The organism is Streptosporangium sp. NPDC006930 (genome assembly GCF_040635605.1).
GTDB lineage: Bacteria > Actinomycetota > Actinomycetes > Streptosporangiales > Streptosporangiaceae > Streptosporangium.
This window is the reverse complement of the sequence record NZ_JBEYID010000009.1, coordinates 1-115,343: the sequence shown is the minus strand read 5'-3', so window position 1 is coordinate 115,343 and position 115,343 is coordinate 1. Positions and strand designations below refer to the sequence as shown.

Here is a 115,343-nt window from a genome sequence, read left to right as displayed (position 1 = left end):
CGTCTCCGGCACCTCGCCCTTGACGATCTTCTGGGACAGGCCTTCCACGACGGCGGTCTTGCCGACGCCGGGCTCTCCCACCAGGACCGGGTTGTTCTTGGTCCTGCGGGACAGGACCTGCATGACCCGCTCGATCTCCTTCTCCCGGCCGATGACCGGGTCGAGCTTGCCCTCACGGGCGGCCTGGGTCAGGTTGCGGCCGAACTGGTCCAGCACAAGGGAGGTCGACGGTGCGGCCTCGGTCGGACCGCCCGCGGCGGCCGGCTCCTTGCCCTGGTAACCGTGGAGCAGCTGGATGACCTGCTGCCGGACCCGGTTGAGATCGGCTCCCAGCTTCACCAGCACCTGGGCGGCGACGCCCTCGCCCTCACGGATGAGGCCGAGCAGGATGTGCTCGGTGCCGATGTAGTTGTGTCCCAGCTGCAGGGCTTCGCGGAGCGACAGCTCAAGGACCTTCTTGGCACGCGGGGTGAACGGAATGTGCCCCGACGGCGCAGACTGACCCTGGCCGATGATCTCCTCGACCTGCTGACGCACACCTTCAAGACTGATGCCGAGGCTCTCCAGAGCCTTGGCGGCAACGCCTTCACCTTCATGGATCAAGCCAAGAAGAATGTGCTCCGTACCGATGTAGTTGTGGTTGAGCATCCGGGCCTCTTCTTGGGCCAGGACGACAACCCGCCGTGCGCGGTCGGTGAACCTCTCGAACATCTCGTCGCTCCTCACAGAGCGGTCAGGCAGGTCCGGGATATCCGAGCCCTGTCATCCCGCATGGTAGCCCCGACCCGGCGACCGCTCTATGCAGAAGACGTTCCCCGAGCGCAGGGCGTTCACCCTCCATCCAACTACTTATGGGGGGTGCGATGTTCCCGCTACGCCGCAAGCGAACGACGTTTGTCTTCCAGTAAAACGCATCATGCGGTCATGGCCGCCACCGGACCCCACCGTGACCGCCATAACCGCATGATTCACTCGATCTACTGAGCCGATCTAGTGAGCCTGCTCGTACTGCTCGACGATCTTCGAGGCGATCCGACCGCGCTCGCTGACATTGAGTCCGTGAGACTTCGCCCACGCCCGGATGTCGGCGCTCTTCTCTCGCGTGAGTGCCCGCGCTCCGCCTGCGCGACGGCGGCGGGGAGCCAGGGCGCCGGAACGGCGGGCGCTCTGCACGAAAGGCGACAGGGAGTCGCGGAGCTTCTTCGCGTTAACGTCACTCAGGTCAATCTCATAGCTGGTGCCGTCAATCGCGAAGGCGACAGTCTCATTGGCCTCGCCCCCATCGAGGTCGTCGATGAGAATCTCCTGGATCTGCTTGGCCATCTACACAATCCTTTCGCGGAGTATTGTTTCATTCGCAAGCTAAACATATACCCGCGATCGAAGAGCGGCAATTCCAGGAGCTCGGCGATTCTCACAGGCAACCGAGACTCACCGGTCGAGCCTCCCGTGGATCAGCTCTTCTGCGACTCGGGGTCGGGCCGTTTTGCCGGACGTCGGCCGGCGGCTTCACTCCGAAGTAGCTTGACGACTCCGAAGATGAAGGCCCCGCCGACGACCGCCGGGGGTATCAACGCGGACAATACGTCGTACATTCGTCCTCGCTCCGCACCGTGGGTGGCTTTCTGGGGACCATGAAAATATGGCGGCGGCTCTCCGGGCCTCGCGGGCGCGCCCGATCGGTGGAACCGCCCATGGATGACCATAGCGCCACCGACCGGCGACACGCGTCACAGGGGCGACCATGCCGTCTTCCTCCAGCCTAATGCTTCTCTCCAGCTCTCTTACCGGTTGTGGTCGTAAAGGCACGAGGAAAAACCAGGGGGGCCATCAGGTGATCATCATCGTCGCCGTAATACCAATGCCGCACGGCTTCCGCGCCGCCGCACCATCGACCTCCCGGCGACGAAGTCCCTGCTGAAGGGGCTGTCCGCCGGGATGAACAACACCTTGCCATGGAGCCTGAGATCGCCGCCGGTGACTTCATCGCGAGAATGCCCTCCGTCGGCAGAACGCCCGGACGGGGAGCCGCTCGCTTCATCACCCCGGTGTGAACCGATGTGACACAAGTGTATGGAACAAGACGGATCTTCAACACTTTCTTGCCAAGAGTACGACCCACTCCGGCACGGAGTACATAGTCGTAGACCGTATAACCACCAAACGCGATGCACTCCTCAGACAACCTCGCCAACACCGGGCGCCCCGATCCGGATCCGTAAGAAGGACTTCACCGGCTGCCCCGAACACACGGCGGAAGGCGAAGAAGAGAATCCGGCGCGGGGTCACCGAGGATGCCGGAGGCGCGCGGCGCCGGCCATTCGGCGAGTAGTGCGCGAACCCCCGACGGGGACGGATCCGGCATTGACCCCTCATAGGACACCTGGGGCGGACGTGAGCCCGTTGTGGGCAACGTACGCGAATATTCCGGCGAGCGGGTCGAGAGTCGGTCATAACTTCCCCCGCGTTGCTCAGGGCGCGGCAAATGGTTTTGAGGCTTCCGCACCCCTCGGCCCCGAGCCTCTTACGGGCCCCTAAGGACCCCCGTTTTCTCACCCGCGCACGAAAACGGGGCCGGCGGTTGAACCGCCGGCCCCGTTATTCAGGGGACTACTTGATCTTGACGACGACCGTCCCCGCCACCTTGTCGTGCAGGGCCTGCTGCAGTGGCTTGTCCCACAGCAGCCACAGGACGTTCACGAGACTGAAGATGTTGAAGACGAAGCCCACGAAGGGGATCCAGCTCAGGAACTGCGGGCCGAAGAACACCCCGGCGCGCTTGACCGCCATGTCGGAGCCGAGCCCACCGGGCGGCAGGGCGCCGCCGACCGGCACGACCTTGATGCCCATGACCATCTTGCCGACCGTCTGGCCGCCCCTGCTGAGCATGAGGAACTCGTAGGCCATGTAGATCGACGCGCTGATCAGTGCGACGAGGAGCGTGGCGAGGAAGGTCCCGCTCCCCTCCGTGACCGTCGTGCCGTTGAAGGTGGGGGCGGTCACGAGCATCGCGGTCAACACCGTGGTGACGATGACCCCCGGGATCGCCAGGATGATCCCGTCAATGAGCCTCGCCAGGAGACGCTGCCACCACTCCGCGAGCGGGGCGGGCGCCCCGGGAGGACCGCCGTACGGCTGACCGTAGCCCTGCTGCCCGTACGCGGGCTGCTGGCCGTAGCCCTGCTGGCCGTAGTCGGGCTGCTGCCCGTACGACCCCGTCCCACCCTGCTGGCCGTAACCCTGCTGCTGCCCGTAGTCGGGCTGCTGGCCGTAGCCCTGCTGCCCGTAACCGGGCTGCTGGCCGTAACCCTGCTGGCCGTAACCGGGCTGGGACTGCTGCCCGTAGCCGGACTGCTCGTGGGACGCCTGCTGGCCGTAGCCCGGCTGCTGCCCGTACGACCCCGTCCCACCCTGCTGGCCGTAACCCTGCTGCTGCCCGTAGTCGGGCTGCTGACCGTAACCTTGCTGCTGGGACGCCTGCTGGCCATAGCCCGGCTGCTGCCCGTACGACCCCGTCCCACCCTGCTGGCCGTAACCCTGCTGCTGCCCGTAGTCGGGCTGCTGACCGTACCCCTGCTGCCCGTAACCGGGCTGCTGGCCGTAGCCCTGCTGCCCGTAACCCTGGCCGTAGCCGGGCTGGCTCTGTCCTGGGCCGGTGTTCGGCTGTGAGGCCTCCGACCGATATCCCATGACCGTTACGTCGGGATCGAGTTCGCCAGCGGCTCGACCCGCGTTGTGCTGTCCGTAATCCGGGTGCCCCGACGGTGTGCGATCGCGGTCGGGATCATCCTGTGGATACGGCGGCTGTCCGGTGCTCACCGCGTCACCTCACTTAGACTGCGCATGTGGCAAATGTCAGACGCACATGCTTGCTGCTGCACAAGGTATCGACATAGGTATCGACAGTCACCTTTCCGATCAGTCAGCTCTAAAGTCATCACAGTCGGGCTCACGTGTCAGGTGGAGCAGCATCCGGGTGTTTCCCAAGGTGTTGGGCTTGACGTGCTCCAGATCGAGAAACTCCGCCACACCCTCGTCGTAGGAGGCGAGAAGCTCCGCGTAGACCGCGGGGGCGACGGGCGTGCCCTGGATCTCGCGGAAACCGTGCCTGGCGAAGAAGTCGACCTCGAAGGTGAGACAGAAGACCCGGCGCAGGCCCAGCTCCGCGGCCGTGCGAATGAGGGCGGAGACGATCCGGTGGCCGATTCCCATCCCGCGACGGGTCGGATCGACGGCCACGGTGCGGATCTCGGCCAGATCCTCCCAGAGGACGTGGAGAGCCCCGCAGCCGATGACCGCCCCCTCCTTGTCGGTGGCGACCCAGAACTCCTGAACGTCCTCGTACAGGGTGACGGTGGCCTTCTCCAGCAGGCGTGGGCCGACGCCGCCATAGGTGTCGACGAGCCGCCTGATCGCGCGGACGTCCGGAGTCCGGGCACGACGGACCGAGACCTCGGCGACCTCTACGATCTCGGCGACCTTGATCGCCTCGGGCAGGGGCGGGTCAGGCTCCGCCCCCTCGGGTCCCGCGCGTCGCTCCCCGCCGCCCGGGGTGCGCACGACCGGCACGGGAGAATGCTCAGCAAGCTGCTCCATGACCGTTCAGCGTACGTCCTCACCGGTCTTCAATTACGGCTCCTCCTTAACTCGCGGCACACCCCCCTCACATGACCGCCGGTAATCGCTTTACCACACTGGGCGCGCGGCATCTCACGTGTGCCACAGCTCACCTTTGGTACGGTCCCGGACCTGGGAAGACCTTCGCCACGCCCCCACCAGGGAGGTAAAGGCAGCGTAATGGCCATGTTGATCATATTGGCGTGTGATCTTTCCGTGACACTTCGGTTGCGAAACCTCCACTGAATTCGCAGTTCTGGTTGAGCAGGAACCACGGGTGCACTAATCTCCGTGCTCGATGTCAGAGACGTAAAAGCCTGACCCGCCGAATCCCCCACCACGGGGAACCGGGGACCCACCACGTCCTTCGGGGTGAATCCGAGTGCCACCGGCGCACTCGGTAGGGCTGCCTCCGGCCCGAACCCGTCAGCTAACCCGGTAGGCGGCCGAGGAGAGGAGCCCGTTGGTGAAGCGCGAGCGCGACCGCGGAGGAAAGAACGCGGGCGACGACGCCCGCCGTCGAGAACGCGCGCCGCGCGGGCTGCGCCGCCGTATGGCGGTCATCGGCCTGGCATTCGCCACCCTCACTCTCGGCACGCCGCTGGTCGCGGCCACCGCCGACCCCGAACCCAGCCTCCAGCAGCTGGCCAAGCAGGCCGAGAAACTGCACGAGGAGATCGGCGTCCTCGCCGAGCGATACAACGGCGAGCGGGTCAAGCTCAGGCAGGCCCAGCGGGCCGCGGAGAGCGCCGAGAAGATCCTCGCGTCGAGCGAGTCGGAGCTGGCCTCCCGCCGCACCAAGGCCACCCTCCTGGCGCAGAGCACCTACATGTCGGGCGGCCTGAACTCCGGGCTCGCCTTCACGCAGGCGACGGACCCCGACACCTTCCTCGATCAGGCCACCACCAACTACGCACTCCAGCAGCAGCAGAGCGAGGAGGTCGCCCAGGTCGCCCGGGCGATCGAGGCCGCCGAGCGGGCGAAGGCCGGCGCCAAGGCGAGGACGGCGGAGGTCAAGGAGCTCCTGGCGGAGATCGACGGCAACCGGACCAAGATCGAGCGTCTGGTCGCGCGGGTCGAGAGCGACCTGTTCAGCGAGGTGCGTGCCAGGGCCGTCGGCAACAGGGGCGCCCGGGTGAAGACCAACGTGCCCATCGTGGGCAGCGGCAAGGCCGCGGAGGCGACCCGCTGGGCGCTCACCCAACAGCTCAAGCCGTACGTCTGGGGCGCCGAGGGTCCCAACTCCTTCGACTGCTCCGGGCTGGTCATGTGGGCCTACCAGAAGGTCGGCATCAGCCTGCCGCACTACACCGGTGACCAGTGGACCGCCGGCACCCACGTTTCCAGGAAAGAGTTGCGCCCGGGAGACCTGGTCTTCTTCTACAGCGACCTGCACCATGTCGGGATCTACATCGGCGCGGGTCTGATGGTCCACGCGCCCCGGACGGGTGACGTCGTCCACATCACCACGATCGACAACCGGCCCTTCGTCGGAGGCGTCCGCATCGCCGCCTGAGCGTGCCCCGCCCCGCCCTCCTGCCCGCACGCGTGCCCGGCCCGACCTGCCGGGCACGCGTGCGGTGCCGTGTCAGATCAGGCGACGGCGGGCGGCCCAGGCGACGGCCTCGATCGCCGTGGCGACACCGATGCGGTCGCAGATGCCTCTCAGCCTGCGCCTGACGGTCCGCCCGCTGATGTCGAGGCGACGCCCCACTCGATCAACCGTGACACCCTTGGCGAGCTCAGCCAGCAGCACGAGGTCGTCATCGCTGAGACCGATATCGCTCATGCCCAGAGGGCCGTCGCCATGGCGTGAATCCACTTCTGGATATGCCACCAAGAGTCACTCCCCCCACTCTGGAAACCGGGTGCGAGACGCCGGAAATGAATACCGTCCGCCAGGAACGGTAAACGCCTCGTTCAAAGGTCGTCAAGTTCTGCTCTTCATAGCGCGCGTCCAGTATTGACATAGTAGGCGCTACATGAAGTACTCATGATATGTCAGTGCCTTTGCGGCTATGTCATGACCCGTCCTGGGCGCGAGCCGGTAGGCACCCCTGGCTGCGGCGATCGAAGTCCCGGCAGAACAAGATTTTGCGGGGTCCCCGCCTCGCCGGGCACGTCGGAGCCGGTCCTCCGGAGATCCGGACCGCCCACATTTTTCGGTAAAAACCGATCTCTTCCCGATACTCTTCGGCCAGCACGACCATCCGCTACCTTGACGACACACCACGAAAAATACGGAAATATGAGGGTCAAGGAAGCAGCTTCACGACATTCGCGAAGTATCACGCGATGACGGTGGGACGCGAAAGCGATATTGGACGTGCTGGAAATGGATTTCCGCCCCACACGGAAAGGCTGCCGACATTACGTGGGCCCATGGGAGCGACGGCCGTTCCCGGCCCCCCGATCTCGTCCCGGCCGCCGATCTCGTCCCGTCCGTCCCGGCGTCGGCCCTGTGGCACTCACGGCGACACCGCATGAAAACGGCGTCGGCCCCGGGCGGTGCCCGGGGCCGACGCCACCGTAAGATCCCTGCGTGTCGCCCTTCGCCGGGCTCAGGCGGTCGGCTTGACCAGCGGGAACAGGATGGTCTCGCGAATGTTCTTGCCGGTGAAGGCCATGATGAGACGGTCGATCCCGAGCCCCATGCCACCGGTGGGTGGCATCGCATATTCCAGGGCCGTGAGGAAATCCTCGTCAAGCTGCATGGCCTCCGCGTCGCCGCCCGCGGCGAGCAGGGACTGCTCGGTGAGGCGGCGGCGCTGCTCGACCGGGTCGTTCAGCTCCGAGTAACCGGTGCCCAGCTCGGTGCCGAAGCCGATCAGGTCCCACTTCTCGGTGAGGAGGGGGTTGTCCCGATGGTTGCGTGCCAGCGGGGAGGTCTCCAGCGGATAGTCCATGACGAACGTGGGCTGAATGAGCGTGTGCTCGACGAGGGCCTCGAAGATCTCCTGGACCAGCTTGCCCTGACCCCACTTGGCGTCCCAGTGGATCTCCCGCGCGTCCGCGAGCTTACGGACGTGCTCCAGGGGCGTCTCGGTGGTGACCTCCTCGCCCAGCGCCTCGGAGACCGACCCGTACAGGGTGATCCGCGGCCACTTCGCCAGCCCGAGATCGACCTCCTGGCCCTGGTGGACGACGACGGAGTGGCCGAGGGCGGCCAGCACGGCCTTCTGGATCATCCGCTGGGTCAGGTCGGCGATGTCGTTGTAGTCGAGATACGTGCCGTACGCCTCCAGCATCGTGAACTCGGGGTTGTGGGTGGAGTCGGCGCCCTCGTTGCGGAAGTTGCGGTTGATCTCGAAGACCTTCTCCAGGCCGCCGACCACCAGCCGCTTGAGGTAGAGCTCGATCGCGATCCGGAGGTAGAGCTCCATGTCGTACGCGTTGATGTGGGTCCTGAAGGGCCTGGCCGTGGCTCCGCCGTGGATCGGCTGGAGCATCGGCGTCTCGACCTCCAGGTAACCCTCCTCGTGCCAGAAGTCGCGGACGGCCCGGACCACGGCACTGCGGGTGTAGGCCATCTTCCTGGCCTCGTCGTTGACGATGAGGTCGACGTAGCGCTGACGGACCCGCGCCTCGGGGTCGGTGAGCCCGGCGTGCTTCTCCGGCATCGGGCGCAGGCACTTCGACGTGATCGCCCAGCGGTCGGCGAGGATGGACAGCTCGCCCCTGCGGGAGGTGATGACCTCGCCCTCGATGCCAACGTGGTCACCGAGGTCGACGTCGCGCTTCCACGCGGCGAGGGACTCCTCGCCCACCCTGTCCAGGGAGACCATGATCTGGAGATCGCCGGAGCCGTCGCGGATGGTGGCGAAGCAGAGCTTGCCTCCGGTCCTGGACAGCATCACGCGGCCGGTGACACCCACTTTGTCGCCCGTCGCGGTGTCAGCGGAGAGATCGGCGTATTTCTGGCGGATCTCGGCGTTGGTCGCGGTGCGCGGGAAGTTCACCGGATAGGGGTCGACGTCCTCGGAACGGAGGCGGTCGAGCTTCTCCCGGCGTACGCGCATCTGCTCGGGCAGATCCTCGGCGGGGGTGGTCACGTCATCGGTCACAGTTCCAAAGGGTACCGATGCGGCGAACCTCGTGAGTTCGCCCCGTCCGGCACCGGGAGGGGACCCTCCCGGTGCCCCGGCGTCCTCAGACGGTGTCGCCGGTGGCGGATCGTCCTCGAAAGGACGTCGCGGTGGCGGATCAGGCTCGGAGGGTGCCGCGGTGGCAGATCGTCCCCGGCCGCGGTCGTGGGTCGTCCCCGAAGGACGTCGCGGTGATGACAGATCGTCCTCACGGCGTATTGCGGTGGTGACAGGTCGTCCTCACGGCGTGTTGCGGTGGTAGATCAGACGGAGGCCGATCAGCGTGAGCCAGGGCTCGTGCATGTCGATCGAGCGAGCCTCGCTCACCACGAGCGGCGCCGCGCCGCCGGTGGCGACCACGGTGACGTCGTCGGGGTCGTCGGCGAGTTCCGCCGCCATCCGCTCGACGATCCCGTCGACCTGACCGGCGAAGCCGTAGATGATGCCGGCCTGAAGCGCCTCGACGGTGTTCTTGGCGATCACGGAGCGAGGACGGATCAGCTCCACCTTGTGGAGTTGCGCCCCCGCCGTGGCGAGCGCGTCCACCGAGATCTCGATGCCGGGGGCGGTCACCGCGCCGACGTACTCCCCCTTGGCGGAGACGGCGTCGAAGGAGGTCGCGGTGCCGAAGTCGACGATGACGCACGGCCCGCCGTACAGCTGGATCGCCGCCAGCGCGTTGACGATGCGGTCGCTGCCGACCTCCTTCGGGTTGTCCATCCGCACCGGCACCCCGGTGCGGACGCCCGGCTCGACGATCACCGCGTTCACGTCGCCGTAGTAACGGCGGCACATCTCACGCATCTCGTTGAGCACCGAGGGGACGGTGGAGCAGATCACGATGCCGTTGACGTCGGCGCCCTTGAGCAGCGGCGACTGCCCGAGCAGCCCCTGGAGCACGACGGCGATCTCATCCGCCGTGCGCCGGGCGTCCGTGGCGATCCGCCAGTGCTCGATGACGTCCTCACCCTCGAAGAGTCCGAGAACGGTGTGAGTGTTGCCGACGTCGATGGCAAGCAGCATCAATTCCCCCGAAGGTCCAAGGCGATGTCCAGCGCCGGCGCCGAATGCGTGAGCGCGCCCACGGCAAGGTAGTCAACACCTGTTTCCGCCACGGCACGAGCCACCTGGAGGGTCAGTCCTCCGCTGGACTCCAACCGCGCCCTGCCGTCCACCAGCCGTACGGCCCGCGCCAGCTCCTCGACGGTGAAATTGTCCAACAGGATCTCCTCCGCTCCCTCGGCCAGCACCGGCTCGATCTGGTCGATCCGATCGACCTCGACCTCGATCGGCAGGCCGGGAAAGGCGTCACGGACCGCCCGGAACGCCTCGGCGACCCCACCCGAGGCCACCACGTGATTGTCCTTGATCAGCGCGGCGTCCGAAAGTGACATGCGGTGATTGGTTCCGCCGCCGCACCGGACGGCGTACTTCTCCAGGGCCCGCAGTCCCGGCAGCGTCTTGCGGCTGTCCCTGATCCTGGCCCCGGTCCCCTCGACGGCCCGGACCCAGTGGCCGGTCAGGGTCGCGATGCCGGACAGGTGGGTGAGCAGGTTGAGCGCGGTGCGCTCGGCGGTCAGCAGGTCCCTGGTGGGACCGGTGACGGTCATCAGCACGTCACCGGTGGCGACGCGCTCGCCGTCCTTGACCCTGCGCTCGGCCACCAGGCGGCCCTGGCTGAGGTGGGAGAACGCGCCCTCGGCGACGGCCAGCCCCGCGACCACGCCGTCGGCGCGGGCCACCACGTCGGCGGTGGCGGTCTGGTCGGCGGGGATGGTGGCGACACTGGTGACGTCGCCCCCCTCCTGCAGGTCCTCGGCCGCGGCGGCCTCCAGGACCGCGGTCACCGCTCTCGGGTCCAGGCCCGCCTCGACCAGGTCGTTCTCCACCTGGGGCGGCAACGCGCTCGCGCGCTGCCCGTGCGGTGCGTATGTCATGGCCAGTCCCTCCGCTGTCAGGGTGATGTCGAGGTGGCCCAGCCACCGGTCGTCGTTCCGCTCGGGAAAGTCCTCACGCCAGTGTGACCCCCGGGTCTCCTCGCGTTCGCGGGCGGCCGCCACGAGCGCGGAGGCGACCGTCAGCAGGTTGGTGGTCTCCCAGGACTCGGTACACGGCTCGACCACCACCGGGGTCCACCTGAGGTTCAGCAGGGCCCTGGCGACCTCTCCCAGGGACTCCTGGCCGCGCAGCACGCTCGCTCCCCGGCTCATGTGCCCCTGGATCCTGCTCCGGGCCCTGGGGTCGATCAGGCCGGTGGGCCGGTCATCGGCGACCGGCCCACCCGTCGCCGGCCCGCCCACGATCGACCCACTCGCGGCCGACTCGTCTTCGACCGGCCGCGTCGCGCTCCCGGCGCTCCCGGCGAGGACGGTACGCGCCTCGTTGATGTCGGCGGCGATGCGCCCGGCGAAGACCAGGCCTTCCAGCAGGGAGTTGGAGGCGAGCCGGTTGGCGCCGTGCACGCCGGTACACGCGACCTCGCCGCACGCGTACAGGCCGGGCACGCTGGTACGGCCGCGCAGGTCGGCGCGAACACCACCGCTGGCGTAGTGGGCGGCGGGCGCGACGGGGATCAGCTGGGTGACCGGGTCGATGCCGTGTTCCAGGCAGACCGCGTGGATCGTCGGGAAACGGGTGCGCCACTTCTCCTCGCCGAAATGGCGGGCGTCGAGATAGACGTGGTCGGCGCCGGTGGCGCGCATCCGCCGCATGATCGCCTTCGCCACGACGTCGCGGGGGGCGAGGTCCGCGAGCTCGTGAACGTCGCGCATGAACCGGGTGCCGTCCGCGTCGACCAGTACGGCCCCCTCGCCCCTCACCGCCTCGGAGATCAGCGGCTGCTGGCCGGTGGAGTGCTCGCCGAGCCAGAGGACGGTCGGGTGGAACTGGACGAACTCCAGGTCCCTGACGACGGCGCCCGCGCGCAGCGCGAGCGCCACCCCGTCGCCGGTGGAGACGAGGGGATTGGTGGTGGCGGAGTAGACCTGTCCCATGCCTCCCGTGGCCAGTACCACGGCCCCCGCCGTGACCGCGCCCACCCCGTCGCGCTCGCCCTCGCCCATGACGTGCAGGGTCACCCCCGCGGTGCGGCCCTCGGCGTCCTTCAGGAGGTCGAGGACGAGGGCGTGCTCGATCACCTCGATCTCCGACTCCATCACGGCCTGGACGAGCGCCCTCTGCACCTCGGCCCCGGTGGCGTCGCCTCCCGCGTGCACGATGCGGTCACGCCGGTGGCCGCCCTCCCTGGTGAGCTGGAGTGCCCCCGAGGCGTCGGTGTCGAACCGGGCGCCCATCGCGATCAGACCGTGCAGCGCATCGGGTCCCTCGGTCACCAGGGTGCGGACGGCCTCCTCGTCGCAGAGGCCCACTCCGGCGACGAGCGTGTCGGAGAGGTGTTCCTCGGGGGTGTCCCGCGGGTCGAGCACGGCGGCGATGCCGCCCTGTGCCCAGCGGGTCGATCCCGAGGACAGGACGTCCTTGGTGACGACGAGGACCTTCGCCCCGGGGTCGAGGGCGGCGGACCGCAGGGCCAGGGTGAGGCCGGCGATGCCGGAGCCCACCACGACCACGTCCGCCCGTACCGTCCAGCCCGGAGCGGGAGCGGTCAACCTCTGGGGAATGGCCGGGATGCTCATAGCCGCCTCCTCGCGGGGCTCGTTAGAGGCCGTTCATTTCGTCAGTGTGACGATAACGCCCCTCGCGAATCGGCTGTTCCTCGGGGTGGGACATTTCGCCCGAACGCCGAAATCATGGCAGCTCAGGGCTGTACGCCGCCGACGGAGGTCGAAACGGGAGCCTCGGCGAAGGGAGCTCCGGCGCGAGGAACAAGCGCGTCCCCGCGCCCCAGCCCTCCGCCCCCCGGCCCTCCGTACCCCAAGCCCTCAGCGTCCCCAAGCCCTCCGTGCCCTCACACACGCCACACGCCCGCGCAGGCCGCATGCCCGCGCAGGCCGCATGCCCGCGCAGGCCGCACAACCGCGCAGGCCCATGCCCACGCAGACCACACGGTCGCGCAGACCACACGGCCGTGACAGCGCGACGAGGCGGGAACGCCGATCCCCCGCAGCTCACAGGCCCAACCGCCGAACGGCCGCGGATCAGCGAATGTCGAGCGTGACGTTGTCGATCAACCTGGTGGACCCCACCCTCGCGGCCACCGCGAGGATCGCCTCACCCGTGTGGTCGTCGCCGACCTCCGCGAAGGTCGCCGGGTCGACCAGGACGAGGTAGTCGACCGCGAGCGACGGCTCGGCCTCCAGGACGGCGAGCGCGGCCCGGCGGATCTCCGCGGGCGCGCGCCGCCCGGCTCCCGCCTCAAGGGCGCGGGTCTCGTCCGCGCCGTCACCGCGGTCGAGAGCCTGCCCGGCCCCGGCCTCAAGGGCACGGGACAGGGAGAGGGCCGCCACCCGGTCGTCCCGCGACAGGTAGCGGTTGCGGCTGGACAGCGCCAGACCGTCCGGCTCGCGGACCGTGGGCCCCCCGACGATCGAGACCGGCAGGTTCAGGTCGGCGACCATCCTGCGGATCATCGCGAGCTGCTGGGCGTCCTTCTGCCCGAACACCGCCACGTCCGGCTGGACCAGGTTGAACAGCTTCAGCACCACGGTCAGCACGCCGTCGAGGTGGCCTGGCCTGAACTCCCCCTCGACGACCGAGCCCATCTCGCCCGCGGACACGCCGACCTGCCTGTCCGGCAGGTACATGTCCTCGGCCGAGGGGGCGAACACCACGGCCACCCCCTCGGCCGAGCAGGCTTCGAGGTCGGCGTCGAACGTACGGGGATAGCGGGAGTAGTCCTCGCCGGGCCCGAATTGGAGCGGGTTCACGAAGATGCTCACCGCCACGTGCGCGGCCCTCTCGCGGGCCAGCCGGATGAGGGAACGATGCCCCTCGTGCAGCGCGCCCATCGTCGGTACGAGCGCCAGCGCGCTTCCCCCGGAAAAGGCACCCGCGCCGATTCCCAGGGTCTCGCGGGCCTTGAGCAGCCCCGCACGGTCGTCCGCCACGATCATTGGAACCTCCGGGGGTTCAGGTCCATTTGTTGCCGCCCAGGGCGTCCAGGAGGCGCTCGGCGGCCTCGGGCTTGAGCAACCCGGCCGCCAGCGCCCGGTCGGCGGTGAGCCTGGCCAGCGCCACGTAGGCGTCCGCCGCCTCGGGAGCGGCGAGGATGAGCGCGTCCACGTGTCTGCGGACGGTCCCCGCGTCACCGCGCACCACCGGACCGGTCAGCCCCGCGATGCCGAGCCTCAGCACGTTCTCCAGGGCCGCGCCGAGCAGCGGGCCGAGCATCCTGCCCGGCTGCTCCACGCCGATCCTCTCCAGCAGCTCCGAGGACTCCGCGACGAGCGTCACCATGTGGTTGGCCGCCCCCGCCAGGGCCGCGTGGTAGAGCGGCCGGTCCTCGTCGGCGATCCAGACCGGCTCGCCCTCCATCTCGATGACGAGGGCCTCGGCCACCGGACGAAGCGCGTCGGGAGCGGTCACCCCGTACGAGATCCCGGTGAGACGGCGCAGGTCGTCGTCGCGGCCGGTGAAGGTCATCACGGGGTGCAGTGCGAGCGGTAGCGCCCCGGCCTTGATCGCCGGGTTCAGCACGGCGAGGCCGTACGCGCCGCTGGTGTGCGCCACCAGCTTGCCGCGCAGGTCGGCGCCGGTCTCCACCAGGCCGGAGACCAGGCCTGGCAGCACGTCGTCGGGGACCGTGAGCAGGACGAGATCCGCACCCGCCACCACGTCCTCGGGCCTCGCGGGGGCGAGCCCGAGCCGCTCGACCGCCCGCTCCCTGGAGGCGTCGGAGACGCCGCTCGTCGCGACCACCCGGTGCCCCGCCCTGACGAGCGCGGCGCCGAGCGCCGAACCGACCTTGCCCGCTCCAACCACTCCGACGGCCAGCCGTGCCGGGCGATCGACTGCGTCCATGACGTCCCGTCCTTCGACCATGTGGGTTCCGTGCCCGATTGACCAGAGTAACGGGCCGTGCTGTCGCGACCGCTTCAGGACGCGTGTTCGGCAACGGAGGCGAGGTCTCCTCCCGGTATGCCCGGATCGGGCACACCGGGAGCGTACGTGACCCACGAAAGAGCCCGGATACCCGGCCCGTACGGTGATTCGGACGGCGGCGCGCCGACGTGGCGTCAACAACGATCGTGCAAACCGATGACAGAATGCGGTCATGCACTCACTCGAAGCGTCGGCGCGCGTCGATCTCGTTCCCTCGCCCCGGCGGGTAGCGTCTGAGAGCGTGTGGCTCACCTGGCGTGCCGCGATGGAGCACGCGCTCTACGGCGAGAGCGGCTTCTATCTCCGGGAGCGTCCCTCCAGCCATTTCCGGACCTCGGTCGGCGCCTCCCCCGTCTTCGCCGAGGCCGTGCTGCGCGAGCTGGCCGCGATCGACGAGGCTCTGGGCGGCCCCGAGGTGCTCGACCTGGTCGACATCGGCGCCGGTGAGGGCAGGCTGGCGGCCGGTGTGCTCGCCACGGCGCCGCCCGCGCTCCGGTCGAGGCTGCGGGTCACCGCGGTCGATCTGGCGCCCCGGCCTTCGGCGCTGCCCGAGGAGATCGTCTGGGCGAAGGCCGCGCCGGACGGGATCCACGGGCTGGTGGTCGCCAACGAGTGGCTCGACAACGTTCCCGTCGACATCGTGGAGCAGACGGCCGACGGACCCCGGCTGGTCCTGGTCAACATCACGAACGGTGAGGAGCGGCTCGGTGACAGCCCTTCCGAGGCGGATCTCGCGTGGCTGGCCCGCTGGTGGCGGATGCGGGCCCCCGGCGAGCGGGCCGAGATCGGCAGGCCGCGCGACAGGGCGTGGGCCTCGGTGATCGTACGGCTGGCGCGCGGCCGGGCGATCGCGATCGACTACTCCCACACGCTGGACGACCGGCCACCGTACGGCACGCTCGCCGGATACCGCGACGGGGCGACGGTCGCGCCCGTGCCCGACGGCTCGTGCGACATCACCGCCCACGTGGCGCTCGACGCCTGCGCGGCCTCCGGTGAGAGCGCCGGAGCCGTCACGACGGCGCTGACCACGCAGCGTGAGGCGTTGCGCGCCCTCGGCGTCACCGGGAGCCGCCCACCGGTCGAGCAGGCGGGAAGCGACCCGCGCGGCTACCTGCGAGCTCTCACGAGGGCCTCTGAGGAGGCGGAGCTCATCGCCCCCGGCGGCCTCGGCGGCTTCGGCTGGCTCTCCCAGAGCCGCCGCTGAGAGCGGCGAGCCCTCGGCGGAACGACCGATCGCTTCGCCGATGCCGATGGGATGCTCTCCCCGGGCCGGGCCGTCGTGTCGCGGGATACGGTGCGGTCCGGGTCGCCGCGATCCGGGTTGTCATCGGCCGCCGTGTGCTCGGACCGGTTCAGACCCGCACATCGAGAGCGGTGAGGCCCCGGATGACGTAGCCGGGACCCCAGGTGGGTTCGGTGACGAGTTCCATCTTCGGCGCCTTGCGCAGGAGGGCGCCGAAGGATTCGATCAGCTCCACCCTGGCCAGCGGTGCCCCGAGGCAGAAGTGGATGCCGGCGCCGAAGGAGATGTGCGGGTTGTCGGCCCGGCCCACGTCCAGGCGGGCAGGGTCGGCGAAGACCTCGGGGTCGCGGTTGGCCGAGCCGAACAGCAGCGCCACCTCGGAGCCGCGCGGGATGTCGACCCCGCCCACCGAGATGTCCTCGAGCACCCAGCGTTCGAACATCTGCAGCGGGGTGTCCCAGCGCATCAGCTCCTCGATCGCCGTGGGCAGCAGGGTGTGGTCGGCGCGGAGCCGGTCGAGTTCCGCCTGGTTACGGAAGAGCGACCACCAGCCGTTGCCGGTGACGTTCACGGTGGCCTCGTGTCCGGCGTTGAGCAGCAGCACGCAGGTGCCGACCAGCTCCTCCTCGGTGAGTCTGTCGCCCCCGTCTGCCACCAGGGCGAGCGCGCTGATCAGGTCGTCACCGGGGTCGGCCCTGCGGGCACGGGCCAGCTCGACGAGATAGGCGGAGAACTCCTCGGCCGCCCGTACGGCGGTGTGCTGGGCCTCGACCGACGGCTGGAGCTCGTACATGCCGCAGATGTCGGCCGACCAGGGGCGCAGCAGGTGCCGGTCGGCCTCGGGGATGCCGAGCATCTCGGCGATCACGGTGACCGGGAGCGGCTCGGCGACCTCGGCGATCAGGTCGCCTCCGCCGCGCTCGACGAAGACGTCCACGAGTTCCTCGGCCATGCGGGCGATCTTGGGACGGAGCGCCTGGACCATGCGAGGGGTGAACGCCTTCGAGACCAGCCGCCGGAGCCTGGTGTGCACCGGTGGCTCGACGTCGAGCATCCCTGCCCTGATCACCCGCCAGAACGGGTCCTGGAACTCGGGGTCGTCCGGCCTGCCGAACTCCTGGTGCGAGGCCACGTGCAGGTAGGACCGGCCGAGCCTGCGGTCTCGCAGCAGCGCGTTGACGTCGGCGTGCCTCGCCACCAGCCACTGGCCGGTCGGCTCGAAGAAGCCGACCGGCCGCTCCCGCCTCAGCTCGTCGTAGACGTCATAGGGATGGGCGACGAATTCCGGATTCCAGGGATCAAAGCGCACGTAATCATCGTAATCCTGGTCAGGAGTCGGCTCGCTTGTCCAAATTTCCCTTTTCGGTTGATTCGTCCACTCCGCCCGTAGGAGCGGTCTGGCTCGCCGGAACCCCCTGAGCCACCGGAGCCTCCGAACCGGCCCGGTGTGTAGGGTCCGCCGAATCCCTCGGGTCCTTCCGGTCCGTGCTGTCCGTGCTGTCCGTGCCGTCCACCGAGTCCGTACGACCCGCCTGGCCCTCGGCACCGTAGCGAGAACGCAGCTCGACCGGCTTACGCCTGCCCGCCTTGCCGCGCACCCGGATGTTCAACAGCTCCACCAGCAGCGAGAACGCCATCGCGAAGTAGATGTAGCCCTTGGGGATGTGCTGCTCGAACCCCTCGGCGATGAGCACGACGCCGATCAGCACCAGGAAGGACAGGGCGAGCATCTTGATGCTCGGGTGCCGGTCCACGAAGCGGCTGATCGGCCCGGAGGCGATCAGCATCACGATGACCGAGACGATGACGGCCGCGATCATGACGCCCAGCTCGTCGACCATGCCGACCGCGGTGATCACCGAGTCGAGCGAGAAGACGACGTCGAGGATCATGATCTGGATGATCACCGAGGTGAAGGACGCGGACACCTTGCCCTCGGAGTGGTGGGAGTCCCCCTCCAGGCTGCCGTGCATCTCGTGGACGCTCTTGCCCAGCAGGAACAGTCCTCCGAGTATCAGGATCAGGTCGCGCCCCGATATCCCCTGCCCGAAGACCTCGAACATCGGCGTCGTGAGCCTCACCACCCACGACAGCGCGAACAACAGGAGGAGACGGCTGAGCAGGGCGACGGAAATACCGATCTTGCGTGCCCTGTCACGCTGCGCGGGCGGGAGCTTGCCCACCAGGATCGAGATGAAGATGATGTTGTCGATCCCCAGGACGATCTCCAGGGCGACAAGGGTGAAAAAACCTATCCATATCTCGGGGTTGGTCACCCAATCCATGGCCTTCTCCTTCTTCGGCCGATTTCTTCGGCCAACGCTCGAACGCGCGATCATTCAGCCGGCTGAACCTTCTTCGGCTGACTCCAGGACGACCGGGAAAGGCCCCGAGTTCCTTCCTTTCGTCACAACTTCGCCGTCAATTCGCCGGACGCTCCCAGGCGCCCGCTCCTGCCCCGGATACCGGGTTGATCACCTTTCGGACTTGCGAGCCACCGCGGGGCGTCGGTTATAGTGCCTCCGTAGGTCATGAGTGCCAGTGACAAGCCCCGGCTCGCTGGCCGGCAACCCTCGCGTCCGCGGCGGGGTGCCCCGGGTGAGGACCTGGTCCGGCACGAGGTGTGCCGGGCAAGCGCGGGCTCCAGGCACCTATGCCATGGGTTGGGGTCCGATGACCTCGAAGGAGCCATGGCGTGTCCACCCTCACGATCCACACCCCCGTCACCTCGGCCACCACCGCCGTCCCCGAGACCCGCGCGTCCGGTGACCGGCCGATCCCGGCCGTGCTCGGCTCGGACCTGGAGGTCCCGGTCAGGGGCGGCAGGCTCGTCCGCTACGCCAACCTCGACTACGCCGCGAGCGCCCCCTGTCTGGAGCCGGTGAGCGCCGCCGTCGCCGCCGCGCTCCCGGCCTACTCCAGCGTCCACCGCGGCGCCGGGTACGCGTCCCAGCTGACCACGGCCCGCTACGAGCAGGCCAGGCACACGGTGCGGGCCTTCGTCGGCGCCCGCCCCGACGACTCGGTGATCTTCACCCGCAACACCACGGACGCGACCAACCTGCTGGCCCGCAGCCTGCCCGAGGGCACCACCGCCGTGGTCTTCGACACCGAGCACCACGCCTCGCTGCTGCCCTGGGAGCGGGTCGTGCGGCTCGCGGCCCCCGCCTTCCCCGGCGAGGCCGTCCGCGCCGTCGACGACACCCTCGCCTCGATCGACGGCCCCAAGCTGCTTGTCGTGACCGCCGCCTCCAACGTCACCGGGGAGCTGTGGCCGATCGCCGCGCTCGCCCACATCGCCCACCGCCACGGTGCCCGCGTCCTCGTCGACGCCGCGCAGCTCGTCCCGCACCGCCGCCTCAACCTGACGGCCCTCGACCTGGACTACGTGGTCTTCTCCGGCCACAAGCTCTACGCGCCGTTCGGCACGGGCGCGCTGATCGGCCGTTCCGACTGGCTCGCCGACGCCGAGCCGTACCTGCGGGGCGGCGGCGCGGTGAAGGCCGTGAACGACGACGACACCGAGTGGCACGACGACCCGGAGGCGCGGCACGAGGCCGGAACCCCGAACGTGCTGGGCGCCATCGCGCTCGCCGCGGCCTGCGACGCGCTGTCCGCCACCGGCTGGACCCCGCTGGTCCGCGAGGAGGAGCACCTCCTTCGGCGCCTGAGGGCGGGCCTCGCAGGTGTCCCCGGCGTCCACGAGCTCTCCCTGTGGGGCCCGGACCACCCGCGCGTCGGCATCGTCTCCTTCGTGGTGGACGGCTTCACCGCCCGCGAGATCGCCGAGGCCCTGTCCGGCGACTACGGCATCGGGGTCCGCGACGGCAAGTTCTGCGCCCATCCCTTCGTACGGCACCTGCTGGGCGCCAAGGACGGCGGCTGTGACGACGTCACCGCCTCCGCCGTCCGCGCCTCCATCGGCATCGGTACCACCTCCGAGCACGTCGACCGACTGATCGGCGCCCTGCGGGATCTTGCCTCGCGCGGCTGACGTGACAGCATGGCCCTATGACTGAAGGCGCGCGCCGTGAGCTGAGCGTGGGGATGGGGGCTGGAGCCGAAGCCGTACGGGGGGCGGACGGCAAGGAGCTCGCCACCGAGGACATGATCCTCAACATCGGGCCGCAGCACCCGTCCACGCACGGTGTGCTGCGGCTGCGGCTCACGCTGGACGGGGAACGGATCGGCTCCGCCGAGCCGATCGTGGGCTACATGCACCGGGGCGCCGAGAAGCTCTTCGAGGTGCGCGACTACCGGCAGATCATCGTGCTGGCGAACCGGCACGACTGGCTGTCGGCATTCGCCAACGAGCTGGGCGTCGTGCTCGCGGTGGAGCGGATGCTCGGCATGGAGGTGCCGACGAGGGCGGTCTGGACGCGCACGCTGATGGCCGAGCTCAACCGGGTGCTCAGCCACCTGATGTTCCTCGGCTCCTACCCGCTGGAGCTCGGCGCGATCACCCCGGTCTTCTACGCGTTCCGGGAGCGCGAGACCCTCCAGGCCGTGATGGAGGAGATCTCCGGCGGGCGCATGCACTACATGTTCAACCGGGTCGGCGGCCTCAAGGAGGAGATCCCCGCGGGGTGGACGGGCCGGGTCGCCCAGGCCGTGGCCGATGTGCGGCGTCGACTGCCCGACATCGAGAACCTGATCGCCGACAACGAGATCTTCCTCGCCCGCACGCGCGGGGTGGGCGTCCTCGACCGCGAGACGATCATGCAGTACGGCGTGAGCGGCCCGATCGCCCGCGCCTCCGGCGTCGACGTCGACCTGCGCAGGGACGAGCCGTACCTCGCCTACGGCGAGTTGCCGGTGAAGGTCGTCACCCGGTCGGCGGGAGACTGCCACGCCCGGTTCGAGGTGCTGCTCGAACAGGTGAAGGTCTCCCTCGACCTGGCCGACGTCTGCGTGGAGCGGCTCCTCGACCTGCCCCCGGGGCCGGTCAACCAGCGCCTGCCCAAGGTGTTGAAGGTGCCCGAGGGCCACACCTACGCCTGGACGGAGAACCCGCTGGGCCTCAACGGCTACTACCTGGTCTCGCGCGGGGAGAAGACGCCGTGGCGGATGAAGCTCCGCTCGGCCTCCTTCAACAACGTCCAGGTGCTGCGCGAGATGCTCCCCGGCCACCTGGTCTCGGACATGGTCGCCATTTTGGGCTCGATGTTCTTCGTCGTCGGCGACATCGACAAGTAAGGCACGGTCGTAACCGCATGATCGAATCCGGCGGAGAGCAGGAGATGGCGACCGAGGTGCCTCCCGCCACGGACGGGTCACGGCGGGACCGGTACGTCGACTGGCTGCGCGCGCTCAGCCTGATCGTCGTGGTCGTCTGGCATTGGGCGTTCACGATCCTGCAGTGGGGGCCCGACGGCCCCTCGCCGACGAGCCCGCTGGGCTTCACCTCGGGGCTGTGGATCCTCACGTGGCTGCTGCAGGTGCTGCCGCTCTTCTTCTACGTGGGCGGATACGTCCACCTCCTGTCGTGGAACCGGGCCTGCGAGCGCGGGGTCGGCATCGGCACCTTCGTGTGGCGGCGCATCCGGAGCCTCGCGATCCCCGCGCTCGCGCTCGCCGGGACCTGGATCGTGTTCGGCGTGATCGTGACGTGGGCGTTCGGGATCGAGTGGATGGGCCGCGTGGTCCTGCTCGTCATCAGCCCGCTCTGGTTCATCGGCGTCTACCTCGTGCTGATCGCCCTGCTGCCGATCTCGCTCTGGCTGCACCGGCGCTACGACGTGCTCGCCCTGATCTGGCTGGCGGGGGCGGCGCTCGTCGTCGACGTGCTGCGGCTGCGCTACGGGTACGAGGCCGTGGGCTGGCTCAACATGATCATTGTCTGGGGGCTCGCCCACCAGGCCGGATTCTTCTACGACCGGGTGGTGGCGCTTCCCCGCCGCTTCGACGTCGCCATCCTGTGGACCGGACTGTTCGCCCTCTTCGGCCTGGTCTACTCGGGCATCTACCCCGGATCGATGGTGGGCGTTCCCGGCGACAAGCTGTCCAACATGGCGCCGCCCACCTTCGTCATCGTGGCCCTGCTGATCTTCCAGATCGGCCTGGTGGAGGTGCTGAGGCCGTCCATGGAACGCCTGCTCGTACGGCCCAGGTGGCAGCGCGTGAACGAGACGGTGAACCGGTTCGCGCTTCCGCTGTTCCTGTTCCACACGACCGGCATGGCGATCTGGGTGGCGCTCACCTGGTGGCTGGTGGGCAGCGGACCCGGCGAGAGAGTACGGCTGGACCTGTTCTGGTGGCTGGAGCGCCCTCTCGCCATCGCCGGAGCGCTGATCTGCACGCTTCCGGTCATCATGCTCTTCGGACGCCAGTGGACGGCGAGGCGACGCTAGCGCGGCGTCTCAGCGCTGCTCGTCACCCGTGGAGTCCTTGGGAACCCTGCAGCAGTGCTCCAGGTACAGGGCCGCGCAGACCAGCAGCACGCACGCCAGCAGCGACCCGCCGGTGATGAAGAAGTCCCTGCGGGGGACCTCCTGCTCCAGCATCTCCACCGTGTACACGGTGAACCCGGCGAAGATCCCGCCGAAGACCGCGCCACCGAACGCGGAGGCCTTGGCGAGGGCGGCCAGACGGGCCACGGCGAGGGGCTCGACCGGCTCGGTGTCGGGCTTGCGCTCGATCCTGGCCTTCGTCATCCACCCGGTGTAGAACTCGCCGATCGCGAGCAGCAGCACCGTCGGGATCGCCGTCCACGGCACGGTCGGCAGGGACGAGTAGAGCGGTCTGAGCATCGCCCAGGTGAGGATCGCGAACACGATGAGGAGCCCGACGAGAACGCCGGGGCGGGTCGGCCTCACGCGGGCCCCCGCAGGATCAGGTCGGGACGCGGCCGTACGTAACCCTGGTCGAGACCGGCGAGCAGGTCGGCCACCCGGCGCCCGGACAGGACCGCTTCGGGATCGGCCCGCACCCAGGGGACCAGCACGAACGCGCGCTCGTGCGCTCTGGGGTGCGGCAGGGTGAGGTCGGGATCGTCCATCACGACGTCCCCCACGGTGATCAGGTCGATGTCCAGCGTGCGCGCTCCCCAGCGCTCCACGCGGACCCTGCCGAAGGTGTTCTCCACACTGTGAGCACGATCGAGGAGCGCCCGAGGTTCCAGCGCGCTCTCGGCGATCACCACCGCGTTGAGATAGGCGCCCTGCTCGGGACCGCCGACCGGGTCGGTCTCGTAGACCGGCGACACCGCGACGAACGTGAGCTCCGGCTTCTCGAAGAGGGCGTCGAGCGCGCCCCTCAGCGTCTCGAACCGGTCGCCCAGGTTGCTGCCGAGCGCCAGAACCACCCTCATGCCCGGCCCCGGGTGATCGTCACGATCACGTCGTCGAACGGCAGCGGGATCGGCGCGGCGGGTTTGTGCACGCTCACCTCCGCCACCTGGACGAGCTCGCGGGCGAGACAGACGTCGGCGAGGCGCTGGGCGAGGGTCTCGATCAGGTCGACCGGCTCGCCCCGCACGACCTCCGCCAGGTCCTCGGCGAGCTCGCCGTAGTGGACGGTCCTGGTCAGATCGTCCTCGGCCGCCGCCGGCGCCGTGTCGAGGAAGAGGGTGACGTCGACGACGAACTCCTGGCCGAGCTCCCGCTCCGCCGCCAGCACACCGTGCCGGCCGCGCACCCGCAGCCCCTTCAGGCTGATCCGGTCGGCGACCGCCCGGCCGGCCGCGTCCGACGGCAGGCCGTGCGCCGCGTTCCCGTACGCGCCGGGGGCCGGACTTTCCAGTGGATCTCGAAGCGAACCCTCGGCCGGGCCGCCCACCGGCTCGTCGGCCGGATCCCCGATCAGGTCGCTGACGCCGTCGTCGATCCGCAGGGGCGTCTCAGGAGACGAGGGGGTCTCGGCGTCGATCACGCGGCCTCCTCCTCCTCGTCCTCGTCGTCCCCCTGCAGCACGGGCGAGCCGTGGTGCAGCCAGAGCCGCCACCCCGCCGACGTCCGCACGAAGGTGTTGCTCGCGACCACCTTGCCCGCCGCGAAGCTGGCATCACCCTCGTCGCCGGCGGTGAGGATGTTCTCCTCGCAGGTGAGGATGGCGACGTCGCCCAGGACCATGACCCGGACGTCGGTCAGCACGAACTGGATGTAGGGCGTGTTGGCCATGATGAGCGCCCACGAGCGCAGCACCTCCTGCCGGCCGTTCACGATCGGCCAGCCGGGGTGGACGCAGCTCACCTGCTCACCCTCGATGTCCTCGGCCCAGATCTCGGTCATCCTGTCGAGGTCGGCGTCCTCGATGGCGGTGTAGAACGCCTGGTTGACCGTCTCGACGGCGGTGGTGTCGACGCTCATGATCTCGCTCCCTGAACTGCGGCAGCCACACGGACGGCGTCCGCGTTCGGGCGGACGTCGTGCACGCGTACACACCAGGCCCCCGCCTGCGCGGCGAGCGCGGTCACGGCGAGCGTGGCATCGTCACTACGACTGAAAGGGCGCGGCGCGCCGTCCTGGTCGGCCAGGAGGCGACCCAGGAAGCGTTTCCGCGAGGCTCCGATGATCAGCGGGTATCCCAGCTCTCCGAGCCTGTCGATGCCCGCGATCAGGGCCCAGTTGTGTTCGGGGTTCTTGGAGAAGCCCAGCCCCGGATCGAGCACGATCTGCTCCTCGGCCACGCCTTCGGCCAGCACGGAGGCGACCCGCTTGGCGAGCTCCTCGCGCACCTCGGTCACCACGTCGCCGTACACGGCCCTGCGGTCCATGGCGTGACTGTGCCCCCGCCAGTGCATCACCACGTACGGCACACCCGAGGCGGCCACGACCCTCGGCATCGCCGGGTCGGCGAGCCCTCCGCTCACGTCGTTGACCAGTTTCGCCCCGGCCTCCACGGCCATCTGAGCGACCTCGGCCCGCATGGTGTCGACGCTCACGGTGACGCCCTCGCGGCTCAGCCCCCTGATGACCGGCTCGACCCTGGCCAGTTCCTCCTCCAGGGGCACCCGCGCGGCGCCGGGCCTGGTGGACTCGCCGCCCACGTCGACGATGTCGGCGCCCTGCTCGACCAGCTCCAGGCCGTGACGTACGGCCACCACCGGGTCGAACCACCTGCCGCCGTCGGAGAAGGAGTCGGGAGTGACGTTGACCACGCCCATAACGAGGCACCGGCCCGCGTCCGGCAGCCCGGGCACACTCCACGTCGTCATGGCGACCAGCCTAGGCGTTGCGCACCATACGCCCGTCTCGTGGGTCCGGCTTGTGCCATAACGAATCCGCACACCCGTCACAGGGCGGACGGCCCTCGGGGACGTCTGGCCGGCATGCGTTCTCCTCCAGCTCCTGCGGACGCGGGCGGCGTACGCCCGGCGGCGTCCGACGCGAGCAACGTACCAGGCACCGATCGGCCGTGGCGGAGATTCAGGGCTTCCGGCCACAACCCTCCACAACGCGGAAACCCCGCCGGGGCCGCCGATCGGCGGTCCTGACGGGGTGTGTCTCGAATGCACGTGCGAAGGCGATCAGCGGATGATGAGGGCCATCGCCTCGGCGCGGGTCTTGTCACTGTCGCGGAAGCTTCCGCGCACGGCCGAGGTGATCGTCTTGGCACCGGGCTTGCGCACACCCCGCATGGTCATGCAGAGGTGCTCACATTCGATCACCACGATCACCCCCCGCGGCTCCAGCACGCTCATGAGCGCGTCGGCGATCTGGGAGGTCATCCTCTCCTGCACCTGGGGACGCCTGGCGTACACGTCGACGAGGCGGGCGAGCTTGGACAGGCCGGTGACCTGCCCCTTCTCGTTGGGGATGTAGCCGACGTGGGCGACGCCATGGAAAGGCACGAGGTGGTGCTCGCAGGTCGAGTAGACCTCGATGTCGCGGACGAGCACCATTTCGTCGTGGTCGACGTCGAAGACCGTGGTCAGGACGTCTTCCGGGGTCTGCCCCAGCCCGGCGAACTGCTCGGCGTAGGCGCGGGCGACCCTGGCGGGGGTCGCCTGGAGCCCGTCGCGGTCGGGATCCTCACCGATGGCGATGAGGATCTCACGGACAGCGTTTTCCAGCCGGACCGTGTCGACCTGGAGCGGCCTGGCACCCGCCACGCTCAGTTCACGTCCTTGGGTGCGGTGTCGGGGTGGCCCGTCCCGGCAGGAAGGGCGCCGTTGCCGTCGGCCTGCTCGCCCGGGGGAAGCGTGCCGTTGCCCGACTGCTCCTTGCGGGAGAGGATCGGCGGGCGGTTGGAGGGCAGCCGCTTGCCGTAGCCGGAGTAGGAAGGCCTCTTCTCCCTGACGACGACCGGGGCGAAGATCTGCAGGACCTGGTCGCGGGAGAGGGTCTCCTTCTCCATCAGCTCAAGCACCAGGTTGTCGAGCACGTCGCGGTATTCGACGAGGATCTCCCAGGCCTGGTCGTGGCCGGACTCGATGAGGCGGCGGACCTCCTCGTCGATCGTGGAGGCGATCTTCTCGGAGTAGTCGCGCTCGTGGCCCATCTCGCGGCCGAGGAAGACCTCACCGTTGCCGCTGCCGAACTTGCGGGCGCCGAGCTGCTCGCTCATGCCGTACTCGGTGACCATGCGGCGGGCGATGGAGGTGGCCTTCTCGATGTCGTTGGAGGCGCCGGTGGTGGGCTCGTGGAAGACGAGCTCTTCTGCCGTACGGCCACCGAGGAGCATCGCGAGCTGGTCCAGCATCTCCGAGCGGGTCGCGAGGAACTTGTCCTCCATCGGCAGCGTCATCGTGTAGCCGAGGGCGCGTCCGCGGGACAGGATCGTGATCTTGTGGACCGGGTCGGAGTTGGGCAGCGCGTGCGCGACCAGGGCGTGTCCGCCCTCGTGGTACGCGATGATCTTCTTTTCCTGGTCCGACATGAGGCGCGACTTGCGCTCGGGACCGGCCATCACCCGGTCGATGGACTCCTCGAGCAGCTCCATCGTGATCAGCTTCTGGTCGGCCCGCGCGGTGAGCAGCGCGGCCTCGTTGATCACGTTGGCCAGGTCGGCACCGGTGAAACCGGGCGTCCTGCGGGCGATGATGTCGAGGTCGACGCCCTCGGCGAAGGGCTTGCCGCGGCCGTGCACCTTGAGGATGCCCTTGCGGCCCTCCAGGTCGGGGCGGTCGACGGTGACCTGGCGGTCGAAACGACCGGGGCGCAGCAGCGCCGGGTCGAGGATGTCGGGCCGGTTCGTCGCGGCGATCAGGATCACGCCGCCCTTGACGTCGAAGCCGTCCATCTCGACGAGGAGCTGGTTCAGCGTCTGCTCGCGCTCGTCGTGGCCACCGCCGAGACCGGCACCGCGGTGGCGGCCCACCGCGTCGATCTCGTCGATGAAGATGATCGCCGGAGCGTTCGCCTTCGCCTGCTCGAACAGGTCGCGGACCCGGGAGGCGCCGACGCCGACGAACATCTCGACGAAGTCGGAACCGGAGATGGAGTAGAACGGCACCCCGGCCTCACCGGCGACGGCCCTGGCGAGCAGGGTCTTACCGGTCCCGGGCGGGCCGTAGAGCAGGACGCCCTTGGGGATCTTGGCGCCGATCGCCTGGAACTTCGCCGGGGCCTGCAGGAACTCCTTGATCTCCTGGAGCTCCTCGATCGCCTCGTCGGCACCCGCGACGTCGGCGAAGGTGGTCTTGGGGGTGTCCTTGGTGATGAGTTTCGCCTTCGACTTGCCGAAGTTCATCACCCGGGAGCCGCCGCCCTGCATCTGGTTCATGATGAACAGGAAGATCAGCACGATGATGACGATCGGCAGGAAGCTCACCAGGAGCCCGAGAAGGAAGTTCTCCCTGGGCACCTCGACGTTGTATCCGCCGGGCAGCTTGTTGGCCGCCTCCGCCGTCTGCAGCTTGTCGGCGAGCTGGATGCCCTGGCCGGTCACCCACATGGAGTAGTAGCGCTTCTTGTCGGTCAGAGTGACCTCGATGCGCTGGTCCTTGTCGATGATCTTGGCGTTGGAGACCTTGCCCTCGTCGATCCAGCTGACGATCTGTGAGGTGTCTCGCCTCTCGAAGTCGCCCTCACCGCCCCACATCGTGGTGACGAGAAGGAGCAGAACGACGATGCCCAGGATCCACAGCAGTGGCCCACGTGTAAATCGCTTGAGATCCATCCGATGCGGAACCCCGGCGGGCCCGTCCCTTCCTGACCAGAGCCTGGCAACCCCGGGCGAACCCGGGGCTCGCGGTATCCCTAACCGCTCCAACTGACTACCCAGAGACAGCGGGAGGCCACCTCTTCGGTTGTCCGAAGGTACACCGGCATGGCGCGCGGGGTCACCGCGCGGACAGACCGGCTTTGCCCTACCAACGTACGTCAGGTAGGTCCGTGTTCCCCGCCGCTATGGGCAATGTCCCCGTTTGTGAATGACACACTTCGCGCAGGGCGTACTTTTCAGCCCGCTCCGTATACGTGAGGGGCGAGAGTTCCGATGAAGGGAAGGTTGCGATAACGCTCGGCGTAGTCGAGGCCGTAACCGATCACGAACTCGTTGGGAATGTCGAAACCGATGTACTTCACGTCGATCGGCACCTTGATCGCGTCGGGCTTGCGCAGCGCGGCGCAGATCTCCACCGAGGCGGGGTTGCGCGACTTCAGGTTGTGGACCAGCCACGACAGGGTGAGACCGGAGTCGATGATGTCCTCGACGACCAGCACGTGGCGTCCCGCGATGTCGGTGTCGAGGTCCTTGAGCACCCGCACGACACCCGACGACCTGGTGCCCGCCCCGTAGGACGAGACGGCCATCCAGTCCATCTGCACGGGCAGGCGCAGGGCCCTGGCCAGGTCCGCCATCACCATGACCGCGCCCTTGAGCACGCCCACGATCAGCAGGTCCTGTCCCGCGTAGTCCTCGTCTATCCGGCTCGCGAGCTCCTTGATCTTGGCTTGGAGCTCTTCCTCGGGAATGAGGACCTTCGAGAGGTCCCGGCCCATGTCAGCTGCGTCCACCTGGGATTTTCCTTACGAAACGGGGCTGGCTGGCTGTCTGGCGAGTATCAGGGTGTCATACCGGCGAACCACCCTCACCCCCCCGGGCATCTCTACGCACCGCTGTCCTCGCCACGCGGTGACCAGACGGTCGACCTGGAGGACGTGCGAGGCCGCGAGTGTGCCCGGTGGCGCTCCCGCGTCGATCGCCGACCTGCGCAACACCCTCCGCCTCACCGCGACGGGAAGATCCTCCAGGTCCCGTACGGCCACCGTCACCGTCGCGATATCGCTAAGAGCGCAATCCCTCACGGCGACGCGGGCGTAGACCTCCCCGGCCCACGCGTCGAGCGCGTCGGCGTCGTCGCGGCACAGGGACGCGGTCCTGGCGAGCGCCTCGGCGACACCGGGGCCGAGCTCGTCCTCCAGGGCGGGCAGCAACCGCTCGCGGACCCGGACCCGGGTGTAGCGCGGGTCGAGGTTGTGCGGGTCGCCCCACGGGGACAGGCCGAGCGCCGCGCAGGCCGCGACGGTGGTCGCGCGGCCGAGTTCCAGCAGCGGCCGCCGATAGATCCCGGTCCGCGCGGGCATCCCGGCCAGCGACCTGGTGCCGCTCCCCCTGGCCAGCCCGAGCAGCACGGTCTCCGCCTGGTCGTCCCTGGTGTGCCCGAGCAGCACGGCCGCCGCTCCGAGGCGTTCCGCCGCCTCGGACAGAGCCGCGTACCTCGCCTGCCTCGCCGCGGCCTCCGGACCTCCGGAGGTGCCGACGGAGACGGGCAGCGCCTCGGCGAGATCGATTCCCAGCCCTGGCGCGAGCCGCACGACGTCGCCCGCACGCTCGCCCGAGCCCTCCTGCAGGCCGTGGTCGACGCTGAGCAGACCGGCGCGAAGCCCGGCGCGGGGCGCGGTGAAGCCCAGCGCGGCGGCCAGGGCGAGGGAGTCGGCGCCGCCGCTGCACGCGGCCAGCACGAGAGCACCGGGCTCCAGGTCGCCCAGTGCGAGCCGTACGGCGCGTCGGACGTCGGCGACGGCGGGATGCGGACCCATGCCCGCCATTGTCCGCCCTGCCGGTCAGCCGACGGCACCCCCGGCGGGGATGGCCGGAGTGCCGTTCACCCTGGCGATCCAGCGCGTGGGATTGGAGATCTCATCCTGGGTGGGGAGCGTCTCCGGCGAGGACCAGACCTTGTTGAAGCCGTCGATGCCCACCTGTCCCACGACCGTGCGGACGAAGGCGGAGCCCTCGGCGTACTGCTTCATCTTGAGGTCGAGGCCGAGCAGCCTTCGGACCGTGCGGTCGAGACGGGACCCGCCCTCGCGACGGTGGTGGAACTTGGCGCGGATGTCGGCGACCGAGGGGACCACCGACGGGCCGACCGCGTCCATCACGTAGTCGCCGTGCCCCTCGACCAGGGTCATCACCGCGGTGAGCCGGTCGAGGATCACCTTCTGCTCGGGCGTCTGGATCGCGTCGATCAGGTTGCCCTCACCGCCCCTGACGACGTCCGTGAACGTGCCGGCGGCCGAGCGCAGCCGCTCAAGCAGCGCGGGCAGGTCGATGTCGGAGGCGAGCAGGAAGTCGGTCGTCTGCGACCTGACGTACTCGCGCAGCCAGGGGACACCGGTGAACTGCACCCGGTGGGTCTCCTCGTGCAGGCAGACCCAGAGGCGGAAGTCACGCGGGTTGACGTTGAGTTCCTGCTCGGCGTGGACGATGTTGGGCGCGACCAGCGTGAGGCGCCCCGTGGGCGCCTGGCCTGTCGGGTCGGGCGGCAGGAACAGCTCGTACTGCCCCAGGACGCGGGAGGCGAGGAAGGCCAGCACCGCGCCCACCTCGACCCCGGTGATGCGTGAACCCACGGCGCCCACGATCGCCGGCGCCTGGCTGCCCCTCGCCGCCATCCGTTCGGTGAGCGGCTCGAGCACCACCCGGAACCCGTCGATGTTGGCCTTGATCCAACCCGGTCTGTCGACGACGGTCGCGGTCTGCGGCGCGGTCTCGGTGTCGATTCGGGTGAACTCGCGGACATGCCCCTCGGCCTCGCGCGAGAGCCGCCGTAAGTCGGCGACGGCCTGCCGGGCCTCCTCTCGGCTCACTTGCGGCCCGGGGCGCACCAGGCGCGTTCCGGTCGCTACGGCAAGATCCCAGTCGATCACCTGCATACCGTCCACCGTACGTGCTCTCCCCCCGAGTCGCGCACCCGGAACCTGTGATCAACCGGCGGCGACCGCGGCGGCGAGCCTGTCGAGGGCCGCCTCCGCCTTGCCCCAGCCGGGCGGGACCTTGTCCGCCATGAAGGCGAAGGTCACCATGCGTCCGCCCCGCGTGGTGGTCATGCCCGCCAGCGTGTTGACCCCGTCGAGGGTGCCCGTCTTGGCGCGGATCAGCCCGTAGGCGGAGTGGAGCTTGTCGAACCTGTGCCCGAGGGTGCCGCTGAAGCCGGCGATCGGCATACCGCTGATGATCGGGTGCAGGCCGGGGTTGGCCGGGGAGGCCGCCGCCGCGACCAGGCGGGCGAGCGCCTCGGGGGCGATGCGGTTCTTCGGCGACAGCCCGCTGCCGTCGAACACCAGCACACCCTTCGCCGCGCCGAGCCTGGTCAGCACCTTGCCGACGGCCGCGGCGCCGCCCTCGAAGGAGGCCGGCTCCCCCTCCTTGATCGCCACATGCCTGGCCAGCGCCTCCGACAGGTCGTTGTCGCTGAGCGTGAGTGCCCGCTCGACCAGGGCGTAGACCGGCGCGGAGTCGACCCTCGCGATCTCCTGTGCGCCCGCCGGGGCCTTGGACCGTCTGGCGGACTTGGAGACCGTGATCCCGTACTTCGACAGCAGCGACACGAACGCGCCGTGCGCCGTGCGGGAGGGGTCGGAGACCCGCTGGTCGCTTCCCCGCGAGACCCGGCCCTCGTCGACCATGAGCGCCGTGACGGGGGCGACGCTCCCCTCGGGCACGTAGCCGGGCTTCCACGTGGCGGCGGTGCGCGGCCCGGTGTAGAGGAAGTCGTCGTAGGCGACCGTCACCTTGGACACCCCGGCCTCCTTGAGCGCCCTGGCGGTGCGTGCGGCGAGGACGGCGAGCGAGGCGGGCCGGGGGTAGACCGGGCTCGCCGCCGTTTTGGGACTCGCCAGGGTGGGGTCACCGCCCCCGACGAGGATGATCGAGCCCGGCGAGGATCCCCGCACCACGCGGGTGCTCAGCCTGGCGTCGGGTCCCAGCGAGGCCATCGACGCGACCGCGGTGACGACCTTGGTGGTGGAGGCGGGGGTGATGCCCGTGGCGGCCCCGCTGTCGAAGAGCAGGGCGCCCGTCTCCGCGTCGAGAACCGCGGCCCCGACACTTCGTCCCAGCGCGGGGTCACCCAGCGCCTCGGTCAGCCGCCCCGCCAAAGTACCCTTGGCGGGGAGAGGGCCGCTCCCCCCCGCAGCCAGCACCGGACCCGCGGTGATGACCGGGACGGGAGGCGGCTTGGCCGACACGACGACCGTCTCAGGCTCACCCGCGACCAGCACACCACTGGCGAGCAGGTGCGCCCCGGCCGCGACGACGAAAACCTGCAGCAGGACGAGAGTGACCAAGGCCACCCACCGCTCACGCCGCATTACCGTCGCCGTCCTCTCATCATCCGTATCCAAAAGGCATAAAACGCCTACGAGACATTAACGCCCAACCGGGGGTGCCCGGGGGGTTGAGTGGAGGAAACGCGGTGGAGTTCGACGTTCTCGTTGAGATTCCCAAGGGGCAACGGAACAAGTACGAGGTGGACCACGAGTCAGGCCGCATCAGGCTCGACCGCATGCTCTTCACCTCCACGCAGTATCCCGCCGACTACGGCTTCATCGAAGACACCCTCGGCGAGGACGGTGATCCTCTCGACGCCCTGGTGCTTCTCCAGGAGCCGACCTTTCCCGGCTGCCTGATCAAGTGCCGGGCGGTCGGCATGTTCCGTATGACCGACGAGAAGGGCGGCGACGACAAGGTTCTGTGCGTCCCCGCCACCGACCCCCGGATGGAACACATTCGCGACATCCACCACGTTCCCGAGTTCGACCGCCTGGAGATCCAGCACTTCTTCGAGGTCTACAAGGACCTGGAGCCCGGCAAGTCGGTCGAGGGCGCCAACTGGGTCGGCAGGGTGGAGGCGGAAGAGGAGATCGTCCGCTCCATCAAGCGCGCCAAGGACGACACCCACGGAAAGCACTGATCCTTGACCGGATTATTACCCGGTCCTCAGCCCGCTCTCCAACCGTTCGCCCTCTGACCGATCATCCTCTGACCGACTCACACTCCCCGACGGTTCGCCCCCCTGAACAGTCACTCCCTGACCGGTCACCCTCCGAACGGTCACCTCTCAGCCGATCGTCCTCTGGCCGGTCGTCACGCGGGACGGGTCGCGCCGACAAGATCGCTGCGCCACATCGGCGCGACCCTCACCACGTCACCCGTCTGCGGGGCGTGCACCATCAGCCCTCGGCCGACGTAGATCCCCACATGGTGGATGTCTCCGGGATCGCTCGTGATCTGCCCGTAGAAGAGCAGGTCACCCCGCTGGAGCTCACTGAGCCGCACGTGCGGGCCCGCGGTCCACTGGGTGCCGGTCCAGTGGTCCAGGGCGACCCCCACCCGCTCCCAGGCCCGCATGGTCAGCCCCGAGCAGTCGTAGGCGGACGGCCCGGCGGCCGCCCACACGTACGGCTTGTCGAGCTGGGTGAGCGCCCAGTCGGCGGCGATGTCGCCCCTGGCGGAACCGGCCGTCACATTGAGCGCCCAGCGCGAAGCGGGCTCTCCCGAGGCCACCGCCATCCGCGCCGCCTCTCGGCGCACCGCGGCGGCCTGTTGTCGAGCGCGCTCGGCGCTCTCCCTCGCGATTCTGGCCTGCTCCAGGGCCGCCTCGCGCCTCCTGGCGAGCAGGTCGGCGGCGTCGCGCGCCTCGTCGGCCAGCCTCTCCAGCCGAGCCTGCTCCTCCTTGATCCGCCGGGTCTCCTCGACCTGCTCGGCGACGGCCTCCTCGGCGGCGAGCTTCGCCTCCTCGGCCCTCGCCTGCGCCGCCTGTCGCTCGGTGTAGGCGTCGTCCGCCTGCGCCTTGAGGATCGCGAAGACCTCCTGGGCGTCCCGCAGCTGCTTGAGCGTCTCCGCCTGCCCCCCGCCCATGTGGGCCAGGATGCTGGCCCGACGCAGATAGCCGTCGTCCATGGGGCCGCCGCTGTCGGTCATCATCGCCACCATGGGCTGGGTGATGTCCAGACCGCCGTAGCTCTGAGCGGTGATCGCGGCCACCGCCTCACGGGCCTCCCCGACCTCCAGGCCCGCCGTCCTCGCCCGCTCCGCCGCCTGCTCCGCGAGCTCCTTGGCGCGAGCCGTCTTGACCAGCTCCCCGTTGTACGACTCGACGAGGCGCTCCGCCTCGGCGACCAGCTCCTCCAGCCTGGCCTGCGCCTCGGCGACCTGAACCGTGGTCGCGCCGAGCCTCTCACCTCGCTCGCGGGCGACGGCCCGCGCTTCGGCGACCTCACCCGCCGACGGAGCCGGTACGCCGCCCCGTACGGCGTCGTCGGCCGGTCCCGGCCGGCCGGGAACAGCGCCGGCGGGGAGCCCCGGCCCGGCGATCAGGCAACAGGCGAGGCCCGCCACCGCGGCGGCATGACGGCGCCGTCTGACTGAATGCATGCGTCTCCCCCCGGAGTCCCCCTTGTCACCGCCTCTGCGCGGTCTGGCCACGTGTCGCGGTCTTGTCCGCGCGACGCGGCGCGACGCGACGCGTCACCGCATGCCAGGCGGCCTACCTCAGCATTCCCGTTCGTCACTCTTCACACACATGTCGCTCACTCACCGTAGTCATCGCCCGCCACACTATCCCCACCGTCAGGGGTCCCGGCCCCCGAATCTTCACGCCCGGCGCCTTGTACGACGAATGCGCGACGGTTTTCCCGCCGAACGTCTGTCCGCTCGCGATCCGCGCTGGTCGAGATCCGTTCCGGACCCTCCAAGGACCGCCCAGGACCGGTGGACGCGGGCCGGGAATCGTCAGGGATCCGCCCCTGGCCGGACGTCGGGCGGTCTGGGTTGGCAGGCGAACGTCGCGGATGGGTGAACGGCGGCCGGAGATCCGCTCGCGGAGGTCCGGGTTCGGCTCGCGGAGGTCTCGGGTCGGTCCGCCGAGGTGTCGGGGCCGCGCGCGGAGGCCTGCGCCCTCCCCTCGGGCCTGTCACGTCGCCCGGTGACCTTGGATTCGCCCGCGGAGGTGCCGAGTCCTCCTGGGGAGAGCCTGGGGCCGTCCACGGGGGCGCCGGGTTCGCCGGGTTCGCCGGGTTCGCCGGCCGATGAGGAGTTCGGCAGCGGCGGGGGGAGTGTCCGTGGTGATCACGGGACGGGTGGTGCCTGTCCGGCGTGCCGATCCCGGGGGACCCCGGCGGCACCGGCGACAGGGGTGGAGAGGGCAGGGCCGGGTTCTCCGCAGGAGCGGCCGGACGGTCGACCGCTCCATCATCCGGCGATCCGTCATCGGATGCCCCTTCGCCGGACGACCCGTCATCGACCGGACCGGGTGGCCCTTCGCCCGGAGGTTCGTCACCCGGTTGCCGAGACCCGCTCTCCCCCCGGTGGCCGGTCGGGTCCGGTGCTCCCGGCCGCCGGTCGCTCCGCAGCTCGGGTCCGGTGGCACTGACCGGCTCCGTCACCCCGAGCGATCCGATCCGCTCGACGGCCGCCCCCTCCCCGACGGGTTCCGACGTCACGGGCGCGCCTTCTCGCCGGGATTCTCCTGGTCTCCAGGAGTCCGAAGGCTCCAGCACCGCCGGGAACGCGTCCGAGGCGACACCGGACCCCGTGCCCTGCGGCCCGATCCCCGTCTGGACCAGGACCAGGGCCAGCGCCGTCATCGCGGCGACCGCAGCCGCGCCGGCGAGCACGTAGGGCCTGCGACGGCTCCCGCGAACCCTGTCGACGGGGAACCCGGCACCGTCGAGAGGGCCGGCCCGATCGGCGACGTCGCGCCGGTAGGGGACCCGCTCGGGGTCGGTGAAGTGACTCATCACCCACGCGCGCAGCGTGGGCGGCAACGCGACGAGGGGGAGCAGGTCGTAGACCTTCGCCGCGGAGACCTGCCTGACCCGGTGTGGGGCGCAGGTGTCGCAGCGGTTCACGTGACGGATGACCCGCTCGCGCGCCTCCGGCGTGAGCTCGCCGCCGAAACCGGTCAGCATGCGGGCCCGGCTCGCGCAGTCGTAGGGCCCCTTGCGGACGAGGACCTCCGCGGTGACGACGTCGCGCAGGCGCTCCCTCGCCGACTCGTACAGCGCGCCCGCGACCTTGGGGGTGACACCCAGGACCGCGGCGAGGTCGATGGGGCCGAAGCCGTGGCGGCAGCTCAGGTCGAGGATCTCCCGGTCGTCGGGCGACAGGCTCCGGGTGGCGTTCCAGGCCATCACCCGCAGGTCCGCGTCGTCTCCGGCGGCGACCACCGGGGCGGGGTCCTGCGAGCCGTGCCCCTCGTCGAGATCACGCCGTACGCACTCCCCCCGAGCGAGTGCGTACAGCCACGCCTCCAGCCGACGGGCGTCGGTGAGCGCGTGAATGTGGGCCTCGGCGGCGACGAGGGTGTCGAGGAGTGCCGACTCGGCGGCGCCGGAGGTGGCGAGCATTGAACGGCAGTATCGGTAGACGCTTTCCGCGTATGAGTCGTAGAGATCGGCGAGGGCTCCGGGACTCCTCGCACACAGCGCTGCGACCAGGGCACCGTCAGTCATGTAATCGAAGGTAAGCGCCGAGTAACCGTGGATGCAGCACTTCACGGACGGCAACTTCGATTGTCTTTAAAATGTCATCGAATCAAGTAAGAATTCGACGTGAATGACAATCATAAATACCAAAGAATTGCTATATGACCCGAATTGTTCGTGCATATCGGAGCACTGGGGAAGGTCGCCCGACCGCGGGCGTCCGGCCCCGCGGTCAGGGACGGACGACCACGGGCGGACGGCCGGAACATCCGACGATCACGGACGAACGACCACGGACGAACGACCACAGTCGAACGATGACGAGCCTTCGGCGATCACCGACGAACGGCCACGGGCCGGTCAGAGCGTTCGGCGATCACTCACGGACGGCCGGCACCCGCGAGGGGCGCCTGCCTGCCCCGGTCCTTGGCGAACGGGGGCATCTTCGGCTTGACCGTGTTCAGAGGCAGGGAACCGCCGAGTGCGAGCTGCTCGAAGGGACGGCTGCTCGATCCCCAGGTGCGCGCGCTCACCTCGGCGGAGGCGATGTCGCGGGTGTTCTGGACGCTCTTGATCTGCATGATGAACCGGCGCTTCTGCCCCGCCTGGACGTTGTCCACGAACGTGCTCCCGCCGCCGAGCAGCTTGCCCCGCTTGTCGCGCAGGAGCGCGGTGACGGCCAGGCTGCGGGCCGGTATCACGTACGGGGTGCCGACGTAGCCGGTGACGAGGTAGTCGCCGTCGGCGGTGCGGTCGGTCAGCACCTCGCGGATCGGGAAGGGCTGGAACGCCGAGACGATCCGGCCCGCCTGGTGCCAGTGCGCCGGACGGTACGTGATGCTCACGGTGGCCGGTTTGTCCTGGGCCACCGCCTGGCCGGTGAAGGGGAGCGTCCCCGCGGGGGGTACGGCGTCCAGCGGTTGTTCGAGCCGGACGACCTCCTTGCCCTGGGAGTTCTTGGCCACCACGGTGGCCACGACGTGCTCGCCGAAGTGCCACGGGTTGGTGTTGGCGAGCACTCCTGCCCAATTCACCACATACCCATCGTCACCCTTGACGATGGAGGAAGCCTGCTCCCTGACCGCGAGCGGTTGGAGCGCGGCGGCCTGCTTCGTCTCCTCGTCTTCGGTGCATCCGGCGCATCCGATGAGGAGGAGGGCGAGGGCGCCGACGATTCGGGTGCTGTGCGTCACCTAGCCGTGATAACCGGCCTGCGGCCCCCCGCCCACCTGGACACGCCGGAAACGGCCGGAGTCTTTACCTCTGCCGGACCACTCTGGCCTCGTCCCATACCGGTTCGGATGATTCGTAGACCTTTCCGTCGGCGCCGAAGACCAGGTACCGGTCGAAGTCATCGGCGAACCAGCGGTCGTGGGTGACGGCGACCACGGTCCCGTCAAAGGCGTCCAGCCCCTCCTGGAGAGCCTCGGCGCTGGCCAGGTCGAGGTTGTCGGTCGGCTCGTCCAGCAGCAGCAGAGTGGTGCCCGACAGTTCGAGCAGCAGGATCTGCAACCTCGCCTGCTGGCCGCCGGAGAGCGTCTCGAAGCGCTGCTCGGCGATGGTCCCGGCCAGCTCGTAGCGCGACAGCACCTTCATCGCCTCGTTCTTGAGCCGGGCGTGCTCGGTCATGACGATCTCGCAGGGCGTCCGGCCGATGAGCTCGGGGCGTGCGTGCGTCTGGGCGAAATGGCCGGGGACGACCCGTGCGCCGAGCCTGGCCACACCGGTGTGCCCGACCTCCTCCCCGGCGATCAGACGCAGGAAGTGTGACTTGCCCGAGCCGTTGGAACCCAGCACCGCGACCCGCTCGCCGTACCAGATCTCCAGGTCGAACGGCTTCATCAGGCCGGTGAGCTCCAGCTTCTCGCAGATCACCGCCCGCTTCGCGGTCCGGCCGCCCTTGAGCCGCATGCTGATGAACTGCTCCTTGGGCGCCGCCTCCGGCGGCCCGGCCTCCTCGAACCTGCGCAGCCTGGTCTGGGCCGAGTGGTACGCCGCGGCCATGGTGTCCATGTACTTGGCCTTCTGCTTCAGCATGAGGACCAGGCGCTTGATCTTGGCGTGCTCCTCGTCCCAGCGCTTCTTCAGCTCGTCGAGACGCTCGTTGCGCTCCCTGCGCGCCTGGGCGTACGTACGAAACCCTCCGCCGTGCACCCAGATGTTGCCGGACTCGACGGTGATGATCCGGTCGGCCGCGTTGGCCAGGAGCTCCCTGTCGTGGCTGACCAGCAACACCGTCTTGGCCGTCTCGCGCAGCGCCCGCTCCAGCCAGAGCTTGCCCGGCACGTCCAGGTAGTTGTCCGGCTCGTCGAGCAGCAGCGTCTGGTCGGGCCCTCGCAGTAGCGCCTCCAGCACCAGCCGCTTCTGCTCACCGCCCGACAGCGTGTTGACCTCGCGATACTTGCAGTCGTCGTACGGCATGCCGAGGGCGGCCATCGTGCAGGTGTCCCAGAGCACCTCGATGTCGTAGCCGCCCGCGTCGGTGTAGTCGGTGATGGCCTGCGCGTAGCGCATCTGCGCCTTCTCGTCCTCGCGCTCCATCATCACGAGCTCGGCGGCCTCAAGCTGCTCGGCCGCCTGCCGAACACGCTGCGGGGCGACGCTGACCAGCAGGTCGTGGACGGACCTGCCGTCGCGGATGCTGCCGATGAACTGCCGCATGATGCCCAGGCCACCGGAGCTGGCGACACTCCCGTCGACCGGCTGCAGGTCGCCCGCGATCAGCCGCATCAGCGTCGTCTTACCCGCCCCGTTGGGCCCGACGAGCGCCGCCTTGACCCCCTCGCCGACCCGGAAGGACACATCGTCCAGCAGCGGCCGCCCATCCGGCAGAACGTACGTCAGATGCCCGACCTCAACATGTGCCACTGCGCTTCCCTCTTTCCAAGTCCCCGCGCAGGCTACATGCCGGTTTCAGGTCCGGCATCCCGATTCCAGCCGGTACGGCCTGACGATCCGGTCGTCATGCCCACGGCGAGCAGATCGCCCCAGTTCTCGTGAGCCGGTGAACTCTTCCCGAGACACATCGCCGCCGAGCCGTACGGGATCCCGCGTGGGCCCCCGCCGCGTTCGCGGACGAGCATCCCGTCTCCCTCCGTCGAGAGCCCCTCCGGGTGGCCGCTTCCACGTCGACCGGTCGTATGCCTCCAGCATCCCGGGGAACACCGCCATCTGGCCCGCCAACCGCAGCAACGCCGCCTGCGGAATCTCCAGGGGGCATTGGGGATGTAGCCGAGGAGATCAACAACCTTCCTGAAAAACCCTCGGCAACCCCAGCTCAGAGCCATATCCGTTGGGTTTTCGCTGTTTGCCACGGGACCCCCTATCGGTCCGTCGACTCCGCCATATGGCGCAAAATGCACAAACCATCCTTTTGTGGACACGCATCATTGAATCCACTTAAGGTTCCCTATCGGGATTTTTGTCAGAAAAAGATGTCAAGCGGAACCATTATCGGTATTACACTTTTAGTTACGGCCAATCCGATACCAGAGCAAGACTGTACGTTTATTCATAAGTCTGAAAATGTTTGCAATGAGGTATTTGTTTCGTCAGCGGTGCTGATTACTCTCCCGATCATGGGTTCTCAACGGGAGGAGCACCTTTGTCATTGAAACTGCGTCGCATCATGTCGGCGATCGCCGCGGGGGGACTCGTCGTTCTGGCGATGGCGAGTCCGGTGGCCGCATTCGCGCCGCCGTACATCAACGAACCCACCGGTCCGTACACACTGCCGGTGGACGCCAACGTGCCCAAGCGTGGCTGCACCACGACGCTGTCCGACCCCAAGGACGCGAGCGGGAGCACCCCGGCCATCCAGGTGATCTACGCCTGGCACGACGGCGGAGGGAACAACTACGAGGCCCAGGTCGAGCAGATCGCCAAGCTGGTCGACCGGATGGACCTGGAGCTGGACGAGTCCACCGACTACGACCAGCACCTGAAGCTGAGCTGCCGCACCGGCTACGACACCAGCACCTACTCCGGTTACGCCCGCGCGCTGGTGATACCGGAGAAGATCGAGGCCGGCGTGATCGGCGGCGAGACCACGGTGGACAAGATCACCGATGATCTCGGCACGGCGGGATACGACAACGCCAACCGCAAGTACGTGGTGTTCGAGGACTTCAACGGGACCGCGACCGCCTGGTGCACGACGACGTGCGCGGCGACCGCCGACGAATGGTCCAGCGCCACCCTGCTGCACGAACTGATCCACCTCGGCGCGGACAGTTTCTACGTGGACCATCCCAAGGTCACCGAGACCGTCAACTACCTCAGCTATCCCGACGTCATGTCCAGCCAGACCTCCGACTGGCAGCTGGACCATGACTTCAACAACTACTACGACCCGAGCGAGACCACGGCGACCTTCTACACCGGCAATGAGGCCGGTGACACCCGCAAGGTGAACGTCGCGGCCTGGCCCTACTTCACCACCCCCACCTGCTGCGACATCGGCTACAGCAACGACCTGCTGACCGCGCAGGAACGCACCGTCGAGGCCGACGCGCCGTACGCCGCCCCGACCGGGTTCAGCGTCTCGGGCGGCGGCTGGATCCAGGTGACCCCGCCCGGCCCGACGTCACAGATCTCGGCCAAGCACTACGACGGCCGCCGGTCGCTCACCATGAACGTGCAGTCGCACGCCGACGGCGTCGTATCGGTCACCCGCAAACCCGCGGTGACCGCCGGCCAGACCTACAAGTTCTTCGCCAAGATGACCACCGCCACCTCCGGCAACGTGAAACTGCGCCTGTCGTGGTACAACTCGTCCAATACCCTGATCTCCACCAGTGACGGTCCGACCACCGCGCTGACCAGCACCTGGACGGAATACCGGCACAGGGCGACCGCCCCGACCGGAGCTACCAGCGTCCAGATCTCGGTGGTCAGCCCCGCCGGCCAGACCTTCGTCTACCAGCTCGACGCCCTCCAGCTCAACCACTGCAACAACGGCAAGACCACCGACGGCTGCCGACTGGACAGCTGGCAGTGACCTCCAGGTGACGAACTGATCCAGCGCCTCCCGGCGGTGACCCGGTGCACCGGAGCCCGCCGGGAGGCGCTACGTCGTCCCTTGCCGTGACCGACGAGGTTTCTCCGTCACCCGGTTCTCAGTCGCCCCCTCCAGGTGGGTCGGCGCGGTTTGCGATCATGAGTCGGGACGGACCGTCGCTACCAGGCCGCCAACATCTCCTGCGAGGCCCCGAGGGAGTCCAAGGGCTCCTGACGAACGAGGACAGTCACCTGTCCGTTCTCGTCCAGCCTGCTCAGCGGGTAGAAGTTTCCCGTGAAGAGCAGGTGGCGCCCGGTGGCGTCGTACTGGAACAGTTTCCACCGCGGAATGCTCCTGCCGGCGTGTTCCGCGCCGAACAGCGTGCCGATCTTCCGGCCGTCCACGACGGAGTACTCCTCGATCGTGTAACGGTGCGGTCCCCGGCCGTCGGACGGGTACCTGCGGCCGACCAGCATCCTGTGACCGTCTGGGCTGATCGTCGCGGCATCCGGGGCATCCACCCCCTGAACCACCGTCCGGCCGGCTTTGAGCGTGTCACCGGCGGCGGTCGTGTCAAGGACCCGGGCCTGCGACATGGTCACGAAGCCCAGCGTGCGGCGGTCGGCCGCCCACGACAGGCTCCAAAGGTCTCCGGTGGCGTTCGTCGTCCAGGTACGCGTCTTCCCGGTGGGCAGGTCGACGACCGTGAGCCGGGCACCGGGGCAGAAGCGCAGCGTCTTGTCCTTGCCACACACCTCGCCGTCGACGCTGTAGGCCAGTCGGGTGCCGTCGTCCGTGACGGCGAGGGATGACGCGGCCGTACCTGTCACAGGGGAGATCACGTCGCGCGCCAACTCCGCGACCCTCCCGCGCTCGTCGATCCGTATCCGGTAGAACCACGTGGTGCTCACCGCCGTCTGACGGGACAGCACGCTCTGGGCGACGTAGAACGTTCTGCCTTCTCCGGTTCCGGCGAGCAGATATCCGCCGCGCACACCCCGGGTGCTCCCTTCCGGGGATCGCGGCATCACAACCCGGTCGGTGACCTTACCGCTGTGGGCGTCGCGGACCATCAACCCGTCGTTCCTCGCGACCAGGAGGAAGCCGGGGCCGGGCGGACCTTCCGTCACGGGTTGTACCGCACCCGAACCGCGCAACCCGGTCCCGACGGCGACGCTCACCACCACGACCGCCAGGGCGGCCAGCAGCGGAGCCATACGAAGAGAACCAGGAAGGCGACGAGTGGCCCTCGGTCGTACCGCCTGGTCGGCGGGGCGCAGGGTCTCGGCGCTCACCAGCTCGGCACCGGCGGCAAAGGCGTCGCGGAGCCGGTCTTCGGTCTGCGGGGTCATCGGTCCTCCTCCAGTTTCGTGGCGAGCGTCCTGAGGGCTCGGGACGTGGACGACTTCACCGTTCCGCGGCTGACCCCCATCACATCGGCGATCTCCCCCTCCGACAGGTCGAGGTAGTAGCGCAGCACCACCGCCTCACGCTGACGGCGCGGCAGTGCTCGAACGGCGAGGAACACCTCTCGCCGGGTCTCCCCCAGCAACACCTCGGTCTCCGCGGACCAGAACGGCACTTTCCGATCACCGCCAAAACGCCGAGTGATCATCCGGCGCCGGTGGACCATGCGGCAACCGTTGAGTACCGCCGTCCGCAGATAGGGGAGCATCTGGTCGTGATCGGTCAACCGGCTCCACCGGCGGTGGATCGCCGCGAAGGCGTCCTGCACGACATCCTCGGCCGTCTCCCGGTCCCCCACCAGCAGAAAGGCGAAGCGGACGAGGCCGAGACGGTGGGTCATGAACAAATCGGTGACGACGGTGTCGGCCGGAGCGGCCGCCGCGTGAGGCTCCGGCGGCGGTTTCTCCACCACACTCCTGATCTCAGACTGCATGCCTGCTCCATGCGTATCCCACCGATCAGGTTGCCTCGGGACGGCGGATTGGTCCCCTTCCCAGCGAAGCCCCTTCCCGCGCCGTCGCGCGGTCAGCGGGGTCAGCAGGGTCAGCGCGGTCAGCCTTCCCTGTGGCGTCGGCCCAGCTCCGCGACGAAGGCCGTGAGCAGGCGGGCGAACTCCTTCCTTTCCCGCTCGGACCAGTCACGCATCGCCGCGTCGAAGATCTCGCGGCGGAAGCGATGGACCCGCTCGGCGTGCCCGACGCCCAGTTCGGTGAGTTCCAACGTGCTGCGGCGGCCGTCGGCCGGGTCGGTCACCCGGCGAACCAGCCCCGCCTCGACGGCCCTGGCCACCAGGCGGCTGGCACGGGGCTGGTCGACGCCCATCCGGCCCGCGACGGAGGTCACCGTCGCGGCCTCCGTTTCCTCCTCCACGGCGTCGATCACCCCGAAGAGCGCGGGGTCGAGCTCGACGTCACCCGCGAGGCGCTGGAGGGCTCGGCGGGTCTGGCTGCGCCGGATCGCCACCATCGCCCGTTCGACGGCGGCCACCTGAGGGTCTTCCATCTCTCGATAATACATGCATTAATACATGTTATTGTCAAAGAACATGTATTTACCGAAGATCGAGAAGCAGGGAGAGGCGGCACCGTGAACACCTCCCGGATCACCGGCCAGAGGCGTCCCATCGGCTACTGGATCAAGCACCTCCACGGCCTCGTCGAGAGTTCTCTCGACGACCTCCTCGCCGACCAAGGGCTGACCCGCCGCCACTGGCAGGTGCTGAACGTCGTCGCCGTCGACTCCCCCACCCTCGCCGGCCTCGACACCGCCCTCGCTCCCTTCCTCGACGACCGGTTCCCCTCCCTGCGCCCGTTCGTGGACGGTCTGCGCGAGCGGGGCTGGCTGGAAGGAGCGGAGCGGCTCTCCCTCACCACCGCCGGGATCCGGGCGCACGAAGAGTTGCGACGGCGGGTGGACACCGACCGCGCCCGCCTCACCGAGGGAATCAGCGCCGAGGAGTATCTGGCCACGATCGACGTCCTGACGCGGATGTCGGCCAACCTGACCGGGCCCGGCGAGACCCGCGAGACCCGCGACCGACCTTCAGGCCCCGCCGGACCGGGCCCCATCGGACCGAGGCTCCGGCGAACCGAGACCCACCGGGCCGGCCCCTCCCGCCCGAGCCCTTCGAACCCAGGAGTCCCAGGCTCGAGCCCCAAGACCCAAGAACCTCAGGAGGAGCGCCCCGCGTAGTAGCGCCGCGACTTGTCGCGGCTGCCGCACGTCGCCATGCTGCACCACCGGCGGCGACGATTCTTGCTGACGTCCAGGAACAACCAGCAGCACGAAGGACACTCGCCAAGCCGGTCCAACGGCCCATGGGTGAGCAGCTCGACCGCCGAGGCCGCGACCTCCCAGAGCAGGATTCGCGCCGTACGCGGTGCCCCCCAGGAGAACCGGAACTTCTCGTCGGCCTCCTCCAGCCGGCCACGGGCGATGCCGTCACCGTGCAGCGCGACGACGGTGTCCAGATCCGGTCGCGGCGCCCGCTCCCCCCGCGTGAGGGGCCGGAACACCCGGAACACCGCCTCACGCAGCTCGCGGGCGTCCGGCAGGGCCGCCGCGAGCCCGTCCGGCTCCTCGATCGGACGCCCCGCCGCCGCGGCCCAGGTCACTGCCTCATCCGGCGTGCCCAACCAGTCTCGCCCGGCCACCGGACGGGCGTTGACCGTGTTCGCGAAGTCCAGGCACAGCGCGTTTCCAACCAGCTCGACGGCAGTCATGGCATGAGTATCTCACCGATCAAAGTCTGTTGACAGGTTAGGTGCCATCGGCCACGCTATGACCGATCAAACATATTTGAAAGGTGAGAAACGGATGCGCCTCCTCCCCGTTTCGCTGGGCCGGCCGTTCAACGCGCTGTGGTTCGGCACCGGTGCCGCGAACCTCGGCGACGGCATGGCGCTGTTCGTCCTGCCGCTGCTCGCCATCGCCGCCGACGCCTCCCCCGGCGGGGTGGCGGCCGTGACGGCGGCGCTCACCCTGGCATGGCCGATCTTCGGCCTGCACGCCGGCTGGATCGTCGACCGGGTCGACCGCCGGATGCTGCTGAGCGGCGTGAACCTGTTCCGCGCGCTGGCGCTGTCCGGCCTCACCCTCGGCCACCTCACCGGCACCCTGTCGCTGCCCCTGCTCCTCGCCGTGGCGGTGCTGCTCGGCGTGGCCGAGACCCTGGTCGACACCGCGCTGACCTCGACCATCCCCGTGGTCGTCGAACCCACCGGGCGCGGCAGGGCCAACGCGCGCATCGAGGCGACCGTCAACATCGCCAACCAGCTCGCGGGCCCACCGCTCGCCGGGCTGCTCGCGGGCCTCACCCTCGCCCTGGCCACCGGCGCGAGCGCGCTCCTGTACGCCCTCGCCGTCGCCGGGATCGCCATGATGGTCCTGCGCCGGACACCCGCCGAGGCCGGCACCACCGGGAACGGCGACGTGGCCGCGGGCTTCCGATACCTGTGGCGGCAGCCGGTGGTGCGAACGCTCACCCTCTTCACCGCCGTGATGAACATCCCCTGGGCGGTCGCGACGGCCCTGCTCGTCGTGTACGCGGTGAGCCCCGGCCCGCTCGGCCTCACCACGGTCCAGTACGGCCTGGTGCTGACGGCGATGGCCGTGGGCGGGCTGCTCGCGGCGGCGGTGGTGGAGCCGTTGCGGCGCCGGTTCGGGGTGGCCAGGCTGCTCATCGTCGACGCCGCGGGGACCGTGCTGCTGGTGGCGCCCGTGGCGCTGGGCGGGCCGACCTGGACTGTGGCCGCGGGGGCGGTGATCGCCGGCGCCGGGTCGAGCATCTGGCGCATCCTGGTGGCCACGATCCGGCAGAACCTGTCGCCGCCGGAGTTGCTGGGACGTATCTACGCCGCGTCCCGGATGCTCAGCTGGGGCGTGATTCCCGCCGGCGCGGCACTGGCCGGAGTCGCGGCGGAGCTGTGGGGGGTACGGGCGGTGTTCGGCATCGCCACGGGACTCGCCATCGCCGTGCTGTGCGTCTTCGTGCCGTACGCGCTCCGTACGGACCTGTCCGCGTCCGCCGAGTCCATGAACGTCGAGTCCGCGACCGGCGAATCCACGGCCGAGGAGCCCACGGTCGTCAAGTCCGCGACCGGCGGGTCCGCCGTCGTCGAGTCCACGTCCGTCGAGGCGGCGGTGGACCGCCGACCCGCTGTGTGAGCACGGCGGACGGCACTTCGCCCCCATGTGCCCGAGGTCCCGATCGGCACACGCCCCCACGGATCCGAGGTCCGGATCGGCACACGCCCCCCGGGTCCGGGGTCCCGGTCGGCGGGCCGCGACCCGCAACAGGCGGGGGTGAGAAAATGCGTGGGAAGTGTCGGCGCCCGGTGATAGAAAGCAAGTTCGACTTTCATCCTCGACTTGCTCGGGAGCGAGCCCGTGACCACCAGCAGTTCGGAGTTCTCCGTCTCCGACCGCCCGCATGACAGGCGGGGGCCGGTGCGCTGGCTCTGGTCCCATGTTCGCCGCCACCCGCTCCAGCTGGTCGGATTCCTCGGCGCATCACTGATCATGGTCGTGCTCAACGCCATGGTCCCCGGGTTCACCGGTGACGCCTTCGACGCCGTCCTGAGCGAGGACGGCGGCGGGGCACGGGCGCTGGGCATGATCTCGCTGGCGCTGCTGGCGATCGTGCTCGCCCGCGGCCTCTTCGACGTCGTCGCGCGTCTGGCCAGCGAGGTCCTCGCCAAGCGACTGGAGCGGGACGCCAGGGACGAGCTCTACGTCAGCCTGCTCGGCAAGAGCCAGACCTTCCACAACAGGCAGCGGGTCGGCGACCTGATGGCACGGGCGGCCAACGACATCCGGCAGCTCTCCACCATGATCAGTCCTGGCGTCGACCTCATCGTCGACTCCGGTCTGACCGGCCTCGTGCCCCTGGTCTTCATCGCCGCGATCGACCCTCGACTGCTGCTGGTGCCCGGCGTCTTCGCGGTCGCCTTCGTCTTCGCGCTCCGGCACTACATGAGACGGCTCAACCCCGTGGCGACCCGTATGCGAGAACAGTTCGGCGATCTCAACGCCGGGCTGAACGAGGCGGTCAGAGGCATCGAGGTCATCAAGGTGACCGCGCAGGAGGGCCAGGAGCGGCGGCGGTTCCAGACACGCGCGCGGCGTTACCGCGACTCCTTCGTCCACAACGGCCTGGTCCAGGCCCGCTACCTGCCGACCCTGCTCTTCGCCTTCGCGATGGCCGGCTCGCTCTGGCACGGCCTCCACCTGCACACGGCGGGTGCCATCACGATCGGCGACCTGGTCGCCTTCATGGGCCTGATGGGCATGCTGGGCTTCCCGACCAACATGTCGATCTTCACCTTCTCGCTGGTCCAGATCGGCATCGTGTCCTCCCGCCGGATCCTGAGCATCATGAACACCGAGACCGAGCTCCGGCAGCCCGACGACGGCCACACCGCGCCGATCAACGGGGCGATCGTCTTCGAGAACGTGACGTTCGGCTACGGGGACGACGATCCCGTGCTGCGCGACGTGACGTTCACCGTGAAGCCGGGCGAGACCGTGGCGATCGTCGGCGAGACCGGCTCCGGCAAGAGCACCCTGACCAAGCTGGTCCCCCGGATCTACGACGTCACCGCGGGCCGGATCCTGGTCGACGGCGTGGACGTACGTGAGTGGGACCTCGACTCGCTGCGCTCCCAGATCTCCACCATCGAGCAGGACATCGTGCTCTTCTCCCGGTCGGTCGCCGAGAACATCGCCTTCGGGCTGGGCCAGCGAGTGGAGCGAGACGCCGTCGTCCGGGCGGCGGAGGAGGCCCAGGCCGCCGAGTTCATCGGCGAGCTCGACGACGGCTACGACACGGTCATCGGTGAGCGCGGCATCACCCTCTCCGGCGGCCAGCGCCAGCGCCTCGCCATCGCGCGGGCGCTGCTGACGGATCCGGCGATCCTCGTGCTCGACGATTCGACAAGTGCGATCGACTCCGCCACGGAAGACAGGATCCAGCGGGCCATCGGCCGCCTTCTCGACGGGCGCACCACCCTGCTGATCACCCACAGGCTCTCCCAGATCCGGTGGGCGGACAAGGTCCTGCTGCTCCGCCGAGGCGAGCTGGTCGACTACGGAACGCACGACGAGCTGCTCTCCAGGAGCCGCCTCTACCGGCGGATCTTCGCCCACTACGACGAGGCCGACGTGACCGGCGACACCATCGATCCGGCCGTGGTCCTCGCGGGCGAGCAGGGAGGGCAGGGCTGATGGGCTTCCTCATGGACGGCCTCGACGCCGAGGACTACGACCGCACCTACAGCGATCGTGAGCTCCTTCGCCGGATCCTGTCCTATTTCCGGCCGAAGCTGGGGTCGATGATCCTGGTCGCCGTCATGATCGTGCTGTTCTCACTGAGCCAGGCGGCGATTCCGTTGCTGGTCAGCTGGGGCGTGGACGGAATCGAGGGCGGCACGATCGCCGACGTGGGGTGGCAACTCACCGCGGGCCTGCTGATCGCCGGGATGCTCGGCTGGCTGTTCAACTTCGTCCGCCAGTGGCACAGCGCGAAGGTCACCGGCGACGTCGTCCTGCGTCTGCGCGAGGACGCGTTCGACGCCGTACTCAAGCGTGACCTGTCGTTCTACGACGAGACCCCGTCGGGCAAGATCGTCAGCCGGGTCACCTCCGACACCGACGACTTCGCCACCGTCTCCACCCTGACGATGGACCTGATCAGCCAGGTGCTGATGGTCGGCTTCGTCACGGCCATACTCTTCCTGCGCAGCGTCGAGCTCGCCCTGCTGACCCTTCTCGTGGCACCGATCGTGATGGGCATCGCCCTGCTGTTCCGGCGGGTCGCCCGCAGCAGCACCCGCCAGGCGCAACGCTCGCTGAGCCGGGTGAACGCCACCCTGCAGGAGACCATGGGCGGGATCACCGTCGCCAAGAACTTCCGCCAGGAGCAGCGGGTCTACGACGAGTTCCGCCCCATCAACCGGCAGAGCTACCAGGTCACACTCAAACAGGGTTTCGTCTTCTCCGGCATCTTCCCCGTTCTCTTCGTCGTCGCCGGGCTCGCCACGGTCGCGCTCGTCCAGCTGGGCGGCACCGCCGTCCTCGGCGGCACCCTGTCCGGCGGCGACTGGTTCCTCTTCCTCCAGGGCGTCGCGCTCTTCTGGTTCCCGCTCACCTCCATCGCCGCGTTCTGGTCGCAGTTCCAGCAGGGCCTGTCCGCCTCGGAGCGGGTCTTCGCCCTGATCGACGCGCCACCCCGGGTGGTGCAGATCGACCCCCAGCCGGTCGGCAGGCTCGCGGGCCGCATCGAGTTCCGAGACGTCAGGTTCGGCTACGAAGCGGAGAACACCGTCCTTCGGGACTTCAACCTCACGATCGAGGCGGGCGAGAGCGTCGCGCTGGTCGGCCACACCGGGGCGGGCAAGTCGACACTCAGCAAGCTCATCACCCGGTTCTACGAGTTCCAGGACGGCCTGCTGACGATCGACGATCGCGACGTCCGCACACTCGACCTGGCCGGATACCGGCGGCAGATCGGCGCGGTGCCGCAGGTTCCGTTCCTCTTCAGCGGCACCGTCGCCGACAACATCCGCTATCCGAGACCGGAGGCGAGCGACGAGGAGGTGCTCGCCGCCGCCGCGGCGGTCGGCGGGGGCGACTGGATCGACGCTCTGCCGGACGGCCTGCGTACCGACGTCGGCGAGCACGGCCGCGCTTTGTCCATGGGCCAGCGCCAGCTCGTCGCGCTGGCCCGCCTGCTCATCCAGGATCCGGCGATCGTGGTCCTGGACGAGGCCACCGCCAGCGTCGACCCGCTGACCGAGGCCCAGATCCAGGAGGGCCTGGACCGGGTGCTGGCCGAGCGCACCTCCATCGTCATCGCCCACCGGCTCTCCACGATCGAGCACGTCGACCGCATCATCGTGCTGGATCACGGCCGGATCGTCGAGGAGGGCGACCACACCACGCTGCTGGCTCGTGGTGGCCACTACTGCCAGGTCTACAACACCTACTTCAGGCACCAGTCCCCCGACTACCGGCCCGGTTCCGGCTTCGTCTCCGTCACCGGCACCGCATGATCGGCGCCGCTCGAATCGGGACCCCGAGCCGGCCCGGCGGCGAGAGCAGCCGATCCGACCTACGTCGCGATCCGCGTGTACCGCTCGGTGGGCTTCCCCGACTCCGAGACCCAGGTCCAGTTGGAGCCGTCGGCGACTGCTCCGGCGTCACTGTGACCTTCGCGAGCCCGAGGGGCCGGTGTGCGCCCGCCGGACATATTCACTATATTTAGCAAATGGTAAATCTAGCATCGGTGCTCTCGCTGCACGGTTGCGCTCTCCGCTATGCCGACAGCGGTGGCGACGGTGTGCCGCTGGTGTTCTCACACGGCGCCGGGGCCGACCACGTGATGTTCGACGCCCAGAGCGAATACCTGCGCGCCCGGGGATACCGGGTCGTCACCTGGGACATGCGCGGCCACGGCCGCTCTCGCCCGGCCGGGGCTCCGTTCACCGCCGAGCGGGCTATCGCGGACCTGTGCGCGCTCGTCGAGCATCTCGCGCTCGACCGTCCCGTGCTCGTGGGACAGTCCCTCGGCGGCAATCTCGGCCAGGCCGTCGTCCGGCGGCGTCCGGACCTCGCCCGAGCGCTGATCGTCATCGGTTCGACGTGGAACACCGCGCCGCTGTCATGGAATGAGCGTCTGCTGCTGAAGGCGGCCGCGCCGAGTCTGTCGATGATCTCCACCAAACGCCTTCCCGGCATGATGGCCAACGCCTCGGCGGTGACGGAGAAGGCGCGGGCGGACGCGCGACGGGCGTTCTTCCAGCTGTCGAAGGAGGAGTTCGTCCAGGTGTGGCGGGCGACCGTCGAACTCCTCGACCCGGATCCCGGCTATCGCACGCCTGTGCCTCTGTGCCTGATTCGCGGCGAACGAGACCGTACCGGCAACATCGCCTCGGCGATGCCCAGGTGGGCCAGGACCGAGGGCGTCGAGGAGGTCGTCATCCCCGGCGCGGGCCATATCGCCAACCAGGACGACCCTCGTGCGGTGAACGTGGCGATCGAGGCGTTCTTGCGTAGGATCTCGGCATGAGGCGGGCACAGCGGTGAGCGCGACCAGGCGTCGCGCGTTCATCACCTCGGTGGGTGACCTGCTGGCCTCGTGGAACCTCCCGCACGCGACCGGCCGCGTCTACGGACTGCTGCTGGTGACCGAGGAGGCGACCTCCCTCGACGCGATCGCCGCCGAGCTCGAACTGAGCAAGGGAGCGGTGAGCACCGCGGTGCGGCAGCTGGACTCCTGGGGACTCGCCAAGGTGATCCCGCAGCCCGGCAGCCGCAGGCTCCTGGTCGAGGCCACGGGAGGGATCGAGTCGCTGCTGGAGGCGAGCCATTCACGGGCCAGGACCCTGATCGCCGCACTGCGCGACGGCGAGGCCCTGGTGAGTCCCGGTCCCGCGCAGGATCGGCTCAGAGATGTGATCGGGCTGTTCTCCGGCTATGTCGATGTCGGGAGCCAGATGCTCGACAGATACCGCCGGTAGCACCGCGAGATCGGACGCCCGGCTCGCCGACGGGTGCCCGCCCTCACCGGAGGCGGAGGCCGGGACTCGAACACCAAACCCATAAATATCCCCCGATCTTGCATTAAAACGCCTAAATACTCATTATCGGTTCAGACGATGAAAAGTGACCTTTCCCGATCGGCAGGGGCCGCCTCGGCCCGGTCCATCTGCGTGTCGGCGACCACCAGGCACCGAGTCCGCCGCGGGAGCGCGCCCGGCGGCTCTCATCAGTGAGAACGTAGGTGATCGCCTCCGCCCGGCGGCTCGCCATCCGTGGACGTCGATCCGCGAGAAAGCCGACCAGGCGGGGCCGAGATTGAAAACGTCTGAACACCTGGTTATCGGCTCGCACAGTGGAAAGCGTCCTTTCCGAATGATGCCCTGATCGGAGCATGCCCCGGGAGTGCCCGTCGCCGGACCAAGATTCAACTTCCGATAGAAGTATATTTGTCACCATTTTATTGGTGCTCGCGACCTTTCGCAGCCCGCATAACGAGCGATGATGTTGCGATGAGTGGCAACGAAAGATGAAAAACGGCGATGAAAATAAAGGTCAGGTGCGGCGGCGACCGCTCCTGACCACCCGCTCGCAGATCCCTCCCGGACCGCTGCGTGACCTCAAGGATCTGCTGCACGAGCTGTACTTGGAAGCCGGTTCCCCCACTCTCGACGACATCGCCGAGGGAATCTCCGACGACCTTCCGGGCCCGGATGCTCCCCGACGCGACACCGTCCGCCGGATACTGGCCTCGGCGGAGACGCCTCCCCGCCAGGGCGACCTGACGGCCGTACTCACCGTGCTGGCCCGCCTGGCCCGGCGGGCCCCGGCCGACGCAGCCGACCGGGGCCGCGAGCTGTGGAGGAGAGCCCGCCTGGTCTCGTCGGCCGGATTGCCGATCCGCTCGCTGGCCGACCCGTTCTCGCTGGGGGTGCACCGGGCGATCGACGCGGGCGCGGAGGCCGCGGGAATGGCCGACCTGCCCGTCTACGTGACCCGCCCCCACGACGACCACCTGGCCGCCGTCGTGCGGCGGGCGGCGGCCGGGCACAGCGCGGTCGCGATGCTGGTCGGCGACTCGTCGACCGGCAAGACCCGGGCCTGCTGGGAGGCCGTGCGGCTCCTGCCCGGCAGGTGGCGACTGTGGGACCCGGCCGCTCCCGGCCCTCCCGAGGCGGTCGCCGTGGCCCTGGGCTCCCTCGCGCCGCGGACCGTCGTGTGGCTCGACGAGTCGCAGTCCTACCTGCTCACCCCGGCGAGCGGCCTTGGCGAGCGCGTCGCCGCCGGGCTGCGTGCCCTGGTGGGCGACCCGGAGCGCGGCCCGGTGCTGGTCCTGGGCACCCTCTGGCCCGAGTACTGGACCGCCCTCACCGAGACTCCCGCCGCGGGCGGCGCCGACCCCCGTACCCAGGCGCGGGCGCTGGTGACCGGCGCCGCCATCCACGTCCCCGACCGTTTCACCGGCTCCCACCTGGGGGCGGCGCGCGGCGACCCGCGTCTGGAGCGCGCGTACGCCGGGACCCGCGACGGCAGGATCGCCCAGTACCTGACCGGCGTGCCCGACACGGTGGAGCGTTACCGCAACGCGCCCGCCCCGGCCAGGGCCGTGATCGAGGCCGCCATGGACGCCAGGCGCGCGGGACACGGCCCCGCCCTTTCCCACTCCCTCCTGAAGACCGCCGCGTTCGACTGTCTGACCGGTTACGAGTACGGCGCCCTGCCCCGGGACTGGTTCGAACGGGCCCTCGCCTACGCCTGTGGTGTCCACGGCCCCCTCACGCGCGTCCACCCCCACCACGACGAGCCGTCCGCCTCCCCCCGCTACCGGCTCGCGAACCACCTGGAACAACTCGGTCGCGCCGAGCGCCGTACGCGTCCCGTCCCCGCCGCCCTGTGGGACGCGCTGATCTCCCACGCCGCCCCCGAGGACCTGCCGCGCCTCGCCGCCCAGGCACGGGCCCGCGGTCTCTACCACCACGCACTCCTGCTGTACGGGGCCGCGGCCACGGCCGGTGACCCCGACGCCCCGCGACAGGCGATCGCCCTGCTCGGGGAGACGGGACGTACCGAGGAGGCGCTCACCTGGCTGCGGGTCCACAGCGGCCAGGACGACGCCCGGACCCTCGCCTCGATCGCCGCCGTCCTCGACGGGGCCGGACACCGCGAGAGGGCAATCGCCGCCTACCTGCGCGCCGCCGAGACGGGCGACCCCGACGCCGCGAAGGAGGCGATCACCCTGCTCGTGGACGAGGGGAGGATCAGGGAGGCGATCACCTGGCTTAGTGCCCGCGACTGGTTCGACGACGCCGGCCTTCCTCTCTGGACCGCGGCACTCCTCGACAGGATGGGACACCACGAGAAGGCCCTCACCGTCTACCTGCGCGCCGCGAAGGCGGGGATCGTCGACGCCCCGGAGTGGCTGGCGTCCCTGCTGTACAGGACGGGCCGCACGCAGGAGGCGATCGTCGCCTGCCGTCGCGCCATGAGAACCGGCGACGGCCACGCCCTCAAGCAGGCCGTCGCCCTGCTGCGGGAGATGGGACGTACCGGGGAGGCGCTCACCTGGCTGCGGATCCGCGCCGAGAACGGCGACACCGACGCCCTCTGGGAGGCGGTCGAGCTGCTGCGGGAGTCGGAGCGGACCAAGGAGGCGATCACCTGGCTGCGAACCCGCGCCGAGAACGGTGACCACCGCGCGATCTCGAAGATGGTCGAACTGCTCCAGGAGACGGGCCGGACCGAAGAGACGATCACCTGGCTGAACGCCCGCGCGGAAACCGGTGACCGCCCCGCCCTCGATCTGCTGCCGCGCCTTCTGGAGAGGGCGGGCAGGACCGAGGAAGCGATCGCCGCATATCAGCGCGCCGCCGAGGCGGGAAACGACGGTTCACGCTGGCCGATGGCCGTCCTGCTGCATCGGGAGGGCCGGCTGGAGGAGGCTCTGACCGCGTACCGGCGCGCCACCGAGACCGGGCACCTCGGTGCCGGCTGGGGGATGGTCGAACTACTCCAGGAGACCGGCTGTATCGAGGAGGCGCTGGCCGCGTACCGGGACGCCACCGAGGCGGGAAACGCCGACGCCCTGTGGAAGGCGGTCGAACTACTCCAGGAGACGGACCGGACCGAAGAGGCGATCACCTGGCTGCGCGGCCGCGCAGAGAACGGCGACGCCGACGCCCTGTGGAAGGCGGTCGAACTACTCCAGGAGACGGACCGGGCCGAGGAGGCGATCACCTGGCTGAGCGCCCGCGCCGAGAACGGCGACACCGAAGCCCTCGGGCGGTTCACCACCCTGCTGCACCAGCTGGACCGTGCGGAGGAGGCGATCACCTGGCTGCGCAGCCGCGCCGAGAACGGCGACGCCCGCGCTCTGGGCCACGCGGTCGACCTGATGTACGAGACAGGAGGGGCGACGGAGGCGATCACCTGGCTGAGCGCCCGTGTCGAGGCGGGCGACACCGGCGCCCTGACCTGGCTCGCCGTCCTGCTGCGCGAGACGGGTCACCCGGAGAGGGCGGTCCTCGCCCACCTGCGCGCCGCCGAGCTGGGCCTGCCCGGCGCCCTGCGCGAGGCGATCGGCCTGCTGGTACGACTCGGCCACGTCGGCGAGGCCGAACGGATCCGGCGCTACGGGATCACCCCCGGCAGGACGTGACTCCCTGCGGGAGAACACCACCATTGAGCGCTGACTGAGAAACGTGCTCTGGATACCACTTCTCAGCCGGCCTCAGTGATAAGCCCGGCGGGACCGCCGTGGCGGCGTTGACGGCTCAGCCGTGACGCGGCGGTTCCGAGGTCAGGAAGTCGCGGATCCGATTTTCTCCCTCTCCGATTGTGCCGTTATCGGGCGGCGGCCTCGGCGCCGGCCTTCTGCGCACGGCGTCATCCCTGCTTGCGTCATGGGCATACTATGCTGCCCATGACGCAAGAAACTGGAGACCTGGACAGCCTCGTACGCAAACGCATCCGTGCCCTGCGCGTCGCACAGGGCTGGTCCCTGGAAGAGCTGGCCGGCCGCGCCAACCTCAGCCAGTCCTCACTGAGCCGCATCGAGAACGGACAGCGCCGCCTCGCCCTGGACCAGCTCGTCACCCTCGCCCGCGCTCTGGACACCACCCTCGACCAGCTCGTCGAGAACGCCGCCGACGACGTCGTGATCAGCCCGATCGTCGACGGCGCTCACGGCCGGATGCGCTGGCCCGTGAAGAGCGACCCCGGCATGAGCGTGATACGCCAGCGCATGACCGAGCCGCCGCCCGACAACCCCTCGCGCATGCGCGCCCACCCAGGCCGGGAATGGCTGGTCGTCCTCTCCGGCACCGCGATCCTCATGCTGGGCCACCGGCGCTTCCGCCTCGAGACCAACCAGGCCGCCGAGTTCCCGACCATGTTGCCGCACGCCATCGGCGCCGAAGGCGGACCGTGTGAACTTCTGGGCATCTTCGACCGCGACGCCCGCCGAGGACACCAGCGCGACAACGACGGCGACACCCCCGAACTCCGCCGATGACGGCGACGCGCACCCTCCGCGTACGGGTGCGCCTTGCGCGTGAGGCACCGTCTCACACCGGTCTCTTGCGCATTCTGGGAGTCATCATGCTTTCTAAGCAAACCCGCCTTACGGTGACGACATGACCCAAGCACACTCGCATGCCTCCCACCACGGCGCGCAGCACGACCACGGCGCGCAGCACGACCACCACCGGCAGGACGACCACCACCGGGAGGACGACGCCGACCAGGCGGAGATCCTCGACCTGGACGCGGAAGTCCTCGCCGAGCACATCGCGTCCATCACCGCATGGCTGCCGCTGAAGACCAGCCCGCGCCACATCGCCGACCTGGGCTGCGGCACGGGAACGGGCACCTTCGCCCTCCTCGACCGTTTCCCCGAAGCGCACGTCATCGCCGTCGACGCCTCACCCGAACACCTGCATCGCCTGCGCAGGAAGGCGTGCGCCCGGGACGTGGACGACCGCGTGCGCCCCGTGCAGGCCGACCTCGACGCCGCCGACTGGCCCGACCTCGGCACGCCGGACCTGGTCTGGGCCTCCGCCTCGATGCACCACATGGCCGACCCCGGCCGCGCCCTGCGCAACGTCCACGACATGCTCCCGTCCGGCGGCCTGTTCGCCGTCGTCGAGCTGGCCGGCTTTCCCCGGTTCCTGCCGGAAGGCGCCCCCGAAGACCGACCCGGCCTTGAAGACCGCTTGCACGCCGCGACCGACCGCCTCCACGCCGAACACATGCCGCACCGGGGCGCCGACTGGGGACCGATGCTCACCGCCGCCGGGTTCACCCTCGACGGCGAGCGCACCGTCACCGTGAACATCGACGGCACCCACAGCGAGGCCATCGGCCGTTACGCCCTGATCACCCTTCGGCGCGTCCGCGGCGCCGTCGCGGAAACGCTCCCTGCCGAAGACCTCGTCGCACTCGACCGGCTGCTCGACACGAGCGGTCCCGGCAGCCTCCTGCGCCGTGACGACCTCTCGGTACGCACCGAACGCACCGTCTGGGCCGCACGCCGCACCTGACCTCCGCCCCACGCGGATCGCCCGCGAAGCGGGGACGGGATGTGGTCCGAGGACCATGACACGGCGATCCGTACGCTGTCGCGCCGAACTCAGTCGATGATCGCGGTGGCCTCGACCTCGACCAGAAGGTCGGGTACGGCCAGCGCCGCGACACCCAGCAGCGTGGCCGGAGCGACCGGGGTGACCCCCAGCTTCGCGGCCGCCCGAGCGACCCCCTCCAGGAACAACGGCATCTTGTCGGGGGTCCAGCCGACGACGTAGGCGGTCAGTTTCGCCACGTCGCCGAAGGAGGCGCCGGCCTCGGCCAGGGCCGTGCCGATGTTGAGGTAACACTGCTCGACCTGAGCCGCGAGATCGTCCTCGCCGACCGTGACCCCGCCGGCATCCCAGGCGACCTGCCCGGCGACGAAGACCAGCTTCGTCCCGGTCGCGATCGACACCTGCCGGTACACATCGATCTCCGGCAGTCCGGCGGGGTTCACCAGGGTGATGGCCATGCTGCCCACTCCCTCTTCAGGAGAGTCCTCGGGCTCGCTTCCGGCGGCCCCGATCACTCTCGGTCTCTTGTAGTTACTTGGGAACCATAGGAGAGTGTTCACTGACATGGAAGAACGCACTTTTCAGTGACTGGGGAACCTTATGGTGACCAAGCAGTTCAACGGCTCGCCCCAGGACGCGGACCTGACCCGCGCGGACTCCCTGGCGCGGGAGATCTTCTCGGACATCGCCAACAAGTGGGCACTCCTGATCATCGAGACCCTGGGGGACCGCACCCTGCGCTTCGGCGAGTTGCGGAACGAGATCGACGGCATCAGCCACAAGATGCTCACCCAGAACCTGCGCATGCTGGAGCGCAACGGCCTGGTCGAGCGGGAGGTGCACCCCACCGTGCCGCCACGGGTCGAGTACACCCTCATGGAGTCGGGCCAGGCGCTACGCAAGACGGTTGACGGCATGTGCGACTGGACCAGCCGATATCTCGGCCACATCGAGGACTCCCGCCGCCGCTTCGACGCGTAACCCGAGCAAGGCACGGATCCCCCGGGATCACCGGCTACTACTTCGGGCGGCCCAGCGGCGAGAACAACGAGGATCATCCCTGACCTGCGAAGAATCTTGGCCCTCACCCCGCCCACTGACCATCGCGCCCAACTTCTTGCGGCTGCCCAGGCTACCCCGATTGGGCAAAGTTGCCAGAAACAGCGAGTTGCCAAGTTTTGGCAACTCGCTGTTTCTGGCAACTCAGCATGGATTCCCGGCACTTGCCATGTCACCCTGGAGTCATGGCGCGCACCCATGAAAACGGATTCCCCAACACTCCAGAGCAACTTCTGGAGCTGGGAATCGACCGATTGCGCAAGATGCTGGGGCAGCAATGGGAGGTGACGCTGGAAGCCGACGCCTGCCGGGCGGAGGACCTCGGGCATGACGCGTTCATCACCATCACAAGCCCTGACCGGAGCCTCACCAGGCGCGTCCTGGTGGAAACCAAGCTGAGTTGGACCCCGGTTCTCCTGGAGCGAGAGCTACTGCCCCGGGTTTCGTTGATGCGCCGCCTCAGTCAGGACGCCGCTGTGCTGGTCATCGCTCCATGGATCAGTCCACAGACGCGCGCCCTGCTGTCTCGCTGGGGCTGCGGTTACATCGACCTGACCGGCAATGTCTCTTTCCGGATGAATCAACCAGCCATAGTGCTTGAAACCCAGGGCGCCGCACGGGATCCACGACCACGTACGGCTGGTGCTCAGCGCGGATTGAGCGGCGCACGCGCCGGGCGCCTGGTCCGTGTCCTGGCCGATGTCCGCCCTGCCTACCGGGCGGCGGAACTGGCGGAGACGACCGGCCTAAGCGGTGCCTACGTCTCGCGTCTGCTGGACGCGTTGGAAGAAGAGGCGATCATCAGGCGCCGAAACAGAATTGTCGTGAAGGTCGACTGGGAGGCCCTCCTACGCCTGCGCGCCTCGGAGACGTCTCTGCTGAGACCAGGGCGCTTCCTCGGGTTCCTGGTCCCCAACGGCCTGGACTCCTTCATCGGCAGGCTGCTCGAACACCAGGAACTCCGCACCTCAATGGCCCTTACCGGGCCACTCGCGGCTACAGGGGTGGCTCCCCTGGCCATCGGCGGTCAGGCGATGCTCTATGCCACCGAGGAGGCCACCGCTCGTCTGGTGGAAGGTCAGGGTCTCTTCCCGGTGAACCAGGGTGCCGACGTCTTGTTGCTCCAACCTCCCGATACGAGCGTATTCTCCGGAGTTCGCCAGGTCGACGGCCTGCCCCACGTGGCGTTGAGCCAACTGGTGCTGGACTCCCTATCGGGGCCTGGTCGACTACCCGCTGCTGGAGAGGCAGTGCTGAACTACATGCGTGACCATGAGGAAAACTGGCGCCTGGACGACCTTGACAGCATAGAGTTTCCCCCATCCTGACCTCAGCTATGGGGGTGAGCTGGGGTTTCGACGATCCGGAGGAACCTTATGGCGCGCATTCCCGAAGGTGTTGATCTTAATGAACTCACCGTCGTGGCCCGCCGGGTCCTCCTGGACGCCTTACAGGCACTCTACGAACACTCCAATGCCATCGTCCTGGTCGGCGCCCAGGCAGTGCATCTGCGGACAACCGGCGTCGTACTGACTGGTTCCCCCTACACCAGCGACGCTGATTTGAGCCTCAACCCCAAGCTCATCCGGGACGAGCCTTTGCTCAACGAGGCCATGCGCGGTGCGGGATTCGAGCTGACCATCCCCAACAGCCCAGGACTCTGGACCCGTATGGAAATGATCAATGGCCAGAGCCATCCCGTTGAGGTGGACCTTCTCGTGCCGGAGACGCTCGCCCCCAACCGTGGTAGGCGCAGCGCGCACCTACCACCCCACGACAAGAACGCCACCCGGCATGTCCTCGGACTTGAAGCCACTCTGTTTGATCACTCCTCGTTGCAGGTGCCAAGCCTCGAACCGGGGAGCGACTCACGAGAACTCGCGATTGAGGTAGCCGGTCCGACCTCGCTGCTGATCGCCAAAGCTTTCAAGCTTCGCGACAGGCTCAACGACCGCGCCGCCCCACCTCACCGCCTGGCCGACAAGGACGCCGGCGACGTCGTGCGACTGATGATGGCCACTGGCGACAGCCTGCGCTCGACATTCAAACGGCTATCCCAGGAGGAGCAGATCCGCGACGTCGTAGCCGAAGGCTGCGAACTCCTGTGGGAGCAGTTCGGCTCTGCACGCGCCACCGGCGTACAGATGGCCGTGCGCGCGCTCGCCGGCGACCTGGAGGAAGGACGCATCCGACTGTTGGCTCCCGCATTCGTCGAAGCCAACGTGCCAGAGCTATGACGCGCTCACGTACCACGTTTCGCCCTCGCACGATACGCCGGTGACGGCACGGCGGCCCCGGATCGGGGAAGGGATGGGGCCGCCGTGCCCGTTCGTCAGAAGTGGCCGATGGTGACCGAGGTGGAGGTCAGTGCCCAGCGATGCAGCATGGTCGTCTCGGCCTCGCGCATCTGCGCCTTCAGTCCCTCGACCGTACGGTCACAGATGATCAGCGGTTCGGGGGTGGGCCAGGTGGCGATGGCGTGGAAGAGGCGGCTGCCCGTGCCGTACAGGACGGACCAGCCGGGCCGGGTGATCTCCAGCATCGCGGCCTCGGCACGCGCCTCGTGGTCCCAGGTGTGGTGGGGTACGGGCAGGGCGGCCTGGCCGTCGCGGTGGCGTCCGCGAGAGCGGATGGGCCGTCGCCGGATCATGAGACCACCTGCCCGACAGCGCTCTCCGCGACCGGGGTCTCCGTGACGGGGTCGGTCTGGGCATCGGCCTCCTGGGCGATGATCTCCTGCCGGTCGGTCTCAGCCCGCAGGGCCTCCAGACTGTCGGCGTCGACGGTGCGCTCGGCTCCGGCGTGGAACGCGGCCAAGGAGAAGGGCTGCTCACGACTGGCCCACAACCGTCCGGCGTCACTGAGGATGAGCCGCCAGCCGGGAATGGTCGATTCCCGCCTGGGCTCGGGACTGATGGACCCACCATCGTTCATTGATTGGACCTCGATCCGATCAAGGGCCCGTCCGGTCGTTGGTAGCGGTGGACGGGCCCGCTTCGTACGGTGGGCGAAGACGCGGAGGGGTGTGCCGTACGGGCCGGGTGGCCGGTACGGAGACGGGGTGACCGTTACACGGTGCAGGACGCAGGCGGCCGATCTCCGGGGACGGGCCGCGAGGCGACGTACGGCGCCGGACTGGGACCGCCCGAGATGGATGGATCTGGACGGGAGCGCCGGGCGAAGACGGCAGGACGATGATGCCGGTACGGAAGGCACGGCGGCCGAGTCGTGCTCGGAGCGACGCTGCGCCGGTATCGGCGGAGCCTCTTCGACAGGAACCACGCGAACGGGCGACTCGAAGCAGGACGGGGAGCGGTCTCCGGTGCGGCGGACCCGCAGGCGAACATCCATCAGCGCGGCGGACGGCTGAGCGTACTCGTGGTCGGCGACCTGATCGGGGCAACCGTGTGCGTAGGGAGCGTGCCCGCAGGTGGCACATCCCATCGGCATCGGCGGCACCTCGGCGAAACAGCCGCAGTCGTTCACCGCGGCTCGGTCGAGAACCGGGGTACTAGGGTTACTCATGGATCAGGAGCGCCTTCCTGGTCAAGGGATCCGTGCGGCGTTGCGAGCGCCTGCGGATCCCGTTTTCGTACTGGGCCAGAGGCTACGCGATGGAGTGTAGCCATGTATAGCGATGTATGGCTACCCATGGATTTCAGCAGGTCACCATAGCCATACGGTGAATTCATGAGCAGCGTCTCGCCGTTCGATCCAGAAGAGGACAGCCCGGAATACGTGTATGTCCGGCTGGCCAATCACATCCAGGCGTTGATCGATGCCGGCGACCTCCGGCCGGGTCAGCGACTCCCGGCAGAGCGCGATCTCGCCTCCGAATATGGCGTGGCATACCTGACGGTCCGGCGCGCGATGCGGGAACTGCGCGGGCGCGGCCTGATCAGGACCGTGGTCGGAAGAGGAACATACATCGACCCGCAGGCAGAGCCCTCGCGTCCCGACGACGTTTCGCCCGCCGACTGATCGGCGCAGCGGCGATCAACGACGGCTACGATGCCGCCCCGGACACTTCAACCCTGCCATCACTCTAGGTATTCAATCAACTCCTTACAGTGTGGCGCGCAACTTACATGATCACAAGCGCCTTGTATGAATTTGCTCGGCGCACGACGACAGTGATCAGGCATGCTGGTCGGCATGGCTGCTGCGAGTCCTACCGTCCGGCACCGCCGCCTCGGCCGTGAGCTGCGAAGACTTCGCGAGATAGCGAATCTCACCCTGGAGGAGGTGTCCACTCCGCTCCGCTGGTCCACAGCCAAGCTAAGCCGCATCGAGAACGCCCGCACCATGCCCAGCAGCACGGACATCGCTGATCTTTGCGATCTGTACGCTGTGGACCCCTCGGCGAAGGCAGGGCTGATCCAACTCGGCCAGGATGCCGGTCAGCGGGGTTGGTGGACCGCCTACAGCGATGTGTTCGCCGGCGCCTACGTCGGCCTGGAATCCGAGGCGACCGCCATCCACACCTGGGAACCGCTGCTGGTGCCGGGCCTTCTGCAGAACGAGGACTACGCGTGTGAACTCATCCGCACGTCACGGCCGGAACTGGTACCCACAGAATTGAAGCGGTATGTGGCAGCTCGGATGGCACGCAAAATCAGCCTTCTCAGCTCAAAGGCGCCCTCGCTGCACGTGCTCATGGACGAATGCGCGCTGCGCCGCCCTGTCGGCTCGCCCGCCATCATGGCCCGCCAACTCGGAGACATCCTTCACATCATGGACTGGCCCAACATCACCGTTCAGATACTTCCGCTTCGGATCGGTGCGCACTGTGGCCTGGAGGGCGCTTTCTCTCTGCTGGCGTTCGATACCGAAGATCCGGAGGTGGGCTACACCGGCTGTCCAGGCGGAGACGTCTATGTAGAGGCGACGGATCAGGTGAAGAACCTTAAGCTGACATTCGAGCGTCTTGCCGGTGTGTGCTTGTCCCCCGAGAAGTCTGCGGCGTTCATTGCTGCGGTAAGGAGTGACCATGCCCCCCTCTGACCTGACCACCGCCGTATGGCGTAAAAGCAGCTACAGCGGCGGAAGCAGCGACAACTGTGTGGAAGTAGCCACTAACCTTCCGGGCCTCGTCGCCGTACGCGACAGCAAGGACCCGTCCGGTCCGATGCTCACCTTCTCCCCGACAGCCTGGAGCGACTTCCTGGCGGGTATCCGCAGCGGAGAGATCTGACCGACGCAAGCGTCGTACCACCGAGGCCCTACAGAGGCCACCCAGTCATTCGACAAGTGTGATCCTTCCTCCGAGAAGTCGCTGCGATGACCTCGTGCGGTCAGTCCACCATCTTCCGGATACCCCATAATTTCGGAATGTCGACTATAAGGTATCCGGAAAGCCGCAAATCATCATCGATAACCTAAAGTTGCCGAACTTGACCTCGACAGCCCAGCCTCGGTGACCTACATCCGGATAATTGTTGCGCCACATACGGTGATCGGCAATGATGCCCGTGTGCATATTCCAGTCGAAGTCCAGCCAGACTTCATTGAGCGTGTGGCCCGGCGAGGTGACCCGGTAGGGGCCGTGGAAGAGCTCATCTGGAACGGCCTGGACGCTGATGCAAAAGAGGTTTTCGCAGAGATCGAGCTAAACGACCTGGACGGGGTCGACTCGATCACGGTCACAGACACCGGTCACGGAATTCCCGCCGACTCGGTACGTCCGGCCTTCAGTGGAATGGGCGGATCGTGGAAGAAAAAGGCCAAAAAGACAAGCAATCTCGGGCGACAGTTGCATGGCAGACACGGCTACGGTCGGTTCCGGGTCCTTGCCCTTGGCTCATCCGCCGGCTGGGTAACGGTCGCGGACGGGCCGACCGCTCGCACGCGCACCACCGTACGGTTCTCAGATGGAGCCAGCGTCTTCGACCTGGACGACAGCCGACTCACCGAGGAAGAAACCGGGACCACCGTCCGCGTTACCGGGGATGCCCCCAGGAAAAACCGGCTTCTTTCTGACCGCGTTAGGTTTGAGCTCACAGGCCGATTCGCTGTCTATCTGGATAAGTACCCTGATGTAAAAATTTGCTGGCGAGGGCGACGACTCGATCCGTCCGAAGTCATCCGCCGCCAGGACGAATATGCGCTTCACCTGGATGGCGTCGATGCGGAAGTCGCGACGGACGAGGAAAGCGCCGGACCGGTGCTACGCATCGTGGAATGGTCGATCAAGCCACAAAAGCGAGAACTCCTGATATGTGATGATCAGGGCGTTCACCGGCTGACGCTTTCGGCAGGAATTCAGGCACCCGATTTCAATTTCACCGCCTACATCTTATGGCATCGCCTTCGCAACCTGTCTGAATACGACTCCCTTGACGGCGAATTTGAGATAGACGATACACCACTTGGGCGAGTCGCGAAGGCGGCACGCGACCAAATGCGGTTACATTTCCGTATGCGGGAGAGCGAGCGGACCAAAGAGCAGATCGAGCTCTGGATACAAGAGGGCGTTTATCCTTATAACGGTTCGCCCGAGTCGGACGTCGAAGTCGCTGAGCGAGCCACATTCGATGATGTCGCAGTGTTGCTCAGTCGTCACCTCAAGGGCGGGAAGCAAGCTCGACGCACGCAGTTGGTCCTGCTCAGTGAAGCGCTCCGCAGGCAGCCGACTTCCATATCAAAGGTGCTCGAAGATCTGTTCAGCCTTTCTGCGGCACAGAAAGAACAGATCGAAAGGCTGGTGGGTCGTGCCAGCCTGGGAAACATCGTCGCCGCCAATGCGCAAGCCGTCGATCGAGTTGACTTTCTGGCGTTACTGCGAAGCCTGCTCTATGAGCCGGAGGCGAAGTGGGAGCTGCGCGAGCGGACTCAGCTCCATCGGATGCTGGAAAAAGAGCTTTGGGTTTTTGGCGATGAGTTCTCCAGCGCTGTTTCAGAAACTGGACTCACCGAAGCCCTGGAGCGACACCTGGCGATTCTCGAAGGAGCAGCCCCTCGCCGAAACTCCCGGCGGCCGGTTCGTCGCGCCGACGGGAGGTCAGGGCGCCTGGATCTCATGCTGTCCGGAGTCACCGGTGCGGACAAAAACAAGCGTCATCTCGTTGTGGAGCTGAAGCGGCCGAGTCTTACCCTCACAGAAAAGGAGCTCGCCCAGCTCCGCAGTTACGCTTTTGCAGTGGTTTCCGATGATCGATACAAACATGACGAGAAGACTCGGTGGGACTTCTGGCTGATCGGCAACACCATTGACCCGGCCCTGGAATGGCAGATAAAGGGCCTCAACCTTCCGCCCAACTGCGCCCAGGACGATGGACAGGTCGGCCTGTGGGTCTTCCGCTGGGGGCAGATTCTTGATATGTGCGAAGAGCGTCTACGCAAAACTCAGGAGCGGCTCAACTACGCGTCAAGCAGAGCGCTGGCCGCAGAATACGCAGAACGCGTGCATCCCGATGCCGACGTGGTCTCACTCCTGCCTCTGACATAACCAGGCCGACGACATTGATCAACTTAAGTAGAGGCGAACATCATGGAATCCATTCGCCCCAACCTCACCTGGATCAGGAGTAGCCACAGCGGCCCCAACGGAGACGACTGTGTGGAGGTGGCCATGAACCTGCCGGGCCTCGTCGCCGTACGCGACAGCAAGGACCCGTCCGGTCCGATGCTCACCTTCTCCCCGAGAGCCTGGAGCGACTTCCTGACGGGCATCCGCAGCGGAGAGATCTGACCTGTCCACGAGCGCCGCACGGCCGAAAGCGCCCAAAATCCATCCGGCCGTGCGACAGTCCGTACTCTTGTGGACCTGGTTGAACGTGTTTCGGAGCAGTTTCCCTTATGCGTCGCAAACCTGGAGGACCGCGCCGTCGTAGTGGCCGGCTACCTTGACGGTGGCCTTCTCGGGGGCGAAGCCCCGAACAGCCGCGAGGGGATGCGCGTCGAGATCCGCGTCACCGCCGTCGTCGACTCCGGTCGTCGGCAGGAGGTCAGCGAATCTCCTTGATGGGCGCGCACGGTTTCACCGGGCTGCCCGCCTTGGCGAGCCACATGCCGAGGTGCCAGGGCACCTGTGCGTTCAGGTTGTCGCGGAACTCCATGACGAGCGTCTCGCCCGGTCTGATGTGCTCAGGGGCGATCCGGATCGTCCGTACGGAGGTCACCGTGGCGGCCTGGGACGAACGCGCCGCCTTCGTGGCCGACCGCAGATCCCCCGGTCCGCCGGCGGGCGGCCCGCCGTAGGTCGCGTCCACACCGGTGAACCGGGGAGGCGCGCACAGCATGCCCGGCGCCAGGAACGTCACATCCGCCTTGACGCCGGCAGCGGCCAGCTTCGCCTCCAGCCCGTCGGGGTCGTGGAGTTCGTTGACGGTCACCGTCAGCGTGCCGTCCGGGCTCTCGGCCACCGCGTAGGCGGGGGCGCCGCTCCCGAGGACCAGTGCCGTCGCGACGGCCGTCGCCGCGGCACCGGCCGTGACCAGCAGCCGGGGGGTGGTGACAAGGCGCCGCCGGGAGTGGATCCCACTCATCAGGCGCCGTCGCGCTCCGGCGAGTTCGCTCTCGGTGGCCGCGGGGACGGTCTCCCACATGGTCTTCAGTGCGTCCATCGTCATTCTCCTCGTTCTTCCTGGTTCAGGGCCTGACGGATCTGCATGCGGGCTCGGTTGAGTCGCGAGGCCACGGTCCCCACCGGGATGGCGAGCGCGTCGGCGACCTCCCGGTAGTTCAGTTCGGCCCAGGCGACGAGCAGCAGCACGTCGCGATCGGCCCGTTTGAGCTTCAACAGGGCCTGCGCCAGCGGCCGGTTGACGGCCAGGGTGTTGATCCCGTCCTCTACCTGGACGCCGGGGATCTCCGCCGGATGTACGCCACTGCGGATGTAGGCGCGGTAGAGGTTCTTCTCGGTGCGTCGCCGTTTGCCGATCACATTGGAGGCGATCCCGTAGAGCCACGGGCGGGCGTCGGAGCGGCCCCTGTCGTAATCGCTCCGGCGCTGGAAGGCAGCGAGAAAGGTGTCCGCCACGACGTCTTCCGCCTCGCTGGGTCCCAGTCGCCTGGTCACGTAGCGGTGCAGGAGTGGTGCGTGCCGGTCGAACAGGATGGCGAAGACGTCGGGTTCGTTCAGCGACCTCTCGATGAGGGCCGCGTCATCGACCTCGACGTCTTCGCGGAAGGTTGTCATACATGTCGGCCTTTCCTGGCGTATGCGGTCACCTGTACTTACCGCGCCGGGCCTGAATCCTTCATCGGGCGATCTCCACACCCCGGGCACACGCCTCTCCCACATCCGAGATCTTTGGACGTGGGGGCGATCCATGACCCGCGCACAGCGGCTCTCCCGCCAGAAGACAGCACTTCACCAGGCGAAACGTTCCTCGCGGCGTAACCGGGCGGGGAACCGGTCAGCGGGCTCGGATGGTGTCCCCGACGAGTGTGCGGGGAACGTCGTCCGGGGTGCGTTTGTGTATCGCGACGGCCCGATGGGCCGCGGGGGCCGTTCGGTTCTTCTCACGGCCGGGACGTCGCCCTCTCAGGATCCGGGACAGGCCCTCACGGCACGGAGAGGTGCCGGTTGTCCGGGGAGTCCGACGCGCTGGGGGCGCGGAAGAACCGCGCGGATCGGGCGTGCAGGGTCCGGGTGAGCAACCAGTAGACCGAGGCGCCGTCCGGCCACTGGGTGACCACCCGGCCGCTCGCCGAGCGGAAGTAGTTCGGTGCCTGGGCGAACGAGCTGGCGTCCAGGCGACGCTTCAGCCAGCGGTTCAGCCGCCTGACCGCCTCCGGCCTGACCTCGACCGCGCTGGCACCGCGGCGGCGCATCTCCCGCAGGGAGCGCACCACGAACTTCGCCTGCTGCTCGAAGTTGAACACCGGGGCGTAGTAGTTGGTGTTGGGGCCGTACATCATGAAGAGGTTCGGCATCTCGTCCACCATGATGCCGAGGAACGCCATGGGGTCGTCGCCCCACTTCTCCCTCAGGTCGCGGCCCGCGCGCCCGTGGATCTCCAGGCCGCAGAGGAACTCGGCCGCGCGGAATCCCGTCGCGGTGATCACGACGTCGAGTTCGTGCTCCCGGCCGGTGGCGTCGACCACGCCGGTCTCGGTCACTCGTTCCACGGCGTGTGGAACGAGGGTGACGTCGTCACGCAGCAGGGTCGGGTAGAAGGTGGAGCTGTGGATCGCCCGTTTGCCCAGGTAGGCCGAGGTCGGTGTCAGAGCCGCCCTGAGGTCGGGGTGGTCGGCGAAGACCTCTGCGAGGTAGTCCTGGCAGATCTTGACCGCCCGGGTGTCGACGGTCCCGCCGGGCCGGATGATCCTGCCGCCGAGCCACTTGCGTTCCAGCTGCAGGAACAACCGCCACCGGATGAGTCGCCGCGTCACCGGGTGACGCCGTCGGGCACGTTCCTTCTCGGTGAACGGGAGCGAGACCTTCGGGTCCACCCATGCGGGCTGACGCTGGAACACCGTCAGATGCTTGGCTCGGCCGCCGAGCTCCGCGACGATCTGGGCGGACGTCGAACCGGTGCCGACGACTCCCACCCGGCGTCCGTCGAGCGCCACGTCGGAACGCCACCGCGCCGTGTGGAAGATGTCGCCGGTGAACAGCTCGCGGCCCGGCCAGGCGGGCTCGTTCGGGACGTTCAGGAGTCCGACGGCGGTCACCACGGCCGTGAAACGCAGCACCTCACCGGTGTCGAGGTGCACGGCCCAGCGTTGGCCGTCCTCCTCCCAGACCAGCCGCCGGACGGTGGTGCCGAACCGGAAGTGGGCCCTGAGCCCGAACCGGTCGGCCACGTGCTCAAGGTAGGACTGCAGTTCCGCCTGGCCGGGGTAGGAGCGTGACCAGTCGTACGGGGCGAACGAGAACGAGTACATCGGGGCCGGGGTGTCGACCTCCGCACCGGGGAAACGATTGACGCGCCAGGTGCCGCCCGGTCCGTCCTCGGTCTCGAACACGGTGAACGAGTACCCGTGCCGCTTCAGCTGGTGGGCCGCCGCGAGTCCGGCGAAACCGCCACCGATCACGGCCACAGAGGGCATGGCTCCGCCCGTCGATGGCATGACTGCCTCTCTCTGTCGAGCTCGTGCCGGGGCACGATGATGTCTGTCGGGCTCGTGCCGGGGCACGATGATGCTGTCGAGCTCGTGCCGGGGCACGACGATGTGCGGCGCTCGCGGGCGCCGAGGCTAGAGGACCTTGCTGAGGAAGTCGCGGGTGCTCGGATGCTCGGCCTCGCCGGACAGCCGGCTGGACGGGCCTTCCTCGACGATGCGGCCGTCCTCCATGAACACGAACCGGTCGCAGACCTCGCGGGCGAACCCGATCTCGTGGGTGACGATGATGGTGGTCATCCCGTCGAGCACAAGCTCGCGGATGACCTGCAGCACCTCGTTGACCATCTCTGGATCGAGCGCCGAGGTCGGCTCGTCGAAGAGCAGCACCTGTGGCTTCATCGCGAGGGCACGGGCGATCGCGACGCGTTGCTGCTGGCCGCCGGAGAGCTGGGCCGGGTAGGCGTCGGCCTTCTCGGCCAGACCGACCCTGGCGAGCAGTTCGCGCGCCTCACGACGCGCGTCCCCGCCCGGACGCCGTAGCACCCGGGTGGGCGCTTCGATGACGTTCTCCAGCACGGTCTTGTGCGAGAACAGGTTGAACTGCTGGAACACCATGCCGAGGCGTCGGCGCTGCCTCGCCTCCCGCCGCGCCGACAGCCGGTGGATCTTGCCGCCGCGTTCCTCGTAGCCGAGCAGCTCACCGTCGAGCATGATCACCCCCGAGTCGGTGCGTTCAAGCAGGTTGAGGCAGCGCAGGAAGGTGCTCTTGCCACTGCCGGAGCGTCCGAGCAGGCAGACCGTCTCCCCTTGGTGGACGTCCAGCGACACGTCGTGCAGGACCGTGTGCCGGCCGAAGGACTTGCGGACGTTCAGTGCGCTGATCAGCGGCGTCGTCATGACCTGGCTCTCACTCATCCCGGTTCACCCGGTGCGGCGCGTCGTGGCGGTGCTGCGGCCGAGCGTGCGCTCCAGGTGGTACTGGGCGACCGACAGCAGGCTGACGAGGATCATGTACCAGATGGTCGCCACCATGAGCAGCGGGACGACCTCGAACGTACGGTTGTAGATCTGCTGGACGCTGTAGAGCAGGTCCGAGACCGAGATGAAGGCGACGAGGGAGGTGGCCTTCAGCAGGTTGATGAGGTCGTTGCTCACCGGCGGCACCGCGATCTTCATCGCCTGGGGGAAGACGATGCGCCGGAACGTGTCCAGCGGGGTCATGCCCAGCGCGAGCGCCGCCTCGCGCTGCCCCTGGGGGACCGCGAGCAGCGACGACCGAATGATCTCCGAGGTGTAGGCGGCCTGCTGAAGGCCGAAGGCCAGCACGGCCGACCAGTAGGCGGTCATGAGGTTGCGCGTGTCCAGCGCGAACAGGTCGCCGCCGAAGGGGTTGGGGAGGCTGAACGTCGGATAGATCAACGAGACGTTGAACCACAGGATGAGCAGGACCAGCAGCGGGATGGACCGGAAGAACCAGACGTACGTCCCGCTGACGGCGCGCAGGACCGGGTTCGCCGAGAGCCGCATGTTCGCGATGACCACCGACACCACGAGGGCGAGCCCCATCGACAGTGCGGTCAGCGTGATGGTGTTGACCAGGCCGTTCATGACCTGCTCGGAGAAGAAGTAGTCGGCCACCGTGCCCCACTCGAAGGCGGGGTTGCGGGCGACGCTGATCGCGAGGCCGGCGACGGCGGCCACCATCAGTACCGCGAAGGTCAGCCGGCCGAGGTGAAGCGGACGTCCGTGGGGAAGCCGTGAGATCGATTCCATCCGGCGACGCCAGTCCTCCGGCGTCCCGTCCTTTCCCGCCTGTTCCGAGGGGAACCCGGCCGTGCTGACCTCACTCATGCGTGCGGCTCTGGGTTGATCACGGAACTCTTGATCGACATGTTCTCGGTACCGTACTTGGCGAGGATCTTGGCGTAGGTACCGTTCTTGATCAGCGCTTCGGTGGCCTGCTGCAGCTTGGCCGCCATGCCGTCGCCCTTCATCGAGGCGAACCCGATGTCGATCGCCTGATAGATCGGTCCGGTGATCTTCCACACGCCGGGTTCGGTACGCGTCTGGTAGCCCAGGCCGCTGGAGGTCGCCGTGGAGGCGTCGGTCCTGCCGCTCTTGACGGCGAGGTCGGCGGTCGCCTGGTCGGCGAAGGTCTGCACGTCGACGGGCTTCTTCCCGGCGGCCTCGCACTTCTTGGACTGGTCTTTGAGTGTCGACACCGGGCTCGAACCCGCGGTCACCGCGACGGAGACGCCGCACAGGTCGTCGAGTGAGTCGCCGATGGTGATGCCGTCGGCCTTGACACGGAAGCCGTAGCTCTCGATGAGGGTGGTGGCGAAGTCGAACTTCTTCAGCCGTTCGGCCGTGACGTCGGCGCCGGGCACCCAGGCGTAGGCGCCGCGCTGCAGGCCCAGGAGCGAGTTCTCGAACGACGCCTGCTCGTTCTTGACGGTCACCCCCATCTCCTCGCCGAGCGCGGTGGACAGGTCGGGCAGTAGCCCGGCGAGTTTGCCGCCGTCGTCGAGGAAGCTGTACGGCGGGACACCGACCTGCTGAGGGATGACGTAGACCTGCGACTCGGAGGTACCGGAGGCAGGAGCGGAGGCGGACACGGATTCCGTCGAGGAACCGCCGCACGCCGAGAGGACGGTGGTGCCGAGCACGCCTACGGCGACAACGCCGAGAGCGCGTCGGATGCGAACCAACGCCATGTTGGTCCTCCTGGTTTCTGGGGGTTTCGGTCGGTCGACCGTTGGGGGTGCTGTCACCCTAAAACGCCGAACTGTTCACAAGCTTTGTGGGGATGTATATATTTTTGTCCTGTTTGATAGATAGTTGGCCAAGTAGATAACATCCATGTCACAGAGTGCGGAGTCCTGTGAAATCTGCGTATCCGCGCTGGTCATCCACCCTGGCCGAACTCCTCGACGTCGTGCGCGACCCCTTCGTGTCGGTGGTCCACGCACCCGGCGGCCTGGACGTCCCCATCGGCGGCTGCGTCACCCTCGACGTGTCCGACGGAATGCCCCCGCCCGATGACCACGAGATGGACGGCGCCGTCGTCCTGCTCCTCGGCGTCCGCGGCCCTGACGCGGTCGCGGCGGCCGCCGATCTCGCCCGCCACCGGCCCGGAGCGCTCGTCGTGAAGCTCAAGGACGCCGACCCGCGGTCGCTGCGCGAACTCCCGGTCCCGGTCATCGGGATCACCGACCGGACGCCGTGGTGGCGTCTGGTCACCGTGGTCGAACGCTTCGTCCAGGAATCCGATGGATACGAGCGGCTCGCACGAAGGACCGGTCCCGCGCTCGGCGAGCACAACGACCTCTTCGGACTGGCCAAGGCGCTCGGCATGATGACCGGCACGTTGATCTCCATCGAAGACGTGCAGGGACGGGTGCTCGCCTTCTCCCCCTACAGCGACCAGGCCGACGACATCCGGCGTCTCACCATCCTCGGGCGCGAACCCCCGGCGGAACACATGGCGGAACTGCAGGCCATGCGGGTCTACGACCGGCTACGGCGCCCTCGTGCCACGGTGACGCTGAACGAGAAGGACGGATTCCGGCGCAGGCTCGGGGTCGGCATGCACGATCCGCGGTCCGGCGAGTACCTCGGCACCATCTGGATGCAGGAGACGAACCGGCCCTTCTCCCAACAGACCGAGGAGCACCTCGTCGCGGCCTCGATCTTCGCCGCGCGACTCGTCGGCCAGAGCCGTCTCATCCACACCATGGGCACCGAGTTCGTCCAGCGTATGCTCGCCCCCGGCTCCCAACGCGACGAGACCGGGTTCGTGCGGCAGTTGAGCCTCGACGCTCCCCAGGAGTTCGCCGTGGTCGCCTTCGAGGCGGTCGGTGACGCCGACGCGCGCCAGTGGCTGTCCTCCACCGAGGCGGTGACGATGCTGACGGTGCACGCCCACTCCGTCCGCGACGAGTCGATGGTCGCCCCGGTCGGGCTCCGCCTGTACGCCGTCCTCCCCGGCCAGGTCGAGGTGGACCGCTACCTGAAGTGGGCCCGCCGCACCCTGGCGGCGTTCGAGCGGCACCGGGGAGCCACCTTCCGTGCGGCGATCGCCTCGTCCCTGTCGGTGCCGACCGTGGCCGCGGCCCGCGCGGAGGCCGACCGCGTGTGCGAGACCGTCGCTCATACCCCCGACCGACCGGTGATCAGTCTCGACGGCCAGCGCACGGCGGTGCTGCTGTCGGAGGCGCTCACGACTCTGGGAGAGACGGATCTGCTGGCCGACGACCGGTTCCGCCGCCTGGTCAAATACGACCGGAGCCACGGCAGCAGCCTCATCGACACCGTCGCCGCCTACCTCGGCGCACTCGGCGACGTGGGCGCCACGGCGCGTTCACTGCTCGTGCACCCCAACACCGTTCGCTATCGCGTGGCACGGCTGGAACAGGTGGGCGGCTACCGCCTCGACGACCCCGACGACAGGGTGGTGCTCGACCTGCAACTGCGCCTGTGGCGCCACGAAGGGTCCGGCGACGCCTGATCGACGCGCTCCCGAGCTGGGCCCGGGACGAAGGGTCCGGCGACGCCTGACCGATGCGCTCCGAGCGGGGTCGGGACGGCCGCCCCGACCCCGCTCGGCCGCCGGCCGTTACTCGCCCTGGCCGATGGGGACCTGCACTTCATCGCCGCCGCCGTCGGGGCCGTCGGCGTTGTTGTCGGGGCCGTCGTTGTTCGACGGAGGCGGCGCGGGCTGGCAGCTCTGGCCGCACCCGCCGAACCGCTCCGTGTTGAGCGGGGTGAAGGACGTCGGATCGACGTTCTTCAGCGCCGCCAGCATCGTTTCCTTCCAGATCGGGCCCGAGATGCTGGCGCCGACGACCGAACCGTAGTAACGGCCGCCGATCGTGACGCCGTTCAGCTTGTACTTCTGCGAGCCGCGCGGGTCACCGATGCTGACCGCGCCGGCCAGGTCCGGGGTGAACCCGGCGAACCACGCGGTGGCGTAGCTGTCGGTGGTGCCGGTCTTGCCCGCCGCGTCGCGGCCGATGCCGCCGACGGCTCGCATCGTGCCCTTGGTGAACACGCCGGACAGCACGTGGGCCGCCGCGTCGGCGACCTCGGGGTCGAGGGCCTGGCGGCACTTGGGCTTGTAGTCGGTGACCTTGCCGTTCCTGTCGGTGATCCGGGTGATCGCCATCGGCGCGCAGTACTTGCCGCGCGCGCCGATCGCGGCGTACGCGTTGGCCACGGTCACCGGGTCCATCTCGTTGGTGCCGAGCGTGAACGTCGAGTACTCAAGGAGCTTGAGACCGTCGGAGCGGTGGATGCCCAGCGACTTCGCGGTCTTGATCGTCTCGCAGAGCCCGACGCGCTGCTCCAACTCCATGAAGAACGTGTTCACCGAACTCCAGGTGCCGGTCTGCAGGGTCTTCCAGCCGGGGGCGCCCTCGTCGTTGGTGACGGTGTGGTTCGGGTCGCCGATGTTCTCGCCCTTGCAGTTCTTGAACGCCGAGTAGCCCGAGGCGCGGAAACCGGCACCGGCGCTGAAGCCGTCGTTCACCTTCATGCCCTGCTTCAGTGCGGTGAGCAGCGTGAACGTCTTGAAGGTCGAGCCTGCCTGGAAGCCGACACCGCCGCCGTGCGCGGCGTCCGCGACGACGTTGTAGGACATCTCCTTCTTGTCCTCGTCCCCGCCGTACTTCCTGCTCGCCGCCATGGCCTTGATCGCCCCGGTGCCCGGCTGGACCAACGCCTCGGCCGCCACCGGGTTGTCGGAGGCGAAGACCCACTTCCTGATCGCCCTGTCCGCCGCCGCCTGCATGGACGGGTCGAGCGTGGTCCTGATCGTCAGGCCACCGCGGTTGAGGAACTGCCCTCTGGTCTTGGCCGTCTTGCCGAAGTCGGGGTTGTTCAGGATTTCCTGACGGACGTAGATGCAGAAGTACGGGTACTTGCTGGACTCGCAACCGCCGGGAAGCTTCGTCCCCTTGTAACCGAGCTTCGCCTTCTTCGCCTTGTTCGCCTCTTCCGGGGTGATCTTGCCCAGCTCGGCCATCCGGTCGAGCACGACGTTGCGCCGGTGCAGCAACCGGTCGCGATACTTCTTGCCCAGGTTGGGGTCGGTGGCGTTGGGGTCCTGCACGGCGCCGGCCAGCGCCGCCGCCTGCGGCAGGGTGAGCTTCGCGGCCGTGACGCCGAAGAACCGGTCCGCCGCCGCCTCCACGCCGTAGGCGCCCGCGCCGAAGTAGGCGATGTTCAGATACTTCTCCAGGATCTCGTCCTTGGAGTACTTCTCCTCCACGGCCATCGCGTAGCGCAGTTCGTTGAGCTTGCGCGCGTAGCTGGCCTCCAGCGCCTTGTCCTTCTCCTCGTCGGTGGCCGCGGAGTTGAGCAGGACCTGCTTGACGTACTGCTGGGTGATGCTGGAGCCGCCCTGGCTCACCCCGCCCGCGTGCAGGTTCTTGGCGAACGCGCGGATCGTGCCCTCAAGGTCGATCGCACCGTGCTGGTAGAAGCGGTAGTCCTCGATCGAGATGATCGCCGTCTTCATGATCTCGGCGACCTGGTCGATCTTGACGACCTTGCGGTACTCCTCGTAGAACCGCGCGATCTCGTTGCCCTTGACGTCCTGCACGACCGTGACCTCCGCCGGCGGAGGTTCCTTGAGATCCTCAGGCCTGAGGTTCAGCTCGTTGGTCGCCGACACGATGCCGAGGCCCGCGCCTCCCACCGCCGGTAGTGCGATCCCCGCGACCAGCAGACCCGCCGCCGCCGCGATGGCGGCGAGACGCCCGACACTGGACGCGACCCCTGACTGTCCTTCACCCCGTTCAGACATAAGCCATAGATTATGGGATTTTCCAGGTGCTCCTCGCCGTAATCCGCGATACCCGACCGCCCTCGCGGCAGTCGTTCCCGGTCACCGTGGCGGGAGATGCCCGGTCATCCGGGCACGGTTTTCCGCTGGGTTCGCACCACAACCGCAGTGCCGAGGTGCGCGAGGTGCTGTTTCACACATCAGGATGAGCTGTACACGGATGGTGGTAAATGCCATGATCACGCCTCATGGACACCGACGCCCTCCGAGAGACGATCGGGGCCGTCGAACCCGAAGGCCGGCCACCACGTGAAGCCAGGAAGCGGGGTGGCCATTGATGGAGTTCCAGGTGCTGGGACCGCTTCAGGTGACCCACGCCGGCCAGGAGGTCTTCGTCGGTGCCGCGTACAAGCCCCGGCTCGTGCTCGCCGTCCTCCTCGCCCGCGGAGCCGGGCAGACGGTCTCGGTCGACCAGCTCGTCACCACCGTCTGGAACGACAGTCCTCCGGCCTCCGCACGACGCAACATCCAGCTGTACGTGCATCGGCTGCGGAGCGTGCTCGGCAACGACCGCATCATCCGGCAGCCGGGCGGATACACGATCGTCACCGGCGACGGCCTGGACTCCACCCGCTTCCGTAGGCTCGCCGCCGAGGGGAGCCGGACACTTGACGCCGACCCCGCGAGGGCCGGCCGCATCCTGCGCGACGCCATCGACCTGTGGCGAGGTCCGGCGTTCGCCGAGTTCGGCGACTGCGAACCGATCTCCGAGGAGGCGGCGCAGCTGGAACAACTCCGGCTCGTCACCCACGAGCGGTGGGCGGAGGCGGAACTCGCCCTGGGCAGGCACGGCGAACTGATCGGCGAACTGACCCGGCTCGCGCTGGCGCACCCGTACCACGAGGGGTTGCGCGCCCACCTCATGGTCGCGCTGAACCGCAGCGGTCGCCAGGCCGAGGCACTGGAGGTCTTCCAGCAGACACGCGCCCTGCTCCACGAGCAGCTCGGTGTGGAACCGGGCCCCGCGCTCCAGCGGCTGCACCAGGACATCCTTCGCGGTGACGACCGGCCCCCCGCACCCGAGCGCGCCGCGCCCGCGACGACGGCCACGGCGTCGGACGCCACCCGTACGACACCGCCGGTGCCCAGGGAACTGCCCACGAACATCCCCGGCTTCATCGGGCGTGAGGACGCGTTCGAGGCTCTGGACAGGATGCTGCCCGGTGGCGCCACCGACCCGATCACCATCTCGGCCATCACCGGGATGGGAGGCGTCGGCAAGACCGCGCTCGCGGTGCGGTGGGCGCACCGGGTGGCCGACAGGTTCCCCGACGGGCAGCTCTACCTCAACCTGCGGGGGTATTCGCCCGGAGCCCCGGTACACCCCGCGGACGCGCTCGCCGGTTTCCTCCGGGCGCTGGGCGTCTCGCCGGGACAGGTTCCCGTCGAGGCGACGGAGGCCGCCGCGCGCTACCGCTCGCTCATGGCGGGACGGCGGATCCTCATCCTGCTGGACAACGCGAGCTCGGCGGAACAGGTCCGGCCCCTGGTGCCGGGCAACGCCGGTTGCGCGGTGCTCGTCACCAGCCGCGACCGGCTCACCGGGCTGGTCGTCCGCGAGGGCGCCCAGCGCATCACCCTCGACACGCTCGCCCCTGCCGAGACCGAAGCCCTGTTCGGCCACCTTCTCGGCGCGAACCGCGTACGGGCCGAACCCGAGGCCGTCGCCAGGCTGGGAGAGGTGTGCGCCCACCTGCCCCTCGCGCTGCGCATAGCGGCGGCGCGCCTGCTGGACCGCCCGAACTTCCCGATCGGGGACTACGTCACGGAACTCGGCACCGGCAGTCCGGTGAACGCGCTCACGATCGACGGCGACGAGGAGACCGCCGTCCGCGCCACCTTCGACCTGTCGTACCGGCTCCTGCCCGAGCACGTGCGACGGATCTTCCGGCGGCTCGGGCCGGTCGCGTCCCCCGACTTCACCCCGGCCGCGGCGGCGGCCCTCGCGGACGTCTCCGAGCAGGAGGCGGCGGCGGCGCTGGATCGGCTCACCGACGTCCACCTGGTCGACCAGCACGGCCCCGGCCGCTTCACCGTGCACGACCTGCTCCGCCGATACGCCGACGACCTCTCGTCCGCCGAGGACGGCGAGGAGGAACGGACGAAGGCGACGGGCAGGCTGTTCGAGTGGTACCTGTCAATGGCCGGCGACGCCGCGAAGGTGCTCTACCCGGACATGCTCCAGCTCCCCGCGCCCGACGGGATCGTGACACGGACCGCGGCCGTCGACACCCCCGCCACCATGCGAACGGCGACCGTCGGCGACCCTGCCGCGGCACAGGCGGCCATCGACGACCCGGCCGCGGCACGAACGGCGACCGTCGACACCCCCGCCACCCCACGGAAGCCGGCCATCGACAACCCCGCCGCCGCCATGGCGTGGTTGAGCGCCGAACACCACAACGTGGTCGCGGCGATCGATCACGCGGTCCGGCACGGTCCCAGACCCATGGCCTGGCTCCTGGCAGACAGGCTTCGCGGCTACCACAACTTCTCCAGACGCATGGTCGACTGGCTCGCCACCGGCCGTGCCGCACTCGCCGCGGCCCACGCGGAACGGGACCGGCGGGCGATGGCGTCCGCGTTCCTGAACCTCGCCCACGCCTACCACTGCCTCGCCCGCTACAACCGTTCGATCGCCTACCTGAACAGGGCGGTCGCCCTCAGCCACGAGACGGGATGGACGCAGGGCGAGGCGAGCGCCCTGAGCAATCTGAGCACCACGTTCATGTTCGTCGGCCTCCCCGACGAAGCCACCCGCCCTCTGTCCAGAGCGCTCGAACTCCACGACCGTCTCGGCTCCGAGCAGACACGCGCCAAGATCCTGAACAACCTCGCGAACGCCTGCAGACAGTCCGGCCGGCTCCGCGAAGGGCTCGACCACGCCGTCCAGGCGTTGACGCTGATCCGCGAGACCTCGGCGCCGAGAGCCGAAGCGGTCGCGATGACCACCATCGGCGAACTCCACCACCAACTCGGCCACCTCGCCGCCTCCGCCGACCACCTCACCACCGCCCTCGCCCGTCACCGGGAACTCGGCGACCGATACCTCGAGGCCGACACGCTGGCGTGGCTCGCCCTGGTACGCCGTGACTCCGGCCGGCTGGAGCAGGCCCACGACACCGCCGAGGCCGCGCTGGGGATAGCGGTGGACATCGGCGACCGATTCACCGAGGTCCAGGCGATGAACACGCTCGCCTCCATCCGTGACCACTCCGGGAACCCCGAGGAGGCCCTGCGTCTCCACCGGACCGCGCTGGGCATCGCCAGGGAGATCAACGCCCGCCACCTCGTGGGCGAGGCGCTCCTCGCGCTGGGCATCACCCACCACCGCTCGGGCGACCACACAGCCGCCGCCGACCTCGCCGAGCAGGCGCTGGAACTTGTCGGCGAACCTCATTTCCGCGTCGTCGAAGGACGGGCGCTCACTGTGCTCGCCTACGCCTGCCACCGGCGGGGACTCCTGACGGAAGCCGAGAAGTACGGCCGTCGAGCCCTGGACAACCACCGGGCGACCGGGCACCGGATGGGCGAGGCCCAGACCTGGGTCGTACTCTCCGCGATCTCGCATGACAACGGCGACACGACCACCGCGGAAACCCAGGAACGCCTCGCCACGGAGCTTTACGCGGAGATCGGGGCCCCCTTCTCGCGGGAGTTGACCGGCTGATCCCGGCGTTCCCGCGCCTCGGGCCCTTCCTCTACTCCGAACCGTCCCCGCGCCTCGGGCCGTCCCCGCCCTCCGGGTCGTTCCCCTGCCCCGGGCCCCTCCCGTACCCCGGACCTTCTCCATACCCTGGGTTTTTCCCGTGCCCTGGGCCGTTCCCGCACCCTGGAGCGGAGAATGCGCGTCCTCGACGTCGGCGAACGCGGCGAAACCGCGCAGCCGACGTCCTTCCCCGGAGGACGGCAGGCTCTCCACTGGTTCGGATCAGGGACAGATGCCGTAGAGGTAGCAGTCGTCCATGGCCGGACCAGACCGGTTCTCGGCGATGACGGGCCTGAACCAGTCGTACGGCTCGGGATATTCGAGGGGAGGAACCTCGGCGGCCGCACTGTGAGCGGACAAACCGACAACCGCGGTGGACAGTGACGTGGCCAATACGGTCAGCATCGCGAGCGTCGCCCAGCGCTTACGCAACATGATGAGTGTCTCCTTGCTCGACGCGCCGCCAGGCCCCGCTAGCGAAACGCTGCGCCAGAGTATGGAGCACATGTATATCGGCTGTATATCACCTGCTCAGCGGCGGTTTTCCGGGAAGCGGAACCTTGGCGAGACCCCCCGCGCCCATGGTTCCCGACCATCCCGACTTTCCTGGCAGCGCCTCGACCCCGTTTTCCGGCCAGGACTTCGAAGCCGGAACCCGGAGCCGGAAACAGTCCGGCGAGAACGGCTTCGACCTGCGGGCCGACGACGAGGACGCGCGATGCGCGGCTGCTATACCGCCGCTATACCGGGTCACCGCAGAATCCTTCACAGCACCACGGCGTCGGCTCGGATCTCCCGCAGGGCTCGGACCGGCGCCCTCGTGCCGGCCCGGTTCCGCCGCGGGACCCGGACCGGCCACCGTCGTGCCGGCTCGGATCTCCCGCAGGACCCGGGCCGGCATCGGAGAGACAGTCTGGTTTGCAACGGGGCCGCGAACCAGCTGCGATCCACCGCGTACCTTCGGGTTCGAACGGGAAAGCGGTGGATCGGCTGAGCGGACAAAGAAACAGATGGCTCGGACTCTCGAAGAAGTCCCTGGTCCCGTCGTTTTGACGGGACCAGGGACTTCTCTCCGTGTGGCGAGAGCCGATCGGACGGTTCGGCGCGCGGCTTGGAGCACATCGGGCCGACTATCGCTTGGCTCAAGGCCGGCACGACGGATGTCGGGCGGCCGGAGTCAGCGCCGGTGCCGGGCTACCGGGGAACCTCGCAGGTAGCCGGCCACCCGCTCCAGGAGGGGCGGTCGGCAAACAGAAATATATTTATGCGTTTATCGCAAGGGAACATATCCTCGCACTTTTGCCCGGAGACCAAGGTATCTACCTTACTGTGCGGGCAAGTTGACGGAAGCGAGATGGATTGCATTCCATTCACGCGTTAAATTGCGAATACATCCGACTCTGAGACTGTTTTCCCAGGTCACAGCGACAGAGAGGGATGCACGACCGAAGAGGACCGGTTCGAAGCCGCTCGAAGGGCGCACGCTATGACGGTATATGCCTATCGGTGCCCTTACTGCTCCGAAATTGAGGTCACTTTTCCGATCGGAACGGCATCCGCCGCGGTGCGGTGCCCAGACTGCGGCGCGGTCTCGCTTCGGATGTTCTCGGCGCCGATGCTGGCGCGCTCCCCGGACGCCGTGTCCACCCTGTTGCAGCGCGCGGAGCGCAGCGCCCACGAGCCCGAAGTCGTCACGTCCCTGCCGCGGCGCCGCACCGGACGCGCGGTGACCGCCCATCCCGCTACCAGCCGCCTGCCGCGGCCGTGACCGTCTCTGTCTCACAGCGCCGAAAGGAATCCGAACCGTGCCGGAGCTGATTTTCCCGCTCGACTCATCCAGAAGGTTCACCGACCAGGCCAAGATCGGTCACAACCGCTGGCACCCCGAGATCCCGCCTGTGGCACGGGTAAAGCCCGGCGACAGCTTCCGGGTCCACTGTCGGGAGTGGTTCGACGGTGCGATCCACAACGACGACTCCGCCGAGGACATCCGCGATGCCCCGATGACGACGGTGCACGCGCTCAGCGGCCCGTTCGCGGTCGAGGGGGCCGAGCCGGGTGACCTGCTGGTCGTGGACATCCTCGACCTGGGGCCCATCTCCCAGGAGGACAGCGGCCCGCTGGCCGGTCAAGGCTGGGGTTACACCGGGATCTTCCCCACCAAGAACGGCGGTGGGTTCCTCACCGAGCAGTTCCCCGACGCCTACAAGGCGGTCTGGGACTTCTCCGGTCAGATCGCCACATCACGCCATATCCCGGCGGTGTCGTTCACCGGCATCACCCACCCCGGACTCATGGGCACCGCGCCGTCAGCGGCGCTGCTGTCGAAGTGGAACACGCGAGAGTCGGCGCTGAGGGCCACAGACCCGGAGAGAGTGCCGCCGCTGGCCCTGCCTCCCGAGCCTCAGGACGCCATCCTCGGCTCTGTCTCCTCCTCCGAGTTCGACCGAATCGCAGCCGAGGCGGCCCGCACCGCGCCACCGCGAGAAAACGGCGGCAACCAGGACATCAAAAACCTCACCCGGGGATCCCGCGTGTTCTACCCGGTGTACGTATCCGGTGCGAACCTGTCGGTCGGCGACCTGCACTTCTCGCAGGGCGACGGCGAGATCACCTTTTGCGGTGCCATCGAGATGGGCGGCTTCATCGACCTGCGGGTCGACGTCATCAAAGAGGGCATGCGGACGTACCGCGTCGACGAGAACGCCATCTTCATGCCGGGCCGCACCGCCCCCCAGTACAGCGAGTGGCTCGCCTTCTCCGGGGTGTCCGTCACCCTGGACGGCGAGCAGCGCTATCTCGACTCGCAGCTGGCCTACCAGCGGGCCTGCCTGCACGCGATCGACTACCTGACGGCGTTCGGCTACAGCCCCGAACAGGCATACCTGTTGCTCGGCGCCGCGCCGATCGAGGGCCGGCTGTCGGGGGTGGTGGACATTCCCAACTCCTGCGCCACCGTCTACCTGCCAACCGCGATCTTCGACTTCGACATCCGCCCCGGCGCGTCCGGCCCGTTCCGCGTACCCCAGGGCACCAGCGCACCACACGCCGCCTTCGGCTGACCTCTCAGAGAGCGTTTGGCTGATAAGTAGGGTGTTTTGTGCTTGTTTCTGCAAGCAGCGGAAAGTACAGGGAGTGAAACGTCTGGGAAAGTCGGTACCCATAGTGACATCTGGTGTGGATGCGACAGTGATCTACGGCTTTTCTCCCGTCTGGTTTAAAGATGATCCGTCGTGGGTTTTTTGTGGCTGGCGGTGGCGCTGTAGTTCGTTGTCGTGACCTGCAAGTCTCTGGGCTCGACGATCTGGTCGGCGATAGACCACTGCCATGGCTGGACCTCCCCCTTGTCCCAGCGATCTGCCCGATGCCCGCCGACAGCTGATCGAACCCGTCCTGACCGCCTGGCGCGCCCGCCGCCAGGTACGCCAGGCCGAAGGACGCAACCCCGAAGCATCGGCGTGCGTGATCGACGCGCAAAGCGTCAAGACCTCCACCAACGTCCCTGCCACCGGCCAGGGCACAGACGCGGCCAAGAAGATCGTCGGCCGCAAACGCAGCATCGCCACCGACACGCTCGGCTTACTGCTCGCCGTCCTGGTCACCGCCACCGACGTGCAGGACTCGGTCGCCGGCACACCCCTGCTCAACCAACTCGCCACCGGCCAGAGCCTGGATCGATGGCGGCCACCGCACGCACTTCATCGACCATGCCGCCACCCTCGGCATCGATGCCCAGGTCGTGCCCCAAGACCCCGCCACTCGCGGATTCATCGTCCTGCCTCGCCGGTGGGTCGTCGAGCGCACCTTCGGCCGCTCACGCACCACCGCCGCCTGGCCCGCGACTACGAGACACTGCCCACCGCTTCCGAGGCCGTGCAGACCGGAAAGCTTGCCCTGGCGGTCGCGGTGGAGCAGATCGGTGATCACCTGCCGAATCCGGCTGCGACCTCGGCGAACGTCTCCCCCCCTGCGCAGGTGGACCAGGACTGGCATGGCCCGCTGTCCGGGGTTGAGCCGGCGCCAGAGCGACCCGATCGCTTTGCGCCGCCGGCGTATCAGCCCAGCCACGTAGTTCAGCGTCGAACGCGACAAACCCACGGCGGCGCGCTGGAAAAGCACTCGAAGCTCTTGGTTCCGACGGCCTGGTTGTGGTGATCAACCCGTCTACCAGGAGCTTTCCACATTCGTCAGGCAAACACCGAGTCCGCGGCCACTCCGTGATCAGCCAGACCGTCACAGGGGGATGAAAAACGTTCAGTGCGCAGCTGAAGAGTCGGCGGATACTGCGGAAGTCACGCTGCCGTCCAAAAGAGCAGGCCGGCCGATCAAGCAATTCACGTCCCGCAGATCCATGAAGCAGGCTGAAAAGCGCTCAGTACGCGACCCAAAACACCCTCACGAAACATCGAGGCCAGTGGGCCAGGTCTACCTGCCGGTAACGGCTTTCTTATACGCCGGGCTGCCCAGGGGCGCCCTAAATCGATGATCATCGCTTTTCCGCCATGTCCAAAAGCGGACAACTAATGACATGTGCTATTGGCTGGAATTATGACGGTCTGTAAATCCATACCCGCAGGTCAAGTCACAGTTAGCGCTATCACTTCCCCGTGGACACAAAGCCGGAAAACCAGCATGAGGCCGATGCTTTACCAGTCTCAATAACAAGAGTCAAGTCATTGATTAACCACTTAATGCATGGAATACCGGATGCATCCGAACAAGCGAGTCACAGAGGAGCATTCCGGTGGAAATCCCCCCAACCACCACAAGATCCCCACGATCCCCTCGTCGTCTGGCAGTGGCGCTCAGCGCCGCCCTCGTCCTTGTCGGGATGAGCGCCGGGCAGGCCGTCGCGGCCCCCGCCCCCGCCCCCGTCAAGGACACCACCACCCGGCCCATCGAGCCGGCCGGCGCGATCCCGGGCGGTTTCGCCTCCTGGAAGGACCTGCTGGCCACCCAGGAGAAACTGGTCAAGGCCGCCGACCGCGTCACCGCCGCGGTCAAGGCTCAGGGCGGTGCCGGGTTCGCCGGCATCGTGGCCGCGCCGGAGAACCATGAGCTCCGCGTTTACTGGAAGGGGAACACCCCCAAGTCCGTCCGCGACCTGTTGGGCCAGGTGCGCCAAGAGGTGCCCGTCAGCGTCCTGTCCGCCGCCTACTCGGCCCGCGAGCTGGAGCGGGAAATGAACCGCCTGATCCGCACGTCCGGTGACGCGATCACGGCGATCGCGCCGAACGTCGACGGCTCGGGCCTCACGGTATCGGGCGCCGACCACGGCCTCACCCGCTCGAAGGTCGCCGACTCGGCGGTGCCGGTCACCGTGGAGGCCGGCGTCAAGCCGACGCTGACCACCCGCTGGGACGACTCCCCGCCCTGGTGGGGCGGCGCGGCCTGGCGTAACGCCAGTACCGGCGGCGGCTGCTCGACGGGCTTCGCCGTCACCTACGGCGGGACGAGCAGGATGCTGTCCGCGGGCCACTGCGGCAACGCCGGTCAGACGGCCACCGACCCGACCGGCCAGGTGATCGGCTCGATCTCGCCGGACAACGACGGCCTTGACGTGCTGCTGATCAACGGCACCTCCGCGGGCCGGGTCTTCAACAACAACCCCGGCTCCACCTCGCCGGAGTTCAGCAACCCGGTCATCGGCACCTCCAGTTCCTACGTGGGCCTGTGGGTGTGCACCTCCGGCGCGTACTCGGGCACCAACTGCAGCATCCAGGTGCAGCAGGTCAATGTCACGATCAATGTGGGCTACCTGATCACGGGCACGGTGCGGGCCGAGCAGTCGGCGCGCACCAACGCGGTCGGCCAGGGCGACAGCGGCGGCTCGGTGGAGGTCATCAATTCGGCCAACACCTCCCAGGTGTACGCGGCGGGCGTCAACACCGCGATCGACAGCAGCACCGCGGTGTCCTGCACCGGCTACGTGACCAGCGGCCGCGTCTGCGCCTGGCGGATGTACTACTCGCCGTGGAGCAACGCGACCGCCGCGTTCCCCGGTATCGCCATCGTCCTCGGATGATCGACGAGATCTGATTCGAGCGATCAGGGGCCGGTGCGCAGGCGCCGGTCCCTGATCGTCGCCCGCACGCGGCCGGCCAGGCCCCAGCCGACGTGGACGAAGTACTGATCGGCCGTCGCTTGCCGGAAGTGCCGAGGACGTCGCTTAGGAGAATCCAAAGTGCACATCCCCCTGAGAACCCGCAGGTCAACTCGATTCCGTTACCTGGCCACGGCGGTCGGCGTCATGATCGCCGTCGCCGGGATGGGCACCGCCCAGGCCGCCGGCGCACCGGACCCGGCCAAGCCCTGGACCACGGGATCCGTGGAGCACACCGGACCGGTGCCGGGTGGCTACGCCTCGTGGAAGGACCTGCTGCTCGATCAGCAGAAGATGGTCAAGGCCGCCGACCGGATCACCGCCGCACTGGCGGGCGACGGCGACGGCTACGCGGGCGTCGTCGCGGCGCCGGAGAACCGCGAACTGCGCGTGTACTGGAAGGGCAAGCCCGCCAAGGCGATCAACGACCTCGTGGGCCGGTTGCGGCGCGACGTGGCGATCAGCGTGCTGCCGGCGCGGTACTCGGCGCGTGAGCTGGAGGGCGAGGCGAATCGCCTCATCCGGGCAAACCGCGATCTGATCACCTCCATCGAGCCCCTTCAGGACGGCTCGGGCCTGAAGGCCACCACTGCCTCGGCCGGCGCGACCCGCACGGCGATCTCCGACGCGGCGGTGCCGGTCACCCTTGAGCACGGTGTGCAACCCAAGGTCGCCAGCCGCTGGAACGACAGCCCGCCGTGGTGGGGCGGTTCGGTGTGGGGCACTCCGTCACCCGCCTGCACGACCGGTTTCGCGGTGACCTACCAGGGCGTCCCCAAGATGCTGACCTCGGCGCACTGCGCGTCGGTCGGCCAGACCGCTGCGGACCCCACCGGCCAGGTCATCGGCACCGTCACGCACAGCAACTCCTCCCGTGACGTGCTCCTCATCGACACCAATGCCGGGGGCCGAGTCTTCAACAACCCCGTCAACAGCGTCGCCACGGAGTTCAGCAGCAGCGTGGTCGGCACCACCAGTTCGATCGTCGGCCAGTTCGTCTGCACCTCCGGCGGCTTCTCCGGCACCAACTGCACCATCAAGATCACTGCGGTCAACGTCACGATCAACGTGGGCTGGCTGATCCAGGGCACCGTCCGCGCCGAGCAGCAGGCGTTCACCAACGCGGCCGGCGGCGGCGACAGCGGCGGCCCGGTCGAGGTCACCAACCCGGCCAACACCAACCAGGTTTACGCCGTCGGCACCATCACCGCCACCGACTACGGCACCCAGGTCCCCTGCACCGGCTACCGGCCCACCGGCCGCGTCTGCACCTGGCGCATCTACTACTCCCCGTGGAGCAACGCGACCACGGCGTTCCCCGGCATCGCCATCATCCCTGGATGACCGACCTGACACCTTTCTGAGTCGAGTGATCGGGACCGGGGCCAAGGCTCCGGTCCCCTTTGTCCTTCCACCCGAACGCTTCCGTTTCATCGACTCCCGCAGGGAGGACCTCATCCGGCCGGCAACATATTCACGGAATACAGCAACCCGGCGACCGGCACTCAGAATTCCTACGTCGGCCTTTTCGTCTGCACCTCTGGCGCCTATTCCGGGACCAACTGCAACGTCCGGGTCATCACGGTGGGTGTGACCCTCAATGTTCCGAGCGTCCCTGGAGGATTTCTCTCCGGCATGATCCGGGCCGAGCAGCGGGCGTTCACCAACGCGATCAGCGAGGGCGACAGCGGCGGCCCGGTCGAGGTCGTGAACCCCAGCGACAACACCCAGGTGTACGCCGCCGATGTGACCTCCGCCTACGACAACGGCACCTCCGTACCCGTGCACCGGTTATGTGAACGCCGGCCGTACCTGCGCCTGGCGCATGTACCACTCCCCGTGGAGCAACGTGATCGCGGCCTTCCCTGAAATGACCATCGTCACCGGACGATCGGCGGACTTGGGTGTGACATGCAATGACCGAAAGGGGTCGGCGCTCAGCGCCGACCCATTTTTCGCGCCATGAGCCGATCGTTTCCCGGAAACGGGGGTCATTTTTTCAATCCCGGTTCGAACGCATCCCGTCCACTTTTCGTTCTACTGTTTGTCGGACAATATGATCGGAGGCGTCCTCATGAGTGCAAGGAATCACATCCGCACCACGGCCACCGTCCTGGGCGCGGCCCTCTGCCTGGCCACCACCATGGCGGCATGCGCGGCCCCCGGCGACGACACGGCCGCGACCCCCGAAGGCCCCACGCCCTCCGTTCCCCACCCCGCCGCCGTGAGTTCCACACCCACGGGCCAGGCCGAGGCGCCCTTCCTGGCCGACCGCGTCAGCGAGTACCTACGCCAGACCTACCCCGACCAGTACGCCGGGATAACCGTCGACGGCTCCAAGCTGATCGTCTACCGCGTCCCGTCCTCCACCCTGGACAGCGCTCTGCGCAGCAGGTTCCCCGCCGCCCCCGTCGAACTCCGCGACGCTGCCCACTCCGCTCGCCGCCTGGAGGCCCTGGCCCAGCGCATCACCGACGACATCGACTACTGGACCCGCAGGGGGGTCCCCATCACCACGGTGGCCGCCCGCTTCGACGGCGCCGCCGTAGAGATAGGCACCACCGACCTCCAAAAGGCAACCGCCGAACTCCCCGAACGCTACGGCCCCGTCCCCCTGCGATTCATCGAAGCCTCCCCCACCCTCCTTCTCCCCACGACGACCCCAACCTAGCCTCGGACTTTCACCTGGAAAGTTCGCGCAAGTCGATTCAACGTAAGGATCCCCCGCGATCCAAGATCCATAGAGCAGGCGACCCCGAGACGATGGCATACCCGTGGACTGGCGCCGGTTCGCGAACCGATCGGTGCGTCCATCACGGCACAACCCGCCGATCTGGGTGTCGAGTTCGTCACCGTCGAGATCGGCCGGAATACGACGCAGTGTGCGCTCGCCGGGCGGCTGATGTCGTCCGGTGACTCGGCGCCATGACCGGCGAGGGCTTCTACACCTACTGACGTCGCCCGGCTCAGGAGAAGCTCATCGCAGCCAGGCCCTTCTCCAGGGTCACGTCGGGCGAGTAGCCCAGCTCCGTCCTCGCGGCGGTGATGTCGTAGGAACGGTCCCGGCCGGTGAAGCTCACGAGCCAGTTCGTCAGCGGGGGCGCCGACTTCCGGCGGAGCAGGCGGGCCGTGCGGTCCATCATCGCCGCCAGGGGCGCCGCCATCGCCAGCGGGACGCTGCGACCCTTGGACAGATCCACGCCGCGGGTCGCCAGCAGGGGAGTGAGAAAGTCGCGAATGGGCATCGGCGTGCCGTCCGTCACGTAGTAGACGCCCTTGTGGCAGCCCCGCGTGAGCGCCAGGAGCACGGCGCCGACCAGGTTGCCGACGTGCACGAAGTCGACGATGTGCGTGCCGTGATCGATCCAGGCGAACCGTCCGGCCTCGGCCACCTCGGCCATTTCGGTGATCGTCGTCATTCCGCGACCCCAGATGAACGGCGGGCGGAGCACCACCAGCTCGGTGCTTCCGCTGCGGGCTTCCAGGAGCACGCGCTCGGTGGCCAGCTTGACGCGGCTGTAGGCGATGTTCGGCCGGCCTTCCGGCGTCGACTCGTCCACGACAGGAAGACGCTGGCTGCCCGTGGAGACGGACGCGGCACTGATGAGCACGAAGCGTCGTACCCCGGCCGCGACGCTCGCGGCGTGCAGGGCGACCGTCGGCACGTGGTTGGCCCGTTCGAAGAGCGAGTCGGGCCCCCAGAACTCCATGTGCGCCGCGACGTGCACGACCGCGTCGACCTCTCGCAGCGTGGCGAGCCAGCTCGGTGCCGGGGAGCCGACCTCGCGGAGGTCGGCGAGATCGCCACGTACGGGATCGGCACCGGCCGCGCGTACGCGCTGAAAGCTCGCATCCGATCTGGCGAGTGCCGTGACCTCGCGGTCTTCGGCGACGAGGCGATGGACGAGAGTGCTGCCGACGAAACCGCTGCCGCCAGTGACGAAAACCTTCACGTTTCCACTCCTTGTGGTTGAGCGCGCACCCCTCGTGCGCACCCGGTTCCGGTGCTGCTCGGCGCGCGACCCCGGCCGCTCCTCATAGATGCATCGTAATCGAATAGTTTGATGCCAATGCATCTACGTCTATGTAACCTCCCGTACGATGGATGCGTCAAGTGGGAGGTGGGCGATGCCGCACGCGAGGAAGGGCGTCACCGCAGCACAGGTCGCCGACGAGTTCAGTCGCACGGCGAAGGTTCTCGTCCGTCACTTCAACGAGCGCCTGGGCGAGCACGGGGTGTCGACGCCGAGGTCCCGCCTGGTGGTGGAGGTGGCACGCTCACAGCCCGTCCGGCTCACCGAGCTCGCTCTCGCGGTCGGCATCGCCCAAGGGACCGCCTCCACCCTGGTCGACGCGCTGGTCCGCGACGGACTGCTCGAACGCCAGACCAGCGCCAACGACCGCCGGTCCGTGCTCCTTCGGGCGACGGCACAGGGGGCCGCCCTGGCCGAGGACTGGACGGCCGGCTATGAACGGGCGGCGGAAGAGCTGTTCGAGCCGCTCACCTCCCAGCAGATGACGACACTGGTCGACATCTTGCGGACTCTCAGCGCCGCCGGAGACTGACGGACGAAGCCGAGGCCCGGCGCCACGCCAACCGTCCCTTCGTCATTTGGCTATGAGTCGGTCGCGGAGTTTGTCATAGTCCTATCGTCCCGTGCTCCCTACAGTCGATTTCGCAGGCGTTCGACTACACGAGTGACGGGGATATGGTGCGCGCCTGGGCGAGAAGCTCATCGACGAAGGCAGGGCCGCATCGGGGCATGCCGAGGACGAGTCCGGGCATTGGCCGGTGATCGTGGCCGGTGGCGGCCCCGTCTGCGCGGTGGTCGCGCTCGAACCAGGACGGCTGACCTCGTTGCTGTATTTCACTGCTGCACGGCATGCAAAAGGCCCTCCCTGATCATCCGGGAGGGCCTTTGAGCTGGAGCCGCCTTGGGGAATCGAACCCCAGACCCCTTCATTACGAGTGAAGTGCTCTGGCCGACTGAGCTAAGGCGGCGTGCCGTGTTCACCACGGCCTACGGCAGTCTACAGGCTCCCGAAGCCTTCTCGCGCCTTGGAATCACCCGATCTTGGGGCAGCGGGTCCCGTCCTTGGGGACGGCCAGATCGATCAGGTAGCCGTCCACCAGACGGTCCACGCACGTCGAACCGGTCAGGTAGGCGGTGTGCCCGTCGCCGTCGAACCCCACGAGAACGCCGGAGGAGAGCTGGGAGGCGAGGGCCTCGGACCACTGGTAGGGGGTGGCCGGGTCGCGGAGGGTACCGACGACCATGATGGGCGAAGCTCCGGGGGCGTCGATCTTCTCCCGTGGGCCTCCCTTGACCGGCCAGTACGCGCAGGGCAGCGAGCTCCACATCACGTACGCGCCGAAGAGAGGGGCCTCCTTTGCCGCCTCACGGGCCGCTGCGGCGTAGGCGGCCGAGTCGGCGGGGTAGGGGGCGTCGACGCAGTTGACGGCGAGGTTGGACTCGGTCTGATTGGTGTACTCGCCGCTCGCCTCACGGTCGATCAACAGGTCGGCCATGCGGAGCAGGGTGGTGCCGTCACCCTTCAGCGCCCGGTCGAGCGCCTGCCTGAGCACCGGCCAGGCCTGCCGGTCGTAGAGCGGGGTGATCAGGCCAAGGGTGGTCCATGCCTCGGTCACCGTACGGCCGTCGCCCGTCCCGTTGCTCAGGGGGGTCGTGTCCGCGCGGCGGAGCAGGGCGGCGATCTCCTCGCGGGCGGAGGCGACGGAGCCGCGGAAGGGACAGTCGGTGGCTGCCAGGCAGTCTTCGAGGAACGCGTCGAGGGCGACCTCGAAACCGCGCGCCTGCGCGGTGTTCATCTCCAGCGGGCCGAGCGAGGGGTCCACGGCGCCGTCCAGGACGAGGGCGCGGACGCGGCCGGGGAAGAGGTCCGCGTAGGCCGCACCCAGCTGGGTGCCGTACGACTTGCCGAGGTAGGTGAGGCGGTCGTCGCCGACGGCGGCGCGGAGCAGGTCCATGTCCCTGGCGGCGTTGGCCGTGCCGACGTACGGCAGGAGTTTGCCCGAACGAGCCTGGCAGCCGGAGGCGAACCGCCGCGACCCCTCCTCCAGCATGGTGACCTCTCCCGGCGAGTCGGGCGAGCTGTCGAGGCCGACGTAGGTGTCCAGCTCGCTCGACGACAGGCACCGGACGGGCTCGGAGTCGCCGACCCCGCGCGGGTCGAAGCCCACGACGTCGAAGCGGTCTCGTACGGCCTTGCTCACCGCCGTGCGGGCACTTCGGGCGTACTGAACCCCGGAGGCGCCGGGGCCGCCGGGATTGATGAGGATCGAGCCGATCCGGTTACCGGAGGCGGGAAGCCGGATCACGCTGATCTCGATCTTCTCGCCGTCCGGCTTGCCGTGGTCGAGGGGAACGGGGAGCTTCGCGCATTCGAAGCCGTCCCCGCAGTCTTTCCAGGTGAGCGACGACCCCCCTACCTCACCACCGCCCGTACCGCTGCCCCCGTCGCCGCTGCCGGAGCCGGCGTTGGCGCCCGTGCCGGTGCACGCGCTCGCCAGTAGGGCCACCGCCGCCAGTACGGCGGCCACATGGGATTTCACGCCTTGTCCGCTCCGTAGTCCGTGGGTCGGGATCGCACGCGGGTCCGGCGGGGGGAGCCGACGCGCGCGGAGAGGCTGACCGCTCGCATCCTACGCCCGCGCGGGCTCAGTCGGCCGTCGAACCCGAGCGCCACACGGGCTCAGCGGTCATCGAAACGCGAACCCTCGTGCAGGCTCAAGCGATCGGCGACCACACAGGCTCCGCAGCCGTCGAACCCGAGCCCTCGTGCGGGCTCAAGCGGTCGGCGACCGCGCGGGTTCGGGGGCCGCTGAAACCCGGGCGCCCGCGGGCCTCCGGTCACCCCTCGGGGCCGCCGTCGGCGACCTTCACCGCGTCCCCGTACGCCGCGTCGTGCTGCTTGCGCGGGGAGCACACCGACGCCGACGGGCACGCGCAGCGGCGGCCGCCCTCCTCAAGGCGGACCACGACGGAGTCGGAGGGTACGTTGCGGCCCACGACGGTTCCCGCCCCCTCGGGGGTGTCGACCTTCAGCCCGAGGCGGGGCATCCTGCTGTGCGCGTCGAGGTAGAGGGGGTGCTCGTACTTCAGGCAGCACATCAGCCGTCCGCACGCCCCCGCGATGCGCAGCGGGTTCACCGGCAGGTCCTGGTCCTTGGCCATCCGGACGGAGACCGGCTCGAAGTCCTTGAGGAAGGTGGCGCAGCACAGGTCGCGGCCGCAGGGGCCGATGCCGCCCTGGAGGCGGGCCTCGTCGCGGGGGCCGATCTGGCGCAACTCCACCCGGGCGCGCAGGTTGCGGGCCAGGTCGCGGACGAGGGCGCGGAAGTCGACCCGCTGTGGGGCGGAGAAATAGACCGTGTAGACGTTCTCGGCGTCGGTGTAGTCGACGCCGACGACCTTCATGGGCAGCGCGTGCCGCTTGATCAGACGCTTGGAGACGCTGCGGGCCTCGGCGCGGCGCCGCTTGTTGCCCTCGTCTCGGGTGAGGTGCTCCTCGGTCGCGATGCCCTCGCACACCGGCAGCCCGCCGACCTCCTCGCTCGTCCACTGGGGCGCCCAGACGCACTCGGCCACCTCGGGGCCCGCGTCGGTGGGAACCAGCACCTTGTCTCCGACCTTGGGGGTGTGCTCACCGGGATCGAGGTAGTACAGCCTGCCGTAGCGGGTGAAACTCACCGCCATGATCATGCCCATATGGCTCCAAACCTGGGGGTACGGCTCGTGCTCACCTTATGCGTCATGCCCTCGGATGTGGGGTGTCATCCAAGGGCGATCATGGACAAGCCGCCCGACCCCGGCGTCGTCGAGCCGGGCACGCGACACCGCCCGGCCGTACTCGCGAACCGCTCAAGCCGCCGTCACCCGCCCGGCCCGAACCCGTTCGGTCCGCTTCCGCTCAGGCCCCCGGGGGCTTGAACGCCGGGAAGGAGCACTGCTCCGGCTCACCCGACCACGGAAGGAAGTGCGTGATGAACGACCACAGCGATGCTTTTCTCAGCATGCAGGGCGTATCGACCGCGTTGGACACCCCCGGCAGTTCGCCCATGGCGCGGGCGACGGCCCTGGAATCCGTCCCCGGCCTGAGCCAGGCTCGGAAGGACTCCGGCATGTCCTCGACGGCTATCGCCTCCCGCAGCGCGGGATTGTCCGCGTACTGGCTCTGGAATTCCTTCCATGCCTGCTGGCTATCTTTGAAAAAGACCCTTTCCACATCGGGCCGGACCTCAAGTGCCCGGCGGATCTCCTCCTGCTCATCCTCTGTCGCCGCATGGTCGCAGATGGGGAAGGGGCTGTCCTGTTTGCAGAGGAAGACCGACACATCGGCGTATCCCGACTGCTCGGGGCCGCTCATCGCCATGGCGACGATGTTCTCCCTCGACAGCTGGGAGATCGCGCTGAGCCGTACGACTCCGAAGACCGTCACGGCGACGGCGAGGGCCGCGACGGCGATCCGGAAGGGTGCCCTGGAGCGGCGGCGGGCGGGGACGGTGAGCGGGCGAACGTTCTCGGCGGTCGCGGCGGCGGTGGAGAGGGCATCGCGGAGGCGGTTCTCGATGTCGGTCATGACTCCTCCTTGAGCATCCGCGCGAGGGCGGCCAGCCCACGCGCGAGGGTGGAACGGGCGGTGCCTGCGGCGATGCCCATCGTCTCGGCGATCTCCTGGTCGGACAGGTCCAGGTAGTAGCGGAGGGTCAGCGCCTCCCGCTGCCGCCTGGGCAGCGCGCGCAGGGCCATGAGCACCTCTCGGCGTTCCTCACCGAGCAGCGCCACGTGCTCGGCGGACCAGACCGGCGGCTCGTACGGCGCGGTCCGTCGGAAGGCGACCGCGCGGCGGCGCAGCACCGATCGCGACCCGTTGAGAACCGCCGAACGGATGTAGGTCAGCGCCCTGCCCGGGTCGCGCAGACGGCGCCGTCCCGCGTGGGTGCGGGTGAACGCCTCCTGTACGACGTCCTCGGCGGTGGCCTGGTCGCCCACCATGAGCAGCGCCAGCCGTACCAGCCCGAGGTGATGTTCGGCGAACAGCGTCGCGATGTCGACGCGGTCCCTGGCGAGGGGCTCTCCGTGGGAGAGCAGTTCGACTTCCACATCACAGAGACGCCGTGCCGGGCCTTCTGCTGCTTCGTTCGACCCACGAGTTCCGCCCCGTCCGCGCTCTTTCCGCCTGTGGCCCCTTCCTGCCCACGTGTCCCATCCGGTGCGCTCCGCCCGGCGCGCGGGCTCGGCTCAGCGGCCGAGTTCGGCGAAGGACTTCTCCCAGCGGTCGGCGATCATGGAGATGTCGTAGCTCCTGGCCGTCTGGAGGGCGTTCTCGGCCATCCGGTGGCGGCCCTCCTCGTCGTCGATCATCTGGATCAGCCCGGCGGCCAGTGCGTCCACGTCGTCCGCGGGGACGAGCAGCCCGTCGATCCCGGGCGTGATGATCTCGCGAGGCCCACGGGGGCAGTCGAAACTGACCACCGGCACCCCGGAGGCGAACGCCTCGATGATGGTCATGCCGAAGCCCTCGAAACGAGAGCTGACCACGTGGATCGAGGCCTTGGCGAGCTCGCCCTCGATGTCTCCCGTGGGCCCCATGAACGTGACGTTGTTGTGCAGGCGCAGCTTGACGGACTGCTTGATCAGCTTGTCACCGACCCGGCCCTCGCCGTAGATGCGCAGTTTCCAGTCCGGGCGCTCCTTGGCCACCCGGGCGAACGCCTTCAGCAGGCGGTCGTACCCTTTGACCGGCACCAGCCTGCCCGCGGCCAGCACGATCCGGTTCTCCTGCCGGGAGCGCGGACGCGGGCCGCCGGGCAGCCCGTTGCCGATGGTGAACACCTGGGTGGACGCCCCGTCGAGCATCTTCCGGTAGTCGTGCTCGTCGGCCTCGGTGAGGGTCACGACGGCGTCGAGCCTCGGATACCACGTCCGGATCTCCTCGAAGATCCCGGGCTGGTGTGCCTCGAAGTGCAGGTGCTCCTGGGCGATCGTGATGACCCGTTTGCGCGCGTACCTCGCGGCCATGATGTTGAGCCCCGCGCGGGTGGTGATCAGCACGTCGCTGCGGAGCCTGCGCAGCTCGCGGACGAGAACCTCGTCGCTCCAGGCGCTGAAGGAGGCGTACGCGCGCTCCTCGGGGTGGATCAGCGCGCTCTCCCGCGCGCTCAGCCGCTCGGCCTTCTTCGCGTACGGCCAGCGGACCCTGGCCCCCTCCCGCAGGTCCACCAGTGAACGCAGGCGAACCTGGGAGCCCAACGGCAGGAAGGGGACGTCGGCGTGCTGGAAGACGCTGACGATCTCGACCTCGTGCCGCTCGGACATCGCCGTGGCCAGGTCGAAGGTGGCGCGGATGGTTCCGCCCATGCCGTAGGCGTTGAGGATGAGAAAGGAGATCTTCACGAGCTCTCCTCCTCGACGCTGAGCGCGACGGCGAGGCTGTCGGTCTCGGTGTAGTACGGCCGGACCCTCACCTGTCCCACGCGCTGGGCCGGGAACCGAATTTTGGTTTTCTTGTCCGTTATGTCATCAAGGCGAGTCGCGAGCGGCAGACGGGTTCCGGAGAACTCCGCGTAGAGATCCCAGAAGACCCGGCGCCGTACCTGCGTCTCGGCCATCGGCGCGATCTCGATCCCGCCGTCGAACCACCGCCCCTGGAAGTTCGCGGGCCCGCTCACGGGCTCAGGTCCCCGGCGGGCCACCGCCACGAGTTTCGCCGCCCCCCGGATCGGCTCGCCGTACGCGACGGCGCCCTCGACCTCGATCACCCCGTCCTCCGCGGTCACCCGGATCACCTCGACGTACGGCTCGACCTCGCGGACCCGCAGGCCCAGCGTCCCGACAGCGGTGCGAAACGCCCTGATCTCTCGGTTTCTGGGGGTCTCCGCGTAGGCCCACAGGCCGTCGAGCGAGAATCCCGGGTCGTCGGTGGCGATGGGCTCACCGCCTCGCGACGCCGTCCAGATGCCCGCGGAGAGTGCCTTCAGATTCGTGGCCTCGCACTCCTCGCCGGTCTCCACGTGCCGCAGAACGATCCCGGGATCGTTCCCGTCGCCCCCGTGGATCGGCTGCGGCCACTCGATTCTCAGCGTGTCGTCGTCGCCCACACGGCTCGTGACGGCCCGCTCCTTCGCGGGCGGAATCCCGCCGTACCGTGCCCCAATGCTCACCAAGAGTCCCCCGGTCTTCGCTGCTCATCCCCATAGAGCAGGACACTGTCCACCGATTTATAACGAAATAACCTATTTTGCCGGTTAATCTTAACGACCCGTACTCGTACTTTGAGGCGACTTAGCGATGAATGGTTCCACCTAATCGGAAACAGACGGATAGCGACTACTTGATGAGGGTTACCAACTACCCTCCCACCAGCAGATATTCAGCCGCCGGCCAAGGAAACTGGAAAATGTCCGGTATCGGTCAGAGCCCTCTCCGAACGGCCCCGGCCCGGACACCGCGACGAACAAGCGGGCATCGCGCCGTCGATCCGCGCCCGGGGACGGCGGGCAGTGATTGGGCCCTCGCGGCGTGGAACCGGCTCTATGGACTGCGGCTCCTGAAAACGGCACCCGAGAGCCTCGCGTGACCTCACAGCCAGGTCCGACGGCCCCGTACGACCGGATAAGACCGGTCCGGAATCGGCCCGGTACGACGTCAGGATCGTTTCGGGGCCGATTCGGGGCCGAATCAAGCCGGTTCAGGGCCGGTTCGGGGTCGGCGAATCCCGCCCGGTACGGTTCGGGGACGGCCGAGGCTCAGAGCCCGGGCCGGTGCAGCGAGATGGTCATCGACTCGACCGCCATCTGCGGACTGACGTTGGACGCCAGCCGCCTCCGGCAGCGCATGATCGCGTCGATCCTGCGCAGGGTGTCTTCCGGCGTGGAGGCACGGGCCAGTTCGTCCAGGTCTGCGCGGCGGTCCTCACTCGCCAGTTCCACGTACGCGCCGAACTGCACCGCCAGCACATCGCGATAGAACGCCACCAGGTCGAGCAAAGAGGCGTCGATGACGTCGCGCTTGGTGCGGGTCGCCCGGGACTTCTGGCGGTCCTCGAGATCCTTGAGCGCCCCGGCGCCGCCGCGGATCAGGCCCCTGTTGAGCCCCTTGCCCGTGGAGCCCTCGCCGTAGGCCTGCCGCAGCTCGGTGATCTCCGACTCGTTCAGCACCGCGGTGACCGCGGCGGCCTCGTCCTCGGCGGTCTTCACCAGCCGCTCGGCAGCCATCACGCACTCCCCGACACCGGTCAGCGACCGGGGGATGGACAGCACCGCCTCGCGGCGCGCACGCGCGTCCCCGTCCAGGGCGAGCCTGCGGGCACGGTCGATATGCCCCTGGGCGGCCCTGGCCGCGAACTCCGCCATCGCCACCGGCACGTTCTCGCGGGTGGCCAGCACGTGGGCGACCGCCGCGGTGGGCGGGGTGACGAGCGTGACGATCCGGCATCGGGACCTGATGGTGATCATCATGTCGTCCGGGGAGGGCGCGCAGAGCAGCCACACCGTCCTCGGCGGCGGCTCCTCGATGGCCTTGAGCAGCGCGTTGGACGCCCCCTCGGTCGCCCGGTCGGCGTCCTCGAACAGCACGACCCGCCAGCGGCCCAGCGTCGGCGCCCCGGCCGCGCGCAGGATGAGCCGCCGGGTGTCCTTGATGCCGTACGAGAGCCCCTGCGGGCGGACGATCTCCAGGTCGGGGTGGGAGCCGACCGCCACCTGGTGGCACATGTCGCAGTGGCCGCACCCCTGGTCCGGGCAGAACAGCGCGGCGGTGAACGCCCGCGCGGCCTCCTCGCGACCGGATCCGGGCGGCCCGGTGAACAACCACGCGTGGGTCATCCCTGCGCCGCGCCCTCCGGCCAGCAGATCGGCCCCGGCCGCCGCCGCCCGGCGGAGCGTCGCGGAGGCCCGTTCCTGCCCCACAAGATCGTCAAAGACTCCCACGCCCCCAACCTACCGTCGGGGACGCGGGCTCAGTCGCGGATCGCGGGCATCGTCCCGGTGACGTCCTCCGACTCCTGCGGCACCGGGTCGGGCAGGATCTCGCGGATCCGGTCGTGGACGATCGAGGAGATCTGACTCTGGGGCAGGGTCCCGTCGACGACCAGGTAGCGGTCGGGCTCGGCGGCGGCCAGTGCCCGGAACTCACGACGGACGCGCTCGTGGAACTCCAGGGGCTCCGACTCGATGCGGTCGGCGGCCCCGCCCAGCCGGGCCAGCCCCACCGAAGGCGGGGTGTCGATGAGCACGGTGAGATCGGGGACGAGCCCGCCGGTGGCCCAATTGTTGATCATCGTGACGTCCCCGGTGTCCAGGGCGCGGCCCGCGCCCTGGTAGGCGAGCGACGAGTCGACGTAGCGATCGGAGATCACCATCGAACCCCGGTACAGTGCCGGTCGGATGACCTTCTCCACGTGCTCGGCCCGGTCGGCCGCGTACAGCAGCGCCTCGGACCTCGCCGACAGTCCCTGGTGCACGGCGTCGAGCAGGATCGCCCGCAGCCGCATCCCCACCTTGGTCGAGCCGGGCTCACGGGTCTGCACGACGTCGAAGCCCTGGTCGCGCAGCCAGATCGCGAGCAACCTGGACTGGGTGGTCTTCCCCGACCCCTCACCGCCCTCGAACGCGATGAACATCCCGCGCCCCTGCTCAGGGCTCTCGGGGGCGAAGCGCTCCCCGCGCACCGCGGCGAGCAGGTCGGCGACGATCGAGACGCCCCTGCGGTCGTCCATCTGCCGCAGCGCGACGATTCCGACGATCACCGCGAGCAGCCCGCCGACCAGCAAGACCAGGTTCGAGCCGTCGAACCGGTAGACCGGCTCCAGACCGACCCTGATCTGGCGCTCGCCGAACAGGCCCGCCAGGGTCGGCGCGACCGCGACCACCAGCAGCAGGGTCACCCGGGCTAGCGACTGCAGGAAGGAGAACGTACGGCCCCGCAGGCTGTCGTCCACCTCCAGCCCGATCATGGTGTAGCCGATGATCCACGCGATTCCCGCGCACGCGCCGAGCAGCACGGTCAGCAGGACGACGATCACCAGGTTGTGGACGAGGGCGACCGCGACGAGGACGAGCCCCGCCACCACGATCGACAGGCCGAACAGCCTCCGCCGCGACAGCTCCCTCAGCAGCCTGGGCCCGAAGAACATGCCGGAGGCCATACCGACGAAGACCGCGCCGAAGACCACGCCGTACGCCGCGTCGCCGCCGCCCAGCGCCTCCACGTAGATCTTGGCCACCCCGACCACCGCGCCACCGGCGGCGAACGCGCCCAGCATGCCGATGATCAGACCGCGGATCAGCCGGTTGCCGCCGACGAACCGCCAGCCCTCGAAGATCTGCCGCAGCACCGACGGCGTGGAGGTGGCCCGCGCTCCGCTCTTCGGGATGTCCTTGAGCGAGAAGATGATGACGGCGGAGACCAGGTAGGCGAGCGCGTTGATGAACAACGCCAGGTAGGTCTCGCGCTGGGCGAGGAACGGCACCAGCCTGCCCAGGACGTCGTCGGCGACGGAAAGCAGCGCGAACAGCAGCGCGGCGACGGGCGCCGTGCCGTACGTGACCAGGAGGTTGAGCTGGTTGGCCTCCTCCAGCCGCTCCTTGGGCACCAGGTTGGGCACCGTGGCGTCCTTGGCCGGCACCCAGAAGAGGTTGACGCACTCGACCAGGAACGTGGCGATGATCACCCACTGGTAGCTGCCGACCAGCGGGATCGACAGCACCAGCGCGAAGCGCAGGAGATCGCAGAAGAACATCGTCAGCCGCCGGTCGAACCGGTCGGCGAACGCCCCCGCGAGCGGTCCCAGCAGGATGGCCGGGAGCATCTTCGCCACGAAGACGCCGCCGATGGCCAGGCTCTGAACCTGGTAGCCCGACGCCGCGGTGAGATTGCCCGCCAGGGCGGTCAGCGCGAGGAGGTTGAGCCAGTCTCCCAGGCTGCATACCGACATCGCCGTCCACAGCTTGCGGAACGGGGCGTTGGCCAGCACGTGGGGGGTCTTACGTCGCGCGGTGCTCCGGCCAGGGGTGGTCATAGTGTCAGCGTATCCAGATGCTCGCTGGGCTTGGGAAAACACGAGCCAGGCGGAAATACCCGGCTGCCCGTCGCACGAGGGTAATACGCCGGCCCCGCACCCCGCAGGTCACACCCGCGAAAAGAGGCGCTCGGTACGACTGTTTCCAGAGGTGCTGCCGTTGGAGCCCCCCAAAGTGCCTCCGGTGGAATTTCCAGAGGTGCTCGCCACGGACTTCCGGAGGGGCACTCCCGTCCGAGTTCCCCAGGTGCTCCCCGTGAACTTACCGAGTGGTCTCCCTGCCGGGTTTCCCCCGGGTGCTCGCTGCGGACTCCCGGAGGAGCACTCCTGTCCGAGTTCTCGCGAGTGCCCGCCGTGAACTTCCCGAGGAAGTCTCCCTGCCGAGTTCCCCAGGTGCTCACCGCGAACTTCCTGAACGGTGTGCCCCAGGCCGGGTGTCCAGGGTTACTCGTTCCGGACTTCCAGAAGAGTGATCTCAGGCGGTGCGCCCACCCGGACCGGCGGCCCCCAGAAGCCCGCGCCCCGCGTCACGTAAACCTGGGTGCCGTCCACCTCGCCGAGGCCGGAGACGACCGGCTGCTGCATCGGGATGACCAGATTGAAGGGGACCATCTGGCCACCGTGCGTGTGGCCGGACAGCTGGAGGTCCACGCCGTACGTCGCCGCCTGGACGGCCTGGACCGGCTGGTGGGCGAGCAGGACGGTGGACCGGGAACGGTCACGACCGCCCAGCGCCCGCTCGAAGTCGGGGCCGTCACCCGAGGCGACACCGCCGAGATCGTTGACCCCGGCGAGGTCGAGAACGGCTCCCCCGTGGGCGATCTCGACGCGCTCGTTGCCGAGGGGGCGGATGCCGAGCCCGCGCAGCTCCTCGATCCACTCCTGCGGGCCGTTGGCGGTGTAGTACTCGTGGTTGCCGGTGACGAAGTAGGCACCGTAGCGGGATTCGAGGTCCTTCAGCGGCACGGCCAGCGAGCCGAGTTCGGCCACCGTACCGTCGACCAGGTCGCCGACGACGGCGACCACGTCGGCCTCCAGTGAGTTGATCATGCGGACGAGGCGACGGGCGTGTTCCGTACCGGTGAGCGGGCCCAGGTGGATGTCGCTCACCACCGCGAACCGCAGGCCGCTCAGGCGCGGATCCAGTCTGGGCAGGACGACCCTGACCGGTTCGATCACCGGGTCACCGAGAGCCGTCCTCACCCCGAACCCGACCGTGCCCAGCGCCCCCGCCCCGGCGGCGACCGCTGCCGTACGGGCGATGAACAGCCTCCTGCTCATCCCGGCCTGGCCGTACGGTCCTCCTGGAAACCCTCCGTCGCGCCGCGCGTCCCCGGCACCGGGAACGACGATCACGCCACCGATCTCGGTTCCCGTCTCCGAACTCGCCTCGGCCCTCCTCCCGGACCCCGCCTCGGACCCCGCCTCGAACCCGGACCGACCGGCGACGGCGGACCGGTCGGCGACATCGGGTCGAACGGCGGGCACCGGCTGGGCGGCCATGAGCGCGACCCGCTTCTCCTGAGCGTCCGCCACATCCGGCCCCTCCGCCCGCCGCTCCGTCCACCTCAGGACCAGCAGGGCCGCACCCCGGGGAATCTCCAGGATCACCAGGAACACGAAGAGGTAGAACATCACCGCGATCCAGAAGAACCCCGGCCAGGCCAGGAAGTGGCCCCACTCGCTGCGGGAGGCGACCAACGTCACCGGGGCGAGCACGGCCAGGGCGACGAGAACCCACGTCAGCACCCGGCGGGTCCGGCCGGGCCTCGTGGTCGAACCGACCAGGCGACGCCACAGATAGAAGTGGACCAGCGTGATCGCGCAGATGACCAGCGACACGAAACCCACAACCGTCACTCGCCTCTCCCGCGCCCACCGGCCGTTCCCGGTGCGCTCCGAAGAACGCCCGGGATGGCGAATGCGTTCCCGGATACCTGGAACCCCGGAAGTCCAGAGCCTCGGAAGCCCAGAAGCACGCCGGTTCAGGGCTCTGAACTTCCAAAACCCTGGAAGCCCAGGACCCCGGAGACTCGGAACCTGGAGGCCCAGGACCCTGAAAGCTCAGGACCCTGGAAACTCAACACCCCGAAAGCCCTCAAGGCCCTGGGAGCTCACAGAACCCTGGAAGGCCGGCCTGAAAGCTCCCAGGGACCCCGAAAACGAAGTGTCAGGCCTTCGCCTTGGCCCTGGTGGTGCGGGGACGCTTGGGCGCCGGGCCACGGGCGCGGCGGTCGGCGAGGAGCTCGGCGGCGCGCTCGGTCGTGATCTGCTCGACCTCGTCACCCTTGCGCAGGGAGGCGTTGGTCTCGCCGTCGGTGACGTACGGCCCGAACCGCCCCTCCTTCACCACGATCGGCTTCTTGGAGACGGGATCCTCGCCCAGCTCGCGCAGCGGGGGCGCCGCCGCGGCCTGCCTTCCCCTCGCCTTGGGCTGGGCGAACAACTCCTTGGCCCGCTCAAGGGTGATCGTGAACATCTCCTCCTCGGACGCCAGCGAGCGCGAGTCGGTGCCCTTCTTGACGTAAGGCCCGAATCTGCCGTTCTGGGCGGTGACCTCCTGGTCGTCGATCACCCCGAGCACGCGAGGCAGCGAGAGGAGCTTCAGGGCGTCTTCCAGGGTGACGGTGTCCAGGGACATCGACTTGAGCAGCGAGCCGGTGCGCGGCTTGACGGCGTCGGCCTTCTTGGTCTTCTTCTTGGCGCCCTCGGCCGGCGGCGCCTCCTCGGGAAGGATCTCGGTGACGTACGGGCCGTAACGGCCGTCCTTGGCCACGATCACGTGCCCGGTCACCGGGTCCTTGCCCAGCTCCCTGTCACCCGTCGGACGGGAGAACAGCTCCTCGGCCATCTCGGCGGTGAGCTCGTCGGGCGCGAGGTCCTCCGGCACGTTCACCCGGGCGCCGTCGCGGTCCAGGTACGGGCCGTAGCGCCCCACCCGGATCATGATGTCGGTGCCCCTGATGGAGAACGAGCTGATCTCCTTGGCGTCGATCTCACCGAGGTCGGTGACCAGCTCCTTCAGGCCCTCGTCGCCCTCCGCGCCGAAGTAGAACCGGCGCAGCTCGGGCACCCGCTCCGCCCGGTCGTTCGCGATGTCGTCGAGGACCTTCTCCATGTCGGCGGTGAAGTCGTAGTCGACGAGGTTTCCGAAGTGCCGCTCCAGCAGGTTCACCACCGCGAACGCCAGGAAGGACGGCACCAGGGCCGTGCCCTTCTTGAAGACGTAACCGCGGTCCAGGATCGTCCCGATGATCGACGCGTACGTCGACGGGCGGCCGATCTCCCGGTCCTCCAGCTCCTTGATCAGCGACGCCTCGGTGTATCGCGCGGGCGGCTTGGTCGCGTGCGCCAGCACGTTGAGCGCGGACGCGGTGAGCGGGTCGTTCTCGGTGAGGTTCGGCAGGCGCTTCTCGGAGTCGTCCCGGTCGGTGGACGGGTCGTCCGCGCCCTCGACGTAGGCCTTCAGGAAACCGTGGAAGGTGATCGTCCGGCCGGAGGCGGTGAACTCGACCAGCTCACCCGAATTCGACGTGCCGTTCACCTTGACGGTGACCGACTCGCCGACCGCGTCCTTCATCTGGGAGGCCACGGTCCGCTGCCAGATCAGCTCGTACAGGCGGAACATGTCGCCGCTCAGCCCGGTCTCGCCCGGCGTGCGGAACTCCTCACCCGAGGGACGGATCGCCTCGTGCGCCTCCTGCGCGTTCTTGACCTTGCTCGCGTACACGCGCGGCTTGTCGGGCACGTACGCCGCGCCGTACAGCTTGATCGCCTGGCTGCGGGCCGCCGCGACGGCGGTCTCCGACAGCGTGATGCTGTCGGTTCGCATGTAGGTGATGAAGCCGTTCTCGTACAGACGCTGGGCGACCTGCATGGTCGACTTCGCGGAGAAGCCCAGCTTGCGGCTCGCCTCCTGCTGCAGCGTGGTCGTCCTGAACGGCGCGTACGGCTTGCGGGTGTACGGCTTGCGCTCGACGGACTTGACCTTGTACGAGACCCCGGCGAGGCGCCCGGCCAGGGCACGGGCCGCCTGCTCGTCCAGGTGGAGCACGTCGGCGTTCTTGAGGGTGCCGTTGCTCGCGAAGTCACGGCCCTGGGCGACGCGCTTACCGCCCACACCGGTCAGCATGGCGGTGAACTCGTGCGGGATCTCGTCGCGGCCGGTGTCGAGCAGCGCCTGCAGGTCCCAGTAACTCGCGCTGGTGAACGCGAGGCGCTCGCGCTCGCGCTCCACGACGAGCCGGGTCGCCACGGACTGCACGCGCCCGGCGGACAGGCGGGGCTTGACCTTCTTCCACAGGACCGGGCTGACCTCGTAGCCGTAGAGGCGGTCGAGGATGCGCCTGGTCTCCTGGGCGTCGACCAGTCTCAGGTTCAGGGCGCGGGGGTTGGCCACCGCCTCCTGGATCGCCCGAGGGGTGATCTCGTGGAACACCATGCGGTGGACCGGCACCTTGGGATTGAGCACCTCACGAAGGTGCCAGGCGATCGCCTCGCCCTCGCGGTCCTCGTCAGTGGCGAGATAGAGCTCGTCGGCGTCCTTGAGCAGCTGCTTGAGCTTGCTCACCTGCGCCTTCTTGTCGTGGTTGACGACATAGAGCGGCTCGAACTCGTGATCCACGTTGACACCGAGGCGTGCCCAGGACTCCCCCTTGTACTTCTCGGGGATGTCGTCGGCCTTCTCAGGGAGATCGCGAATATGTCCGATACTGGACTCCACGACGTAGCCGCGGCCGAGGTACCCGGCGATGGTCTTCGCCTTGGAAGGCGACTCGACGATCACCAGGCGGGTTCCACCGGCGTTGCCGTTCTTGGCTGGCACGCTGCTTCCTACCTCGCTGTTCGCATTCGTTCCCCGTTTTCTTCCCCTCGGGTTACCCGGTCTCGACCGAGAACACTCCCAAGGGAAGCCGCAAGGACGCAGAATAAAGCCCTATGAGTGTCGACGTCCCCCGGCTCACCCTCGGAGACTAATCGCTGTGCTCGACTACTCCTACTTGGTCCTCCACCTTCCGCGTGGCACATCCCGGGACGCAGCCCGGCGGATACTGACCGAACATGCAGAATACGGCGACTGGGAGCTCGACCGCCTGCGACTGTATCCCGACGGCCGCCGAGACGTTCGACTGCGCCGGAAGATAATACGTGTGACCAGGACGATGTAACTCCGGGTGACTCCGGACATGGCTTTGCCCGCTCCGGGCCGCGCCCCCGGAACGGGCAAAGCTTCCGTGCCTCGCAGGCCGAGCGGACGCCGCGCCACGAGGGCGCGGCCGTCCTGTCTCGCCGCCTTCGAGGCGTCTAGGCGCCTTCCTCAGCGGTCCTGGGAAAGCGTGTCCAATGGGTTACTAATGTCTTACTTCCCGCCTTGCTTCCCGTTCCCCTACTTCTTGCCGAAACGGATCCGGCGGGTGGTGCCGAAGACCGTCGCGGCAGCCGCGGCCAGCGCACCGATCAGGAGGGTGACCAGAGAACCGACGTTCATCCCGGTCACGCCGACGGGCTGGGCCGCGCTCATCAGGCCCAGGTCACCGACCGGCAGGGCTCCGGCCGGGGTCGAGGAGGTCAGGTCGGCGACGGGAGCCGACAAGCCCTTTCCGGCCTTCGCGGCCCGGTCGCTCACCTCGCTCGCGGGCGCCGCGGGAACGGCGGGAGCGGCGGGGAACTCGGGCAGCCTCTCGGCGGCCGGGAACCGCGACCGGTCCGCGGCCGTCGGCGACAGGCCGGGGGCGGACGCCTGTCCGGCCGCGCCGCCGAGCGCCGGGACGGCCGGGAACGCGGGCAGCAGACCGCTCGTCCTCTGCTTGCCGGGCTTGGAGTCCCAGTCACCGTGGCCCTTGCCGTAACCGCCGTGACCGCCGTGCCCACCAGGGCCGCCGTGCCCACCGGGGCCGCCCCGGTGGCCACCGCCGGGACCGCCCCACTGGCCACCGCCCGGACGCCCGGACGGGCCACCGGCGCGGGAGCCTCCGAGGCAGCCCGCGGCGGCGTCGCCCAGGACCGCCACGGCGTTGCCGCAGATGTTGATCGGCGCGGTGATCGGCGCCACCACCTGGTTGCCACCAAGCACGGAGTGCCGACCCGAGGTGCGGTTGTCACCGGCGCCTGTACCCGCGCCCGCACCGCCCGAGACCGAGGCGCCGCCCCTGCACCCGGCCGCGGCCTGGCCGAGCACGCCGACGGCGTTGCCGCAGACGTTGATCGGCGCGGTGATCGGCGCCACCACCTGGTTGCCACCGAGCACCGAACCCCGGCCGGACGTGACGTTGCCGCCCGCGCCGGCGCCACCGCCGCCGCCCACGACGGACGCGCCCCCCTGGCAACCGGCGAACGCCCCGCCCAGGACGGCCACCGCGTTACCGCAGACGTTGATCGGCGCGGTGATCGGCGCCACCACCTGGTTGCCGCCAAGCACCGAACCCCGGCCGGACGTGACGTTGCCGCCCGCGCCCGCACCGCCACCCCGGCCCGTCCCGGCCGACGTCCCTCCCGGGCAGCCCGCCGGGCCGTTGCCGACGCTGTTGCCGCAGACCTCGGCGGGCGCGGTGATCGGCGCGACCACCTGGTTGCCGCTACCGGCGCCGAAGCGCCCGTCGGTGTCGTTCCCCGGCCGGCCGTAGCCCCCGGGGCCGCCGGGACGGGGACCGCGCTCCCAGTCGTCGCCGTGGCCGCCCGGACGCGGACCGTGGTCCCAGCCGCCGCCGGGACGCGGCCCCTGCTTCCCGTGGTCGCCGTGGCCGGGTCCGCCGTGACCGTCAGGCTTACCCGGCCACCCCGGACCACCGGGGTGCCCAGGCCCGCCAGGGTGCCCAGGCCCGCCAGGGTGCCCGGGCCCGCCGGGGTGACCGGGACCACCCGGGTGGCCAGGACCGCCAGGGTGGCCAGGACCGCCGGGACCGCCCGGACCAGCGGGGCCACCCGGGCCATCGGGCGTGCCGCCGCCGACCTCGGCGCCGCCCTCGCAACCGGAGAAGGCCTCGCCGACGACGGCGACCGAGTTGCCGCAGATGTTGATCGGGGCGGTGATCGGCGCCACCACCTGGTTGCCGCCCAGCACGGAACCCCGGCCGGACGTGCGGTTTCCACCGGCTCCACCGGCACCGCCCTGACCGCTCACCGAGGCACCGCCCCGGCAACCGGCGGTCGCCCCGCCGAAGATCGCGAAGGAGTTGCCGCAGGCGTTGATCGGCGCGGTGATCGGCGCCACCACCTGGTTGCCGCCGCCGATGCTGTGGTCACCGTTCGTACGGTTGCCGCCGGCTCCGCCGCCGCTCCCGCCCTCGTTCCGCACCGAGGAGCCGCCCCGGCAGCCCGCCTCGGAGCGGCCGAAGACCGACACCGCGTTGCCACAGGCGTTGACGGGTGCGGTGATGGGGGCGACGACCTGGTTGCCGCCCAGCACCGAACCCCGGCCCGATGTGGTGTTGCCACCCGCGCCCGCACCGCCGGCGTCGCTCTCGACGGAGGCGCCGCCCTCCGAGGAGGCGGACGACTCCCCGGCCACGGCGGCGGAGTTGCCGCTGATGTCGATCGGCAGGGTGATCGGGAGGTTGACCTGGTTGCCGCCGCCGATCGAATGGTCGCCGTCGGTGTCGGCGAAGGCCGTACCGCCGCCCATCGCCATGACGCCCAGTGCGAGCAGTGCCGCGGGGGCCGTACCCGTAACCCACGTACGCATGATTGAAGCTCCTAGCAGTTTCGGGGGGGACCTGACCCTCGTGAGGGCGTGCGAAGCCGTGGGAAGGCCGGAAAGGCCCGCACAGCGGAGGCCCCGAGGGCCGTCACGAGGAATGGCAATTGCCTTTTCTTCGGCCTGCTGATCGCTCACCGAACGGAGCGGTTCTCCTGGGGACGGAGGATGAAGGCAGGCTCCGCGACCGGCGGATCACCAGAAAGGGGATGGGCCGGTCCGCGAGACGAGATCAGTCAGGAGAGAAAGAAGGGTCGTCCGCCGCTGTGCGGACGACGGGGGGAAGCACGAACGCAGGCGGAACACGCTGCGTCGTCGGCCGCGGGTCGTAGGCGAACCACGCGACATCCCCCGGACCCGGCCCTGGGGCACCGGATCCACTACCGCTCTGGGGCACGAATCCATTCGCGCCAGAGCCGTGCTCGACGGTGGCGGGTGCCGGGAACCCCGGCTGGGACTGGCTGGTGAGCCCGTCCACACCTCGCCCCGCCATGGCCTCGGCGTTTTCCGTCGCCGAAGGCCCGCCGCCGACCGTGGGGAAGACACCGGCCCCGAGGGCCGGTCCGGAAGCGGCTGTGTGAGGGGTCTGGGAGTGGGCCTCTCCTGTCGTCGCGGTGGTGTCCGCGACCGCGGGAGCGGCACCGAGGAGCCCGAAGACGACCGCGAGCAGCCATGCGGCGGCCAGGAGACCACCGATGGCGAGGGCTCGCATGAAACCCCACCGAGTGCCGGCCGCGAACCGCGCCATCCGGTCAGCCCGGCCGGGGATCGTGTCGTCGACGGGAAGAGTCACGGGCGCGCGTCGAACAGCGGGCGATGACGCCCTCCACTGCTCGTGCGGCACGCGTGCCACGTGACCTCCCCAAAACTCCTGGACGGGCCCGCTTGGACACGGACCATCCCTCAACGGAGAGTTACGTTAGCACCACAACGAGTCAACACAACGGTTTTCCCGGTAAAGGCTCAGCAGCCGTCCAGGAAACGGTCAAGGACCCGGACCCCGAACCGGAGCGAATCCACCGGAACCCTCTCATCGATGCCATGGAACATCCCGGAGAAGTCCAGGTCGGCGGGGAGCCGCAGCGGCGCGAAGCCGAATCCCCGGATGCCCAGCCTGCTGAACGCCTTGAGGTCCGTGCCCCCCGACAGCGTGTACGGCACGGCCAGTGCGCCCGGGTCCTCGGCGAGGAGCGCGTCGGCCATCGCGCGCACCAGCGGTCCGTCGAAGCCGGTCTCGATGGCGATGTCGTGGTAGACGAACTCCCTGGTCACGTTGGGGCCGAGCAGCTCGTCGAGCGTCTCGAAGAACTCGTCCTCGTATCCCGGCAGGAAGCGGCCGTCCACGTGCGCGGTCGCGGTCTGGGGGATCACGTTGGCCTTGTAGCCCGCCTCCAGCATCGTGGGGTTGGCGGTGTTGCGCAGCGTGGCGCCGATCATCCGGGCGAGCGGCCCCAGCTTGGCGACGGTCTTCTCCGCGTCGTCCAGGTCGAGTTCCAGCTCCAGGACCCTGGAGGTCTCCTCAAGGAACGTCCTCACCGTCCGCGTCATCCGGACCGGCCACTCGTACCGGCCGATGCGGCCAACCGCCTCGGCCAGCTCGGTGACCGCGTTCTCCGCGTTGAGCATCGAGCCGTGCCCGGCCCTGCCGGTGGCGGTCAGGCGCATCCAGGCGATGCCCTTCTCGGCGGCCTCGATCAGGTAGAGCCTGCGCGCCTCGTCGATGGAGACGCTGAACCCGCCCACCTCGCCGATCGCCTCCGAGCACCCGTCGAACAGGCTCTTGTGCTCGTCGGCGAGCCACTGGGCGCCGTAGTTGCCCCCCGCCTCCTCGTCGGCGGTGAAGGCCAGCACCACGTCCCTCGGCGGCCTGCGCCCCTCGGCGAGCCGCTGCCGCACCACCGCGAGGATCATCGCGTCCATGTTCTTCATGTCGACCGCCCCGCGCCCCCAGACGCAGCCGTCGACGATCTCACCGCTGAGCGGGTGCTGGGTCCAGTCGGCGGCGTTGAAGGGGACGACGTCCAGGTGGCCGTGGAGCAGCAGGGCGTCACGGGAGGAGTCCTCCCCGGCGATGCGGGCGACCACGTTGGCCCTGCGGCTGTCCGACTCCAGGATCTTCGGCTCCAGCCCCACCTCGGCCAGCTTCTCGGCCACGTACTCGGCGGCGGCCCGCTCACCGGGCCCCGAATTGTCGCCCGCGTTGGTCGAGTCGATCCTGATCAGGTCGCGGCACAGCCCGACGACCTCGTCCTCAGCGTTGATCGCCGTCATGGTGGACTCCTTGGGGTTTCGGTACGGCTTCCACCTCCCATCCTGCCGCCGGGCACCCCTTCCCGGCACCCCGCCCGCACCTGCCCTCTTACCGATATGACGGCGGCTCAAGAGTTTGCTAACCTAAGTCCGCCGACGCGGGATGACGGTCCCACGTGCAGGCACCACGTCCGGGTGGCGGAATAGGCAGACGCGCTAGCTTGAGGTGCTAGTGCCCTTTGCGGGGCATGGGGGTTCAAGTCCCCCCTCGGACACAAACCGGTCACCTATGGGGTCCTGGTCATGTGTAGACGTGACCAGGACTTTCTGTTTTGACGGATGGTAGACCAGCCGCAGTCCGATGTTCGCGTAAATCTTGGCCTTCCGGATCGGGTCGGCATTCGAGAGAACTCGCACCATGTCTCCAAGCCTGTGCGTGATCTCCGCCAGTTCATCACGCCTCAGCCGCCTCTGAGGCAGTACGTGCGCGCGGCCGAGGCGTTGCTCGGCCGCGGTCTTGCGGACAAGCTCTTCCTGGATCCATCCGGCGACGAGCGCCGGGTCGGCGCCCGCCTCAAGAGCAGCCCGATGCTGGGCGAGCCTGCGGTCACACTCGGTGATCTGGCGGCGTGCCACAGCGAGTGCTTGGGCCTCGGGCGGTGTCACGTCCTGTGCGGCCGCCAAGACGTCGAGAGTCTGGTCAACGTTGTGGGGCGCGAACAGCCGGCCGAGCCAGCGGTCCAGTCGCGGGACGACGCGGTCCTCTCGTAGGTAGACGTTGCGGGGATGCATGAGGTGGTTGGCCAGGGCGTACTCTTCGGGGAAGCGGCAGCGGTAGTAGGCCGCGTCGTTGACCCATTGGCCCTGCATTCTGCGGTCGCAGACACCGCAGTACAGCAGCCCCCGGAGCTGGTACGGCTTGGGGGTGCGCTTGCGGGTCTTGTCGGTGTGGCGATCGCCTCGCCCCGTCAGCGTCATCTGCACGGCGTCGAAATCCTCCGTGGACACGATCGGCGGGTGAACGACCGTCTTCGACCAGACCCAGTCCTGCTTGGAGTTCCACCTGAGCTTCGTGGTGTGGCCCAGGCCGACGTCGTCCACATCGATGAGGACCTCGTCCTTGCGCTGGCGGTTCCACACCTGGTGGCCGGTGTAGCGGGGGTTGGTCAAGATGGCGCGCACCGCGCTCTTGGACCAGGCGATGCCGGAGCGGTGACGGTTCCGGCCCGGATCGTGAGCTGATGGGCTGGGAATCCCGTTGTGGGTCAGTCTCTCGGCAATGGCGAACAGGCCGTAGCCGTCGAGAAAGACCGCGAAGATCTCTTCCACCACGGGTGCGGCGACGGGATCAAGCTCCAGTCGGTGAGCACGCTTGCCGTCGGCCGCCTTGGCCGGGTTGGGGTGTGGGCCCGCGTCGGCCAGCCGGTAGCCATAAGGCGGCCGACCTCCCAGAAAGCGGCCTTCCATCTGGGCTTGGGCTGACATGGCGCTGCGCACGCGGATCTTGATGCGGTTGCGCTCGCCTTTGCTCATACCGCCGAACACGCTCATGACCAGGTCATGGGCCTCGTTGTTCGGGTCGATGGGGCCGCCCACCTCGGGCACCCAGAGCGGAACCCGGAAGTGCTCGAAGACGGGAAAGGTCAGGCCGTACTGGTTGCCGTAGAAGGCTCGTTGCGGCTCGCCGATCACCACCGCGTCGAAGCCGCGGTCGGGGTTGCGTAGTTCGGCGAGCAGCGCCGCCGCGTGCGGGCGGCGCTGCCAGGGGATCGAGCGGGACTTGTCGACGTCGAAGAACTCGGTGACGATCACGCCCCCGCGCGACTCGATGAGCGCGCGGGAGCGGGTGATCTGCCAGCCTCGCGAGGACTGGGGATCCTGCTTGTCCTCGGTGGAGACCCGGCCGTAGAAGGCGAAGCGGATGGTGTTCATGGGTCCTATGCGACGTTGGGGCGGTTGACGAGCATGGTTTGGTGAGCCTCCAGCAGGATGGCGAGCAGTTCCGTGGCGGCGCTGGACGTCAGGCGGGGCGGTCCACTTGGTAAGACGATGTGCGGAGTCCGCTGTTTACGAGTGGTGGATGCGGTCATGATGAGAGGCGCTCCTATGCGTTCGTTGCTGGCGGGTAGGGGTGCGGCCCCGGCGACGTGCTTGGCGGTACTGGAGTCGGGGCCGTTTTGTCGCCGTACCCTGGCGTAGATCCGCACGTTGCGGCCAGCACCTCGGCAGGGCGGCGGGTCGGATGTTTCCGTGACGTCGAAAGCGCAGGCTGCCTGCGGTGCTTTCTCAAGCAGGACAGTGCTTTGCGTCTGGTCATGACGCAGGTCTCTTAGCCATGAGTGGGTGGCACGCCGGGCAGCGCGCCACAGTGTTGTCGCGAAGTTCCATCTGCCGGGTGCGCTCGTCGCAGTAACCGCACCAATCTGGGGCGATCCTCAGCGACGGACTGGGCTCGACGCCCTCGACCGCAGGCAGGAACTTGTCGGGGTCTTCCTTGAGTGCCTTGGCCACGTAGCGACTTCGGTGCTTGACGGACCGGCCATCGAGGATCGCGTGGCGGATCACGGCCGCGTCGAGGAGGCGAATCTCGCGGCCGGTCAACTCAGCCAGGAGCTGGACGATACCGCGATCGACGGAGTCGTCGTCGTTCGCCCAGGCGCGCGCGTTACGGCGAGAAGACGGACGAGAAGACGGACGAGAAGACGACTGATTGTCTTCATCTTCTTCCGTCCTAGTCCCCTTCGGGGACTGGACGGAACTGCGTGGCGTTAGTAACGCGTTACGTTCGGCGTTACCAACGCCACCGTCGACGGCGTGTGGCTCGGTCCGGTCGCGTCGCCTGTCTCGCCACCTTTTCTGCCGCTCGGCGTTAGCTTTCCGTTCTTTCTCCACCCGCTCCTTAGCGGGCACGAATGCGAAGAAGTCGTGAATCACCCACCCCTTCGCCACAGGCGCCGGGCAGAGATCGGAGGGACACTCTTCGCCAGGCAGATGCCAGGTACCCCGGGACACGAGTTCGGCGATGAAGCGCAGCGGCTTCCGCACTCGCGGACACACGTCGATCAGGTCTTCCTGGAGTACCGCACCGTCGGTCAGGTTGTGGGCACACCAGAAGATCGCTGTGAAATGTATACGGAATGCGGCGTCCGACAGGCCTGCTACCTGCCTCCGAGTCGGGAATCGGTCGTCGAAATACAGCCTTTCTCGTTTCATCTAGTGCCTGCCTCTGTCTGTCAGATGCAGACCGGCCGTGGTGTTGAAGGCACGGTCGAGTCGGAGCGCGAGGTCACGTGCCGACTTCCGGGCCGCCGCGAGTTCTGACAGAGCCTTGTCAAGACGCTTGCCGGGGTCGCCATGGTCGTCACCCAGTTGCCCGGATTCCTGCATGCGCCGCAACGCCTCGCCGAGTTGCCTCAGCAGTTGGTCAAGCCCAGCTGTCGAAATGCCAATACGGCCGAGGACGTCGTACACGGTGGACGGATAGGTGACGCCGACACGGGAGAGCGTGGCGTGGTTGAGGACGCGGACAGCCTCGGATACGGCTGCGGCGACCTCGCTGGTGTAGTCGTCACCATGGGGGCCATCTGACGACAGCCAGACGGTTTCAGCCATCGATGTTGACTCCGATCGCTGGGATCTTGTCAAGATGCCCGCGTCCCGTCAGAGCGGTGACGAGAGTCAGCAGTCGACGCATGAGCCATTGAGGCACCCCTAGGGTGTCCGTGCTCGCGATCGATGGGATGCTGAACATGACCTACTCCTTTCGAGTGGGTCTGACGGAAGGCCCGGCGCCGGCGAGCGTCCAAGCAATGCGGGCGCCGGGTCCTCCTGTAGTGAACTTGCAGAGGGCCGACTTCATGATTCGGCGGGGAGCTGTTCAGCTACGCCGACATGCGCAGTTGTCCGCTTCCCAACTACTCCAGTTGAATTCGTAGAGTCCGTCCCCGCGATCACCATGGCTCGATGGCCAACCCCGTTGTGGTCAGACAGCCGTCGAGTAGATGCGGCCT

Annotated in this window: 93 protein-coding genes, 2 tRNA genes, 3 pseudogenes and 2 riboswitches (1 of these 100 running past the window's edge); of the genes and pseudogenes, 37 read left to right on the top strand and 61 right to left on the bottom strand. The window is 68.5% G+C overall.

Annotation, left to right across the window (positions count from 1 at the left end):
- The 4 genes from ABZ664_RS17865 to ABZ664_RS17850 all read right to left on the bottom strand — a co-directional run.
- Window positions 1-711 carry the beginning of an ATP-dependent Clp protease ATP-binding subunit gene (locus tag ABZ664_RS17865; RefSeq protein WP_362510322.1) on the bottom strand. 1,782 nt of this gene lie to the left of the window's left edge, so 711 of the gene's 2,493 nt are visible here — the first part of the coding sequence; it begins with the start codon at window positions 709-711; the stop codon falls past the left edge of the window.
- A gap of 279 nt (window positions 712-990) precedes the next feature.
- Window positions 991-1,323 (bottom strand): Lsr2 family protein, encoded by a 333-nt coding sequence (locus ABZ664_RS17860; RefSeq protein ID WP_350941526.1) that lies wholly within the window; start codon window positions 1,321-1,323, stop codon window positions 991-993.
- A gap of 1,287 nt (window positions 1,324-2,610) precedes the next feature.
- A complete protein-coding gene (locus ABZ664_RS17855; RefSeq protein ID WP_362510318.1) occupies window positions 2,611-3,690 on the bottom strand; it encodes an RDD family protein in 1,080 nt (359 codons plus the stop codon).
- Window positions 3,691-3,918: 228 nt separating this feature from the next.
- The gene (locus ABZ664_RS17850) at window positions 3,919-4,485 is read right to left on the bottom strand and encodes an amino-acid N-acetyltransferase (protein ID WP_362510866.1); all 567 of its coding nucleotides are present in this window, start codon (window positions 4,483-4,485) and stop codon (window positions 3,919-3,921) included.
- Window positions 4,486-4,930: 445 nt separating this feature from the next.
- A riboswitch (cyclic di-AMP (ydaO/yuaA leader) is annotated at window positions 4,931-5,078 on the top strand.
- Between the two features lie 5 nt (window positions 5,079-5,083).
- Here ABZ664_RS17850 and ABZ664_RS17845 point away from each other — a divergent pair.
- A complete protein-coding gene (locus ABZ664_RS17845; protein ID WP_362510315.1) occupies window positions 5,084-6,133 on the top strand; it encodes an NlpC/P60 family protein in 1,050 nt (349 codons plus the stop codon).
- Window positions 6,134-6,205: 72 nt separating this feature from the next.
- Here ABZ664_RS17845 and ABZ664_RS17840 read toward each other — a convergent pair whose 3' ends face one another.
- The 6 genes from ABZ664_RS17840 to ABZ664_RS17815 all read right to left on the bottom strand — a co-directional run bounded on the left by ABZ664_RS17840 (window position 6,206) and on the right by ABZ664_RS17815 (window position 14,621).
- Window positions 6,206-6,406, bottom strand: a complete 201-nt coding sequence (locus ABZ664_RS17840) for a LuxR C-terminal-related transcriptional regulator (RefSeq protein ID WP_030905642.1) — start codon at window positions 6,404-6,406, stop codon at window positions 6,206-6,208.
- Between the two features lie 772 nt (window positions 6,407-7,178).
- Window positions 7,179-8,681, bottom strand: coding sequence for a bifunctional lysylphosphatidylglycerol synthetase/lysine--tRNA ligase LysX (lysX, locus tag ABZ664_RS17835; RefSeq protein ID WP_362510312.1), 1,503 nt, complete (start codon window positions 8,679-8,681; stop codon window positions 7,179-7,181).
- Between the two features lie 261 nt (window positions 8,682-8,942).
- The gene (locus ABZ664_RS17830; RefSeq protein ID WP_350941530.1) at window positions 8,943-9,725 is read right to left on the bottom strand and encodes a type III pantothenate kinase; all 783 of its coding nucleotides are present in this window, start codon (window positions 9,723-9,725) and stop codon (window positions 8,943-8,945) included.
- Entirely contained in the window at window positions 9,725-12,337 is a 2,613-nt protein-coding gene (locus ABZ664_RS17825; RefSeq protein WP_362510308.1) for an L-aspartate oxidase, read from the bottom strand. Before ABZ664_RS17825 ends, ABZ664_RS17830 begins: the two co-directional genes overlap by 1 nt.
- A gap of 462 nt (window positions 12,338-12,799) precedes the next feature.
- Window positions 12,800-13,714: a pantoate--beta-alanine ligase gene (gene panC / locus ABZ664_RS17820; protein ID WP_362510305.1), complete on the bottom strand. Its 915-nt coding sequence runs from the start codon at window positions 13,712-13,714 to the stop codon at window positions 12,800-12,802.
- Window positions 13,715-13,730: 16 nt separating this feature from the next.
- Entirely contained in the window at window positions 13,731-14,621 is an 891-nt protein-coding gene (locus tag ABZ664_RS17815; RefSeq protein ID WP_362510302.1) for a DUF2520 domain-containing protein, read from the bottom strand.
- Window positions 14,622-14,874: 253 nt separating this feature from the next.
- Between ABZ664_RS17815 and ABZ664_RS17810 the strand changes: the two genes are divergently transcribed.
- Window positions 14,875-15,909, top strand: a complete 1,035-nt coding sequence (locus tag ABZ664_RS17810; RefSeq protein ID WP_362510299.1) for an SAM-dependent methyltransferase — start codon at window positions 14,875-14,877, stop codon at window positions 15,907-15,909.
- Between the two features lie 148 nt (window positions 15,910-16,057).
- On the opposite strand, the gene ABZ664_RS17805 is transcribed toward ABZ664_RS17810, so the two are convergent.
- Window positions 16,058-17,257 (bottom strand): cytochrome P450, encoded by a 1,200-nt coding sequence (locus ABZ664_RS17805; protein ID WP_362510296.1) that lies wholly within the window; start codon window positions 17,255-17,257, stop codon window positions 16,058-16,060.
- Window positions 17,258-17,276: 19 nt separating this feature from the next.
- Window positions 17,277-18,233 carry a TerC family protein gene (locus ABZ664_RS17800; RefSeq protein WP_362510293.1) on the bottom strand — a complete coding sequence of 319 codons (957 nt, stop codon included), beginning with the start codon at window positions 18,231-18,233 and terminating at the stop codon, window positions 17,277-17,279.
- Between the two features lie 242 nt (window positions 18,234-18,475).
- A riboswitch (SAM riboswitch) is annotated at window positions 18,476-18,591 on the top strand.
- 133 nt (window positions 18,592-18,724) lie between these two features.
- Between ABZ664_RS17800 and ABZ664_RS17795 the strand changes: the two genes are divergently transcribed.
- Genes ABZ664_RS17795 through ABZ664_RS17785 form a run of 3 tightly spaced genes read left to right on the top strand, consistent with a single transcriptional unit; the run spans window position 18,725 to window position 22,298 of the window.
- Window positions 18,725-19,942 (top strand): aminotransferase class V-fold PLP-dependent enzyme, encoded by a 1,218-nt coding sequence (locus ABZ664_RS17795; RefSeq protein ID WP_362510863.1) that lies wholly within the window; start codon window positions 18,725-18,727, stop codon window positions 19,940-19,942.
- A 17-nt stretch (window positions 19,943-19,959) separates the two neighbouring features.
- Complete coding sequence (locus tag ABZ664_RS17790; protein WP_362510290.1) at window positions 19,960-21,144, top strand: NADH-quinone oxidoreductase subunit D; 1,185 nt, start codon at window positions 19,960-19,962, stop codon at window positions 21,142-21,144.
- A 17-nt stretch (window positions 21,145-21,161) separates the two neighbouring features.
- Complete coding sequence (locus ABZ664_RS17785; protein ID WP_362510287.1) at window positions 21,162-22,298, top strand: acyltransferase; 1,137 nt, start codon at window positions 21,162-21,164, stop codon at window positions 22,296-22,298.
- A gap of 9 nt (window positions 22,299-22,307) precedes the next feature.
- Here the strand turns inward: ABZ664_RS17785 and ABZ664_RS17780 are convergent, their stop codons facing one another.
- The 11 genes from ABZ664_RS17780 to dacB all read right to left on the bottom strand — a co-directional run bounded on the left by ABZ664_RS17780 (window position 22,308) and on the right by dacB (window position 32,408).
- Window positions 22,308-22,763 (bottom strand): DUF3180 domain-containing protein, encoded by a 456-nt coding sequence (locus ABZ664_RS17780; RefSeq protein ID WP_362510284.1) that lies wholly within the window; start codon window positions 22,761-22,763, stop codon window positions 22,308-22,310.
- Window positions 22,760-23,257, bottom strand: coding sequence for a 2-amino-4-hydroxy-6-hydroxymethyldihydropteridine diphosphokinase (folK, locus tag ABZ664_RS17775; protein WP_362510281.1), 498 nt, complete (start codon window positions 23,255-23,257; stop codon window positions 22,760-22,762). The genes ABZ664_RS17780 and folK overlap by 4 nt, the downstream gene beginning before the upstream one ends.
- Window positions 23,254-23,643: a dihydroneopterin aldolase gene (gene folB, locus ABZ664_RS17770; protein WP_362510860.1), complete on the bottom strand. Its 390-nt coding sequence runs from the start codon at window positions 23,641-23,643 to the stop codon at window positions 23,254-23,256. Before folB ends, folK begins: the two co-directional genes overlap by 4 nt.
- A 170-nt stretch (window positions 23,644-23,813) precedes the next feature.
- Window positions 23,814-24,254, bottom strand: coding sequence for a nuclear transport factor 2 family protein (locus ABZ664_RS17765; protein ID WP_362510278.1), 441 nt, complete (start codon window positions 24,252-24,254; stop codon window positions 23,814-23,816).
- Window positions 24,251-25,102, bottom strand: a complete 852-nt coding sequence (gene folP / locus ABZ664_RS17760; RefSeq protein WP_362510275.1) for a dihydropteroate synthase — start codon at window positions 25,100-25,102, stop codon at window positions 24,251-24,253. The genes ABZ664_RS17765 and folP overlap by 4 nt, the downstream gene beginning before the upstream one ends.
- 312 nt (window positions 25,103-25,414) lie before the next feature.
- Complete coding sequence (folE, locus tag ABZ664_RS17755) at window positions 25,415-25,999, bottom strand: GTP cyclohydrolase I FolE (protein ID WP_362510272.1); 585 nt, start codon at window positions 25,997-25,999, stop codon at window positions 25,415-25,417.
- 2 nt (window positions 26,000-26,001) lie between these two features.
- The gene (gene ftsH / locus ABZ664_RS17750; RefSeq protein WP_362510269.1) at window positions 26,002-28,008 is read right to left on the bottom strand and encodes an ATP-dependent zinc metalloprotease FtsH; all 2,007 of its coding nucleotides are present in this window, start codon (window positions 28,006-28,008) and stop codon (window positions 26,002-26,004) included.
- Window positions 28,009-28,289: 281 nt separating this feature from the next.
- A complete protein-coding gene (hpt, locus tag ABZ664_RS17745; RefSeq protein WP_362510266.1) occupies window positions 28,290-28,847 on the bottom strand; it encodes a hypoxanthine phosphoribosyltransferase in 558 nt (185 codons plus the stop codon).
- Between the two features lie 12 nt (window positions 28,848-28,859).
- Window positions 28,860-29,873, bottom strand: a complete 1,014-nt coding sequence (gene tilS / locus ABZ664_RS17740; protein ID WP_362510263.1) for a tRNA lysidine(34) synthetase TilS — start codon at window positions 29,871-29,873, stop codon at window positions 28,860-28,862.
- Between the two features lie 24 nt (window positions 29,874-29,897).
- Window positions 29,898-30,989 carry a zinc-dependent metalloprotease gene (locus ABZ664_RS17735; protein WP_362510857.1) on the bottom strand — a complete coding sequence of 364 codons (1,092 nt, stop codon included), beginning with the start codon at window positions 30,987-30,989 and terminating at the stop codon, window positions 29,898-29,900.
- 51 nt (window positions 30,990-31,040) lie between these two features.
- Window positions 31,041-32,408 carry a D-alanyl-D-alanine carboxypeptidase/D-alanyl-D-alanine-endopeptidase gene (dacB, locus tag ABZ664_RS17730; RefSeq protein ID WP_362510260.1) on the bottom strand — a complete coding sequence of 456 codons (1,368 nt, stop codon included), beginning with the start codon at window positions 32,406-32,408 and terminating at the stop codon, window positions 31,041-31,043.
- A 122-nt stretch (window positions 32,409-32,530) separates the two neighbouring features.
- Between dacB and ABZ664_RS17725 the strand changes: the two genes are divergently transcribed.
- Window positions 32,531-33,028, top strand: a complete 498-nt coding sequence (locus ABZ664_RS17725; RefSeq protein ID WP_350941556.1) for an inorganic diphosphatase — start codon at window positions 32,531-32,533, stop codon at window positions 33,026-33,028.
- A 173-nt stretch (window positions 33,029-33,201) separates the two neighbouring features.
- Here the strand turns inward: ABZ664_RS17725 and ABZ664_RS17720 are convergent, their stop codons facing one another.
- The 4 genes from ABZ664_RS17720 to ABZ664_RS17705 all read right to left on the bottom strand — a co-directional run bounded on the left by ABZ664_RS17720 (window position 33,202) and on the right by ABZ664_RS17705 (window position 39,410).
- A complete protein-coding gene (locus tag ABZ664_RS17720) occupies window positions 33,202-34,491 on the bottom strand; it encodes a C40 family peptidase (RefSeq protein ID WP_362510257.1) in 1,290 nt (429 codons plus the stop codon).
- Between the two features lie 155 nt (window positions 34,492-34,646).
- The gene (locus ABZ664_RS17715; RefSeq protein WP_362510255.1) at window positions 34,647-36,569 is read right to left on the bottom strand and encodes a sigma-70 family RNA polymerase sigma factor; all 1,923 of its coding nucleotides are present in this window, start codon (window positions 36,567-36,569) and stop codon (window positions 34,647-34,649) included.
- A gap of 353 nt (window positions 36,570-36,922) precedes the next feature.
- On the bottom strand, window positions 36,923-37,735 hold the full coding sequence (locus ABZ664_RS17710; RefSeq protein ID WP_362510252.1) for a hypothetical protein: 813 nt from the start codon (window positions 37,733-37,735) through the stop codon (window positions 36,923-36,925).
- A 64-nt stretch (window positions 37,736-37,799) separates the two neighbouring features.
- Entirely contained in the window at window positions 37,800-39,410 is a 1,611-nt protein-coding gene (locus tag ABZ664_RS17705) for an ATP-binding cassette domain-containing protein (protein ID WP_362510249.1), read from the bottom strand.
- Between the two features lie 736 nt (window positions 39,411-40,146).
- Here ABZ664_RS17705 and ABZ664_RS17700 point away from each other — a divergent pair.
- Window positions 40,147-41,541: a carbohydrate binding domain-containing protein gene (locus ABZ664_RS17700; protein ID WP_362510246.1), complete on the top strand. Its 1,395-nt coding sequence runs from the start codon at window positions 40,147-40,149 to the stop codon at window positions 41,539-41,541.
- A gap of 179 nt (window positions 41,542-41,720) precedes the next feature.
- Here the strand turns inward: ABZ664_RS17700 and ABZ664_RS17695 are convergent, their stop codons facing one another.
- The 3 genes from ABZ664_RS17695 to ABZ664_RS17685 form a co-directional block, all read right to left on the bottom strand.
- Complete coding sequence (locus ABZ664_RS17695; RefSeq protein ID WP_362510243.1) at window positions 41,721-42,893, bottom strand: hypothetical protein; 1,173 nt, start codon at window positions 42,891-42,893, stop codon at window positions 41,721-41,723.
- Window positions 42,890-43,441 carry a SigE family RNA polymerase sigma factor gene (locus ABZ664_RS17690; protein WP_362510240.1) on the bottom strand — a complete coding sequence of 184 codons (552 nt, stop codon included), beginning with the start codon at window positions 43,439-43,441 and terminating at the stop codon, window positions 42,890-42,892. The genes ABZ664_RS17695 and ABZ664_RS17690 overlap by 4 nt, the downstream gene beginning before the upstream one ends.
- A 119-nt stretch (window positions 43,442-43,560) precedes the next feature.
- Window positions 43,561-44,010, bottom strand: a complete 450-nt coding sequence (locus ABZ664_RS17685; protein WP_362510237.1) for a MarR family transcriptional regulator — start codon at window positions 44,008-44,010, stop codon at window positions 43,561-43,563.
- A gap of 84 nt (window positions 44,011-44,094) precedes the next feature.
- Here ABZ664_RS17685 and ABZ664_RS17680 point away from each other — a divergent pair, with 84 nt between their 5' ends.
- On the top strand, window positions 44,095-44,700 hold the full coding sequence (locus tag ABZ664_RS17680; RefSeq protein WP_362510234.1) for a MarR family transcriptional regulator: 606 nt from the start codon (window positions 44,095-44,097) through the stop codon (window positions 44,698-44,700).
- Here the strand turns inward: ABZ664_RS17680 and ABZ664_RS17675 are convergent.
- Window positions 44,679-45,230: an ABATE domain-containing protein gene (locus ABZ664_RS17675; protein WP_362510231.1), complete on the bottom strand. Its 552-nt coding sequence runs from the start codon at window positions 45,228-45,230 to the stop codon at window positions 44,679-44,681. The two genes, ABZ664_RS17680 and ABZ664_RS17675, sit on opposite strands and share 22 nt — an antisense overlap.
- A gap of 94 nt (window positions 45,231-45,324) precedes the next feature.
- Between ABZ664_RS17675 and ABZ664_RS17670 the strand changes: the two genes are divergently transcribed.
- From ABZ664_RS17670 to ABZ664_RS17635, 8 genes are all read left to right on the top strand, one after another.
- Complete coding sequence (locus ABZ664_RS17670; protein ID WP_362510228.1) at window positions 45,325-46,674, top strand: MFS transporter; 1,350 nt, start codon at window positions 45,325-45,327, stop codon at window positions 46,672-46,674.
- Window positions 46,675-46,896: 222 nt separating this feature from the next.
- On the top strand, window positions 46,897-48,732 hold the full coding sequence (locus ABZ664_RS17665) for an ABC transporter ATP-binding protein (protein ID WP_362510225.1): 1,836 nt from the start codon (window positions 46,897-46,899) through the stop codon (window positions 48,730-48,732).
- Window positions 48,732-50,558: an ABC transporter ATP-binding protein gene (locus ABZ664_RS17660; protein WP_362510222.1), complete on the top strand. Its 1,827-nt coding sequence runs from the start codon at window positions 48,732-48,734 to the stop codon at window positions 50,556-50,558. Before ABZ664_RS17665 ends, ABZ664_RS17660 begins: the two co-directional genes overlap by 1 nt.
- A gap of 215 nt (window positions 50,559-50,773) precedes the next feature.
- Window positions 50,774-51,574, top strand: a complete 801-nt coding sequence (locus tag ABZ664_RS17655) for an alpha/beta hydrolase (protein WP_362510219.1) — start codon at window positions 50,774-50,776, stop codon at window positions 51,572-51,574.
- Between the two features lie 13 nt (window positions 51,575-51,587).
- Window positions 51,588-52,025, top strand: coding sequence for a transcriptional regulator (locus tag ABZ664_RS17650; protein ID WP_362510216.1), 438 nt, complete (start codon window positions 51,588-51,590; stop codon window positions 52,023-52,025).
- A gap of 578 nt (window positions 52,026-52,603) precedes the next feature.
- Complete coding sequence (locus ABZ664_RS17645; protein WP_362510213.1) at window positions 52,604-55,699, top strand: hypothetical protein; 3,096 nt, start codon at window positions 52,604-52,606, stop codon at window positions 55,697-55,699.
- Window positions 55,700-55,963: 264 nt separating this feature from the next.
- Window positions 55,964-56,554, top strand: coding sequence for an XRE family transcriptional regulator (locus tag ABZ664_RS17640; protein ID WP_362510211.1), 591 nt, complete (start codon window positions 55,964-55,966; stop codon window positions 56,552-56,554).
- A gap of 121 nt (window positions 56,555-56,675) precedes the next feature.
- Complete coding sequence (locus ABZ664_RS17635; RefSeq protein ID WP_362510209.1) at window positions 56,676-57,581, top strand: class I SAM-dependent methyltransferase; 906 nt, start codon at window positions 56,676-56,678, stop codon at window positions 57,579-57,581.
- Window positions 57,582-57,670: 89 nt separating this feature from the next.
- On the opposite strand, the gene ABZ664_RS17630 is transcribed toward ABZ664_RS17635, so the two are convergent.
- Window positions 57,671-58,078: a RidA family protein gene (locus ABZ664_RS17630; protein WP_362510206.1), complete on the bottom strand. Its 408-nt coding sequence runs from the start codon at window positions 58,076-58,078 to the stop codon at window positions 57,671-57,673.
- A gap of 142 nt (window positions 58,079-58,220) precedes the next feature.
- Here ABZ664_RS17630 and ABZ664_RS17625 point away from each other — a divergent pair, with 142 nt between their 5' ends.
- The 3 genes from ABZ664_RS17625 to ABZ664_RS17615 all read left to right on the top strand — a co-directional run bounded on the left by ABZ664_RS17625 (window position 58,221) and on the right by ABZ664_RS17615 (window position 60,916).
- Window positions 58,221-58,601 carry a helix-turn-helix domain-containing protein gene (locus ABZ664_RS17625; RefSeq protein ID WP_362510203.1) on the top strand — a complete coding sequence of 127 codons (381 nt, stop codon included), beginning with the start codon at window positions 58,221-58,223 and terminating at the stop codon, window positions 58,599-58,601.
- Window positions 58,602-58,864: 263 nt separating this feature from the next.
- Complete coding sequence (locus ABZ664_RS17620; protein ID WP_362510200.1) at window positions 58,865-60,007, top strand: helix-turn-helix domain-containing protein; 1,143 nt, start codon at window positions 58,865-58,867, stop codon at window positions 60,005-60,007.
- A 48-nt stretch (window positions 60,008-60,055) separates the two neighbouring features.
- On the top strand, window positions 60,056-60,916 hold the full coding sequence (locus ABZ664_RS17615) for a hypothetical protein (RefSeq protein ID WP_362510197.1): 861 nt from the start codon (window positions 60,056-60,058) through the stop codon (window positions 60,914-60,916).
- Between the two features lie 95 nt (window positions 60,917-61,011).
- Here ABZ664_RS17615 and ABZ664_RS17610 read toward each other — a convergent pair whose 3' ends face one another.
- Both ABZ664_RS17610 and ABZ664_RS17605 read right to left on the bottom strand, forming a co-directional pair.
- On the bottom strand, window positions 61,012-61,329 hold the full coding sequence (locus tag ABZ664_RS17610) for a hypothetical protein (protein ID WP_362510194.1): 318 nt from the start codon (window positions 61,327-61,329) through the stop codon (window positions 61,012-61,014).
- Complete coding sequence (locus ABZ664_RS17605) at window positions 61,326-61,613, bottom strand: hypothetical protein (RefSeq protein WP_362510192.1); 288 nt, start codon at window positions 61,611-61,613, stop codon at window positions 61,326-61,328. Before ABZ664_RS17605 ends, ABZ664_RS17610 begins: the two co-directional genes overlap by 4 nt.
- Before the next feature lie 756 nt (window positions 61,614-62,369).
- Here ABZ664_RS17605 and ABZ664_RS17600 point away from each other — a divergent pair.
- The 6 genes from ABZ664_RS17600 (at window position 62,370) to ABZ664_RS17575 (ending at window position 66,642) form a co-directional block, all read left to right on the top strand.
- Entirely contained in the window at window positions 62,370-62,660 is a 291-nt protein-coding gene (locus ABZ664_RS17600; RefSeq protein WP_362510189.1) for a winged helix-turn-helix domain-containing protein, read from the top strand.
- 162 nt (window positions 62,661-62,822) lie between these two features.
- On the top strand, window positions 62,823-63,683 hold the full coding sequence (locus ABZ664_RS17595; protein ID WP_362510186.1) for a helix-turn-helix transcriptional regulator: 861 nt from the start codon (window positions 62,823-62,825) through the stop codon (window positions 63,681-63,683).
- Window positions 63,670-63,873, top strand: a complete 204-nt coding sequence (locus ABZ664_RS17590; protein WP_362510183.1) for a DUF397 domain-containing protein — start codon at window positions 63,670-63,672, stop codon at window positions 63,871-63,873. Before ABZ664_RS17595 ends, ABZ664_RS17590 begins: the two co-directional genes overlap by 14 nt.
- A gap of 222 nt (window positions 63,874-64,095) precedes the next feature.
- On the top strand, window positions 64,096-66,126 hold the full coding sequence (locus tag ABZ664_RS17585; protein WP_362510181.1) for an ATP-binding protein: 2,031 nt from the start codon (window positions 64,096-64,098) through the stop codon (window positions 66,124-66,126).
- A gap of 42 nt (window positions 66,127-66,168) precedes the next feature.
- The gene (locus tag ABZ664_RS17580; protein WP_362510178.1) at window positions 66,169-66,369 is read left to right on the top strand and encodes a DUF397 domain-containing protein; all 201 of its coding nucleotides are present in this window, start codon (window positions 66,169-66,171) and stop codon (window positions 66,367-66,369) included.
- A 69-nt stretch (window positions 66,370-66,438) separates the two neighbouring features.
- Entirely contained in the window at window positions 66,439-66,642 is a 204-nt protein-coding gene (locus tag ABZ664_RS17575; RefSeq protein WP_362510176.1) for a hypothetical protein, read from the top strand.
- On the opposite strand, the gene ABZ664_RS17570 is transcribed toward ABZ664_RS17575, so the two are convergent.
- The 6 genes from ABZ664_RS17570 to ABZ664_RS17545 all read right to left on the bottom strand — a co-directional run bounded on the left by ABZ664_RS17570 (window position 66,626) and on the right by ABZ664_RS17545 (window position 72,406).
- The gene (locus tag ABZ664_RS17570) at window positions 66,626-67,243 is read right to left on the bottom strand and encodes a hypothetical protein (protein WP_362510172.1); all 618 of its coding nucleotides are present in this window, start codon (window positions 67,241-67,243) and stop codon (window positions 66,626-66,628) included. The genes ABZ664_RS17575 and ABZ664_RS17570 overlap by 17 nt on opposite strands.
- A gap of 2 nt (window positions 67,244-67,245) precedes the next feature.
- Window positions 67,246-67,818, bottom strand: coding sequence for an RNA polymerase sigma factor (locus ABZ664_RS17565; RefSeq protein WP_362510169.1), 573 nt, complete (start codon window positions 67,816-67,818; stop codon window positions 67,246-67,248).
- Window positions 67,819-68,186: 368 nt separating this feature from the next.
- Window positions 68,187-69,677, bottom strand: coding sequence for an NAD(P)/FAD-dependent oxidoreductase (locus ABZ664_RS17560; RefSeq protein ID WP_362510166.1), 1,491 nt, complete (start codon window positions 69,675-69,677; stop codon window positions 68,187-68,189).
- 147 nt (window positions 69,678-69,824) lie between these two features.
- Window positions 69,825-70,607: an amino acid ABC transporter ATP-binding protein gene (locus tag ABZ664_RS17555; protein WP_362510163.1), complete on the bottom strand. Its 783-nt coding sequence runs from the start codon at window positions 70,605-70,607 to the stop codon at window positions 69,825-69,827.
- A 6-nt stretch (window positions 70,608-70,613) separates the two neighbouring features.
- Window positions 70,614-71,543 carry an amino acid ABC transporter permease gene (locus tag ABZ664_RS17550; RefSeq protein WP_362510161.1) on the bottom strand — a complete coding sequence of 310 codons (930 nt, stop codon included), beginning with the start codon at window positions 71,541-71,543 and terminating at the stop codon, window positions 70,614-70,616.
- Window positions 71,540-72,406, bottom strand: a complete 867-nt coding sequence (locus ABZ664_RS17545; RefSeq protein WP_362510158.1) for a transporter substrate-binding domain-containing protein — start codon at window positions 72,404-72,406, stop codon at window positions 71,540-71,542. The genes ABZ664_RS17550 and ABZ664_RS17545 overlap by 4 nt, the downstream gene beginning before the upstream one ends.
- 167 nt (window positions 72,407-72,573) lie before the next feature.
- Between ABZ664_RS17545 and ABZ664_RS17540 the strand changes: the two genes are divergently transcribed.
- Window positions 72,574-74,199: a helix-turn-helix domain-containing protein gene (locus ABZ664_RS17540; RefSeq protein WP_362510156.1), complete on the top strand. Its 1,626-nt coding sequence runs from the start codon at window positions 72,574-72,576 to the stop codon at window positions 74,197-74,199.
- A 108-nt stretch (window positions 74,200-74,307) separates the two neighbouring features.
- Here the strand turns inward: ABZ664_RS17540 and ABZ664_RS17535 are convergent, their stop codons facing one another.
- Window positions 74,308-76,497, bottom strand: a complete 2,190-nt coding sequence (locus ABZ664_RS17535) for a transglycosylase domain-containing protein (RefSeq protein ID WP_362510153.1) — start codon at window positions 76,495-76,497, stop codon at window positions 74,308-74,310.
- 316 nt (window positions 76,498-76,813) lie between these two features.
- Here ABZ664_RS17535 and ABZ664_RS17530 point away from each other — a divergent pair, with 316 nt between their 5' ends.
- Window positions 76,814-80,206 (top strand): BTAD domain-containing putative transcriptional regulator, encoded by a 3,393-nt coding sequence (locus ABZ664_RS17530; RefSeq protein WP_362510150.1) that lies wholly within the window; start codon window positions 76,814-76,816, stop codon window positions 80,204-80,206.
- 261 nt (window positions 80,207-80,467) lie between these two features.
- Here the strand turns inward: ABZ664_RS17530 and ABZ664_RS17525 are convergent, their stop codons facing one another.
- Window positions 80,468-80,680: a hypothetical protein gene (locus ABZ664_RS17525; RefSeq protein ID WP_362510147.1), complete on the bottom strand. Its 213-nt coding sequence runs from the start codon at window positions 80,678-80,680 to the stop codon at window positions 80,468-80,470.
- A gap of 1,370 nt (window positions 80,681-82,050) precedes the next feature.
- Here ABZ664_RS17525 and fmdA point away from each other — a divergent pair.
- Window positions 82,051-83,307, top strand: a complete 1,257-nt coding sequence (fmdA, locus tag ABZ664_RS17520; RefSeq protein ID WP_362510144.1) for a formamidase — start codon at window positions 82,051-82,053, stop codon at window positions 83,305-83,307.
- A gap of 265 nt (window positions 83,308-83,572) precedes the next feature.
- Window positions 83,573-84,115 (top strand): annotated as a pseudogene (locus tag ABZ664_RS17515) (transposase); the annotation flags it as partial.
- Window positions 84,116-84,177: 62 nt separating this feature from the next.
- Here ABZ664_RS17515 and ABZ664_RS17510 read toward each other — a convergent pair.
- Window positions 84,178-84,364 (bottom strand): annotated as a pseudogene (locus tag ABZ664_RS17510) (IS5/IS1182 family transposase); the annotation flags it as partial.
- Between the two features lie 679 nt (window positions 84,365-85,043).
- Here ABZ664_RS17510 and ABZ664_RS17505 point away from each other — a divergent pair.
- From ABZ664_RS17505 to ABZ664_RS17490, 4 genes are all read left to right on the top strand, one after another.
- Window positions 85,044-86,270, top strand: coding sequence for a hypothetical protein (locus ABZ664_RS17505; protein WP_362510141.1), 1,227 nt, complete (start codon window positions 85,044-85,046; stop codon window positions 86,268-86,270).
- 159 nt (window positions 86,271-86,429) lie between these two features.
- The gene (locus ABZ664_RS17500; RefSeq protein WP_362510139.1) at window positions 86,430-87,692 is read left to right on the top strand and encodes a hypothetical protein; all 1,263 of its coding nucleotides are present in this window, start codon (window positions 86,430-86,432) and stop codon (window positions 87,690-87,692) included.
- A 291-nt stretch (window positions 87,693-87,983) separates the two neighbouring features.
- Window positions 87,984-88,217: a hypothetical protein gene (locus ABZ664_RS17495; protein ID WP_362510136.1), complete on the top strand. Its 234-nt coding sequence runs from the start codon at window positions 87,984-87,986 to the stop codon at window positions 88,215-88,217.
- A gap of 205 nt (window positions 88,218-88,422) precedes the next feature.
- The gene (locus ABZ664_RS17490) at window positions 88,423-89,019 is read left to right on the top strand and encodes a hypothetical protein (RefSeq protein WP_362510133.1); all 597 of its coding nucleotides are present in this window, start codon (window positions 88,423-88,425) and stop codon (window positions 89,017-89,019) included.
- Between the two features lie 295 nt (window positions 89,020-89,314).
- Here the strand turns inward: ABZ664_RS17490 and ABZ664_RS17485 are convergent, their stop codons facing one another.
- The gene (locus ABZ664_RS17485) at window positions 89,315-90,301 is read right to left on the bottom strand and encodes an NAD(P)-dependent oxidoreductase (RefSeq protein ID WP_362510130.1); all 987 of its coding nucleotides are present in this window, start codon (window positions 90,299-90,301) and stop codon (window positions 89,315-89,317) included.
- A gap of 175 nt (window positions 90,302-90,476) precedes the next feature.
- Between ABZ664_RS17485 and ABZ664_RS17480 the strand changes: the two genes are divergently transcribed.
- On the top strand, window positions 90,477-90,914 hold the full coding sequence (locus ABZ664_RS17480) for a MarR family transcriptional regulator (RefSeq protein ID WP_362510127.1): 438 nt from the start codon (window positions 90,477-90,479) through the stop codon (window positions 90,912-90,914).
- Between the two features lie 359 nt (window positions 90,915-91,273).
- Here the strand turns inward: ABZ664_RS17480 and ABZ664_RS17475 are convergent.
- The 11 genes from ABZ664_RS17475 to topA all read right to left on the bottom strand — a co-directional run bounded on the left by ABZ664_RS17475 (window position 91,274) and on the right by topA (window position 106,215).
- Window positions 91,274-91,350: transfer RNA gene (locus tag ABZ664_RS17475), tRNA-Thr, on the bottom strand.
- Window positions 91,351-91,413: 63 nt separating this feature from the next.
- Window positions 91,414-92,922 (bottom strand): alpha/beta hydrolase, encoded by a 1,509-nt coding sequence (locus ABZ664_RS17470; protein WP_362510124.1) that lies wholly within the window; start codon window positions 92,920-92,922, stop codon window positions 91,414-91,416.
- 298 nt (window positions 92,923-93,220) lie between these two features.
- Complete coding sequence (ricT, locus tag ABZ664_RS17465) at window positions 93,221-94,072, bottom strand: regulatory iron-sulfur-containing complex subunit RicT (protein ID WP_362510854.1); 852 nt, start codon at window positions 94,070-94,072, stop codon at window positions 93,221-93,223.
- Between the two features lie 208 nt (window positions 94,073-94,280).
- Window positions 94,281-94,949 carry a permease-like cell division protein FtsX gene (locus ABZ664_RS17460; RefSeq protein WP_362510122.1) on the bottom strand — a complete coding sequence of 223 codons (669 nt, stop codon included), beginning with the start codon at window positions 94,947-94,949 and terminating at the stop codon, window positions 94,281-94,283.
- Window positions 94,946-95,473 (bottom strand): SigE family RNA polymerase sigma factor, encoded by a 528-nt coding sequence (locus ABZ664_RS17455; protein WP_362510119.1) that lies wholly within the window; start codon window positions 95,471-95,473, stop codon window positions 94,946-94,948. The genes ABZ664_RS17460 and ABZ664_RS17455 overlap by 4 nt, the downstream gene beginning before the upstream one ends.
- 138 nt (window positions 95,474-95,611) lie before the next feature.
- Window positions 95,612-96,766, bottom strand: a complete 1,155-nt coding sequence (locus ABZ664_RS17450) for a glycosyltransferase family 4 protein (protein ID WP_362510117.1) — start codon at window positions 96,764-96,766, stop codon at window positions 95,612-95,614.
- Window positions 96,763-97,533: a hypothetical protein gene (locus ABZ664_RS17445; RefSeq protein WP_362510114.1), complete on the bottom strand. Its 771-nt coding sequence runs from the start codon at window positions 97,531-97,533 to the stop codon at window positions 96,763-96,765. The genes ABZ664_RS17450 and ABZ664_RS17445 overlap by 4 nt, the downstream gene beginning before the upstream one ends.
- 585 nt (window positions 97,534-98,118) lie before the next feature.
- Entirely contained in the window at window positions 98,119-99,300 is a 1,182-nt protein-coding gene (locus tag ABZ664_RS17440; protein ID WP_362510111.1) for a DNA polymerase III subunit delta', read from the bottom strand.
- A gap of 29 nt (window positions 99,301-99,329) precedes the next feature.
- Entirely contained in the window at window positions 99,330-101,390 is a 2,061-nt protein-coding gene (tmk, locus tag ABZ664_RS17435) for a dTMP kinase (protein ID WP_362510108.1), read from the bottom strand.
- Between the two features lie 444 nt (window positions 101,391-101,834).
- Entirely contained in the window at window positions 101,835-103,250 is a 1,416-nt protein-coding gene (locus tag ABZ664_RS17430; RefSeq protein ID WP_362510105.1) for a metallophosphoesterase, read from the bottom strand.
- A 310-nt stretch (window positions 103,251-103,560) separates the two neighbouring features.
- The gene (topA, locus tag ABZ664_RS17425) at window positions 103,561-106,215 is read right to left on the bottom strand and encodes a type I DNA topoisomerase (RefSeq protein WP_362510102.1); all 2,655 of its coding nucleotides are present in this window, start codon (window positions 106,213-106,215) and stop codon (window positions 103,561-103,563) included.
- Window positions 106,216-106,372: 157 nt separating this feature from the next.
- Between topA and ABZ664_RS17420 the strand changes: the two genes are divergently transcribed.
- Window positions 106,373-106,558, top strand: coding sequence for a DUF5703 family protein (locus ABZ664_RS17420; protein ID WP_084195129.1), 186 nt, complete (start codon window positions 106,373-106,375; stop codon window positions 106,556-106,558).
- Between the two features lie 218 nt (window positions 106,559-106,776).
- Here the strand turns inward: ABZ664_RS17420 and ABZ664_RS17415 are convergent, their stop codons facing one another.
- The 3 genes from ABZ664_RS17415 to ABZ664_RS17405 all read right to left on the bottom strand — a co-directional run bounded on the left by ABZ664_RS17415 (window position 106,777) and on the right by ABZ664_RS17405 (window position 111,354).
- On the bottom strand, window positions 106,777-109,071 hold the full coding sequence (locus ABZ664_RS17415) for a chaplin family protein (protein WP_362510099.1): 2,295 nt from the start codon (window positions 109,069-109,071) through the stop codon (window positions 106,777-106,779).
- 244 nt (window positions 109,072-109,315) lie between these two features.
- Window positions 109,316-109,876 (bottom strand): hypothetical protein, encoded by a 561-nt coding sequence (locus tag ABZ664_RS17410; RefSeq protein ID WP_362510096.1) that lies wholly within the window; start codon window positions 109,874-109,876, stop codon window positions 109,316-109,318.
- Between the two features lie 170 nt (window positions 109,877-110,046).
- Complete coding sequence (locus ABZ664_RS17405; RefSeq protein ID WP_362510093.1) at window positions 110,047-111,354, bottom strand: M20/M25/M40 family metallo-hydrolase; 1,308 nt, start codon at window positions 111,352-111,354, stop codon at window positions 110,047-110,049.
- A 168-nt stretch (window positions 111,355-111,522) separates the two neighbouring features.
- Between ABZ664_RS17405 and ABZ664_RS17400 the strand changes: the two genes are divergently transcribed.
- Window positions 111,523-111,608, top strand: a tRNA-Leu gene (locus ABZ664_RS17400).
- A 64-nt stretch (window positions 111,609-111,672) separates the two neighbouring features.
- Complete coding sequence (locus ABZ664_RS17395) at window positions 111,673-112,104, top strand: hypothetical protein (RefSeq protein ID WP_362510090.1); 432 nt, start codon at window positions 111,673-111,675, stop codon at window positions 112,102-112,104.
- Window positions 112,105-112,152: 48 nt separating this feature from the next.
- On the opposite strand, the pseudogene ABZ664_RS17390 reads toward ABZ664_RS17395, so the two are convergent.
- The 3 genes and pseudogenes from ABZ664_RS17390 to ABZ664_RS17380 all read right to left on the bottom strand — a co-directional run.
- A pseudogene (locus ABZ664_RS17390) lies at window positions 112,153-113,265 on the bottom strand (recombinase family protein); the annotation flags it as partial.
- 381 nt (window positions 113,266-113,646) lie between these two features.
- A complete protein-coding gene (locus ABZ664_RS17385) occupies window positions 113,647-114,546 on the bottom strand; it encodes a hypothetical protein (protein WP_362510087.1) in 900 nt (299 codons plus the stop codon).
- Window positions 114,547-114,945 carry a hypothetical protein gene (locus tag ABZ664_RS17380; protein WP_362510084.1) on the bottom strand — a complete coding sequence of 133 codons (399 nt, stop codon included), beginning with the start codon at window positions 114,943-114,945 and terminating at the stop codon, window positions 114,547-114,549.
- Window positions 114,946-115,343 lie beyond the last annotated feature (398 nt).

Excerpts from the sequence above, each read along its gene's own strand:
- ABZ664_RS17860 (WP_350941526.1), bottom strand. The coding sequence starts at position 1,323 with ATGGCCAAGCAGATCCAGGAGATTCTCATCGACGACCTCGATGGGGGC.
- ABZ664_RS17855 (WP_362510318.1), bottom strand. The coding sequence starts at position 3,690 with ATGGGATATCGGTCGGAGGCCTCACAGCCGAACACCGGCCCAGGACAG.
- ABZ664_RS17840 (WP_030905642.1), bottom strand. The coding sequence starts at position 6,406 with ATGAGCGATATCGGTCTCAGCGATGACGACCTCGTGCTGCTGGCTGAG.
- ABZ664_RS17830 (WP_350941530.1), bottom strand. The coding sequence starts at position 9,725 with ATGCTGCTTGCCATCGACGTCGGCAACACTCACACCGTTCTCGGACTC.
- ABZ664_RS17825 (WP_362510308.1), bottom strand. The coding sequence starts at position 12,337 with ATGAGCATCCCGGCCATTCCCCAGAGGTTGACCGCTCCCGCTCCGGGC.
- panC (WP_362510305.1), bottom strand. The coding sequence starts at position 13,714 with ATGATCGTGGCGGACGACCGTGCGGGGCTGCTCAAGGCCCGCGAGACC.
- ABZ664_RS17815 (WP_362510302.1), bottom strand. The coding sequence starts at position 14,621 with ATGGACGCAGTCGATCGCCCGGCACGGCTGGCCGTCGGAGTGGTTGGA.
- ABZ664_RS17810 (WP_362510299.1), top strand. The coding sequence starts at position 14,875 with ATGCACTCACTCGAAGCGTCGGCGCGCGTCGATCTCGTTCCCTCGCCC.
- ABZ664_RS17800 (WP_362510293.1), bottom strand. The coding sequence starts at position 18,233 with ATGGATTGGGTGACCAACCCCGAGATATGGATAGGTTTTTTCACCCTT.
- ABZ664_RS17790 (WP_362510290.1), top strand. The coding sequence starts at position 19,960 with ATGACTGAAGGCGCGCGCCGTGAGCTGAGCGTGGGGATGGGGGCTGGA.
- ABZ664_RS17785 (WP_362510287.1), top strand. The coding sequence starts at position 21,162 with ATGATCGAATCCGGCGGAGAGCAGGAGATGGCGACCGAGGTGCCTCCC.
- folK (WP_362510281.1), bottom strand. The coding sequence starts at position 23,257 with ATGAGGGTGGTTCTGGCGCTCGGCAGCAACCTGGGCGACCGGTTCGAG.
- ABZ664_RS17765 (WP_362510278.1), bottom strand. The coding sequence starts at position 24,254 with ATGAGCGTCGACACCACCGCCGTCGAGACGGTCAACCAGGCGTTCTAC.
- folP (WP_362510275.1), bottom strand. The coding sequence starts at position 25,102 with ATGACGACGTGGAGTGTGCCCGGGCTGCCGGACGCGGGCCGGTGCCTC.
- ftsH (WP_362510269.1), bottom strand. The coding sequence starts at position 28,008 with ATGGATCTCAAGCGATTTACACGTGGGCCACTGCTGTGGATCCTGGGC.
- tilS (WP_362510263.1), bottom strand. The coding sequence starts at position 29,873 with ATGGGTCCGCATCCCGCCGTCGCCGACGTCCGACGCGCCGTACGGCTC.
- ABZ664_RS17735 (WP_362510857.1), bottom strand. The coding sequence starts at position 30,989 with ATGCAGGTGATCGACTGGGATCTTGCCGTAGCGACCGGAACGCGCCTG.
- ABZ664_RS17720 (WP_362510257.1), bottom strand. The coding sequence starts at position 34,491 with ATGCATTCAGTCAGACGGCGCCGTCATGCCGCCGCGGTGGCGGGCCTC.
- ABZ664_RS17715 (WP_362510255.1), bottom strand. The coding sequence starts at position 36,569 with ATGACTGACGGTGCCCTGGTCGCAGCGCTGTGTGCGAGGAGTCCCGGA.
- ABZ664_RS17695 (WP_362510243.1), bottom strand. The coding sequence starts at position 42,893 with ATGACCCCGCAGACCGAAGACCGGCTCCGCGACGCCTTTGCCGCCGGT.
- ABZ664_RS17690 (WP_362510240.1), bottom strand. The coding sequence starts at position 43,441 with ATGCAGTCTGAGATCAGGAGTGTGGTGGAGAAACCGCCGCCGGAGCCT.
- ABZ664_RS17685 (WP_362510237.1), bottom strand. The coding sequence starts at position 44,010 with ATGGAAGACCCTCAGGTGGCCGCCGTCGAACGGGCGATGGTGGCGATC.
- ABZ664_RS17675 (WP_362510231.1), bottom strand. The coding sequence starts at position 45,230 with ATGACTGCCGTCGAGCTGGTTGGAAACGCGCTGTGCCTGGACTTCGCG.
- ABZ664_RS17670 (WP_362510228.1), top strand. The coding sequence starts at position 45,325 with ATGCGCCTCCTCCCCGTTTCGCTGGGCCGGCCGTTCAACGCGCTGTGG.
- ABZ664_RS17660 (WP_362510222.1), top strand. The coding sequence starts at position 48,732 with ATGGGCTTCCTCATGGACGGCCTCGACGCCGAGGACTACGACCGCACC.
- ABZ664_RS17655 (WP_362510219.1), top strand. The coding sequence starts at position 50,774 with ATGGTAAATCTAGCATCGGTGCTCTCGCTGCACGGTTGCGCTCTCCGC.
- ABZ664_RS17640 (WP_362510211.1), top strand. The coding sequence starts at position 55,964 with ATGACGCAAGAAACTGGAGACCTGGACAGCCTCGTACGCAAACGCATC.
- ABZ664_RS17635 (WP_362510209.1), top strand. The coding sequence starts at position 56,676 with ATGACCCAAGCACACTCGCATGCCTCCCACCACGGCGCGCAGCACGAC.
- ABZ664_RS17630 (WP_362510206.1), bottom strand. The coding sequence starts at position 58,078 with ATGGCCATCACCCTGGTGAACCCCGCCGGACTGCCGGAGATCGATGTG.
- ABZ664_RS17625 (WP_362510203.1), top strand. The coding sequence starts at position 58,221 with ATGGTGACCAAGCAGTTCAACGGCTCGCCCCAGGACGCGGACCTGACC.
- ABZ664_RS17620 (WP_362510200.1), top strand. The coding sequence starts at position 58,865 with ATGGCGCGCACCCATGAAAACGGATTCCCCAACACTCCAGAGCAACTT.
- ABZ664_RS17615 (WP_362510197.1), top strand. The coding sequence starts at position 60,056 with ATGGCGCGCATTCCCGAAGGTGTTGATCTTAATGAACTCACCGTCGTG.
- ABZ664_RS17610 (WP_362510194.1), bottom strand. The coding sequence starts at position 61,329 with ATGATCCGGCGACGGCCCATCCGCTCTCGCGGACGCCACCGCGACGGC.
- ABZ664_RS17605 (WP_362510192.1), bottom strand. The coding sequence starts at position 61,613 with ATGAACGATGGTGGGTCCATCAGTCCCGAGCCCAGGCGGGAATCGACC.
- ABZ664_RS17600 (WP_362510189.1), top strand. The coding sequence starts at position 62,370 with ATGAGCAGCGTCTCGCCGTTCGATCCAGAAGAGGACAGCCCGGAATAC.
- ABZ664_RS17595 (WP_362510186.1), top strand. The coding sequence starts at position 62,823 with ATGCTGGTCGGCATGGCTGCTGCGAGTCCTACCGTCCGGCACCGCCGC.
- ABZ664_RS17590 (WP_362510183.1), top strand. The coding sequence starts at position 63,670 with ATGCCCCCCTCTGACCTGACCACCGCCGTATGGCGTAAAAGCAGCTAC.
- ABZ664_RS17580 (WP_362510178.1), top strand. The coding sequence starts at position 66,169 with ATGGAATCCATTCGCCCCAACCTCACCTGGATCAGGAGTAGCCACAGC.
- ABZ664_RS17570 (WP_362510172.1), bottom strand. The coding sequence starts at position 67,243 with ATGGACGCACTGAAGACCATGTGGGAGACCGTCCCCGCGGCCACCGAG.
- ABZ664_RS17565 (WP_362510169.1), bottom strand. The coding sequence starts at position 67,818 with ATGACAACCTTCCGCGAAGACGTCGAGGTCGATGACGCGGCCCTCATC.
- ABZ664_RS17560 (WP_362510166.1), bottom strand. The coding sequence starts at position 69,677 with ATGCCCTCTGTGGCCGTGATCGGTGGCGGTTTCGCCGGACTCGCGGCG.
- ABZ664_RS17555 (WP_362510163.1), bottom strand. The coding sequence starts at position 70,607 with ATGAGTGAGAGCCAGGTCATGACGACGCCGCTGATCAGCGCACTGAAC.
- ABZ664_RS17550 (WP_362510161.1), bottom strand. The coding sequence starts at position 71,543 with ATGAGTGAGGTCAGCACGGCCGGGTTCCCCTCGGAACAGGCGGGAAAG.
- ABZ664_RS17545 (WP_362510158.1), bottom strand. The coding sequence starts at position 72,406 with ATGGCGTTGGTTCGCATCCGACGCGCTCTCGGCGTTGTCGCCGTAGGC.
- ABZ664_RS17535 (WP_362510153.1), bottom strand. The coding sequence starts at position 76,497 with ATGTCTGAACGGGGTGAAGGACAGTCAGGGGTCGCGTCCAGTGTCGGG.
- ABZ664_RS17530 (WP_362510150.1), top strand. The coding sequence starts at position 76,814 with ATGGAGTTCCAGGTGCTGGGACCGCTTCAGGTGACCCACGCCGGCCAG.
- ABZ664_RS17525 (WP_362510147.1), bottom strand. The coding sequence starts at position 80,680 with ATGTTGCGTAAGCGCTGGGCGACGCTCGCGATGCTGACCGTATTGGCC.
- ABZ664_RS17495 (WP_362510136.1), top strand. The coding sequence starts at position 87,984 with ATGATCCGGGCCGAGCAGCGGGCGTTCACCAACGCGATCAGCGAGGGC.
- ABZ664_RS17490 (WP_362510133.1), top strand. The coding sequence starts at position 88,423 with ATGAGTGCAAGGAATCACATCCGCACCACGGCCACCGTCCTGGGCGCG.
- ABZ664_RS17480 (WP_362510127.1), top strand. The coding sequence starts at position 90,477 with ATGCCGCACGCGAGGAAGGGCGTCACCGCAGCACAGGTCGCCGACGAG.
- ricT (WP_362510854.1), bottom strand. The coding sequence starts at position 94,072 with ATGATCATGGCGGTGAGTTTCACCCGCTACGGCAGGCTGTACTACCTC.
- ABZ664_RS17460 (WP_362510122.1), bottom strand. The coding sequence starts at position 94,949 with ATGACCGACATCGAGAACCGCCTCCGCGATGCCCTCTCCACCGCCGCC.
- tmk (WP_362510108.1), bottom strand. The coding sequence starts at position 101,390 with ATGACCACCCCTGGCCGGAGCACCGCGCGACGTAAGACCCCCCACGTG.
- ABZ664_RS17415 (WP_362510099.1), bottom strand. The coding sequence starts at position 109,071 with ATGCGTACGTGGGTTACGGGTACGGCCCCCGCGGCACTGCTCGCACTG.
- ABZ664_RS17405 (WP_362510093.1), bottom strand. The coding sequence starts at position 111,354 with ATGACGGCGATCAACGCTGAGGACGAGGTCGTCGGGCTGTGCCGCGAC.
- ABZ664_RS17395 (WP_362510090.1), top strand. The coding sequence starts at position 111,673 with ATGGTAGACCAGCCGCAGTCCGATGTTCGCGTAAATCTTGGCCTTCCG.
- ABZ664_RS17385 (WP_362510087.1), bottom strand. The coding sequence starts at position 114,546 with ATGAAACGAGAAAGGCTGTATTTCGACGACCGATTCCCGACTCGGAGG.
- ABZ664_RS17380 (WP_362510084.1), bottom strand. The coding sequence starts at position 114,945 with ATGGCTGAAACCGTCTGGCTGTCGTCAGATGGCCCCCATGGTGACGAC.